The organism is Kribbella sp. NPDC051936 (assembly GCF_040680955.1).
Lineage (GTDB): Bacteria > Actinomycetota > Actinomycetes > Propionibacteriales > Kribbellaceae > Kribbella.
This window is the reverse complement of the sequence record NZ_JBFAXS010000001.1, coordinates 114,016-220,809: the sequence shown is the minus strand read 5'-3', so window position 1 is coordinate 220,809 and position 106,794 is coordinate 114,016. Positions and strand designations below refer to the sequence as shown.

Sequence of the window (106,794 nt, the reverse complement as noted above, 5' to 3'; positions counted from 1 at the left end):
GGCCCGCAATCCAGTCAGTGACCATTCCGGCACCCGTGCCGGGCTCTGGAAATAGGAAGAGAGCACCACAATGGCCAAGATCATTCGGAAGCCGAAGAAGAAGGTCTGCGGCTTCTGCAAGGACAAGGCGACGTACGTCGATTACAAGGACACCGCGCTGCTGCGCAAGTTCATCTCGGACCGCGGCAAGATCCGCGCCCGCCGGGTGACCGGGAACTGCGTGCAGCACCAGCGCGACGTGGCCACCGCTATCAAGAACGCTCGTGAGGTGGCCCTGCTGCCGTACACGAGCACGGCTCGCTGAGGGAGGCGCGGACCATGAAGCTCATCCTGTCTCAGGAGGTCGAGGGCCTCGGAGCCCCCGGCGACATCGTCGAGGTCAAGGACGGCTACGGCCGTAACTACCTGGTCCCGCGCGGCCTGGCCATCGGCTGGACCCGCGGCGCCGAGAAGCAGATCCAGACGATCAAGCGGGCGCGCGACGCCCGGGCGATCCAGGGCAAGGAGCACGCGAGCGAGGTCAAGAACCAGCTCGAGCAGCTTGCCGTCACGCTGGAGGTCAAGGCCGGTGACACCGGCCGCCTGTTCGGCTCGGTCACCCCGGCCGACATCGCCGGCGCCATCAAGGCCGCCGGCGGCCCGCTGGTCGAGAAGCGCGCGATCGCGATCGCGTCGCCGATCAAGACCACCGGCAAGCACCAGGTCGCCGTCCAGCTGCACCCGGAGGTGGCCGCCACGGTCCGCCTCGAGGTCGCGGCCGGCTGACACCGGCACCCACGCACAAGGCCCGCGTTCCCCGTTCGGGGGACGCGGGCCTCGTCGTTTCCTGGAGGGAGTGCCTCAGGAGCTCCCTCGGGAGCGAGTGCCTCAGGGCTTCTCGGGTGCCGGCCACTCCACCGGCTGCGGCTCGACCGTCTGTCCACCGCTGCTCGGCGCCTCGACCGTGGGCCAGTCGACCGGCTCCGGCTCGACGCCGTCCGCGAGCGCCCGGGACGGCGCCAACAGCATGCCGATGGCAACCAGTGCGGTCGCGATCCGCGCCGCGCGACGCGTAGGCCGGCTCATTTCGCCGGGTCCAAGGCGTAGAGGACGGAGTTGTACACGACGACGGCGCGCTTGCCGGCCACGCCCCACGGCCGCGTGGTGCCCTCGTTCTGCGGGTAGGTGTTCCAGTTCGGCGACACGGCGGTCAGCTTGCTGCTGATCGTGCCGTAGAGCATCGATCCGCTGACCGACAGCGGCTGGAAGCCGGGCAGAATCCGGGTGTTGTTCTTGGTCAGCGTCAGGTTGACGAGGCACGCACCCCAGGCGGCGAACTTCCGGTTCGGGTCGGGCACCCAGTCCCAGCCGTTGTTGTCGCCGTTGCGGATCGACCCGCAGCTCGCGACCACCTTGCCGCTCGCCGACGAGTGCACCGACGGGATGACCTCTTCCGGGTTCTTGGCGTTGGTCCACAGGGCCTGGACGTAGTCGGGGCTGGCCGAGACCACCTGGATGATGGAGCCCGCGCCGCCCGGCGGCTGCAGCTTCACCTCCACCGTCTCCTTGTCCGGCTGGGCCCAGAAGAGCGGGCCGTAGTACTGCGCCATCAGCGTGCGGTCGCCCTCGGCGAGCAGAATGGTGGAGCTCCGCGGCTTCTCCGGAACCGCCTTGAGGACGCCGCCCGAGATCACCATCGCGCCCGACTCGTTCGAGAGCATGATGAGTGGCGACTTGCCGAAGAACTGCACCTTGGCGCTGTCCGGCAGCTCGATCGTCTTCGCCTCGGCGCCGCCGCCGGCCCAGTAGTACAGGGTGGACGGCGTCGTGATCGCCAGCACCAGCTTGCCGTCAACGGTGGTGTAGACCGGGCTCTCGGCGTCCTTCGGCACCTTGTCCTGCCACAGCACCTTGCCGTTGCTGTCGAACACGGCGACCTTCTGGTCCGTGGTCAGGATCGCAACCTCGGTGCCGTCGGGCTTGATCGCCGGCGTGCTGTCCTTGGCGATGTCGACCGTCCAGCCGGCGTGCGTCGAGTAGCCGAGTGGCTGGGTCCTCGGGGGGAACTCGTCGGCGTGCACGGACGGTGCGGGCAGCTCGGGCAGCTTGGGCGACTCGGTCACCTGCGGCTTGCCCTCGCCGAGCTTGCTGAAGACGGTGATGTACAACGTCGTACCGGCGATCAGCACCACCGCCACGGCCATCGCCACCACGATCGGCCAGACCGGCTTCTTGCCCTTGCGGGGGTCGGTCTCGATCGCCTCCACCTGGCCGTCCGGGTGGATGATCAGCGGCCAGGAGGCGCCGTCGGCCTCGACCGCGGTCGCCTTCACGGCGCGGCCGAGCTGGGCGGCCTGCTCGCTGACGAGCTGGAGCGCCGCCTGCCGGGGATCGTGGTGGTTGATCGGGTGGCTGCGGCCGGCGATCTTCACCTCGGCGTTGTGGTCGTCGTACAGCCGGATCGTGACCTTCGGCCAGGACGGGACCTTCTCAGCCACGATGACCTCTCATTCCCGCCACAGATCTCCCTCGCTCCACCGGTTACGTCGTCCTCGTTCTAGCATGTCCTCCGCACGAGGCATGCCAGGGATTCCGGGCAGGCAGAAACCACGCGAGCCCGGCGGCTCGACTGACCCCGACAAGGGGGTAGAAACATCCTCGCCTGTGGATGGGTCACGAAAGTACACCCGGAAAGCGAGAGAATACTGTGGGCGACAGCCTGTGACGCACCGCGAGAGGAGGGGCCATGACGCAGAACCCGTGGACACGAGAGCAGTCTCCGGGTCCGCAGCAGCCGTCGCCGGGCCCGACTCCTCAGCCGGACATCACCCCGCGGGGGCCGTCCGCGCCCCAGCACGGGGTGCCGGCGCCCGCGGAGGACCAGCGCCTGCCCAAGTTCGCGATTCCGGCGGCCGACACGCTGTGGTGGGTCGGTGTCCACGGCGGCGCCGGCGAGACCACGATGTCGGTCCTGCTCCCCGGCACCAGGGCGGCCAATCATCGCTGGCCGATCCCGCCGCCGCCGGTGCCGACTCCGGTGATCCTGGTTGCCCGGACCCATGGGTCCGGCCTGCGCGCCGCGCAGCGAGCCGCGATCGAGTGGGCCTCGGGCGTCGTCCAGGGTGTCGCGGTGCTCGGCCTGGTGCTGATCGCGGACGCCCCCGGCCGGTTGCCCCGGGTGCTCGACGACTTCGCCGACATCGTCGGCGGAGGTGTTCCGAGGGTTTGGGACATCCCGTGGATCGAGGAGTGGCGCAGAGGGGAGGCTCCCACGCCTGACAACACGCCGGACGAGGTTTTCGAAGTACTTGAATCCATCTACGCACTTCGCGCGTCAAACCCAGCGGACTATCCCGCCCCGTACTGAAAGGCTCTCGAGAACATGATGTTGCTTCATCTGGTCAACGACCTCCCGAACACCCTGCCGTTGGAGCCACCGCCTACAGAGGTGACCGACGGGCTGCGGAAAGTTCTCGGCTGGGTCAAGTGGATCGCGTACCTGATCTGTGCCCTCGGCATCATCATCGCCGGCGGCATGATGGCCGTCGGTCAGCGTCGCGGCGAGGGTGGCGAGCACGCCGCCCGGCTCGGCTGGGTCCTGGCGGCCTGCATCGTCATCGGCGCGGCGACCGCCCTCGTCGACGCCCTCGGCGGCACCACGTAAGTGGGACTGTTCAGTAGGAACCCGGACTCCGGTGACGGTTCGGACGGCGAGAAGACCAGCTTCCTCGAGGAGCGTGGCTTCATCGCGTCCGCGATCGTCATCGGAGCGGTGCTGATCTGCCTCGTGGTGTGGTTCGTGGCCGGAGGCCGGTCGGAGACTCCGTCGGCCGACCCGACCCAGTCACCGAGCACGGTCGCTCCTACCGGACAGCCCACCGAGGCACAGCCCACCGAGCCGCCGCCCGCGTCGCCGACCGAAGTACCGAGCACCACCCGGAACACTCCGCCACCGCCCACCAGCACCACCGGCGGCTGCCACGCCAAGAACCCGAGCCAGGTGATCCCCCGGGTCGCCGCGCCGCTCTCGGTCTCGTGGCAGTTCGAGGGGAAGATGCTGATCCCCATCCAGGCGGCGAGCGGGCCGGCGACCACCAGCCCGAGCGGTGTGCGCTCCTGCTTCGCGCATTCGCCGACGGGCGCGGTGCTCGCGGCGATGGTCCTGCTCGGCCAGATCCAGAACCCGGAGGTCAGCATCGCCACACTGCACAACCGGGTGTACCCGGGGCCGGGCCGGGACGCGGCCATCGCGCAGGCCAAGCTGACGGCCAAGACGCCGTCGACGGTCGCCGGTGACGTCCAGTTCGCCGGCTTCAAGGTGCTCGACTACCCGGAGAACGCGACCCGCGCCCTCATCCAGATCGTTGCCGATCTCAACGGCAAGGCGTACGGCGCGATGCCGATCACGATGCGCTGGTACCGCGGCGACTGGTACGTCGAGCTGCAGACCGACGGCAGCTTCAACGGCTCGGTCGAGCCGGACATCCTGACCAGTCTCAGCGGCTACGTCAGGTTCAGTGGTGCGGCATGATCATCCTCGGATGCTCGGGCTGGCCCTGGGACTGGGACGACTGCTTCAAGGATGGCCTGAAGACCGCGCTCGAATGGGCCTTCGGCAAGTTCTTCGACTTCATCTGGGAGGCGATCGCCAGGGTCGTCATCCACGCCGTCGAAGCGGTCATGAAGGCCGTCGGCCTGCTCTGGGTCTACATCCCGACCCCGAACATCGCCGAGAACACCCCGGCCGTATGGATCCAGCAGCACACCAACTTCATCATGGTGTTCATCGCCTCGCTCGCGGTCGTCGTCGGCGCGATCCAGATGGCGGTCTCGCATCGCGGTGAGCCGGCCAGAGACATCCTCAAGTCGCTGGTCACCCTGGTCGTGGTGACCGGGTCGGCGACGGTGTTCGCCGGCACGCTGATCTCGGCCGCGGACGGGTTCTCGTCGTGGATCATCAACGCGGCCCTGAAGAAGGACGACCACAACTACGCGAAGAATCTGCTCGACATGATGGACGAGCCGTTCGGCTGGTTGCTGGTCATCTTCGTCGGCATCCTGATGGTCATCACGGCGATCATCCAGTTGGCGCTGATGATCGTCCGGTACGGGATGCTCGTGCTGCTGGTCGGCGTGCTTCCGCTGACCGCGGCGGCGACAAACACCGAGATGGGCATGATGTGGTTCAAGCGCGCCCTGGCCTGGCTGGCCTCCTTCATCATCTATAAACCGGTGGCCGCGATCATCTATGCCACCGCATTCAGTCTGATGGGTTCCGAAGGCGCATCGCACATCCTCAAGATCATCATGGGCGTGACGCTGATGATCGTGGCAGTCGTCGCACTGCCGGCCATTCTTCGATTCGTCTCACCGAGGACATCCTGACGTGATTCCGCTCGATGTGATCGACTGGGCGATCGACCTCATGAAGAAAGCCCTCGAGGTCGTCTTCGCCCCTGTCATGGAACTGGTGATGAAGTTCGTGTTCGAGCCAATTCTCAAAGCCATCGGCGCAGCGGTCGGAACCCTGATGAGCACGATCGCCACCTTCTGGGTCTACGTGCCGACCATTGCTGTCGGCAACGATCAGGGCAGGCCGGCCAACGACACGGTGGACTGGATCTGGCAGCACACGCAGTTCATCGCGCTCTTCATCGCCGCGATCGGGCTGATCGTCGGCGCCATCCAGATGGCCTGGACACAGCGCGGCGAGTCGGCCCGCGAGCTGCTCCGCTCACTGATCACCCTCGCCGTGGCCGCGGCGTTCTCGATCGCCGTCGCCCAGGCGCTGATCACCGTCGGCGACATCTTCTCCAGTTGCATCATCAGCAGCGCGCTCGACTCGAAGACCGCCGGTTGGGTCGACGGCTGCCAGAACATCGGCTCCGGCGACTCGCAGGCCTTCGGCGAGAAGATGGGCGCGGTCCTGGGATTCGCCGCGATCGTCGGCATCGCCGGCTCACCGGTGCTGATCGGGATCATGATCGCGGTCGGCATCCTGTGCGTGATCGCCAGCCTGATCCAGATCGTGCTGATGGTCGTCCGCAGCGCCATGCTGGTCCTGCTGCTCGGCGTGCTGCCGATCGCGGCCGCCGCGACGAACACCGAGATGGGCCGGAGCTGGTTCAAACGCATCATCTCCTGGCTGCTCGCCTTCATCCTCTACAAGCCGGTGGCGGCCATCGTCTACGCGACGGCGATCCGGCTGGTCTCGGACAACGGCGCCCCACTGCACTACGACGCCAGCAACCCGGACGAGATCGGCAGCATGGTGATGAACGTGGTCACCGGCCTCACGATGCTGGTGCTCGCGCTGTTCGCGATGCCGGCGCTGATGCGGTTCATCGTGCCGATGGTCGGGGCGACCGCGGGGTCGGCCGGTGCCGGCATGATCGCGGCCAAGATGGTCGGTGCCGACAAGGTCGGCGACATGGTGAGCAAGGGCGCCGACCAAGGCGCCGACGGCGGCGGTGGTGGCGGTGACGGCCCGAGCGGTGCACAGAACGTCGGACGGGCGTCGCAGCAGGCCCCGAGCGGCGGTGGCGGCGGAGGCGGCGGAGGCGGCGGTGCCCAAGGCGCGGCGGCCGGCGGCGAGGGCGGTGCTGCAGGTGCTGCCGGTGGAGCCGGCGGCGGAGCGGCCGGTGGTGCGGCGGCCGGTGGTGGTGGCGCGGCAGCCGGCGGTGGAGCCGCGGCTGCTGGTGGTGGAGCGGCGGCTGCTGCCGGACCGGCTGCGGTCGCGGTGGTCGCGGTCAAGGCCGGTGTCGACGCGACCAAGGCGGTCGCCCAGACGGCCGCGTCCGAGACGATGGGCAACGACGAGATGGACCAGGGCTCCCAAGGCTCCCAGGGTGGGGGCGGCGGCGGTGGGGGTGGCGGCGGCCCCACCGGCAGCGGCCGGGGCGGCGACCTGAGCCGCGAGCGCGACCGCGCACCGCGCGACTATCGCGACGACGACCGCAACAACTACCAACCACCACCGGACGGACCAAGTGGCAGCAGCTGAGAACGTACGACGCGCTCCTCGCACCTACGGCAACTGGCGCAGGCCCGCCTCGGCGGGCATCGCCGGCCTGGGCATGCTCGGCACCGCCATCATGATGGGTGGCCTGCTGCTCGTCGTGATCGCGACGATGGCGGGCGGCATCAAGGCCGCCCTCATCAGCCTGCTGATCGTGGGCGCGGCACTCGGTCTGCTGGTCACGAAGGACAAGCACGGGTACTCCACGCTGCAACGGCTCTCGACCCACATTGGATGGCAACGAGCAAAGATGGCTAAGCACAACATTTACCGCTCCGGACCGCTCGGCCGGACCGCCTGGGGCAAGTTCCAGCTCCCCGGGCTGGCCGCCGCTTCCCAGTTGAGCGAGTACCAGGACTCGTACGGACGGCCGTTCGCGCTGCTCTACTACCCGAGCACCCGGCACTTCACCGTCGTCATCAACGCCGAGCCCGACGGCGCCTCCCTCGTCGACGAGGAGCAGGTCGACGTCTGGGTGGCGCACTGGGGTCAGTGGCTGGCCTCCCTCGGCCACGAACCGGGCATCGTCGCCGCGTCGGTGACCGTGGAGAGCGCACCCGACACCGGTATCCGGCTGCGCCGCGAGGTCGGCGGCAACATGGTGGACGGGAGCCCGGCGATCGCCCGGGCGATGCTGACCGAGGTCGTCCAGACCTACCCGGAGGGCTCCGCGCTGGTCTCGGCCCGGGTCGCGCTGACCTTCAAGGGCACCGACCGGAGCGGCAAGCGCCGCAAGGAAGACGACATGGGCCGCGAGCTCGCGGCCCGGCTGCCTGCGCTCACCCAGAGCCTGAACGCGACCGGTGCGGGCGCCGCCCGGCCGGTCAGCGCGCAGGAGCTGTGCGAGGCGATCCGGATCGCCTACGACCCGGCGTCGGCCGCGCTGATCGACGAAGCACGCGCCCAGGGCATGCCGCCGGAGCTGCAGTGGACCGACGTCGGCCCGGCCGCCACCCAGTCGTTCTGGGACAAGTACCGGCACGACTCCGCCTGGTCGGTGACCTGGCAGATGTCGCAGGCTCCGCGCGGCGAGGTGTTCTCGTCGGTGCTGTCCCAGCTGGTCGCGCCGCACCCCGACATCGACCGCAAGCGCGTGACGATGCTCTACCGCCCGCTCGACGCCGGTACGGCGGCCCGGATGGTGGAGGCCGACAAGCGCAACGCGTCGTTCCGCGCCACGGCCTCGGCCCGTCCGTCGGCACGCAACTTGGCCGAGGCACGGGCCGCCGACCGGTCCGCGCAGGAAGAGGCGCGGGGCGCCGGCCTGGTCAACTTCGGCATGGCCGTCACCGGCACCGTGATGACCGCCGAGCAGATCCCGGACATGATCGCCGCGATCGACAACCTCGGCGCCACCGCGCGCGTTCTGCTCCGGCCGGTGTACGGCTCACAGGACTCCGCGTTCGTCGCCGCGCTGCCGCTCGGCATCGTCGTCCAGAACCACCTCGCCGTACCGGCGGGGCTGCGGGAATCCCTATGATGAGACTTCGCACAGTGACACCTGGGGGGTCACAGTGAGCAAGAAGCAGAAGAAGCCGGTCGACCCGAGCCGCCGCGGGCGGCGGCCGATGCCCCGTGGCTGGCCCGGTATGGGCGCCGGCTACTCGACGTACCTGCAGGCCCCGCAGGAATGGCGCGGTACGACGGTCCAGGTCTGCGGGATGTGGCCGTTCTCGGCCGGCACCGGCAGCCCGATGGTCGGCGTACCGATCGGCCGGAACATCCTCTCCGGCGCGACCATGTGCTGCGACCCGATCAGCTGGTTCATGCGGGCCAAGCTGATCTCGAACCCGTCGATGTTCGTCCTCGGCAAGCCGGGTCTGGGCAAGTCGACGATCACCCGGCGGATGGCGCTCGGCATGGCCGGGTACGGCGTGATGCCGCTGGTGCTCGGCGACCTGAAGCCCGACTACAAGGACCTGATCGAGGCCCTCGGCGGCCAGGTCATCCAGCTCGGCCGCGGCCGCGGGCACCTGAACGTGCTCGACCCGGGCGAGTCCCGGGAGGCCGCGCTCCGGCTGACCGGCAAGGCCCGGGAGGCGATCCAGGCCGACGCGCACGGCCGCCGGCAGACGATGGTCTCGGCGCTGATCGCGATTATGCGGAACCAGAACCCGAACGACCGCGAGGAGACCATCCTCGACGAGGCGCTCAAGGTGCTCGACGAGCGGTTCCAGGGCACGCCGGTGCTCAAGGACCTGCTGCAGGTCATCCAGGACGCCCCGGACCGGGTCCGCAACGTCGCCCTGGACCGCGGCAGCCTGGACCGGTACCGGCAGATCACCGAGGGCCTGGAGGCGTCGCTGATCGGTCTGGTCGGCGGTGGCCGGCTGGGCGAGATCTTCTCCGCGCCGACCGACAACCCGATGCAGATGGACCGTCCGGTGGTGTTCGACGTGTCCAACGTCGACGACTCCGAGACGAGCCTGCAGGCCGCCGTACTGCTGGCCTGCTGGTCGTACGGGTTCGGCGCGGTCGCGGTCTCGCAGGCGCTGGCCGACGCCGGCCTGGAGCCACGGCGGCACTACTTCGTCATCCTCGACGAGCTGTGGCGAGTGCTGCGGGCCGGGAGCGGCCTGGTCGACCGGGTCGACGCGCTGACCCGTCTGAACCGGCAGCGCGGTGTCGGGATGGCGATGATCTCGCACACCATGTCCGACCTGCTCGCGCTGCCGAACCCCGAGGACCGGATGAAGGCGAAGGGTTTCGTCGAGCGCTCCGGCATGGTCATCTGCGGCGGTCTGCCGCGGGCCGAGATGGACAACCTGACCGAGGTCGTGTCGATGTCCATGGAGGAGCAGAACATGCTCGTCGGTTGGCAGGACCCGCCCGCGTGGGACCCGTCCACCGGCAAGGAGGCCGCACCTCCCGGCCGAGGGAACTTCCTGATCAAGGTCGGTGGCCGGCCGGGGATCCCGGTGCACGTCGGGCTCACCTCCGTCGAGCGCGAGATCAACGACACCAACAAGCTGTGGACGACCGGCAACGACGGGAAGCCGCAGAAGGTGGAGGTCGCCCCGGACGGCACCCAGGAGGTCGTCGGCGAGTACAGCCTGGACGACCCGATGCTGCTGCCGCCGCCCGACCCGACCACCCGCGTGGGGAGCTGACGAGTCATGGCGCAGGGCAGGAAGAGCACCGGCCCGGGTGGCATCTCACCCGAGGCCGTCTTCATCTTCGTGATCATCGGCGTGGTCGCGCTGGTGGTCTTCTCGATGTGGATCGCGCTGAAGGTCGCGTCCGCGATCAACGGCTCGCGGACGCCGGGGAACCCGTTCGACGCGATCGTCGACCTGTCGAAGGGCAATCTGGAGTGGTCCGGCGCGGCCACCGGCATCCTGGTCGTCGAGGTCGTGGTGCTGCTCGGCCTGGCCGCCGGCGGCTGGATGGTCTTCCGCAACCGGGAGCGTTCGATCGGCCGGGTGGACCGGCAGGCGCAGCTGATGTCGAAGCGCTCGGAGATCTACAAGCTCACCCGCGAAGGCGCCCAGGAGAAGGCGAACCAGCTCGGCGCCGGGCACGCGGGCCCCGGGATCCTGATCGGCCGGACGGTCCGGGACAACCTGGAGGTGTTCGGCAACTGGGAAGACATGCACGTCGACATCTGGGGTCCCCGAACCGGTAAGACCACGTCGCGCGCGGTGCCGGCGATCCTGGACGCGCCCGGGTGCGTCGTCGCCACTTCCAACAAGCGGGACATCGTCGATGCGACCCGCGGGCCGCGCTCGGAGAAGGGCCCGCTGTGGGTGTTCGACCCGCAGGAGGTCTGCGAGGAGCCGCCGAACTGGTGGTGGAACCCGCTGACCTACATCACCGACGAGACCAAGGCGCGTGAGCTCGCCGAGCATTTCGTCGCCTCGCAGCGCCAGCAGGGTGCGCAGACCGACGCGTTCTTCGACGCCGCGGGCACCGACCTGCTGGCCGGTCTGCTGCTCGCGGCCGCGGTCGCCAAGCGGCCGATCACCCAGGTGTACACCTGGCTGGCCGACCAGCGGAACGACGAGCCCGAGCGGATCCTGCGCAACACCCCGGGTCTGCAGCTGTCCGCGGACGCCCTGTCCGGTGTCATCAACGCGCCGGACAAGCAGCGCGCGGGTGTCTACGGCACGGCCCAGCAGAGCGCCCAGTTCCTGGTGAACCGCAAGGTCACCCGCTGGGTCATCCCGAACGGCCCGAACGACAACCGCCCGCAGTTCAACCCGCACGAGTTCGTCCGCAACGGCGGCACGCTGTACAGCCTGTCCAAGGAAGGCGCCGGTACGGCGGGCCCGCTGGTCACCGCGCTGACCGTCGCCGTCGTGGAGGCCGCCGAGCAGTATGCCCGCGGCTGCCCGATGGGCCGGATGCCCAGTCCGCTGGTCGGCGTCCTCGACGAGGCCGCGAACGTGTGCCGGTGGAAGAACCTCCCTGACTTGTACTCGCACTTCGGCTCCCGTGGCATCGTGCTGATGACGATCCTGCAGTCCTGGGCTCAGGGCCAGGAGTGCTGGGGCGATCACGGCATGCAGAAGCTGTGGGGCTCGGCCAACATCCGGGTGTACGGCGGTGGCGCCGCGGACGCGACCTTCCTCGAGAACCTGAGCAAGATGATCGGCGACTACGACATCAGCTCGAGCTCCGTGTCGTACAACGAAGGCAAGCGCGGCACCAGCCAGCAGGTCCAGCGGCACAACATCATGGAGGTCTCCGACCTCGCCTCGATGCCGCCCGGCCGCGCGGTCGTGTTCCCGTCCGGGATCCCGGCCACGCTGGTGAAGACCGTCCCGTGGTTCACCCGGCCGGACGCCGGTGCGGTGAAGGCGTCGCTGGCGAAGTACGATCCGGGAGCGGCAGCGAACGTCCCGGTGAGCAACAACCCGTGGGTGGCGTCTCAGCAGGCACCTCTGCCGCAGCGCGGTCCTGAGCGGCCGGTCTGGGAGCAGAACGAAGGGGACAACCGCGGTGGATGGTGAACAGGAGCTCTTCTACCCGCACGTCGCGGCGTTCGTCGAGGACCGGCTGATCTACCTCTACACCCGCCGGCTCGGGCAGCAGTTCATCTGGTGCCCCGAGTGGTACCGGCACGCGGAGGCGCTCAGCCGGCTCGACTCGATCTGGCGGGCCTGGGAACACCTGCGCCTGGACCCGGCGACCGGGATGTCGGTCTGGTGGCGTGACCATGCGGACCCGCACATGATGGCGCTGCTGGACCCGGACGGCCCGTTCGCCGCGTGCCGGAACAACACGCACACCGACTACCCGATCCCGCCGCTCCCGGTCCAGGAGCCGCCGGCCGGCCTGTTCTTCGATCAGCGGCAGCCCAACATCCGCGGGATCTGACCGATGTGGAGGTGGGGCAACCTCCTCCTGGCGTTCCTCGCCGAGTTGGTTGCCCTAGGCATCTTCGCGTACTGGGGCTGGGAGACCGGCGGTACGACGCTCGTGCGCTGGCTGCTCGCAGTCGGCCTACCGCTCGTGGCGGCGATCATCTGGGGTCGCCTCGCCGCCCCGACCGCGACGCGCACGACGCCGGCCGCGCGCTGGACCGTGAAGGTCCTCGTGTTCGGCCTGGCGGGCGCAGCGCTGTGGAGCCTGGGCCACCCGCTGCTCGCCGTCGGGTTCGTCGTCGTGGTCGCGGTGAACCTGCTGATCATCCACGTCCAGAAGCTGGAACCCTAGATCTCGAGATCGGGCTCGCTCGCGCGGTTCGGCTTCACGACCTTGCCCTGCTGGTTGCGGACCTTGCCGCGGCCGCGCACGTGGCGGCGGGCCTGGGGGAGCTGCGCCTCGGGCGCGTCCTCCGGCGGCTTGCGGACGGCCTCGCTCGCGCTGGGCTGCGCCTCGCGGCGACGCTCGCGCGCGGAGGCGTCGTACGCGTCGGCGATGCCGTCGTCGCGGACGGCCTTGCGTTCCTCGATGGTCGCCGCATTCTGGTACCGGCGTCCTTGCGCGCTGAGCTCCGCGGATCCGATCTCGCCGCGCTGGACGGCGGCCTCGTCCAGCAGGTGCCGGCCGTGTGCCCGGTCGCTGAGGCCACGCTGTACGTCGTTCGCGGCGTACTGCCGGTACCGGTCGCGGGCGTCCTCGTCGGCGTACGCGAGCTGGAAGGCCCGGGCGGCCTCCTCGTCGAGCAGCTCGTCGCGGTCGCGCCGCTCCTGCAGCGTCCGCTCGTCGGCGGTCGCACGCTCCTCGAGCCGCTCGGCGCGCGCGTCCGCGTCCTCCTGGTCGCGACGTTCCCGGAGGTCCTCCTCGTCCTCGCGCGCGGCTTCCTCCTCGGCGAGGTCGTGGGTCGGACGGCTGCCGGCCTCGGCGCGGGCCTGGGCCGCACGCCGCTCACGCGCGGCCTCGGTGTCGTCGTCGCCTTGCGCCCGCTGATCGGGCTCGAGCTCGACGGACTGGTCGTCGTCGGTGTCTGGCATGCCGGTCCTTTCCTCCGGCTCCACGATGCCGCACCGCAGGGTCAGCGGGTAGCTCCGGTGACCAGCCAGGCGTCGCTCCGCTCACGCAGGGTCAGGGTCAGGAAACGCAGCAGCATGTATCCGCCGAACGCCCACCACAGCGCGACGATCCCGCCGTCCAGCCAGAGCACCGCGAGCGCAAGCGGGACGTACAGCGCGAGGGCGACGATCCCGGCCAGCGCGAGGTACCGGCCGTCGCCGGCGCCGATGAGGACGCCGTCCAGCACGAACACGACGCCGTTGATCGGCTGCCACACCGCGGAGACGATCAGGATCGCGGCGAGCGTACGGCGTACGTCGGGGTCGCTGGTGAACCACGGGACGTAGACGTCGCGCAGCCCCCACAGCGCGAGGCTGCCGACCAGCCCGGAGAACAGGCCCCACCACATCATCCGGCGCGTGATCGCGCGGGTCCCCGCCACGTCACCGGCGCCGAGCGCGCGGCCGGTGAGTGCCTGCGCGGCGATCGCGATCGCGTCCAGGGCGAGCGCGAGGAACGACCACAGCGTGAACGCGACCTGGTGGGCCGCGACGGACGTCGTCCCGAGGGCCGTGGCGACGAACGTGAGCAGGATGATCGCCGCTCGCAGCGTCAGCGTGCGAACGATGAGCGGTACACCCATCTGCGCGGAGGCCAGGATGCCGGGACGGTCCGGGCGGAGCTTGGCGCCGTCGCGGCGGGCGCCGCGGACCACGACCACGACGAGTGCGACGCCGGCACCTGTCTGTGCGAGCGCCGTACCGAGCGCGGAGCCGGCGATGTCCAGCCGGAGGCCGTAGACGAGCAGGACGTTCAGCCCGATGTTGGCGAGGTTGGCGGTGATCGCGACGATCATCGGCGTCTTGGTGTCCTGCAGCCCGCGCAGGACGCCGGTGGCGGCGAGCAGGAGCAGCATCGAGGGGATGCCGAAGCAGGAGATCCGCAGGTACGTGACGGCGTGGTCGGCCACTTCCGGCGACGGGTCGAAGGCCCCGATCGCCTGCGGCGCCAGCGCCAGTCCGAGGAGGGCGAGGACGACGCCGAGCAGCAAGGCCAGCCAGAGCCCGTCGATGCCTTGGGCAAGTGCGCCCTTGTGGTCGCCGGCGCCGATCCGCCGGGCGACGGCCGACGTGGTGCCGTAGGCAAGGAACACGCAGATCCCCACGAGCGTCTGCAGGATCGTGCCCGCGACCCCCAGTGCGGCCAGCTGCGGCGTGCCGAGGTGTCCGACGATGGCGGAGTCCGCGAGCAGCATCAGCGGCTCCGAGACGAGCGCGAAGAACGCCGGGACGGCCAGCCGGAGGATCTCCCGGTCCTGTTCCCCCACCCATCGTCGACGTCTCACCGGAGCGAGCGTACCCAGGCGTGCCGGGGGTTGTGGAAATTCGTCTCAGACTTTTTCTCCTCCACAGTTGTGCACTGGTGAAACCGCAGGTCAGGCGCTGCTTGTGAGTTCTTGTCCGCAGATATCCACAGGGTTGTGCCCAACCTGTGCACAGCCCGTAGCCGGGTTATCCACGATTGGTCCACAGGGGGTGTGGATGACCGAGTGGCCATCGGCGACACGACCGGCGTACGGTCGCGAGGCCGCTGTCGTGAGCAGCTCCGGAAACTGTCGGTGGGCCGTGGCTAAGGTTCGAGCAGGTGTTCGAACCCGGCTCGGTGGTGGCTGGGGCAGCGGCGGACGAGGAGGTCGGACGAAGTGAGCGTGGCGGAGTTCCGCGGGGGCCAGGACGGCGGCCACGAAGAGCGCCGGCCGGAGATGGGCTTCGACCGCACCCCTCCCCAGGATCTCGCCGCCGAGCAGTGCGTGCTCGGCGCGATGATGCTGAGCAAGGATGCGATCGCCGACGTGATCGAGAACCTGCGCGGCACGGACTTCTACCGGCCGGCGCACGAGGTCGTCTTCGACGCGATCACCGATCTGTATGCCCGGGGCGAGCCGGCCGACGCGATCACGGTCGCCGCCGAGCTCACCAAGCGTGGCGAGATGACCCGGATCGGCGGCGCGCCGTATGTGCACACCCTGGTCGCGTCCGTCCCGCTGGCGGCCAACGCCAGCTACTACGCGCACATCGTCCGGGAGAAGGCGATCCTGCGTCGCCTCGTCGAGGCCGGCACCAAGATCGTCCAGCTCGGGTATGCGGGTGAGGGCGAGGTCGACGACGTCGTCGACGAGGCGCAGGCGGAGATCTACTCGGTCACCGAGAAGCGGACCGCCGAGGACTACGCGCCGCTGAAGGACATCATGGAGGGCGCGCTCGACGAGATCGAGGCGATCGACTCCCGCGGTGACGCGATGGTCGGCGTGCCGACCGGGTTCACCGACCTGGACGAGCTGACCAACGGCCTGCACCCCGGCCAGATGATCATCGTCGCCGCGCGTCCCGCAATGGGGAAGGCGCTCGCGCTCGACACCCCGCTGCCGACCCCGACCGGCTGGACCACGATGGCCGAGGTCGCGGTCGGCGATCAGTTGCTCGACGCCAACGGTCTGCCGACCACGGTGGTCGCGGCGACCGAGGTGATGGTGGACCGCCCCTGTTTCCGCCTGTCGTTCTCCGACGGCAGCACGATCGTCGCCGACGCCGAGCACCAGTGGCGCGTCGAGGACGGCGGCCGCCCGGTGGTCTGCACGACCGCCGACCTGTTCACGGCGATGTCGGCGAGTCCCGGGCTGACACCGCCGATCCCCGGGTCGGCGCCGCGGCAGATCACCGGGCACGGCTTCCCGGCCGCGCCGCACGGTGAGGGGGAGCGGCGGCTCGAGTGGGTCGACCCGGTCGACAGCGTGCCTGTGCGGTGCGTCGAGGTCGACAACGCCGACCATCTGTACCTGGCCGGCAAGACGATGATCCCGACCCACAACTCCACCCTCGGCCTGGACTTCGCCCGGTCCTGCTCGATCAAGCACGGCCTGACCTCGTGCATCTTCTCGCTGGAGATGAGCCGCAACGAGATCACCATGCGACTGCTGTCGGCGGAGGCGAAGGTCCCGCTGCACCACATGCGCAACGGCAAGATGACCGACGAGGACTGGGCCCGGCTGGCCCGCAAGATGGGCGAGGTCTCCGAGGCGCCGCTGTTCATCGACGACTCGCCGAACCTGACGATGATGGAGATCCGCGCCAAGGCCCGCCGCCTCAAGCAGCGCCACGACCTCAAACTGATCGTGATCGACTACCTCCAGCTGATGACGTCGGGCAAGAAGGTCGAGTCCCGCCAGCTCGAGGTCTCCGAGTTCTCCCGCTCGATCAAGCTCCTCGCCAAGGAACTCGAGCTCCCGGTCGTCGCCATCTGCCAGCTCAACCGAGGCTCCGAACAACGCTCCGACAAACGCCCCATGGCCTCCGACCTCCGCGAAAGCGGCAGCCTGGAACAGGATGCCGACGTTGTCATCCTGCTGCACCGTGAGGATGCGTACGAGCGCGAGTCGACCCGTCCCGGTGAGGCGGACTTCATCGTCGCCAAGCACCGGAACGGGCCGACCGCGGACGTGGTGGTGGCGTTCCAGGGGCACTACTCACGCTTCGTGGACATGGCCCACGACGGCTGAGTGGTTCAGAAGCGTTCGATCGCGACGAACAGCGCGAGGGCGAGGAGTACGGCGTTCACGGCGACGCTGGACCACTCGGTGCGGCGGGCGTGGGTGATGATGGCGCCGGCCATGACGACGACCAGGCCGATGGCCGCCGCGGGCACGAGCCAGGTGGCCGTGTCGAACGCGCGCGGGAGGATGAGACCGGCGGCGCCGGCGATCTCCGCGGCGCCGATGACCTTGATCAGTTCGATCGGGAACGGGGCCGCCCAGCCCATCCGGGGATTGCCGGCCAGCGACTCCTTGGTGGCCGGCACCTTCATCACGCCGGACAGCAGGAACATCGCGGCCAGCAGCCCGGAGACGATCCAGACGGTGAGGTTCATGCGGCGACCGGCTCGGCGGCGCGGAGCTGCTTGAGGGCGCCGGCCCACGACTCGACCTGGTCGAACAGGACGGTGGCCTGGTCGGCGTACTGCGGGCCCGGGCGGAAGACCGAGAAGTTCTCGAAGTCGGTGAACAGCGAGAACGACAGCTGCTGCCGGACGTCGGCGAGCTGAAGCTCCGCGCTGATGGCGCGCAGGTGCTCGATCGCCCGCGCCCCGCCGAGCGAGCCGTACGACACGAAGCCGGCGGCCTTGTTGTTCCACTCGGCGTACAGGTAGTCGATCGCGTTCTTCAGCACGCCGGACGTGGAGTGGTTGTACTCCGGCGTGACGAACACGAACCCGTCGTACGCCGCGATCTTCTCGGCCCAGGCCTTCGTGTGGGCGCCGGCGTACTGCCCGGCCGACGGTGGCATCGCCTCGTCGAGGTGCGGCAGCGGGTAGTCGAGCAGATCGACCAGCTCGTACGACGCCCCGCTGCGGCGCTCGGCCTGGGTCATCACCCAGTCGGCCACCGCCTTGCCGTTGCGTCCGGGCCGGGTGCTGCCGAGGATGACCGCGATCTTCAGGTCGCTCATGATTCCTTCACAGGGTTGACTTGAATGTTCATGTCATCTCCCACGATAGGCTGGTTGACATGAACGTTCAAGTCATTGCGCCGGTGGCTATGCTGCACCCATGGGGAGCGAAGCGACCGAGCCTCGCTGGCTGACGGCCGACGAGCTCGAGACCTGGAAGACGCTGCAGCTGATGATGGCGCTGCTCACGGGTGCGCTCGGTGAGCAACTGCAGCGCGACTCGAACCTGAGCTTCCTGGAGTACTACGTCCTGGCCGGACTGTCCGACCAGCCCGACCACACGATGCGCCTGAGTCAGCTCGCGATCCTCGCCAACTCCGAGCTCTCCCGGCTGTCGCACCTCATGCGCCGGCTGGAGAACCGTGGCCTGGTGCGACGCGAGCCCGACCCGGAGGACGGCCGCTTCACCAACGCGATCCTCACGGCCGAGGGCTACGCGGAGCTCGTGAAGGCCGCGCCGGGACACGTCGAACTGGTTCGTCAGCTGGTCTTCGACCCGCTGACCGAGACCGACCGCCGTGCGCTGCAGAAGGCGCTGACCAAGCTGCTCCCGGGGCTGCTCGGCGACTGTTAGCGGTTCTTCCAGAGGTCCGCCGAGATGGACTCCTGCGCGAGTAGGCGCAGGGATGCGATCAAGGTCTCGCCGAGGATGGTGCCGATCACGACCGATTCGGCGAGCTGGTCGCGGGTCGGGTTCTGGGTGACGCCCTCGATCTCGATCCGGGCGAAGCGTTCGACCGCGTCCGCGTAGTCGTCGAGGTGCGCGACCAGGCCCTCCTGGCCGAGCGTGCGGAGGGCTGCGACCGTGTCGACGAGGGTGGCCAATGCGGGGGCGTCCGCCTCGACGGACCATCCGCGGGCGGCGATCAGATCGCTGACCTGGGTCGTCGCGGCGGCCCGGGCCTCGTCGGTGGCGGACAGGCGGCGGGTAGGGGTCAGGGCGCGATGCGCGCGCCCGATCTGCTCGTGCAACGGCTCGGTGTCCGCGTCGAGTGACTCGAGGATCTCCTTAACAGTCGCGACCGGGACCTGTGCGAGCTCGACCAGCGCGCGGATCAGCCGGAGCCGGCGCACGTGCGCGTCGCCGTACGACGCCTGGTTCGGGCTGCTGAGTTCGCCCGCGGGCAGCAGGCCTTCGCGCAGGTAGTACTTGATCGTCGGCACCGGGACGCCGGTGGCCTTGCTCAGTTCCCCGATTCGCATCGCTTGCCTTCCTGTTGTCTGTGATGGATAGTATCAGTATCCATAAGCGGATACTTTCACTATCCATAAGGAGGCGAGTCGGTTGATCCCGCTCGTACTGATCCTGGGCACTGTCGGGTTCCGGGCGCTGGGCGCGTTCGGCGTCCGGCGGTTCCGCACCTGGCCGGTCGCCGCCGCGCACGCGATGGCGGTGATGCTGGTGCTGACCGCGAGCGCGCACTTCGTCCCGGCGAGCGTGACGGTGATGCCCAACCACGCCGACATGGTGCGGATGGTCCCGCCGTTCCTGCCGTACGCCGGTGCGCTCGTCTACCTCACCGGCGTCCTCGAACTGCTCGGCGCCGTGGGCCTGCTGATCGCATCCACCCGCAAGGCCGCCGGCTACGCGCTGGCCGCGCTGTTCGTCGGCCTGTTGCCGGCCAACATTCACGCTGCCGTCGCCGACGTGCCGTTCGCCGGCGGGGAGGCGACGCCACTGTGGCAGCGCATCCCCGAACAGATCCTGTATCTCGCCGTCGCCCTGTGGGTGGCGCGCAGCTCCCGCGCGACCGCGCCTGTCCGAGAAGAGGTCTACGCATGACCGACGCATCCCGCGTCATCGCCGGTGTCATCCTGCTCACGATCGTGACGATCCAGTTCGGCGGCTACTTCATGACCAAGATCGTCCGCGGCCAGGTGCCGATGACGGGATTCCAGAAGTCGTTCGCCCGGGCCGGTCACGCACATGCCGGCGTGCTCGTCATCCTCAGCCTGGTCGGCCTGCTGTACGTCGACCAGACCGGGCTGAGCGGCGTCTGGCTGTGGGTCGCGCGGCTGGCGATCCCGATCGCGGCGATCCTGATGTCCGGCGGCTTCTTCGCCTCGTCGGCCGGCAAGGACCGCACCGAACCGAACCAGTTCCTCTGGGTGCTGTGGCTCGGCGCGGCCTCACTCGCCGTCGGTGTGCTGACCCTCGGCGTCGGCCTGATCGTTGCCTAGCGCAAAAGCTCGGACGAGGCGTGCGCCGGCCGCGGTGATGAGCGCGGACGTCTCCGGGGTCGCGCGGTCGACGGTGAACGGGCCGAGTACGGCGATCGCGGCGACCTGGGTCAGCAGGAGCGCCGGGGTGTCGGCGCTGAAGCGGACCGTGCAGGACGAGGGGCCGAGCGGCTCGACGATGCCGCGGACGACTCCTTCGAAGGTCGAGGTGACCGCGTCGGCCGGCGCCTCGACCGTCAGTTCGACCGTGTGCTCGTACTGCGCCGACACGAAGGACTCCAGCAGGTAGGACGGTCCGTCCAGCACCCGTGGTGTGAAGCGGTGCAACGCCGGAGTGACCGAACTGATCCGGTCGACGCGGAAGATCCGCCAGTCGTCACGCGCAGGGTCGAACGCGAGCAGGTACCAGCGCCACGACAGCGTCAGCAGCTGATGCGGCTCCACCCGACGCCGCGTCGTACCGCGTTGCCGGCCGTGGTAGTCGAAGGCGACGATCTCGTGGTTGCGGCAGCAGCGCGCCAGGACGGCAAGCACGCCCGGATCGACCTGCGGTACGCCGGGGCGCGGGATCGCCTCCGCGGCCGAGCTCACTGCCGCGAGCTGTGGCCGGAGGCGCGCGGGCAGGACTTGTTCGAGCTTGGCCAGCGCGCTCATCGAGCTCGCCGCCATCCCGCTGACACCGCCGCCGGCCGCGCCGACCAGCCCGAGCGCGACCGCGATCGCCTCGTCGTCGTCGAGTTGCAGCGGCGGCAGGTGGGTCCCGGAGCCGAGCCGGTAGCCGCCCGCGGTCCCGGTCGTGCCGGTCACGGGGTAGTCGAGGGCACGCAGCCGCTCGACGTCGCGCCGTACCGTTCGCTCGGTGACGCCGAGGCGGTCGGCGAGCTCGTGACCGGACCACTCGCGACGGCTCTGCAGCAACGACAGCAGCCGCAGCATCCGGCCGGGCATCTCCCTGCGAGCGCTCATCGACAAATCATGCCTTGCGGACAAGATGTGTCCGCAAGGCCTTCTAGCGTGATCTGCATGATGGTGACGACGACAAGCAAGGGGTACGACGAGGCGCGGCTCGGGTTCCAGCGGCGGGACCCGCATCGGCCGGCCGTGGTGTTCGCGGTGACAAGCGCGGCCGAGGTCGAGGAGGCGGTGCGGTACGCGATCGACCACGACCTGCGGATCGCCGTGCAGGCCTCCGGGCACGGTCTGACCCGGGGGATCGACGGCGGCGTGCTGATCGCGACCCGTGGGTTCAACGGCGTCACGGTCGACGCGCAAGCCAGGACCGCGTGGATCGAGGCGGGCGCGACCTGGCGGGACGTGCTCGACGCGACCGCGCCGTACGGTCTCGCGCCGCTCTCGGGCAGCGCGCCGGGCGTCGGCGCGATCTCGTACACGCTCGGCGGAGGGCTCGGGCTGATGGCCCGCCGCTTCGGGTACGCCGCGGATCATGTCCGGCGGATCGAGGTGGTGACCGCGGACGGCGTACGGCGCGACGCCGAGGAGGATCCGGACCTGTTCTGGGCGTTGCGCGGCGGCGGCGGGAACTTCGGGATCGTGACCGGGATCGAGCTCGACCTCTTCGACGTGCCGACGCTGTACGGCGGCAGCTTGTACTTCGACCTCGCCGAGCATCCGACCGCGCCGCAGGTGTGGCGGGAGTGGACCCACACCGTCCCAGAAGAGGTGACGTCGGCGATCGCGATGCTGCCGATGCCGGACATCCCGCAGGTGCCGGCGCCGTTGCGCGGCAAGTACGTCGGGCAGGTGCAGCTCGCGATCCTCGGCGATGACGGCGAGCACCTGATCGAACCGCTGCGGGCCGTCGGCGAACCGCTGCTCGACACCGTGGGGGAGTTGCCGTACGTCGACTCCGGGCGGATCTTCGCCGAGCCGGACCGCCCCGACAGTTACAGCTCCAGCAACGTGCTGCTCAAGGACCTCGACGCGCTCGACACACTGCCCGGGCACGCCGGGCCGGGCGCGTCACGGATGCACGTGATCGGGATCCGGCACCTCGGCGGCGCCCTTGCCCGCCAACCGGAGATCCCGAACGCGGTCGGTCATCGCGACGCGGCGTACTCGCTGACCGTGCTCACGCCGGGCACAGGTGACGCCGGCCGGGAGGTGCTCGAGCCCTGGCGTGCGTCGACGGTCGGCCGAGCCCTCAACTTCACGTTCGAGAACCTGACAGCCGAGGAGGTCGCCGAGGCGTACGACGACTACGGCCGGCTCGCCAAGCTCAGGCGCCGCTACGACCCGAGCCGGCGCCTGCACCCGAACCACCCGCTTTAGCAATCAGCTCCTCGACCAGCGCGCCCTTGCCGGAGACGTACGCGGTGCGGTCGGTCGTGAGCAGATGCGCCAGCTCGCGCTTGCGCACGGCGTACCGCTCCCGATCCGCCGCGTTCGCCCGCAGATGGTCGCGGAGCAGTACGTGGTCCTGGTGTGCCTCGTTGCCTTCAACAACGACGTACAAGTGGTGGTAGTGCACAGCGTCCGGCGGCAGCGCGAAGGCCTCTCGGCCGGAGATGCCCAGGTCGCCCTCGTGCCGGTAGCCGGCGGCCTCCAGCCGGGCGATCGCCGTCGGCACCAGCTCGGCGGACGGGACGACGACGTCGACGTCGATGATCGGCTTCGCAGCCAGCCCGGGTACGGCGGTGCTGCCTACATGCTCGACCACGAAGCCGTCGACATACGGCGCGAGCCGCACGCGGATCTCGTCGAACCAGAGCGGCCAGCGGGGATCGTAGTCGACGACCTCGGCGGGAACGATCACAGCGCCGCGGTCACGTCGATCTCGACGAGCTGTCCGGGGAAGCCGAGCTGGGCGACGCCCAGCAGGGTGCTTGCCGTCGTGAAGGCCGGCGCCAGCGGTGACGCGTTGAGTTGGGTCCAGACCGCGCTCAGCTGTTCGCGCTCCGGGCTGGCCACGTAGATCACCGTGCGGACGACGTCCTCGGGGGTGGCGCCCGCGGACTTCAGGGCGGTGAGGATGTTCGTGATCACCTGCGCGGTCTGCCCCTCGAGCCCGCCCGCGGCCAGTTCGCCGGACGGCTGCAAGGGACACTGCCCGGCCAGGTAGACCAGAGTGTCCGCCTGGACGCGCGTCACGTGGTGGTATCCCGGCGTGGCGTGGAGTCCGTCCGGGTTGCTCCGCTCGATCGTCACGCCTCGACCCAACGCGATGGGTCAGCTCCGGGTCAACAGATTTAGCACGTACCGGCGCTGCCACGGCGTCTCCACCGCGTGTTTGTCGAAGCGCTGCCGGACGTAGTCGACGGCCTGGTCGGCGGGTACGCCGTCGAGGACGGCGAGACACGCGAGCGCCGTTCCGGTCCGTCCGCGCCCGCCGCCGCACGCGAACTCGACCCGGCCGGTCCCGGACCGCTCCAGCGCCTCGCGGAAGATCGTCAGCGCCTCGGCGCGGTCCACGGGCAGCCGGAAGTCCGGCCATTTGATCCACCGCGTCTCCCACGGCACGTCCGGCGGTTCCTTGCCGAGCAGGTACACGCCGTACGTCGGAAATGGCTCTGCCGCCGGGCCGTGCCGCAGACCGCGTCCGCGGACGAGCCGGCCCGACGGCAGCTCCATCACACCTGGTGTGTCCTTCTCCCAGTGACCCACAGGATCAAACTACAAGGCGGTCCTCCGTGGAGGTCGAGAACAGGTGCAGCTTCTCGGGGTCCGGCGCCAGGTGGACGACGGTGCCCTTGTCTTTGTGCAGGCGGGTGCCGATCCGGGCGATGATCTGGTCGCTGGTGTGCTCGGCGGTGCCGTACAGGTACGCGTCCGAGCCGAGCTCCTCGATCACCGAGACCTTCACCGGCAGGCCGTCGTCGGCGAGGTGGAACGCCTCCGGCCGGATGCCGAGCGTCAGCGTCTTGTCGTCGCCGGCCTTGGCCAGTACGTCACGGGCGATCGGTACGACGTAGTCGCCGATCTTGGCGCCGCCGTCGGTGATCTCGGCGGTGATCAGGTTCATCGCCGGCGAGCCGATGAAGCCGGCCACGAACTTGTTCCGCGGCCGGTCGTAGAGGTTCAGGGGCGTGTCCACCTGCTGCAGCACGCCGTCCTTCAGGACCGCGACTCGGTCGCCCATGGTCATGGCCTCGATCTGGTCGTGGGTGACGTAGACGGTGGTGACACCGAGCCGGTGCTGCAGCTCGGCGATCTGCGTGCGGGTCTGGACGCGCAGCTTGGCGTCGAGGTTCGACAGCGGCTCGTCCATCAGGAACACCTGCGGGTCACGGACGATCGCGCGGCCCATCGCGACCCGCTGCCGCTGGCCACCGGACAGCGCCTTCGGCTTGCGGTCGAGGTACTCCTCCAGACCGAGCAGCTTGGCGGCCTCCTGCACGCGCCGGGCGCGCTCCTCCTTGTGGATGCCCTGCATCTTCAGCGCGAAGCCCATGTTGTCGGCCACCGACATGTGCGGGTACAGCGCATAGTTCTGGAACACCATCGCGATGTCGCGTTCCTTCGGCGGGGCGTTGGTGACGTCCCGGTCGCCGATGAAGATCGCTCCCTCGTTCACCTCTTCGAGCCCGGCCAGCATCCGCAGTGCCGTCGACTTCCCGGACCCGGACGGCCCGACGAGCACCATGAACTCGCCGTCGGAGATGTCCAGGTCGAGCTTGTCGACCGCTGCGATGTCGGTGCCCGGGTAGACCCGGGTGGCTCCCTTGAACGAGACAGTTGCCATGTCGCGCTTCCTCTCCTTCGCCGGCAGGAACGTGCCGGACGATCCGTAGCAAAGGCTCCCAGGTCTTGGGTGTCTGCTTGGTGATACATCACCAAGTACAAGTGACAACGGATGACAACGTTCTTACATTCCCGAGTGATGTAAATCGCGCCTAGAAGTACGGGCCCTCGGGCCGGGTCGAGTCGCCGATCAGCTCGAGCAGGGCAGTCACCGCTCGGCTCGGCCGCCGTCCGGCCGGCGTGACCACGGACAGCGTCCAGGTCAGCGCGGTGCCCTCGATCGGGAGTTTGGCGACGCCGTGCGCGGCGGACAGCTCCAGGTCGGGCACGACCCCGACGCCGAGCCCGACCCGGACGTAGTCGGGGATCGTGGTCAGCTCCGGCACCTCGACCTGGATCCGGCGCGGCATCCCGATCGCGTCGAACGCCCGGTCCACCATCTTCCGGTTCCCGAACCCGGCCGGCATGTCGACGAACCGCTCCTGGGCCAGCTCCGGCAGCCGTACGCCGGTGCGTCCGGCGAGCGGGTGCGCCGACGGCACCAGAGCCACGAACGGCACCGTCGCGATGTCGCGGACGTCGAGGCCGCTGAGCTCGGGCTTCGGCAGCCCGAGCAGGGCGACGTCCAGCCGGCCGTGCCGGACGTCGTCCGCGAGGCCGGTCGAGCCGCTCGGCGACGTCGCCACCTGCACCTCGACCAGCGGGTACTTGCGGTGGAACGCGCCGAGCAGCTCGGCCATGTTCACCAGGCTCAAGCGGGCCAGTGTCCCGATCCGGATGCTGCCGCGGAGCCCCGACGACGCCTCCTCGACGGCGGCCCGCGCCCGGTCCAGCGCCTCCAGCGCGGCCTTCGCCTCGGGCAGCAACGCCTGACCTGCGGTCGACAGCACCACCCGCCGGGTCGAGCGGTCGAACAAGGTCGTCTTCAGGTCCGTCTCGAGCGCCCGGACCGCGGCCGAGACCGTGGACTGCACGGTGAACAACCGCTGCGCGGCGCGGGTGAAGCTCAGCTCCTCGGCGACGGCGACGAAGTACTCCAATTGGCGACTGTCCACAGCATCGAATTATCGGATCTGACGATAAGAGCATGCAAGAACATTCGTTGGACTCGATAGATGTCGGGTAGCAGGCTGGAACCATGTCCACCATGACGTCTTCGCGGACCGGCGTACGGATCCGGTTCGCCCACGCACCAGGGTTCTGGGTGATCGCGGCGGCCTTCCTGACCACGATGGCCTTCTCGACGATCCCGACGCCGCTCTACGCGATCTACCAGCAGCGCGACGGCTTCCCGACGTACGTGATCACGGTGATCTTCGCCAGCTACGCGGTCGGCGTGATGGCGTCGCTGTATCTGGCCGGGCACGTGAGCGACTGGCTCGGTCGGCGGCGGGTGGCCCTGCTCGCGGTCCTCGCGGAGGCGTTGGCGGCGGCGATCTTCCTGATCTGGCCGGAGGTCCCCGGTCTGCTGGTGGCGCGGTTCGTCTGCGGCGTCGGGGTCGGCGTACTGACGGCGACCGCGACCGCACACCTGTCCGAGCTGCGGCAGATCGCGCGTCCCGGTGAGGACCCGAGCCGGTCAGCGCTGATCTCGAGCATGGTGAACCTCGGCGGGCTGGCGTTCGGACCGCTCATCGGTGGTCTGCTGGCGCAGTACGTGTCGTCGCCGTTGCAGCGTCCGTACGAGATCTTCCTGGTGCTGCTGCTGATCAGCGCGGTGGGGATCGCGCTGGTACCGGAGACGGTCGAGCGTCTGGAGGAGCGTCCGGCGTACCGGCCGCAGCGGGTGGCGCTGCCCTCGTCGGCACGTCCGCTCTTCTTCGCGTCCGCGATCGGCGCCTTCGCGGCGTTCGCGATCTTCGGTCTCTTCACGTCGCTCGCGCCGACCTTCCTGGCCGGCGTCCTGCACCACACGTCGCGGCTGCTGGCCGGCGTGGTGACCTTCGCCGTGTTCATCGCGGGAGCCGCGAGCCAGGCCGTCTTCGTCCGCCTCGCTCGCCCGGCCCAGCTCCGTCTCGGGTTGGTCGCCATGTCGACCGGTCTGGTCGGCGTCGCGGTCGGCGGGCTCATCCCGAACCTCTACCTGTTCGTCGTCGGCGGTGTCGTCGCCGGTGCCGGTGTCGGGCTGGTCTTCCGCGGCGCAGTCGCGACCGCCGCCTCACTCGCCGACCCGTCGTCGCGTGGCGAGGTGCTGGCTGCGCTCTTCCTGATCGCGTACGCCGGACTCGCGATCCCCGTCCTCGCGATCGGCCTGGGCATCGCCCTGCTCCCGGCCGAGGTCGCCCTGCTGCTCTTCTCCGCGCTGATCCTGATCCTGGTGAACGCCGCTGTATTACGGATGCTGGCCGCCCAGCAAAGGTGATCTGATGCGTGGGTGGATCTCGAACGCGACTACGGGCTGACCGTCACCGAGCTGGTGCCTCATGCCGGCGGATTCGCCACCGACGGGTGGGTGGCGGACCGCCGGTGGTTCGTGAAGGCGTGGCAGCCGGGTGAGCCCGCCGTCGGGTTGGAGAGGCTCGAGCAGTTGAGGGCTCTCGGGCTTCCTGTGGTCGAGCCGCTGCGGACGCTGCAGGGGGAGTTGTCCGCGATGAGCGATGACCGGGCGTACGCGGTCTTCCGTATGTCGAAGGGCGTACGGCGGACTGGGGCGACTGGCGCGTGGCAGCTCGTGCGTTGCGGCAGGTGCACGAAGCGCCGGCCCGGGTGACGCTGCCGGCCGCGGACGTCACCGAGCCGCACATCCGCGACCTGATGGGGTACCTGCAGCACCCGTGGATCGCGGATCGCGCGGACGAGGTCGCGGCGGCGATCGCACGCCTGGACGACGTACGGGCGCGGCTGGAGCCGGTGCGCAACGTCGTCTGCCACACGGACTTCCACGGGTTGAACGTCCTGATCGACGACCAGGGCGAGGTGGCCGCGATCCTCGACTGGGAGAACGCCGTCATCGGGCCGCGGGAGTACGACGTGTGGGTCGCGGCCGACGGGGATCATCTCGTGGAGTTCCTCGACGAGTACGGCGCGGACGATCTCGACCCCGACCACCTGGAGTTCGCGTTGCTCGCCCGCGGCCTCCGGGACCTGTCCGCCAGGGTGGTGCACGAGGTCGACCGCCCGGGCGTCGACACCTGGGGCTTCGACCGGATCGCGCGCGTGGACAGCGACCTCGAGGTGTTCCGCCGGTACTGCGGGTAAGAGCGCGGTCAGCTCGACAGGACGTATACGTCCACTGCGTGCCGCGCCACGCTCAGCGCGGCCGCAGATCGTACGCCGAAGGCGGATACGTCCTGTCGAGAGTGCACATCAGGCCGCCGCGCCAGGCCCTGGCAGGACGTCGATGTCGTCCGCGTGCATCGGCTTGCCGCAGTGGGCGCAGACGAGGTCCACGTGGCTGATCTCGCCGCACGCGTGGTGGCGGTAGAGGACCGGCGGCCCGGCCGTGCCGGCGAGCCATTTGTCGCCCCAGGCAACCATCACCATCAGGACGTCGACCAGCTCCCGGCCCTTGCCGGTCAGCACGTACTCGTACCGCGGGCGCTGGTCGTACGGCCGACGTTCGATCACTCCGCGGTCGACCAGGTGGTTCAGCCGCTCGGTCAGCACCTTGCGCGAGATCCCGAGATCCGCCTGGAGCTGCTCGAACCGGGAGAACCCGACCCAGATGTCGCGCAGGATCAACGGCGACCACGGCTCGCCGATCACGTCCAGCGTGCGCGCGATCGAGCACGCCATCTCACTGAAGTCTGTCCGCTGCATGACAGCAGTCTAGCGTTTGGGGTTCCCTCAAGGAACTCCAGCATGTTAGCGTTCCTTCAAGGAACTCAGAGGGAAGGTGAAAACGATGAGCAAGGTGATCTGCGCTCTCGCGGCCTCGGTCGACGGCTACATCACCGGACGCGACTCCGGCCCCGACCACGGGCTCGGCGACGCGCCCATGCTGTTCGACTGGTACTTCGACGGCGACACCCCGAGCCAGGTGTTCGACGGCTTCAAACTGAGTGCGCCGAGCGCCCGAGTCTTCGACGCGCTCGCCGGCCGGGTCGGCGCGGTGGTGGCCGGCCACAAGACGTACGACGACTCGGGTCACTTCGGCGGCGGCAGCCCGCATCCGAAGGCCTCGCTGGTCGTGCTGAGCCACGGTCCGGTGGCGGAGATCAGCGAACGGCAGACCCTCGCCAACAGCATCGACGACGCGATCGCCGCGGCCCGTGAGCTGGCCGGCGGCAAGGACGTCGGCCTGATGGGCGGCGGAGCCGCGACCGCGGCGCTGCGGGCCGGGCTCGTCGACGAAATCGTCCTGCACCAGGTGCCGGTCCTGCTCGGTGGCGGCCGGCCGTTCTTCCAGGAGCTGCCGGAGCACGTGCGGCTGAACCTGATCGAGGCAGTCCCGGCGCCCGGCGTCACCCACCTCCACTACGAGATCGTCCGCTGAAGGAGCAGAACCATGTTGAAGCCCGCCGTACGCAACGCCGTCGAGAGCACGTCCATCGCCCACCTGGCCACGGTCCTGCCGGACGGGTCGCCGCATTCCATTCCGCTGTGGGTGAGCACGCTCGGCGAGAAGATCATCTTCCTGACCGGTCCGGGCTCGCAGAAGGCGCGCAACCTCCGCAACGATCCGCGCGTCGCGCTGTCCCTCGCCCCGGTCGACAACCCGTACGAGCCGGTCATCGTACGCGGCCGTGTCGTCGAGTGGATCGACGGCGACGCCGGCTGGCAGCTCGTCGACCAGATCGCCCAGAAGTACATCGGCCAGCCGTACGGCCGCGACGTCGAGCGCGTGGTCGGCGTCATCGAGGTGGACCACCAGACGGTCGGCGTCAGCTGACTCTAGGATGCGCGCATGGGTGTGACTGTGACGGTTGGGGAGCAGGACGCTTATCTCGCGCGGGTCGGCCGGGTCGGCATGGTGTTGCTGCCGATGATCACCGGGATCGGTGAGCAGGTCCGGGCGTGGGCCGACGAGCTGGCCGGGGAAGGGATCACGGCGCTGGTGTGGGATCCCTTCAAGGGGCGCAGCACCGACAACGCCACCCGGGAAGAGCTCTCCGGGATGCTGCGGGAGATGGACGACGACACCGCTCTCGGCGAGCAGAGCGCGTTGCTGGACTACCTGTTCGACGAGCTCGGGTGCAGCAAGGTCGGCGTGATCGGGTGGTGCCTGGGCGGCCGTTTCGCCTTCCTGCTCGCGGCGCGCGACCAGCGGGTGGCGAATGTCGTCGCTTTCCACCCGACGGTGCCGTCGGACCGGCCGCCGCACCACACGTACGACGCGATCGCCGAGTCGGCCGGGATCACGGCGCCGGTGCTGGTGAGCTACCCGAGCGCGGACGCCGCCGTACCCAACGCGGACTTCGAGACGCTGCAGACCGTGCTGCAGGCACGGACCGCCGGCGCGACGTTCACGCAGTACTTCCCCGGCGCCGACCACGGATTCTCGGACAAGTCCCGGCACGACAAGGACGTGAACGCCGACGCGTTCCGGCTGGCGTGGCCGCAGGCGCTCGCGTTCATGAAGTCGACGATCGCCTGAGCTCAGCCTTGGGCAGTCGGACGCACGATCAGCTCGTTGACGTCCACCGCGGCCGGCTGCTGCACCGCGAAGGCGATGGCATCCGCGATCGCGGATGCCGGGATGGCCAGTTGCGCGGCCGCTTCCCGAGCCGCACCTTGAGCCTCGGCCGAACCACCTCGGTCGGTCAACTCGCTCTGCGTGAAGCCAGGGCTGACAACGGTCACGCGGATGTCCTGGCTCTCCTGCCTCAGACCCTCGGACACAGCTGCGACGGCGAACTTGGTCGCGCTGTACACGGCCGCCGTGGGATCCACGCGATGGCCGGACACCGACGACACGTTGACGATGTGCCCACCGCCCTGCTGCCGCATCTGCGGCAGGACCGCGGCGATTCCGTACAGGACGCCGCGGAGGTTGACGTCGATCATCTGCTCCCATTCGGCGACACGCAGGTCCGCGATGGGAGACAACGGCATCACACCCGCGTTGTTGACCAGTACGTCGATCCGGCCGAACTCACGCACCGCTGCGGCGGCGAAAGCCTGGACGGACTGCAGGCTGGTCACGTCGAGCTCTCGACAGGCCACGGACATCCCGTCGGCGCGCAGCTCCTCGGCGAGCGCTGTCAGCCGCTCGGTACGTCGGGCGCCGACGAGGACCGAATGCCCCAGGCTCGCCAACCGCCTGGCGGTGGCTTCGCCGATCCCGCTGCTGGCGCCGGTGACCAGAACGGTCTTCGAACTTGTCGATGTGCTCACTGCTCAGTGCTCCTTCGGAGTGTGTCCCGGCGACGGTGGCCGCAGGTCGAGTTCACCGCCCTCGGGCGGTGGGGAGAAGGCCCAGGTGTTGGACACAGAGGCTCAGGTGGACAACGCGGGGGCTGCTTCTCGTTGGGCCCAGGTGGTGAAGGGGGTTGCGGGGCGGTGCAGTACGTCGGTCACGCCGGTCGAGACGTAGGAGTCGGCGCCTGACCGGATTCCGTTGAGCATTGCCATCCGCCACTGGATGTACATCTCCGGTGTGCCCGCGGCGCGCAGGCGACCGGCATGGTCACCGTCGCTCTCGTCCTCGAAACGGACGCTGATGCCAGTCGTCTCCGTGAGCTGCGCCGCCGCCTCGTCGAAGGTCAGGGCCTCCGGGCCGGAGAGTGCCAGGATGCGTCCGTCGTACTCGCGCTTGGTCATCACGGCGGCTGCCACGGCGGCGACGTCCGCCACGTCGACGAACGGCTCGGCTCCAGTGCCGGTCGGAGCGACGATCCGGCCGTCGGCCGGGACGAACATCGCTTCGGTGAAGTTCTGCGCGAAATGCGACGGGCGCAGGACGGTCCACGGGATCGGTCCTCGCTGGAGCGCCTGCTCCGCACGCCCGACCGCGCCGTCCGACAGGAACTCCACGGCCCGTGCCGACAGCAGGACGACGTGCTCGGTGCCCAGGTCATGTGCGAGGTCGAGAAGCCGGGTCAGCTGGGGGCTCCAGTCGCTGGACGAACCGGGGCCCACGACGAACATGCTGGTGACACCGTCGAGAGCAGTGGGCCAGGTGGATTCGTCGTGCCAGTCGAAGACGGTGGCCGTTGAGCGGCTCACGGGGCGCGTGGGGTGGCCGGCGAGGTCGAGAAGCTGGGTCAGCCGGCGGCCGACCTTGCCGCTGCCACCAAGGATCAGATGAGTCATACCGGCACCGTAGGTCCGGTTCCGTGGACGAAAAATGTGTGATCTGCTCACATCCATTCGTTATCGTCCAAGGATGGACATCTTGAGCGACCAGCTCGCTCGAGCTCGAGCCCAGGGTGCGGTCTTTTCCATCTTGCGTCGGGTCGAACCGTGGGGTGTGCGGTTCGCGGGGCGCCGGCCACTCACCGCGCATCTGCTGCTCGAGGGGCAAGGGTGGCTCGAGCGGGAGGGGCGGTCGCCGGTGCACCTTGCTGCCCGGGATGTCGCGCTCGTCACTGCCGGTCGCTCGTACGCCGTTGGCAGCACACCGGGGACCGCGGCGATCCCGATCGACGAAGCACGCCGGCAGGGCTCCGATCGCGGGCCCGGTGCCGCAGCAGTGCTGTTGTGTGGAGCCTACGTCCTCGACGGCAGTGTCGCGGCCTCCTTGCTGAACGGTCTCCCGGACTTGGTGCTGGTCCGGGCCACCGATCAGGATCCGTCGCACGCGGCCGCCATCGACCTGCTGGCCGCGGAGGTGCAGCGCGATGCACCAGGTCACCAGGCGCTCCTGGACCGGCTGCTGGATCTCAACCTGATCTACACGCTGAGCGCGTGGTGGGAGCAGTCCAGTGCGCAAGCACCCGGCTGGTTCCGGGCCCTGTCGCATCCGGAGGTACGCCAGGTGCTCGAGAGCCTGCACGCGAATCCCGCGGCGGATTGGACCCTCGAGACGATGGCGCAGCTTGCCGGCAGGTCCCGTGCGTCGTTCGCAGCCACCTTCCGCGACCTGGTGGGCGTGTCTCCCGGTCGCTACCTCACCGAGTTGCGGATGAGTCGCGCCGAAGACGCCTTGGCCAGAACCGGTGCGCCGCTGGCGACGATCGCACGAAATGTTGGCTATAGCAACGAGTTCGCCTTCGCCACAGCGTTCCGGCGTCACAGCGGCAGCTCGCCAGGGCAGTGGCGCCGCCGCTTCGAGAGGACCTAGTCGTAACGGCAACGCAGTGCTGAGCTATCGGCGAAGGCTGTCTTCCAGTAGGCGGTGCAAGTCGCCGAGCCTGCCGCGGCCGGGAGTGCCGAGCGGGTAGCGCGCGAGAACGTCGCGGACCGCGGGTGGAACTCGTTCGATTGCCCATCGGACGACGGCATCGGCCGCCGACGGATCTCCGGTCGCCAGTTCCTGCGCGTAGGCGGCGTACTGCGCGGACGCGACGATGTGCTTCACCTGCGTGGCCGCCGCGAACGGATGCAGGTACGCCGAACCGGCCGCGCCGACCGCGGCCCGGGCGGCTGCCTCCGCGGCCGGATCGTCCGTCTCGCCGGCCGCCTTCAGCGCTGCGAACGCGGCGGTCCGGATCGCCTTCGTTCGCTTCCCTCCGGCGCCGAACAGGCGAACGACCTCGATCGCGTCACGCGGTCGCCGATCGGCCGGCGCGGCGGCCTCGTAGAGCGGCAATGACTGCTCGGCGCACTCGGCGGTCCACAGGCTCAGCTGCCGCAGTTCGTCCAGGCTCAGCGGGATGTCTTCATGACCCATGAGCCTCAATCGTATCGTTGAACCCGTCGGTTGAAGCTTTCACGCGGCCCGGCGGTGTGCGGTCGGCGTGATTCCCCGGACCCGCTTGAACGCAACGCTCAACGCGAACGCGTTGGCGTACCCGACCCGGCGGGCGATCGCCTCGACGGTGTCCCGGGTCGACCGGAGCTGATCCGCGGCGAGCGTGATCCGCCAGCCGGTCAGGTAGCTCATCGGCGCCTCGCCGACGACCGCGGTGAAGCGCCGGGCCAGCGACGCCCGCGAGATCCCGACCCGGTCTGCGAGCTCGGTGACGTTCCACGGGTACGCCGGGTCCTCGTGCAGCAACCGCAACGCCGTACCGGCGACCGGATCGGTCTGCGCCTGGTACCACCCGGGCGCGTGCGAGTCCGGCCGTGCGAACCAGGCCCGCAACGTGGTGATCAGCGCGAGGTCGAGCCACCGGTCCAGGACGGTCTGCTGCCCCGGCGCGTCCCGCTGGATCTCGCTGGCGATCATCTCCATCACCGACCCCGCGACGTCGGCCGCCGGCACGACGAGGGCCGGCGGGAGTGCGGTGACGAGCCGGCGGCTGACGTCGCCCGCGACATGATAGGTGCCGCTGGCAACCATGACCTCGCCGGACTTGCGGCCGCCGTACGTCCGCACGCCGAGCCGGGCCGAGTAGTCGATCGGTGCCCCGGGCAACGGTTCGCAGATGCCGCCGGGGTGGATCCGCAGTTGCGGCGCGGTGGTCAGGCTGTCGCTGACGACGTACGGCTCCGGGCCGGTGACGATCGCGACGTCGCCCTGCTCCATCCGCAGCGGTTCGAGGCCGCCGCGCGCCAGCCAGCCGGAACCGCGGACCAGGGTCGCGAGCGCCAGCGGCGCCTCGTCCCGGATCTCCAGGGACCAGGGCAGGTCGAGGATCGTCAGGTTGAACACCCCGTCCTGCGCGCGGGTCCCGGCCAGCAGTTCGTCGAGCACGTCCATACGAGGAGCCTACGACAGCCTGAGCGTTCCGAACATCGAATTGCGGCGTACGGCCATGGTTTGTCTCATCGGGCTCCGGTGAACTGAAGCCATGAACCCGATTCTGATCCTCAGTGGCAAAGGCAAGACCGGCCGTCGCGTCGCGGCGCAGCTCGACGCGCGGGGCATCTCGTACCGGCTGGCGTCCCGCTCGAGCGCGCAGCCGTTCGACTGGTACGACGAGAGCACCTGGGCGGGCACACTCGCCGGCGCGGACACGGCGTACCTGGCCCCGCCGGTCGGGCCGACCGGGCTGGCGCAGGCCGGCAAGTTCCTCCAGCAGGCCCGCGGGCTTCGGCGACTCGTCCTGCTGTCGGGCCGTGGCGTCGGCAGCCCGGGACGCGACTTCGCCGTGTACGACGGTTCGCTCGAGCTGGAGAGTGTGGTGAGGGCGAGTGGTCTCGACTGGACGATCGTGCAGCCGGCCTGGTTCGCGCAGGGCTTCAGCGAGGACTTCCTGCGCTACCACGTCCTGGCGGGCGAGATCCGGCTGTCGGCCGGCGCCGGCGGCGAGGCGTGGATCGACACCGACGACGTCGGCGACGTGATGACCACCGCGCTGCTCGACACGTCGTACGCCGGCCGCACCCTTGCGATCTCCGGCCCGCGCGTCCTCACGATGACCGAGATCGCGGCCGAACTCACCGCCGCAATCGGCCGCCCGATCGAGTACGTCGACCTCGACCCGGCAGCGCACGTGGCCGAACTGATCGAGCAAGGCCTCACCTCGGAGGATGCCGACGCGGTCCGCGACCTGTTCGCCGTCATCCGCAACCACCGCTCCGAGTACGTCTCCGATGGAGTCGAGCAGGTTCTCGGTCGCAAGCCCCGCGACTTCACCGACTGGGCCCGCGAGACCGCGAAGACCGGGGTCTGGGGCGGATGATGTGCGGACGCCCAGCGCTCAACAACTGGGCCTTCGGCCGTCGTCGCACGCTCAGCCGGGCGGGCTGAGGTCAGTTGCTGAGTGCTGCAGATCCGCCTCCCCGCCCACCTGAAGGCGGGGAGGCGGACCGGTCACCGGTGCTGCATCTCGGTCCACTCCTTGTGGGTGAGCTCCTGCAGCTCCGACGCGGGGGTCTTCGCGAGCGGCGCGGATCCGCCGCCGACCGCGCCGCCGCCGAAGACGATGTTCGCCCAGTTGTTCTGCGCGATCAGGATCGACGTGGTCTTGTCGCCGTTGATGTCGGCGGCGGTCGTGGTGTCGGTGGTGTCGCCGTCGCAGTTCCAGTCGATCGGCCGGTTCGCCGCGCCGGCCGTGGTCCGGGTCGAGCCGTTCGGGCACTTCCAGCTGGTCCGGTAGGCCGCGCCCAGGCTGCCGAGGCCGACGGTCTCGTCCGGCCGGGCCTCGTTGATCGACGTCGGCTGGACGCTGGAGTACCCCCAGTACTTGGTGCCGTCGGCCTTGAGTACACCGCCGAGCTGGAACGAGTAGTTCATCACGCTCAGGTAGTTCGGCTTGTAGTTCAGGTTGTCGGTGCCGCCGTGCTTGAGGCCGATGTTGTGGCCGAGCTCGTGGATGAACGTGCCGACGTTGATGTCGTCGGTCGCGTTCCAGTTGCACTTCGGGCCGACCGTGACGATGAACGTGTCGTTCGGGATGTTGAAGGCCTGGCCGCTGCTGCAGCCGCCGTCGTAGCTGTCACCCCAGAGCATGTAGTGGAAGACCGCCTTGCGCGCGGACGCGAAGTTGGCCGCCTTGATCGCGTTGGTCTGGGTGGCCGACGGGTTCAGGTCGGCGTCGTACGTGACCTCGTTGCCGCCGCCGAGGTTGTACGTCGCGCCGCGCGCGGAGCCGGCGTCGAGGTGGATCTTGACGCCGGTGCTGCCGTCCGGGTTGCTGACCGGGGCGGAGGCGAAGACCTGGACGATCCGGTCGAGCGCGGCGGTGGTCGCCAGCCGGCCGGACATGTAGTCCATCTCGACGAAGAGGTCCTTCTTCTTCGGGTTCGCGCCCATCGCGGGCAGATTCACGTCGACGGTGCCGTCACCGTTCGCGTCGTACCCGTTCGTCTCCCAGATGTCCGGGAGCGAGTCGCCGTCGGTGTCGGTCGCGGCCACCACCGAGCCGGCGGTGTCGGCGGCAGGGACCGGCGCAGCCACCGCGCTCGACGTGGCGAGCGCGGCGGCGGCCAGAGATGTCAGTACGGCGAACAAGGCGGGGCGGGGCCTCATCAGATCTCCTTAGGGGGCGGTGGGTGATCTGAGCGCTACCGTAGGTGATTTCCCCCGATGAGGACGGCCCAGCCGGGCCACTGACCCATTTGGGTCAATCGGCCGAGCGGAGCATCGTGCGGATGCCGACGGTCAGTCCGAGGCCCGCGGTGACGATCGCCGCGACCCAGCCCCAGAGCACCGCGCCGGACAGTACGTCGCCCGAGAACAGCGTCCGCTCGGCGTCGACGAGGTACGACAGCGGGTTGAACTTCGACGCGACCCGCATCCAGCCGGGACCGGTCTCGAGCGGCAGCAGCATCCCGGACAGGATCATCAGCGGGAACAGGAACGTCTGCTGCACCACCCAGAACATCCAGTCCTGCTTGCGGACCGCGATCGCCAGCGCGTAGCTGAACGAACCGAGCCCGACGCCGAACACCGCGAGCAGCGCCAGCCCGACCAGCGCACCGCCGACGTGCAGGTCGAACGCGAACGGCGTCATCACCGCGATCACGATCACCGCCTGCCCGAACAACGGCACCATCTCCTTCAGCGCCCGGCCGATCAGCAACGAGGAGCGGGACAGCGGCGTGACCAGCATCCGTTCGTGGGCGCCGGTCTGGAACTCGAACAGCAGGTTCGCGCCGGTCGTCGAGGTGCCGAACAGCGTGGTCATCACCAGGATCGACGGGAGGAACCACTGCCAGACGCCGTCGCCGAACGTGCCGCCCATCGACCCCGACAGCAGCGGGCCGAACAACGCCAGGAACACCAGCGGCTGAATCATCCCGAACAACAGACTGAACGGATCCCGCAGCACCGGCTTGAGCTCGCGGGTCATCACGATGCGGATGTCTCGCAGCAGGTTCCGCGAGGGCCGGACCGCCGGGGCGGTGGTCACCGGGAGGGTGAGGGTGGTCATCAGGCTGCCTTTCCGTTCGAGTCCTCACGCAGGCTGCGGCCGGTGAGGTTGAGGAACACGTCGTCGAGGGTCGGGCGGTGCACCTGCGCCGCCGCGATCGGTACGCCGGCACGCTGCGCGGCCGCCACCAGTTCGGGCAGGGCCGCCGGACCGTCCGCCACCCGGACGCTCAGCTCGTCGCCGACGGCGACCACTTCCCGGGCCCCGGGCAACTTCTCCGCGACCGGCAGGAGCTTGTTGACGTTGCTAGGGGCAACGGTCAGTGCGATCCGGTCGCCGGCCAGCTTTCCCTTCAGGCCGTCGGCGGTGTCGTCGGCGATCACCTCGCCGTGGTCCACGACGACCACGCGCTCGGCCATCGAGTCGGCCTCGTCCAGGTAGTGCGTGGTGAGCACGATCGTCATCGCGTACTGCTCGCGCATCCGCAGGATGTGGTCCCACAGGTTCGCCCGGTTCTGCGGGTCGAGGCCCGTCGACGGCTCGTCGAGGAACAGCAGCGACGGTGCGTGCACCAGGCCCATCGCGACATCGAGCCGCCGGCGTTGGCCGCCGGACAGCTCCGACACCTTGCGCTGGGCCAGATCGGTCAGCTCGAGCGCTTCGAGCAGTTCGCCGGCCCGCCGCCGGGCGGTGCGGCGGTCAAGTCCGTAGATCACGCCCTGCCCGACCAGTTCGTCGCCGGCGCGCTGTGCGTGGCCCGCGCCGTTGCCCTGGCCGACGTACCCGATCCGGCGCCGGACCTGGCCGGGATCCGCGGTCACGTCGTACCCGGCGACCGTCGCGGTGCCCGAGGTCGGCGTGATCAAGGTGGTGAGCATCCGCAACGTGGTGGTCTTGCCGGCGCCGTTCGGGCCGAGGACGGCGACCAGTTCGCCGGGTTCGACGTCCAGGCTGATCCCGCGGACGGCGTGCACGGTCTCGGTCCGGCTCACCGCGAAGTCCCGGGTGAGCGCTCGGGTGCTGATCACGATCTCTCCTTCGGTCTGGGTCTCTGGCCTCCACATTTCCAGTGGAAGAGGACAGGTTCTGGCCGCTACTCGTGGCAATCTGGGGTCATGTCCGAGACCTCAGCCCGCCTGCTCGCGCTGCTCTCCTTGTTGCAGGCGCGCCGCGACTGGCCCGGCCAACTGCTGGCCGAGCGCCTTGAAGTCAGCCCGCGGACCGTCCGCCGGGACGTGGACCGGCTGCGCGACCTCGGGTATCCGGTCCGCGCGACCAAGGGGCCCGACGGCGGCTACCGCCTCGACGCGGGCGCGGATCTGCCGCCGTTGCTGTTCGACGACGACCAGGCGATCGCGGTCGCGGTGGCACTGCAGACCGCGACGACCACGGTCACGGGGATCGAGGAGGGGGCGCTGCGCGCACTGGCCACGGTTCGTCAGGTGATGCCGGCGCGACTGCGGCAACGCGTCGACGCCCTGCAGGTCACCACGGTCGATCGCTACGCCAACCGCCGTACGACTGTCGACTCCGAGCAGCTGATCGCGATCGGTACGGCGGTCCGCGCGCACGAGGTACTGCGGTTCGACTACGCGGCGCCCGGCGCCGTCACCGACGAGTGGGTGCCGCCGCGGAAGGTCGAACCGCATCACCTGGTGACATGGGGCGGGCGGTGGTACCTCGTCGGCTGGGATCTGGATCGCAACGACTGGCGGACGTTCCGGGTGGACCGGATGACGCCGCGGACGCCGACCGGCCCGCGGTTCACGCCGCGGGAACTGCCGGCGCCGGACGTGGCGACGTACATCTCGGCCAAGTTCCACGGGCAGGACCAGAACCCGTGCCGCGGCGAGGCGATCCTGCAGGCGCCCGCGTCGCTCATCGCGCAGTACGCCGGGCGCGGGTCGATCGTCGAGGAGCTCACGCCGACGAGTTGCAGGCTCGTCCTGACCGCCTGGTCGTGGACCGGGCTGGCCGCGACGTTCGGGATGTTCGAGTGCGATCTGGAGTTCGTCGGACCGCAAGAGTTGAAGGACGCGGCGACGCAGTTGGCCGCGCGCTACCAGGAGGCTGCCTCATGACCCCGGAACTGATCGTCGCGGATGCCACCGCCTGGCTGAACTGGCTTCGTGAACATCACGATGCGTCGGACGGGATCTGGCTGGTGCTCGCGAAGAAGAACGTCACGACGCCGACGAGCCTCAGCTACGACGAGGCGCTCGAGGAAGCCTTGTGCCACGGGTGGATCGACGGGCAGCGCCGCGGTCGCGACGAGTACACGTTCATCCAGCGGTACACGCCGCGGCGCCCGCGGAGCCTGTGGTCGAAGCGGAATGTCGACCTGGTCGCGCGGATGGAGACCGAGGGCCGGATGCGCCCGGCCGGCCGCGCCCAGGTCGAGCTCGCGAAGGCCGACGGCCGCTGGGACAAGGCGTACGACGGGTCGCGGGCCCAGGAGGTGCCGCCGGACCTCGCGGCGGCGCTGGCCGCGGAGCCGAAGGCGCAGGCGATGTTCGAGATCCTGACCAGCGCGAACCGGTTCGCCGTCGTGTTCCGGGTGAACGACGCGAAACGCCCCGAAACCCGGGCGAAGCGCATCGCGCTGTACGTCGAGCAGTTGTCCCGCGGCGAGACGATCTATCCGCAGAAGCGAACGCTGTGAGCAAGCTCGACAGGACGTGTCCGCGGACCCGCCGCGGATGCAGGCGGCGAACAGCCGTCGGCCGATCGGTAGTGGGGCAGACGTCCTGTCGAGCGTGCACGTCCGCTACTGCTCGATCAGGTCCAGCGTCGCGTCCTGGCCGGCGGTGAGCGGGAAGTAGGCGAGGAACGTGACGCCCTCGTCCTCGGTGTCGAAGCGGGCGATGGTCTCGACGGCCGGCTCGTAGAACACGTCGCCGGGGCCGAGGACCTGCGGCTCACTGCCCGCGGCCTGCTGGTAGACGGCCGAGCCGGACACGATGTTGCCGAACACGGGGCCGTTGTGGACGTGCGCTCCGAGGGCGGTGTGTGGATCGATGGTGATCCGGCGGACCTCGACGCGCTGCACCGGGAGCTCCTCGGGCAGGTGCTGGTCGAGCACCACGACACGGCTGATCGATGAGTTCATGGCAGCATCGTACATACCAATAGGTACAGACAGCGCGTGGATCTCGCGCCGCGCCGGCTCGGGGCCGGTCAGTAGAGGATCGGGTTGAGCGGGGAGGTGACGGGATCGCCGGGCTGCGCCCCGGGCATCCAGTGCGCGAGATCGATCTCCTGGTTCTTGTTCGCCGGTGCGGCGATCCGCATGTCGGCGTCCATGTAGATGATCGTCATCACCCGGCGCGGGACGTCGGTGGTGTTCGGCGGCGCGTGGTGGAAGGTCCAGCCGAGGTGGTAGCTGACCTCGCCGAGCTCGTACGGCTCGGACACCTCGGGGAAGTGCTGCTCGGCCAGTGCCTCCTGCAGCACCCGCTCGGACTCGTCGCTGATCGGCAGGTCCCGGCCGTGCTCGAACGTGTGGCTGCCGGCCGCGAACGACAGCGGCCCCATCTCCATCGGCGTTTCCTGCAACGGGATCCAGATCGTCACGCACCGATCGGACGCGAACGGCCAGTAGTACTGGTCCGCGTGCCACGGGGTGACGCCGCCGCCGGACTCCTTGTACAGCGCCTGGTCGTGGTACAGCCGGACGGACTGTACGCCGAGCAGTTGTGCCGCGATCCGCGCCAGCCGCGGCGACGACACGAACTCCAGCACCCGCTCGCTGTCCTGCCACAGGTTCGTCACCTGCAGGAACGCCTTGCCGTAGGTGTCGCGCTCCTCCAGCGGCACGTCCTGGGTGTTCAGCTCGATCACCTTGCCGGTGATCTCCGGCTCGTACTCCGCGATCGTGTCGGCGCTCAGCACATTCTTCAGCTTCACGAAGCCGTGCTCGCGGAAGTGCGCGATGTCGGACCGGCCGAGGGTGTAGTCGGTCTCGAGCTCCGGGCGGGTCAGAGTCATGCGACCTAAGGGTTCCCGGACGCTCCATCGCTGTAAAGATCAGTGATCAAATCTTTGCCCTGCGTGCACGTGCACGCAGCGCTTCGCGGGCGGCCTTCGCGCGAACGGCCGGGTCGGGGTCGTGCAGCAGCCGGCTGTAGGCGAGCGGGAGGTTGCCGTCCCGCGAGCCCGAGCGTCGCACCGTGCGATGCCCCGAACATGAGCCACTGCTCGATCCCGAGCTCCCGGCGCAGCTCCGGATACCTCTAGAGGACTCCGGTGTAGGTGAGGGCGAACGTTCCGCAGGGGAAGAGGAACAGCGAGGCGAGGACGATGATGCCCGTGAAGGACTGGCGCGGGCCAATGAGTTTGCCGTACGCCGCGACCAGCACCGGGACCATCACCACCTCGAGCAGCAGCATGCTGCGCGGGATGATCGTGCCGGTCGCGGCGAGGAAGACGGACAGCGCGGCCGCGGCGATCCAGGCGCCGTACCCGAGCAGGTACGTCGTGCGCGCGCCGAAGCGGACCGCGATGGTCTGGTACCCGGCGGCGCGGTCCGCGTCCAGGTCGGCGAGCGTCGTCGGCAGGTACAGGCCGATCGCGGCCAGCGTTCCCTGGAGACCCATCAGCCAAGGGAAGTCGCTCAGATCCGGGTTGATCGCGGCCCAACCGGCCAACGGCCCGAAGGCGCCCAGCGCCAGAGCGTTCACGGCGACGTCGAAGCCGGCGCGGGTCTTGAGGCGGACCGGCGGGACGGAGTACGCGTAGCCGAGAAGGACGGCGAGCAGGACACCCAGCGCGAACACGACCCCCACGTGCAGGCTCAGCCCGACCGCGGCGACCGCCGCCGCGAAGGCCAGCCGCTTCACCGCCCGGAGCGTGATCCGCCCGTCGAGCAACGGCGACTTTGCCTTGCGCGGGTTGAGTCGATCGCTCGGCAGGTCGTACGCGTCGTTGACCGCGAGCACCGCCAGCCAGACCAGCGGACCCATCACGACCGCCCCGACGATCAGCCGCGGCCACTCGTCCACCGGCGGGATCAGCCGGTGCGTGGCAAGCAGGATCCCCGTGTAATAAGGCACGATCGACACCACCCAGAACGCCGGGCGGCCGACCGCGATCACATCACGAACCCGCGGTCCCCGAACCTGCACGTCCGTGCTCACGTCACCACTGTGCTCCCCGGGTGGTGCTTGCGTCCTCCCTCCACCGAGTGAACCTGCTCACCCGTTCGGTGGGATGTGAGCCACGGAACCCTTCTCCAGCGCGACCCACACCGAGCCGTCGGCGTACAGGCCGTGCGCCTCCGCGCCCGCGCCGAACGCCACCCGCTCGGTGAGGTTGCCGTCGGCATCGATGTGGACGAGCTCGGCCGCGGCCCACAGCGTGAGCCAGCACCCACCGTCCGGTGTCGCGGCAGCGGCATGCGGCTTGGAATCGGCCGGCAGCGGGAACTCCTCGATCCTTCCGTCGGCGCCGATCCGCCCCGCCTGGCTCGCGAGCAGTTCGGTGAACCAGACGCCGTGGGGTCCCGCACTGATCCCGACCGGTCCGGCAGCGGCGGTCGGCAGGGGATAGGTGGTCACCTCGCCGGTCGTGGTCATCCGGCCGATCGCGTTCGCCTGGTTGAGCGTGAACCACAGGTCGCCCGCGGACGTCGTGATCATGCCGGGGAACGCTCCCGCCGTACCGATCGGGTACGTCGACACGGCGCCGTCGACCGTGATCCGCCCGATCGTGTCGGTGCTCATCAAGGTGCACCACAACGCGCCGTCGGGGGCGACGCACAGTCCGTACGGCGCGCCGGCGAGCTCGAACGCCGACACCGCGCCGTCGTACCCGATCCGCCCGATCCGGTCGTCGCCGTTGCGCGTGAACCAGACGGCGTCGTCGGGACCGTCGACGATCACACTCGGGCGGGACCCGGGCGCGTCGAGGTCGAAGACCCGGCCCGAGACGGTCGCGACCCGGCCGGTGTGGACGAGAGTCGTCCACACTTCACCGCCGGCCGCGACCACGCCGTACGGGGCGCCGTCGACCGTGATTTCACTGACTGACATAGGCGTTCTCCTTCAGGTCGATGACGGTTCCGCGCCAGCGGGAGACGAAGCGGCGGTCGTGGCTGACCACGACGAGCGCGCCGGCGTACCGGTCGAGCGCCGCCTCCAGTTCCTCCACGAACACGAGTGACAGGTGGTTGGTCGGCTCGTCGAGCAGCAGGACGTCGTACGGCGTGGTCAGCACCCGGGCCAGCGCGAGCCGCCGGCGTTGGCCGGTCGACAGCGCGCCGACTCGGGTCTGCAGCGTGTCCTGACGGAACAGCCCGAGGGCGGCCGCGCCAGGATGCCGCGTGAGTGCGGCACGCAGGGTCTCGCCCGGTCGCGGTTCGGCTGATTCCTGTGGCAGGTAGCCGATCCGTCCGTGGCGGTCGACGTACCCGGAGTCCGGTTGGAGCACGCCCGCGAGGACGTCGAGGAACGTCGACTTGCCGGATCCGTTCGGTCCGGTGATCAGCACGCGACCACCGGCGGGTACTTCGAGCGACATCGGCCGCAGCCGGCCCTCGACCGCGACGCCGACCGCATCCAGTCCGGCCGCGGCGCCGGTCGTACGGATCGAGGCCGTGAACCGCAGCGGCTTCGCCGGCACCGGCGGCGGGTCGTCCTCGAGCCGGCGCAGGCGTTCCTTCGCGTTGCGGATCCTGCTCCGCTCGGCCTCGTTGACCCGGCCGGTCGCCCGGTCGTACGCGACCTTGTTGTTGTCCTTCATCGGCCGGCCGTACGCGACCCGGTCCGCGCTGGTCCGGACGAGGACGCGCAGCTCAGCGACGTCGTCCTCCCACTGCTGACGCGCCTGCTCTCGGCGCGCCCGCTCCGCCGCCTTCTCCTGCAAGTAGCCCTGGAAGCCGTTGCCGTAGCGCGTGATCCGGTGCGTGTCGCCGTCGACCTCGAACAGCGTCGACGCGACCCGCTCCAGGAACGCGCGGTCGTGCGACACGACGACCGTCGTACCGCGCCGGGACCGCAGGTGGTCCTCCAGCCAGGTCGCGGCCGACACGTCCAGATGGTTCGTCGGCTCGTCGAGCAGCAGGATCTCCGGCGACGACGCGAGCACGGCAGCCAGATGCAGCCGCGCGAGCTCGCCGCCGGACAGCTCGGACAGCCGGCGATCACCCGGCACCGTCGACAGCCCGAGACCGTGCGTCGCCCGGGCGAACCGCGCGTCCGCGTCGTACCCCTCGCGGATCTCGAAGACGGTCTGGAGCTCGCCGTACTCGTCCAGTACGTCGTCGCGCCCGTCGGCCAGGAGGCCTTCGAGTTCGCGCATCCGCGTCTCGATCCGGCGCAGGTCGGCGAGGGCGTGATCAGCCAGCGCCTGCACGTCGAGATCGAGTGGCAACGGGTTGTCCTGCGCCAGGAAGCCGATGCTCCCCGCTGCCTGTGCCGTGCCCTCGGTCGCGGGCTCGAGACCGGCCAGGATCCGCAGCAGCGTGGACTTGCCGGAGCCGTTCTCGCCGATCAGTCCGCTGACCTGTCCCGGCGGGAAGGCGCAGGTGATCCGGTCGAGCACCAGGCGGTGGTCGTAGGACTTGGTGACGTCGTGCAGGGACAGCTGGGTAGACATGAGGATCCTCCTGACCTCTCGCGGGTTCGTGATGGCGAACGGCGGGTCAGAAGATCACTGGCTGCTCCCTAATGCGACGAATGTTGCGTTAAGATCATGCCATGATCGATGACGATCGCGCAAGCAGGCCAGGAGGGCGGACCGCCCGGGTGCGGTCGGACGTGCTCGCGGCGGTGGAGTCCGAGCTGGCCGAGCACGGGTACGATGGGCTCACGATCGACGCCGTCGCGGCGCGTTCCGGCGTCCACCGCACGACCTTGTACCGGCGGTGGAAGACCGTGCCCGGCCTGCTGGTCGACCTGCTCGAGGCCGGTGTCGACGACGCGTGGGAGCCGGCCGACACAGGCTCGCTGGAAGGTGACCTGATCGAGGTCAACCGCGAAGTGCACGCCGCACTGACCGCCCGGCCGTCCGTCACCCAGGCGGTGATCGCCGCCTCGTTCCGTACGGCGGAAGCGGCCGGGGCACTCACCCGCTTCTGGGAAGACCGCTACGCGCGCACCGCCCTGGTCGTCCGGCGCGCGGTCGAGCGCGGCGAGCTCGCCGCGGAGGTGGACGCGCATCGGCTCCTGCTCACCGCGACCGCGCCGCTCTACCACCAGTTGGTTCTGCTGAGGCAGCCGATGAGTCGCGCCGAGGCCGATCAGCACGCTCGGATCGCCGCGGCCTCCGTCCGCTAATTGCTTTGCGGCGCCGATCGGCTCCGACCTACCGTGGCAGCCCGCGGCCGATGGGAGATCCGATGAGCACCAACCTGTACGCACTGTCGTTCGATGCAAAGGATCCCGCCGCGCTGGCGCGGTTCTGGGGCGGCCTGCTCGGGTGGGAGGTCGACGGCAACGACCTGCTGCCGGACGCGAAGACCAGCTTCCGGTGGCGGTTCCAGCAGAGCGACCTCGAGAAGGATCGCCCGAACCAGATCCACTTCCACCTGACGAGCGAGACCCCTGAGCAACAGCAGGAGACGGTGGCGCGTGCGGTCGAGCTCGGCGGCCGGCACCTCGACGTCGGGCAGCGTCCCGAGGAGGGACATATCGTCCTCGCCGATCCCGAAGGCAACGAGTTCTGTGTGATCGAAGCGGGGAACAACTTCCTCGCGAACACCGCGTTCCTCGGCGAGCTGGCCTCGGACGGCACACAGGCCGTCGGGTACTTCTGGAGCAAGGCGCTCGACTGGCCGTTGGTCTGGGACCAGGACGAGGAGACCGCGATCCAGGCGCCGGCCGGCGGACCGAAGATCGCCTGGGGCGGACCGCCGGTCAGCCCGAAGGCGCCGAAGAACCGGATGCACTTCGACCTCGTCGTGCCCGCCGACGGTGACGTCGACGCCGAGGTCGAGCGGCTGGTCGCGCTCGGCGCGACCCGGCTCGAGAGCGGCCAGGACGGTCCGGACGCGATCCCGATGGCCGACCCGGACGGCAACGAGTTCTGCGTTCTGACCACTCCGCGAAGATGAGGTCCACCTCCGACTAGGGTCGACACCGAGGCTCTGGTTCAAGGAGGCGTTGGTGACTGGTCGGTTGGCGAACGAGGTTGTGCTGGTGACGGGTGCCGCCCGCGGGATCGGGGCGGGCGGTCGCGGTCAAGGCGGCGGAAGAGGGCGCCGTGGTCGCGCTCGTCGACATCCTGGCCGACGCACTGACCGCGACCACCGCGGAGCTGGCCGAGACCGGCGCGACCGTGGCCGCCGCGGTCGGTGACGTCACCGACGAGGCATCGGTGCGGCAGGCGGTCGGCAAGCTGACCGACGACCTCGGCAAGCCGGTCACCGTGCTGGTCAACAACGCCGGCAAGAACTCGTACGCCGACCCCGCGAGAATGTCCGTGGCCGAATGGAACGACGTGTTCGACGTCGACCTGAAGGGCGCGTTCCTGATGTCGCGCGAGGTCCTGCCGCCGATGATCGAGGCCCGGCACGGCTCGATCGTCAACATCGCCTCGATCCACTCGAAGCTGACCACGGCCGGCATGTTCCCGTACGCCGCGGCGAAGTCCGGCCTGGTCGGAATGACCCGGTCGCTCGCCCTCGACGTCGCGCAGTACGACGTCCGGGTGAACGCGGTCAGCCCGGGCTACATCTCCACCGACCTGCTCGAGGAGTTCTTCGACACCATCCCCGGCGAACGCGAGAAGGCGCTCGGCGTGCACCCGCTCGGCCGGATCGGTACGCCGGAGAACGTCGCCGAGGTGGTCTGCTTCCTCGCCTCCGGAGCGGCCGCCTTCGTCACGGGCGCCAACTGGGCCGTCGACGGCGGCCTCGGCGTCCGCTACGCCTGATCACCCGGGCGGTCCCGGGGTGTACGCGCACGCCGCGGCCAGGTCCCCGGTGTCGGGCTTCGGCGTGGTCCGCGGCTGCGTCGCGGTCGACGGACTGGTCGTGGTGGGTTTGCGCGGTGTCGTCGGTGTCGTCGGCGTCGACGGGGTCGTCGGGCGGCGGACCGGGTTCAGCGCGTTGGCCACGATCTCGCGCATCGCGGCGTAGTTCGGGTTCCGGCCGTTCGGGAAGTTCTTCTTCTTGTCCAGGTCGATGTTGGCGATCTTCGCGGTCTTGACCCGCTGGCCGAGGGCGACGAGCGGCTCCAGCAGGTCCTGCGGGATGTCGGTGCGGATCAGCTGCTCGCCGGCCGCCGCGATCGCCTGGTAGTTGGTGAGCACGTTCTGCGGGGTGGCGCGCTCGACGATCGCCTTGACCGTGCAGCGCTGCCGCGCCTGGCGGGCGAGGTCGGCCGTCGCCACGCCGTACCGCCCGCGGGCGAACCACAGCGCGTCGGGACCGTCCAGCTTCCGGTTCGGGCCGGGCTGCAGGTACCGGCTGGGCGGGATCTTCTTGTCGTCGTTGCCGCCGACCGGGACCGGGTAGTTGATGTTCACCGTGATCCCGCCGAGCGCCTCGACCAGCTGCGCGAACCCGGCCAGGTTGACCTGCACGTAGTAGTGGATCTGGAGCCCGAGTGCCTCGCCGACCGACAGCTTGAGCACGTCCGCGCCTTTGTTGTCCGACGGGCCGAGGCAGTCCGGGCACAGCTTCGGGACGTTGCGGTACATCGCGTCCAGGTAGTACTCGGACTGCTCCTTCTCGCCGTGCGGGTCCCAGAACCCGGTCGGGAACTTCTCGTGCAGCTTAGAGCCGGCCGGGAACGGCATCCGCATGAAGTTCCGGGTCAGCGAGATCAGCGAGGTGTTGCCGGTCTTGGTGTCGATGCTCGCGACCATCACCGTGTCGGTCCGGGTGTCGTCCCGGCCGGGGCCGTCGTCGGCCCCGAGCAGCAGGATGTTCAGCCGCGGCAACTGCTGCCAGATGTCCTTCTTCGCGACGATGGTCGGCCGCGTCTGGCTCTTCGTCTCGCCGAACACCTTTTTCACCAGGCCCCGCTGCGCCATCAGGGTCTGGGCGCCGGTGGCCGAGCTGACCGTCAGCGCGAAGCAGACCGCACCGACGACGAGTGCCCCGAGCAGCCGGGACCCCGGTCCGGCGGTGAGCGGGCGGAGCATCTTGTACGACGTGATCAGGACGACGATCCAGGTGAGCGCGACCGCGACCAGACCGACAATCATCCAGAGCAGCAGCGCCGGGTCGAGCGCCCACCCGATCACCGCGTCGCGCTTCCGCAGCCCGACGTACGCCGCGCCGCCGTACAGCGCGAGGCTCAGCACGATCAGCGTCGAACCGAGCTTGGTCCGGCGAGCCGCGAGGTACGCCGTCCCGGGGAGCAGCAGCCCGAGCACAGCGATCGTCAGCGCCGCGAACGCCGAGCGCCGACGCGAGGTCGTCCGGCGTGCGCGCGACGCTCTGCTCGGTGCCATGCCCTCTACGATTCACTGACGCGGCAAAAAGTTGGCATGATCGATCGAGTGACCGACATTCAAGTACGACGGGCGAAGCCGGACGATGCGGAGTCGCTGGTCCACTTACGCGGATGGATGCTGGCCGCGATGGGCAACGACGTCGGCGGACCGGACGCACCCTGGCGGCGTACGGCGCGGGACTGGTTCGCCGAGCAGCTCGCCTCGCCGGACACGTTCGCCGCGTACGTCGTCGACGACCCGGGCGCCGGCGTGGTCGCGGGCGCCGCGGGGAACGTGGACGCGCACCCGCCGGGACCGCGTGACCTCACCACCCTCCGCGGCCACCTCTACAACGTCAGCACCCACCCGGACTTCCGCCGCCGCGGCCTCGCGCGGGCCTGCGTCGCCGCGCTGATGGAGTGGTTCCAGGACGAGACCGGCGTCGGCCAGGTCGAGCTGCACGCGACCGACGACGGTATCGACCTCTACCGCGCACTCGGCTTCAGCGAGTCGCGTTTCCCGACGCTCCGCTTCCGCACCACCAGGGCGTAGTCCCGCGCGTCGCGGAGCGCGTTGGTCGCGCAGTGCACCTCGCCGCCACCGAGGTGCGCCCAGAAGAAATCCTCGACCCAATGCACCCGTACGCCGTTGCGGCCGAGCGCACGCCCCGCCGCCTGCGGAAGACATCCCGGCCGTCCAGCCGCGGCCCGTGCGGATCGGGCGCGGCCGCCAGCGGTCCCTTCGACGAATCGCACAGTGGTTGCCTTGCGCAACGTGGAGGCGAACTTCTCCCACTCGCCCGGTACGCCTTCCTGGTACGGCGCGGTGCCGGCGAGCCGTCCGTTCGTGAACACGTGGGCCTTGTCCGCCGGCGTGACCGTGACGGTTCCGGTCGCGCCGTGCGAAAGGTTGCGTTGGGCATCGATCATCAACGGTGCGAGGTCGGCCGTGTCTGCGGCGCGGGTGCCGTACCCCAGGCGGTGAGTGCGGGAGTCACGGCGGGCACCAGGGTCACGAGGCCTGCGGTCAGCGTCTCATCGAAGGCTCCTTATTTGATACAGGTGTGCTTCTTCGATCGAAAGTAAGCCGGTGTATCAGAAATGGCAGGTGGAAATCCGGCGTCCACCTGTGGACGGAGAAGGGTTTCGGGGCACAGTGGCAAGAAGAGAGTGAGGACACGCCCGCCCGGGGCGTGGTGGGAGGAGCTCACCGGATGCGCCGTCGCAGTGTTGTCAGGACGATCGGGTTCACGGTCGCGGTCGTGGCCGGGCTCGGGGTGCTGTGCCAGCTGCCCGCCGGCCCGTTCGCCCGGCACGGGTACCCGGAGCGCGGCGTCGTACCAGCGTCCGCCCAGTCGCCGCAACCTGAGCGCGAGCCGGCCCGATCCGTGGTCTCGCAACGACCGCCGGTACGGCCCGCGGAGGTGATCACGTACCCGGCCGCGGGGACGGGGTCGTACGCCGTCCTTCCCGGGGATCCCGCGGTGATCGGCCGCGGCGGCCCGCTGATGCGGTTCCAGATCGCCATCGAGGGCGGTATCACCGGGATCGATCGCGGCGCGTTCGCGCGGTTCGTGCGGGCGACGTACGGCGGAGCTCAGGGGTGGGCGTCGCACGGGCTGTGGCGGTTCCAGCAGGTCGGGCCCGGGACGAATCCCGACTTCACGGTGATGCTGGTGACGCCCGGGACGCGGGACGTGATCTGCGGCGCGGCGCCGGACCGGTACACCAGCTGCCGGATCGGGAACCGGGTCGTGCTCAACGTCGCGCGGTGGGCGCACGGCGTCCCGAAGTACAGGGCCTCGCTGACGACGTACCGGCAGTACATGATCAACCACGAGACCGGTCACCGGCTCGGCCGCGGCCACGAGCTCTGCCCGGGCCCCGGCCAGCCGGCACCGGTCATGCAGCAACAGACTCTAGGCCTGCACGGCTGTACTGCCTACGCCTGGCCTTACGTGAACGGCCGGCGCTACAAGGGTCGCTCAGGTCAGTACGACGACCCGGTGCCTCACGCCTGAATGACCGAGAGCACGTTGCCGGCCGGGTCCTTGAACCAGGCGATCAACGGCCCCTGACCTCGGTAGATCCCGAGCTCGTCCTGGTCGTCGCTGTACTTCTCGAACGTCACGCCGCGCGCGACCAGTTCACGCACCGCCGCCTCGACGTCGTCGACCGGGAAGTTGAGCGTCGTGTACTCCGCCGGTACGTGATTCGGCTTCGGGTACACGAGCACCGGGTTGCCGCCCGCGACCCGCAGGCGCAACATCCCGTTCTCCTCGTCGACGCCGAGCCCCAGCGTCCGGCTGTAGAACTCTTTGGCCCGCGGCACGTCATCCACCGAGAACCCACTGAACGCCTTGCTGTCCTGCAACATCTGATGCCTCCTGACTCATTCGACACCAGGGACGTCGACACCAACCGCCCGTTCTCGACACAACCACACGAATAGATGCGTCGGTAGGGGCCAGGCCCTGGCTGGATAACCAGACAGGACCTAGTTGTGCAGGACTCGCTGGGGATTGACGGCGGCAGCTACCGACGCGGACTCGAGGCCGTCGGCCACGGTGTGCAGGAGACGGGCCAGGTGGGCCGCGTCGGTCGGGCCGAGGATGCCGGTGACCACGTCGAGCACGCGGACCGTGAGACCGTCGAGCTGCGAGAGCCGTGCCTGGCCCAGCGAGGTGACGCCGAGGGTGGGTGTGGTCCGGGCCATGCCGAGTGCTTCGAGGTCGGCGATCGCCAGCTCGGCCTCGCCGGCGGTGATGCCGACCTGCTGTGCGACCTCGGCGATGGTCGTGCAACCGTTCGCGATGGCGCTCAGCACGAGCGCGGCGGGCATCTTGATGCCGGTTGCTTCCTGCAGGCCCATGATCAGCGGGTGGGCGTGACCCCGGACGCGCTCCAACGCGTCGAGCAGCCGGAGCGCGGTGCTGACGTCGCTGATCAGGTGCTCGGTCTGGACGGCCGCGATCCCAGCCGGCCCCGGATGCACAGGTGACGGGACGACGCCGCCGATCACCCGCTCGGGCACCACGAGGGCATGCGCCGGCAGTTGCTCTTCCTCCTCGGATCCCTTCGACAGCGGTCGGATTCCAGCGTCTTCGATGGTCACGTCTCCCAGCGTACGGAGCCGTTCCGACAGCTTCGGCGTGTCTTTCCTGAGGAAACCCTGTGAATCTCACGACGTTCTTGATCTACGCTCCGGCCATGCAGCTGAACGGGAAACGTGTCCTGGTGATCGGTGGCGGCGGTGGCGGGATCGGCCGGGCGACGACCGAGGCCCTCGGCAACGAAGGCGCGGCGGTGCTGGTCGCGGACGTCGATCCGGCCCGCGCCGAGGAGGCCGCGCAGGCGGTCCGGACGCGCGGCGGCACGGCGTACCCGATCTCCGGCGACGTCCGCTCGGCGACCGACATCGAGGCGATGGTCGCGGGCACGGTCGACAAGCTCGGCGGGCTCGACGTCCTCGTCACCGTCGTCGGCGGGCAGGTCGCGTTCGTGCCCGCGGTCAAGCTGCACGAGATGGCCGACGAGGACTGGGACACGATCTACGAGGTCAACCTCCGGTACGTCGCCCGCGCGGTCCGGGCCGCGCTCCGCGTGTTCCTCGACCAGGGCACCGGCGGCGCGATCGTCAGCGTCGGCTCCGTCACCGGCTTCATGGCCGCGCCCGCGCAGGCGGCGTACGGCGTGATGAAGGCGGGCATCCTCAGCCTGGCCCGCACGGTCGCCGCGGAGTACGCCCGAGACGGGATCCGGATGAACGTCGCCGCGGCCGGCGCGATCGCCACCGCCGTCGCCAACGCGAACGTTGCGGCCGAGGTCGTCGAGGAGATCCCGGCCGGCCGGTTCGGGCGGTCCGAGGAGGTGGCCCGGGCGGTGGTCTACCTGGCGTCCGACGCGGCGTCGTACGTCACCGGGCAGCAGCTCGTGCTGGACGGCGGCGTGTCCGTGCGCGGCCCGTTCGGGTAATCGAACAGACGGGCGAAAGAATTGGGTTCCGGCGGGTCCGAAAAAGTTTTGCCGGGCGGCCAGAAAATCCGGATTCGGGCGTGACCTCGGCTCGGCGTCCTCCGTTGGATCTGACGTGACGGTGAACACAACACGGCGCACCGGCACCGCGCTCGCCCGCGTTTTCCAGGCCGACCACCCTCGAAGTAACAGCCAGGAGGACCAGTGACAACCGCCACCGCCACCCAGACCGTTCAGCGCCGACGCGTGCGTGTCTGGTTCGGTGAGCACGTGATCGCCGACTACAACGCCGAGCCGGCGTTGGCCGAGCGGTATGCAGACGCCATGAGCCGTCGATTCGCCGGTCTCCGGGTCACGAACGACCCGATGCCGACCGTCGACAAGCTCCCCGACCCCCTGCCCGGCGAGCGCATGTGGGACGTAGCACCTCGCTGAGAAGCATCCGGTGCCTTTCGCGTTCCGCACTCACCAGACAACCCACACGGAACGTCGCCAGGTCGAGTCGCCTCACCTCGACCACCCGAAGGCACCGGTGATTCGGCGGCAAGCGAGCGTGGGCGCTCTGCCCCTCGCTTGCCGCCTTTTTCTCCCCTGCAAATGCGCCTGACAAATAAACCACCGTTCGCACCGGATCCCCCAAGATCCGGTGCGAACGTTCTTCATTTCTGTGCGTAGTACTCGGGTTTCATCTGGATGAGTTGTACGTAGTTGCCGTCCGGGTCGACCAGGGTGGCGAACCAGCCGATGCCGCGGTCCTCCGGCGGCACCAGCCACTCGACGCCGAGGGTCCGCAGGTGCGCGGCCGCCGCCTCGATGTCGTCCACCGCGAAGTTCACGATGTGCCGCCCCGGCTCGGGGTTCTTCGCCGCGACGTCGTCGCGCTGCTCGATCACCAGACCGAACCCACCGAGGTCGAGATTGCCGTAGCCGTCGACCTCCGCCCGGAACCCGTCGCGGTACCACGCCTTCAACCGCTCGGCGTCCGTACTGCCGAGCAACATGCTGTTCAGAATCACGATCGTCCCTTCCGCCTGACGCTGACGCCGGTACGTCGGAGCCGCCCGCCCGGTCTCGACATGACCCGCCCGGTTCGGATGATGGGTGGATGAAGTTCACCGCCGAACTGCTCGCCACCGGGAAGAACACCGCCGGATTCGAGGTGCCCGGCAGCGTCGTCGAGTCGCTCGGTGGCGGCGGCCGTCCCAAGGTCAGCGTCACGGTCAACGGCTACACGTTCCGTACGTCGATCGCGCGGATGGGCGGCCGCTACCTCCTCGGATTCAGCGCGGACCGCCGTACCGAGGCCGGCGTCACCCCCGGCGAGGTCCTGGAGGTCGACGTCGAACTCGACACCGCGCCGCGCGAGCTGGAAATCCCCGAACCCCTGGCGACCGCCCTGGCCGCAGACCCCGAGGCCAAAGCCTTCTGGGACACCCTCAGCTACAGCAACCGGCAGTGGCACACCCTCCAGGTCACGTCGGCGAAGACCGACGCGACTCGCGACCGCCGGATCGAGAAGTCGCTCACCGCCCTCCGCGCAGGCCGCGCCCGCTGAGGTCAGCAGTACGAGCGGCAGCCGCGATCCACGCCGTACTTGCGGTGAACCGTCGCCACCAACGCGGCGGGTGACAACTGGCCGCCGTGATGCCAGCTGTTCAGGAACTGTTGCGGTGGGACTGCTCCACGTCGGATCCACCAGACGCCGGGCCCGGTCGGCCAACTGATTCCGAAATGCAGGTGTGGTGACGTGGGCCGGGCGCTTCCGGTCTTACCGGTTCGCCCCAGAATCTGCCCGGCCCGCACCGTCGCGCCCGGTGCGATCCGGCGTTGAATCGCGGAGAGGTGCGAGCCGTAGTACCGAACACCGTCTACGCCCAGCACTGAAATCGACAAGCCTCCCCTGTCGGCGCCCCGGTTGGTCTTCGGATTCCACGAGTCGGCCCGCGTCACCTCGTCGACCCGTCCGTCGACCGGAGCGACGAAGAGGCATCCGACATCCGCGAAGATGTCCGACGCCGGGTAGTCGTGGTGGGACTGCGAGGCATCCGCGCGGCAGCCGGCCACGGGGAACACATACCGGTGCACCGGATCCGGCCGCACCGGCCCACTCGGCCGGGCCGACGGGGTCGTCAGCTGTGCGCGCGGTGTGGCGGTCGTGGTCCGCGGCGCTGTCGAGGCTGGGGTCGACGGTGGTACCGGGCGAGGTGTGTCCTGTGCTCCGGACTGCGCGTTGTCGAAGACGCCCGCCGCCGACAGCCCGAACAGGCCACCGCCGCCCACGATCACCACCGCCACCAGGAAGGCAGCCCAGGCCTGCCGCCTCACGGGTACCAGAACGCGTTGACCGTCGCCGCGGGATACACCGTTTCGCACGGAATGCCGTTCTTGTCGGCATCCATCCGGTCCGGCATCCCGTAGTACCACCAGTACCGAACAGCCTCGCCGTACGAAGCCCCGCGCGCGACGAGATCCCGGCAGTACAGCCCGGCGGACCAGAATGTGACTCCGCTGATCTCGCGCCCGTTCCAGTACGCGGCGACGGCGCTCCGGGAGTACACGGTCTCGCACGGGATCCCGTTGAGATCGGCGTCCATGCGATCCGGCTGCCCGTGCAGTCGCCAGTAGTCCACCGCGGCGACGTAGCTGTAACCCTTCGCGTTCAGGTCGCGGCAGAACAACCCGGCCGGCAGTGACCGGACATCGCTGACGGCCGGTGCGGAGTTCGAGGTCTTCTTGGCCGCCGGTGGCGGCGCGACAGTCTTCGTCACTGTCGCGGCCGGGACGGATGCCGACGGCGCCACCGCGGCCGGAGTGGTCGGCTGTGTGGCGGCCGTGCGCGACGGGTCATCCTTCGTCATCAGTACGACGAGCCACGCCAACAGGACGAGGATGATGCCGACAGCCACTCCGCCGAGTGCTGCCAAGGTCGCGTTCCCGCGATCGTTGTGCCGGTGCCAAGACGTGTGTGAATACAGTTCTCCATTCATGATTCCCCCCGCCAGCCATTGAAGCCTCGTCACTTTCTGCTGTCCATGCTTCAGCGGGGACTGTGCTCGTCGTGGGCCTTCACTGACCTGCGCCGAAGTCGTTCAGCGTGAGCTTGTCGCGGGTCGTGCCGCACCCCAGACAGCGTTGGTAGCGCTGCCCTTCCTCGTTGTGCTCGGTCTTCCACGTGTGCAGGTGGAGCCGACATCGAAGCGGCCTCTTCATCTTTCGACGGTAGGCCGCTAGACCGGTATCGAACAGGCCCGTCAGCCGCGGTTTTCCCAGGCCGGCAGGCCTTCGAGTACGTCGGGTAGCGCGCCGACGACACCCAGGCGTTGAGTGCAGCGCGTGAGGGCGACGTACAGGTCGCGGAGGCCGCGTGGCGACTCGATCACGATGCCGTCGGGGTCGACGACCAGGACCGAGTCGAACTCCAGGCCCTTGGCTTCGCGGGCGGTGAGAACTGTGACGCCGGACAGGCCGTCGACCGCCTCCTGGATCAGCTCGAGCCGGTTGCGCGACGTGATCACGCCGACCTCGCCGTACGCCGTCTCCTCGGCCGCCATCTTGTACACGTAGAGCGCCTGTTCGGCCGCCGGTACGTCGATGTGCCACGGCCGCGCGCCCGTGGAGCGGACCGACTGCGGCGCCCGTGCCGACGGATCGACCGCCAGCAGGACGGCCTGCGCGAGCTCCATCACCTCGGCCGGGGTGCGGTAGTTCAGCGTCAGCTCTGCCAGCCGCCACCGGTCGCCGAACGTCTCACCGAGCGCGGACGACCACGTCGTACCGCCGCCGATCGAGCTCGTCTGGGCCACATCGCCGACCACCGTCATCGACCGCAGCGGGCACCGCCGCGCGATCGCCCGCCACGCCATCGGCGACAACTCCTGCGCCTCGTCGACGATCACGTGACCGTACGTCCACCGCCGGTCCGCCGAGGCTCGGTCGGCGAGCGTCCGGTCGTCGTCCGCCTCGTAGCGCTCGGCCAGCGCCTCGGCGTCGAGAATGTCCTTCGCGGTCAGGATCTCGGCCTCGTCGTCCTCGTCCCAGTCCGTCGAACCCGAGCCGGACAGCACGTCCAGCGCCCCTTGCGCATAAGCAACGGCCCGCGCCCGCGCCGCACGCTCCCGTGCGGCCTCGGACCCGTCGTCGCCGAGCAGCTCCGCCGCCTCGTCCAGCAGCGGTACGTCGGACGGGCTCCAGTCGTCGCCGTACCGCAGCAGGTGCTCGCGGTCGAGCTCCGACAGCTGCGGCGCCGCCGACGCGAGCCGGGCCTCGTCGCCGTACAGGTCCTCGAGCAGCCGCTGCGGGCTGAGCAACGGCCACAGCTGCTCCAGCAACGCGACCACCGCGGGCTCGGAGAGCACTTCCTTGCGCAGCTCGGACAGCTCGTAGTCGTCGAGGAGCTGCTCGCCGTCGAGCGGGTCGGTGCCGATCAGCTCGGCGTACTGGTTGGTGAGGTGGTCGGTGATCTCGTTCAGCACGAAGGGTCGCGCCTGGTTGTGGGTGAGGTTGCGGTTGCGCACGCGCTCGTGGGCGGCACCGACGAACGCCGGGTCGAGCGTGAGCTCGGTCCGCTCCACCGAGACCCGCACCGGGTGCTCCGGCAACCATTGCCGGTCGGCGACCGCCTGCGCGATCACGTCGGCCATCACCGTCCGGCCCTTGACCTCCGCGCTTTCCGGCGTCTCCGGGCGGGTCGCGGTCAGCCCGGGGAACAACTCGGCGATGGTGACCAGCCGGACGCCGTCCTCGCCGAGCGACGGCAGCACCTGGCCGATGAATCGCAGGAATGCGGCATTCGGCCCGACGACGAGAATTCCGCGCTTTTCCAGTTGTTCGCGGTGGGTGTACAGCAGAAAGGCCGCGCGGTGCAGCGCGATGGCGGTCTTCCCGGTGCCCGGCCCGCCCTGGACGACGAGGATTCCGGGGAGTTCGGAGCGGATGATCCGGTCCTGGTCGGCCTGGATGGTCTGGACGATCGACTCCATCCGGCCGGTCCGGCGGGCCTCCAGCGCCTTCATCAGCACGGCCTCGCCGATCACGCCGGTGCCGGGTTTCGACGCGTCGGCGGCCTCCCGGCCGAGGTCGAGCTGCTCGTCCTGGACGTCGACCACGCGGCGCAGCCGGGTCTGGATGTGCCGGCGGCGGACGACGCCGTGGTTGGCGACCGCGGTCGCGATGTAGAACGGCCGCGCCGCCGGGGCGCGCCAGTCCACCAGGAGCGGCTCGTAGTCGTCGTCGTGCAGGCCGATCCGGCCGAGGTGCAGGACCTCGCCGTCGGCGGTGTCCAGGCGGCCGAAGTACAGCCCCTCCTCGGCGGCGTTCAGGCGCGCCTGCCGGAGTTTGAGGTCACGGATCCGGCCGTCGCGCTGGTGCAGTGCCTGCGCGTTGCGGGTGCGGACGAGTTGCTCGTCGTCGGTGCGGGCGTCGGTCCGCGCGCGCTCGGCGTCCAGCGCGGCGTAGAAAGTGGTCAGGTGTGCCTGTTCGGCATCGACTGGATTCGGCAATTCCTGTCCCTTGTGCTAAAATACGTCCCGTTGGTTTTCAGGCCGCATTTCTGGAATTCTCCCCGCGGCAGTCACAAATCCTTGAGTTTATCCCGTCACCGGCTTTTCCTGAAGTGGTGTTCCGGGACTGCTGGTTGAGACGCCTTGACCTCAAGTCTTGTTGAGGTATTAGCGTCGTTCGACGTGACTGTTCATCCGCTGCGGCTCGTCGTGCTGACCCGCAATCTGGAGGTGGGCCGGTTCGGGACGGCGGTCACGCGGTGGTTCGCGCGGGAGGTCGAGCGGGCCGACGAGTTCAAGCTCGATCTGATCGACCTGAGCCTGCTGCCGCTGACCGAGCTGCCCGCGCGGATCGACGATGCGGACGCGGTACTGATCGTCACCGCCGAGTACAACCACGCCTATCCGGGCGACGTGAAGACCGCGATCGACGCCGTACGCCGGCCCTGGTACGCCAAGCCGGTCGGCTTCGTGGTGTACGGCGGACGCTCGGGCGGGCTGCGGGCGGCCGAGCAGCTCCGTCTCGTCTTCGGCGAGCTGCACGCGGTCACGATCCGCGACAGCCTCGGCTTCCGCGAAGAGGACTTCACCGCGGATGGCGAGCCCGTCGACCCGACCACCTCCGGCGCCGCGGCCGCGCTGCTGCGTCAGCTCGCCTGGTGGGCCCGCTGCCTGCGCGACGCCCGCGCGGACACGCCGTACCCGGAATAGGCGGCCGCGGGCCGCGGTTGGCAGTTGAACGTGAGTGCTGAAGCGATGCCCCTGTCCGTGCTCGACCTCTCGCCGGTGCCGACAGGTACACGGCCGTCGGAGGCGTTGCACGAGACGCTGGAACTGGCCCGCACCGCGGAAGCGGCCGGCTACTACCGGTACTGGCTGGCGGAGCACCACAACATCCCGAGCGTCGCGAGCTCGACCCCCGAGGTGATGATCGCGGCGGTCGCGGCGGCGACGTCGACGATCCGGGTCGGATCCGGCGGCATCATGCTGCCGAACCACTCGCCGCTCAAGGTCGCCGAGACGTTCCGCGTCCTCGGCGGGCTGTACCCGGACCGCATCGACCTCGGCATCGGCCGCGCGCCGGGCACCGACCAGCGCACGGCGCTCGCGTTGCGCCGCAGCCGCGAGGCGCTCGGCGCCGACGACTTCACCGAGCAGTACGCCGAACTCCGCGCGTACGCCGAAGGGTTCCCGGCGGGGCATCCGTTCGAGCCGATCAGCGCCCAGCCCGACGACGTACCGCTGCCGCCGGTGTGGATCCTCGGCTCCAGCACGTACGGCGGTCAGGCGGCCGCCGCGCTCGGGACCGGATTCGCCTACGCGGGGCATTTCGGGACGCTCGATCCGGCCGGCGTGATCTCGGCGTACAAGACCAACTACCAGCGCTTCGAGCACGACGGCGGCCCGCACGCGATCCTGGCGCTGGCCGCGATCGTCGCCGAGACCGAGGAGCGCGCGCAGCAGCTCGCCCGCGCCAACGCCCTGTCCATGCTCCGCCTGCGCTCCGGCCGGCCGGGTCCGCTCCCGTCCCCGGAAGAGGCCGAGGCCTACCCGTGGTCCGAGGCGGAAGAGGCCGCTGTCGAGGAGTGGGCCGGCCTGGTGTCCGTCGGCACGCCTGACCAGGTGGCCGGCGACCTCCGCCGCCGGGCCGACGCCGCCGGGGCCGACGAGCTGATCATCACCACCAACATCCACAACCCGGCCGAACGCCGCCGCTCGTTCCAGCTGCTCGCCGAAGCCTGGGGCCTGAAGCCCCGCTGAACCGCGGACCTGTGCCACTCACCAACACCCCGCCAACCGAGCACGACCGGGTCAGCTGCGCTTCAGCGCGGCGATTTGGGCGCGGTTGGTGAGCGCTGCGCGTCCGCCGTCCCGCGGACGTGTTCGAAGATCAGGCTCGTCTCCGCGTGGCTGACCGCCGGGTCGGCGGTCAGGTGCTCCAGCACGAACTCCCGGAGCGCGTCCGGGGTCGCCGCGCTGACGTGCAGCAGGTAGTCGTTGGCGCCGCTGACATGGAACAGCGACAGCACACCCGGCAGGCCGGGCACCTTCGTGCGGAACCGGTCGATCTCGTCGCGGGAGTGCGCCCCGATGCGGATCGCGATCAGCGCCTGCAGCGGCCGGCCCAGCGCGGCCAGGTCCACGTCGGCGTGGAACCCGCGGATCACGCCGCGCTCGCGTAACGACCGGACGCGGGTCAGGCACGTCGACGGCGCGATGCCGGCCGCCTCGGCGAGCGCGTTGTTCGGCATCCGGCCGTCCGCGGCCAGCAGGCCGACGAGCGTCCGGTCGATCTCGTCGAGCCCGTCCGGCACCGGCCGCGGCGCCGGTCCCGGGCTCCGACGATCCTTCGGCATACCACCACTGTAGAGCTCGTCCACAGAATCCACAGCGTGTGGATGACGCTGTGGACGAATTTGCTTCGGAACTATTGCGGCTCGCGCGCAGAAGATTCCATCCTCCTCCACAACCCCGGTGAGGAGGCAGCGATGACCCAGCTGGACACCAGGTCGGTGCACGCCGGCCGCGACGACCTGGCCGCCCTCGGCGTCCACGTCCCCCCGATCGACCTGTCCACCACCTACCCGCTCCCCGGCGTCGACGCCGGCGGAGCGTCGTACGACGAACTCGCCGAGGGTCGCGGGCCCGACGGCGGGAGCCTCGTCTACCAGCGCCTGTGGAACCCGACCGTCGCGCGCTTCGAGGACGCGCTCGCCGAGCTGGAGTACACCGACGGCGCGGTCGCGTTCGGGTCGGGCATGGCCGCGCTCACCGCGTGCCTGCTCGCCACCGTCGCCGCGGGCCGCCCGCACGTGGTCGCCGTACGCCCGCTGTACGGTGGCAGCGACCACTTGTTATCCACAGGCCTCCTGGGGACAACCGTCACGTATGTGGATCCGGCCGGCGTCGTCGCCGCGATCCAGCCGGACACGGGTCTGGTGATCGTGGAGACGCCGGCGAACCCGACCGTCGACCTCGTCGACATCGCGTCCGTCGCCGCGGCCGCGGGTGACGTCGCTGTCCTGGTGGACAACACCTTCGCGACACCCGTGCTGCAACAGCCGGCCCGGCACGGGGCGAGCCTGGTGTTGCACTCGGCAACCAAGTACCTCGGCGGTCACGGCGACGTCATGGGAGGCGTCGTCGCGGCCGGCGTGGAGTGGATCAGCCGGCTTCGGCAGGTCCGCGCTGTAACAGGTGGCCTGCTGCATCCGTTGGCGGCGTACGAACTGCACAGGGGACTGCAGACGCTGCCGGTGCGAGTACGGGCGCAGCAGGCGACCGCGATCAAGGTCGCGGACTGGCTCTCCGCGCAACCCGCCGTCGAGCGCGTCCACTATCCCGGACTGACCGACCCGTCCGGCTTGATCGGCCGCCAGCAGGTGGGCCCGGGCGCGGTCCTCGCCTTCACGCTCAGCGGCGGTTACGCAGCGGCGTCCCAGGTGGCGAGCCGCGTGAAGCTGATCACCCACGCCGTCTCGCTGGGCGGAGTCGACACGCTGATCCAGCACCCCGCCGCCCTCACCCACCGCCTCGTAGCCGCCGACGCGAAGCCGTCACCCGGCCTCCTCCGCCTGAGCCTCGGCCTAGAAGACCCCGAAGACCTAACCAACGACCTCGCCGAGGCTCTCGCCTGACCACACTTTGGGCACCCACCAACCACTTTCCGCCCTCGAAAGTGGTTGGTGCGTGCACAAAGTGGATTCTGCGGAGGGCAGAAAGTCTGCTCAGGGCAGATTCGGGGCGGAGGGCCTGGGTGGGGTGGCACACTCGGTACAGGAGATCCGGACGCGAGGAGGGCCAGACGTGTTGCTACGCCAGGTGATCGGGAACGTGTTCCGCCGGCTGCGGCACGAGCGGGGAATCACCCTGCGTGAGCTCGCCGAGCTGGCCCAGGTGTCGGTGCCGTACCTGTCCGAGATCGAGCGCGGCCGCAAGGAGCCGTCCTCGGAGATCCTCGCCGCGATCTGCCGGGCGCTCGGGCTGGAGCTGTCCGACCTGCTGTCCGAGGTGCAGTTCGACCTGACCACCGCGGTCCGGAAGACGCTGCCGGTCCGGCTGCAGACCGCCGCGATCCGGGTCGAGGACCGCGGTGCACAGCGCATCCCGTCCGGTCCGCGCGCCTATTCCGCCCCGGCCACGGCGTACACGCTGGTCGCCTAGAAAAATCAGTCACGCCGGGCCGGCCGATGTCCCTAGCCTGACCTGGTGCCGAACTATGTGAAGCGCCGGAAGCCCGCCGCGCCGGGCTCGATCCCGGCCCTCCTGAGCATGTTCCAGAACGAGGTCCGGTTCTACCAGGAGATCGCGCCGGTCGTCGGCGTACGCGTACCCGAGTGCTACCAGGCCGAGTCCGGTCCGGCCGGAACGCGCCTGGAGCTGGAAGACATGTCCGGCTGGACGCCCGGGGCTGGGGATGTCCTGGTGGCCGGGCTGTACGACCGCACGTGGCCGGCGTTGGCGAAGCGGTCGGACCTGTCCGCCCCTGTTCGTGCGTTCGGCGAGCGGCTGGTGGGCAGGGTGCTCGACGCGGAGGCCGAGGTGGCGTGGGCGGGTGAGCCGACGTTGGTGCACGGCGACGCGTCGGCGGCGAACATGCGGACCGGACCGGACGGCGTGGTCGCGCTGCTCGACTGGGAGGACGTGTCGGCGGCGCCCGGCGTGCTCGATCTGGCCTGGTTCCTGGTGTCGTCGGTGGAGCCGGCGAGGTGGGACGAGGCGCTGACGGCGTACGGCGATCAGAACGGCTTGAGCGCCGTCCTGCCGTCGGTCGCAATCCAGGGGTATCTGAGCCTTGCGGACCTGCCGGACGGTTCGGCCGTCGAGTGGAACGCTCGCCTGGAAGCGGCGGTGGGGATGCTGTGAAGTACGTCGTGCGGTTCCCGGTCGACGATCGCGAGTTGTCCGCGCTGCATGCGGCCGCGTTCGACAGTGCAGTGAACTTGCAGCCCTGGGGCGCGCAGCTGGAGCGGTGGGCGCTGACCTGGGTAGGGGCCTTTAGCAACGATCAGCTGGTCGGGTTCGTCCAGGTGTGCTGGGACGGCGGGTCGCACGCGTTCGTGCTGGACACCGCCGTCCACCCCGACCACGGCCGGCAGGGCATCGGCAAGCAGCTCGTGCTGACCGCGGCCGAGGAGGCTCGCCTGGCCGGGTGCGAGTGGCTGCACGTCGACTACGAGCCGCACCTCAAACCCTTCTACGAGGACGCCTGCGGCTTCCGCCCGACCGACGCGGGCCTGCTCAAGCTCCGGTGACGGTCAGGCCTTCAGTGGAGATGCACGACGTCAGGCAGCGTTCCTTCGCGTCGCCGAGCAGGTCCGCGGTCCAGGTGGTGAAGCCGCCGTCGCCCAGTCCTGCGCCACCGCGGTCGATGCCGAGCGCGGTGCCGGCGTAGTAGCCGGCGCTCTTGGTCCGCTCGGTGTCCTCGGTGAACGCGACGCCGAGCGCCGGGCGGACGGTGTCCTCGATCCGGTCGCGCAGTGCGGACGGCGTGAACGCCGTGAAGGTGAGCTCGGCCTTCTCGCCGAGTACGGCGTGCCAGAAGCTCAGGTGGTCGATCAGCAGCTCCGCCTCGGTCCGGCACGACCCGGTGTCCCGCGCGCTCGACACCAGCACGAACAGCTCGAAGTGCGCCGACATCCCCGGCCCGTCGAACGGTTGCGCGCGGACGACCCGCTGGCACGCCGCCAGGTGGACGCGGTCCTGCCCGGCACGACGTCGTACGGCGGCCTCGACGGCCAGCTCGTTGGTCGGATCGCTGGCGACCTCAGTGCCGCGGATGGTGCTGACCACCTGGTGCTGGTTGATGGTCGCGACCGCCGAACTCGTCCCCAGCGGCGTGATCGGGGACAGCTGCACGCCGTCGAACTTCGCCGGCAGCAGGTCCCAGAGCCGCTGCTGGGTCTTCACCAGCTCCCGCGGATCGATGGTGGACGGCCGCACGAACCGGTCCTGCTGCCAGCGCTGCAGGAGCCGCGCCGGCGTCACCTTGGCGGCGCGCTCCCGCGTCACGTCCAGCAGGACCGATTGCAGCTCGGACTGGCTCAACCCGTCGACAAGAGCGTCCCGGCTGCCCGCGGGCAACTTCGCCCAGAATCGTTCGCTGACGTCTCCCATCGCTCTACTCTGACGGACAATTCGGGTGATCCGCGCGCCATTTTTGCCGTATCTTCGGATCTATGAGCCCCCCGCGTTGACGCACCGATCGAGGGTTGTCGCTCCGGATCATCGCCTTCGAGGCGTTGCAGGACTTCATCCCGCTCTACCCGCTGTATCAGCTGCTGTTCGCCGACCACGGGCTGTCGGCTGCCCAGATCTCGACGCTGTTCGTCATCTGGTCGGCGACCGGATTCGTGCTCGAGGTGCCGTCCGGCGCCTGGGCCGACACGTATTCGCGGCGCAAGCTGCTGATCCTCGGCGCCTTGCTCAGCGCTGTCGGGTACGCCGCGTGGGTCTCGCTGCCGTCGTACGCCGGCTTCGCGCTCGGCTTCGTGCTCTGGGGAACGTCGTCCGCGCTGATCTCGGGCACCTACGAGGCGTTCGTGTACGACGAGCTGGCGGCGCGGGACCGCACCGAGCACTTCCCGACGCTGCTCGGCCGCGCGCGCTCCGCGTCGTTCGTGATGAACCTGGCGGCGACCGCGCTGGCGACACCACTGTTCGACCTCGGCGGATACGCCCTGGCCGGGGTGGTGAGCGTGCTGAGCTGCCTGACCCAGGCCGCCGTCGCGTGGTCGTTGCCCGAGGCGCGCGCGGTCGAGGCTGCGCGGGAGTCGGACGAACCTGGTGCCCGGGCAGCGTTCGCCGCTTACCTGGCCATGTTGAAGTCCGGTGTGGCCGAGGTGCTCACGAGTCGACTGGTGCGGCGGGCGGTTCTTCTGGTCGCGCTGCTCGGCGGGTTCCTGGCGTTCGACGAGTACTTCCCGCTGCTCGCCCGCGAGATCGGGGCTGCGACCGGCGTGATCCCGTTGCTGATCGCCGGAACCGTTGCCGCGCAGGCGATCGGCGGCGCGCTCGCCGGACCGGCCTACAAGTTGCCAGCAGCAACCTTCGCGGCCGGTCTGGCGGCGACGGCGGTGCTGATCGCGACCGGTTCGCTGAGCGGATCCGCGTGGGGCTTCCTGCCGATCGCGATCGGGTACGGCGTCATGCAGCTGGTGATCGTGGTGTCCGAGTCGCGGTTGCAGGATGCGATTACCGGCCCGGCGCGGGCGACCGTGACGTCGGTGTCCGGCCTGTTCGCGGAGGTCTCCGCGATCGCGGTGTACGGCGGATTCGCGCTCGGATCGCTGTGGTTCACGATGTCGGTCCTCGTGGCGGCGTTGACGATCCCGGTGCTGCTGACGGCGTTCGTCGTACCGTTCACGCTGCCGGCGCCGCGCAGTTCGGTCAGCGCCGAAGTGAGTGACACCTAGCCTCACATCATGGGCTTCGAGGACGTTCCACACGTATGAGGAAACAGGGTGCGCTCGCCGCCGGTGCGGCCGCGGTGACGGTGGTGTTGTGGGCATCGGCGTTCGTCGCGATCCGGCACGTCGGTGAGGAGATCTCGGCGGGCGCCCTGTCGCTGGGCCGGCTGCTGATCGGCAGCGTGCTGCTCGGGATCTTCGTCTTCAGCCGGCCGCGCCGATGGCCGGCTCGGGCGGACTGGAAGTACCTGCTGGTCTGCGGGCTGCTCTGGTTCGGGGGCTACAACGTCGCGCTGAACGCGGCCGAGCGGCACCTCGACGCCGGGACCACGTCGATGCTGGTGAACACCGGGCCGCTGCTGATCGCCCTGCTGGCCGGGATGGTGCTGGGTGAGGGATTCCCGCGCCAGTTGGTGATCGGCAGTCTGGTCGCGTTCGGCGGAGTGGTGGTGATCGGCCTGTCGTCCTCGCACGGCGGCGCCGATGCCTGGGGCGTGATGCTCTGTGTGGTGGCCGCGGCGGCGTACGCGATCGGTGTTGTGGCACAGAAGCCGTTGCTGGGGCGTCTGCCCGCACTCGAGGTGACCTGGTTGTCCTGCGTGATCGGCGCCGTCGCCTGCCTGCCGTTCGGGCCGACGCTGCTGCGCGAGGTGTCCGACGCACGCCCGTCCACCGTGTGGTGGGTGGTGTTCCTCGGTGCGTTTCCGACCGCGATCGCGTTCACCACCTGGGCTTACGCGCTCGCCCGGACGACGGCCGGCCGGATGGGCGCCACGACGTACCTCGTGCCGCCGATCACGATCTTCCTCGGCTGGCTGCTTCTCGGTGAGAGCCCGGTACTGCTGGCTTACGCCGGAGGCCTGCTGTGCCTCGGTGGGGTCGCGATCTCGCGCTACCGGCGGAGGCCGGCGACCAAGGTGGACAGCCCCGATTCGAAGCCGCTGTCGAAGTCGTAGGCGAGCCCGTCCTCGCCGAGCTCGTTGACGATCCGGGCCAGGGTCGGGGCCTTGTCCGCGGGCAGCGCGCGGACGCGGGTCAGCAGGTCGGGGGCGAGCTCGAAGGTCTCCGCCCGGACGGACGCCTCGCCGAGGCTGAAGCCGTGGATGAAATCGATCAGCGTGTTCGCGGCCTCGAAGATCTCGCGCGGCGCGAGACCGGCCCGGTCGAGAGCCCGGTAGAACGGCTCCATCGTGACCACGACGACGTCCGACACCGCGGACGTGTCGGCCAGCACCTGCAGCGCGAGATTCGGGTGCTGCCGCAGACCGTCGCGGTAGGCGCGGGCAGCCACCTTCAGTTGCTCGTCCCACGGCACGGTGTCGCCCGGATCCGGGAGTTCCAGGCCGGCGAACACCAGCTCCGCGAGGCCGGCCAGGACGGCGGCCTTGTTCGGCAGGTGGTGGTACAGCGACATCGGGTTGACCTGCAGCGTGGCCGCGAGCCGCCGCATGGTCAGCGCGTCGATGCCGTCGTCGTCGACGATCCGCAGCGCGGCGGTCAGGATCGCCTCCCGGCTCAGCCGCTCCTCCCCGGCGCGCGGCCGTCCGGAGCGCTTGCCGTCGTTAACCATACGCCGTAGGGTACATAATCGTACAACGTATGGATAAGGAGGGCGGCATGCAGCCGTTGGCGGGGAAGGTGGCGCTGGTGACCGGGGCGACCCGGGCAGCCGGACGGGGGATCGCGGTCGAGCTCGGTGCGGCCGGCGCGACCGTGTACGTGACCGGGCGGAGCACGCGGGAGCGGCGGTCCGAGATGGGCCGCCCCGAGACGATCGAGGAAACCGCGGAGCTGGTCGACAAGGCCGGCGGCCGCGGCATCGCCGTACCGATGGATCATCTGGATCCGGTGCAGGTCCGTGAGCTCGTCGAGCGGATCGAGCGGGAGCAGGGCGCGCTGCACATCCTGGTGAACGACATCTGGGGTCAGAACGGCGAGCCCGAGTGGGACAAGACGGTCTGGGAGAGCGACCTCGACGGCGGTCTCCGGTTGTTGCAGCTTGGCGTGCACACGCATGTGATCACCAGCCACTACGCGCTGCCGTTGCTGATCAAGTCACCCGGTGGCCTGGTGATCGAGATGACCGACGGCACCGACGAGTTCAACGCGGACAACTATCGGGTCTCGTTCTTCTACGACGTCGCGAAAGGCGCGGTCAGCCGGGTCGCGTTCGCCTTGGCGCACGAGCTGGACAAGTACGAGGCGACCGCCGTCCTGCTGACACCCGGCTGGCTGCGGTCGGAGGCGATGCTCGAAGGATTCGGCGTCCGCGAGGAGAACTGGCGGGACGCGACCGAGCGGATCCCGCACTTCGCGATCTCCGAGAGCCCGTCGTACGTCGGCCGCGCGGTGGCGGCGCTGGCGACGGACCCCGACGTACGGCGCTGGAACGGCAAGTCGACGTCGAGCGGCGAGCTCGCCCGGATCTACGGCTTCACCGACCTCGACGGCAGCCGGCCCGACGCGTGGCGCTACATCGTCGAGGTCGAGAACGCCGGCAAGCCCGCCGACACGACCGGCTACCGCTAGACCGGGACCGAAGAACAGGTAGTGCACCCCTGAGACGCTGTACGCGGAGGCGAATCTACGCTCAGGTGCACTACCTCCAGCCGGACACGTCCTGTCGAAATGGCCCGTCAGAGCTTGTGTGGCGGGCAGACGTCGTAGCCCGCGGTCGGGACGGGCATGGCCCGTACCGGATCGACCGACAGTGGTGCGTGCGGGTGTGCGGCCGCGATCGGGACGCCTGTTGCGGCTGCCAGGGTGAGGAGCTCGTGGCGTGAGGTGATGGCCACGGCCGGGTCGCGCTCGTACACGTACGTCAGCTCCGGCCACTGCGCCTGCGCCGGGTGTACCAGCACGTCACCGCCGAGGATCGCCCGCTCCGTCACGACCGACTGATGCCCAGGCGTGTGCCCCGGTGTCGGCACCAGTCGCATCCCCCGTAGCGCGACCTCACCGTCCACCACGCGTAGCTGCCCCGCCTCCTCGAGCGGCCTGATCCGGTTCGAGTACGTCGATCCGCCGCGCACGTGCTCGAGCTCGGCCCGCTGGACGACGTACTCCGCCCGGGGGAACCCTGCCCGCACCCCGTCGGACGCCCACCCCACGTGATCCAGATGCACATGCGTCAACACGACCGCATCCACATCCGCCGCCTCCACACCGACCTGCGCCAGCAGCCCGGGCAGTCGGCCGGCGACCCCCAGCCATTCAGCCGCTTCCCCGCCCGCCGGCCCGACCCCCGCGTCAACCAGCACCACTCCGGCGTCCTCGACCACGAGATAGCTGTGGAAATGCAGGAGCCACGCACCGTCACGAACGTTCCCCGGCATCACCAGCCCGGTCCAAGCAGCCGCCTCTTCGCCCCACTCCGGCAACGCCGTCGAAACCTCTTCGGGGAAAACCGCCACCGCGTCACACAGCACAGTCACGTCCACCGCCCCATTGTGTGATCAGGACAGGAGCATCCAGGTGGCGAGCGTGGTCATCAGGAGGGCGATCGTGGAGTCGAGGAGTTGCCAGGCCCGGGGGCGGGCGAAGAGGGCGGACAGCCTGCGGGAGAAGAAGCCCAGGGAGAAGAACCAGGTGAAGCTGGCGGTGACGGCGCCGAGGCCGTAGAGCCAGCGGCCGTCGGCGCCTCGCTGGTTGGCCAGCGAGCCGAGCACGACGACCGTGTCCAGGTAGACGTGCGGATTCAGGTAGGTGAAGGCCAGACACGTCAGTACGACGCTGCGCAGGGCGGCGGGGGCGTGGTCGGCGGGAGTGATCGAGCCGGGCCTGAGGGCACGTTTGGCGGCCAGGAACGCATACGTGTAAAGGAAAGCGGCACCGCCGAACTTGGCGATGTCGAGGGCCAGCTGGTAACGGGTCAGGAGTGCGCCGAGGCCGAGGATGCCGCTGGAGATCAGCAACGCGTCCGAGAGCGCACAGGTCAGCACCACCGGAAGGACGTGTTCGCGGCGGAGTCCTTGACGCAGGACGAACGCGTTCTGGGCGCCGATCGCGACGATCAGCGACAGTGCCGTGGCGAAACCGGCGAGGAGGGGCATGTCTTCGACCGTAAGCAGCCGACCTGCTGCAAGCCAGCTAAAGATTCTGATGCACCTTTAGAATTGCTTCATCATGCAATTCGACTCCGCACAGCTCGAGACGTTCGTGGCCGTCGTCGACGAGGGCAGCTTCGACGCCGCCGCGCGGCGGTTGCGCGTCACGCCGTCCGCGGTCAGTCAGCGGATCAAGGCGTTGGAGAGCCGGCTCGGTCAGGTCGTGGTGATGCGCGGCCGGCCGGCCCGGGCGACCGCGGCGGGCGCCGCGCTGCTGCGACTCGCCCGTCAGGTCTCGCTGCTCGAGCTGGAGGCGATCGCCGCCGTCCGCGGCACGATCGACGCGCAGCGGATCCCGATCGCGGTGAACGCGGACTCGCTCAACAACTGGTTCCTGCCCGCGATGCTCGACCTGTCCCGCACGCACAACGCTCGCTTCCTGGTCCACCAGGAGGACGAGGAACACTCGGCACAGTACCTCCGCAACGGGACGGTCCTGGCCGCGGTGACGGCGGATCCCCGACCGGTCCAGGGCTGCCGCGTCGTCCGGCTCGGGAAGATGCGCTATCTCCCGCTCGCCACCCCGGAGTACGCCGAACGCTGGCTGCACGGCAAGCCGCTGCCGGAGGCGCTGGCCGACGCGCCGATGGTGGTGTTCAACGAGAAGGACGTCCTGCAGCACCGGCTGGTCCGCAAGGTGACCCGGCGCACACTGGATCCGCCGTCGCACGCGATCCCGGCGTCCGCGCCGTTCCACGAGGCCGTGCGGATCGGGCTCGGCTGGGGAATGATCGAGGATCAGGTGGCCGGCCCCGAGTTGGCCGCCGGCCGGCTGGTGGAGGTCGCCCCGGGCAAGTACATCGACGTGCCGCTGTACTGGCAGCACTGGAAACTCGAGTCCGGCATCCTCGACGCGCTCACCGCCGCGGTCCTCCGGGCGGCCGACGCGGGCCTTCGGACCTCGTAGAGGTCAGTCCCAGCGCAGGGCCATCGGGTTGTCGGCGGGGATCAGGCCGTCCGACATCAGGATCGCGCTCAGCGGACGGACGAGGTCGTGCAGCTCGGTGGTCAGTTCGTCGCCGAGTGCCTGCCACCCCTGGTCGGCCAACGAGTCTGTGGTGTCTTCGACCTGCTGCCGCAGCGCCCGGCCGCGTTCGGTGAGAGCCCCGTCGGCGTCCAGCAGTCCCCGGCTTCGGAGGTCGTCCGAGGCGGCCGCCCACTCGTCGTCGCTCCAGCGGCGGTTGAACTGGAAGACCTCCTTCGAGGGGCCGCCCGCCGCCGAGATCGTCACCAGGGCCTGACACGGAGTGAGGCCGGCGGCGACGAGTGTCGCCACGTGCCCGTCGCCGCGTGATTCGCGCAGGATCGTGGTCGCCTGCCACAGCACCAGATGCGGCTCGTCCGGCCAGTCCAGCGCCGCGTTGGCGGCCGCGATCGGCCGGCCGGCGATCGGAGCGAGCTCGGCCGCGCGTCGCCCGAGCTCGGCCGCCCGGTCGAACGACCCGTCCAGGAACAACCGCCGTACGGCGGCGTCCACCGCCGTCAGCCGGACGTCGAGGAGCTGGGCCGGCGTGGCGTAGCTCCAGGCGTCCGGGAGTGAGCGCGCGACCATCGCAGGGTGGAAGTTGTAGAACACCGCGGCCACGAACTCCGGCCCGACCGCGCCGAGGGGCGCCGAGCGGCAGCCGAAGTAGCTCATCCATCCGCCCTTCAGCCCGAGCGCGTCGGTCGCCTTCCGCGTCTCGGGCGCGAAGTACGTGATCGCGTGGTACGGCTCGAGCGCCTTCCACATCCGGCGGGCCCTTGTCATGGGAGGGGGCGGTACATGACGTGCAGGCCGACGTACCCGAGTTTGGGGTGGTCGAAGGCTTCTGGGACGGTGCCGGCGATCCGGAAGCCGAGGGACTGCCACAGATGGACGGCGGGCTCGTTCGTCTCGACGACCGCGTTGAACTGGATCGACCGGAACCCGGACCGGCCGGCCCAGGCGATCATGTCCTCGCAGAGCAACCGGCCGACGCCCTTGCCGCGGGCCTTGCCGTCGACCATGAAGCTGGCGCTGGCGACGTGGGCGCCGGGACCCGGGCGGTTCGGGTACATGTTGGCGCTGCCGAGAACGGTGCCGTCGGCATCGACCGCGACCGTTGTCCGGGCCAACGGCGAGCTGGACGGCGACATCCAGAGTGCGCGGGCCTGCTCCTCGGTGAGGTCCGGATCGTAGGTATAGGTCTCGCGCGCGGTGACGATCTCCCGGAAGAACGGCCAGATGGCCGGCCAGTCGTCAGCGGTCGCTTCCCTGATGTCAACAGTCATATTGGGAGAAGCATCACCCGTGACGCGCCGGATGCCAAGGGGATTCCCGATAGGCTGTCTGAGGATGAGAAAATCCGTGACCCAAGGTCTGCCGCGCTGGACGCTGGCCGTGCCGCTGCTCGCCTTCGTCGACCTGATCGGGACCTGGCACCGCAACCTCGGCGCGGTCTTGCTGATCCTGGTCTGTCTCGGTCTCGGCGCCGCCGTGATCGCCGCCGTGCACCACGCCGAGGTCGTCGCGCACCGGGTCGGGGAGCCGTTCGGCACGCTGATCCTCGCGCTCGCGGTGACGATCATCGAGGTCGCGCTGATCGTCACGCTGATGGCGTCCGGCGGCGACAAGGCCGCGTCACTGGCCCGTGACACGGTGTTCGCCGCGGTCATGATCACCTGCAACGGGATCCTCGGGCTGGCGCTGGTCGTCGGCTCGCTACGGCACCGCGTGCAGGAGTTCCGGGTGCAGGCGTCGTACTCCGCGCTGTCGGTGACGACCGCCCTGGTGACGTTGAGTCTGGTGCTGCCGACGTTCACGACGAGCGCGGAAGGGCCGCAGTTCAGTTCGGCGCAGCTGGCGTTCGCGGGCGTGACGTCGTTGGTGCTGTACGGCGTGTTCGTGTTCATCCAGACCATCCGGCACCGCGACTACTTCCTGCCGGTGGGGGCGGACGGCGCGGTCGACGAGGACGAGGACCATCACGCGGCCGCGCCGAGCGGGAAGACCGCGCTGCTGAGCCTCGGGTTGCTGTTCGTCTGCTTGATCTCGGTGGTCGGGCTGGCCAAGACCGTGTCGCCGAGGCTCGAGTCCGCGGTGGAGTCGGCCGGCGCGCCGCTGGCCGTCGTCGGTGTGGTGATCGCGCTGCTCGTCCTGCTGCCGGAGACGGTTGCCGCCGTGCGTGCCGCACTGCGCAACCGTCTCCAGACCAGCGTCAATCTGGCGCTCGGGTCAGCGCTCGCCAGCATCGGCCTGACCATCCCCGCGATCGCCGTCGCCTCGATCTGGCTGAGCGGCCCGCTCGTCCTCGGGCTCGGCGGCAAGGAGATGGTGCTGTTCGCGTTGACCGTCGTGACCGGGCTGTTCACCCTCTCGACCGGCCGGGCGACGCTGTTGCAGGGCGCCGTTCACCTCGCCGTGTTCAGTGCGTTTCTGTTCCTCGCTGTAAGCCCCTGAGGTAGTCGATCACCGATTGCTGGTGACTGTGCTCGGCCCAGCTCAGAGCGTCGCCGTTGTAGTTCGGATCTCGCAGAGTCGGGTCGGCGCCGAGTTCGACGAGTTTCCGGACCGTCTCCAGGTGGCCGTTGAGCGCAGCCCGGTGGATCGGCGCGGCACCGCCGGAGATCCGGCTGAGGTCGAATCCCAGTCGCTGCAACGGTTCCATCGCCACGGCACGACCGACCTCGGCGGCGCGAACGGGCAGCTGCGGTGTCCGGGCCACCGCGCGGGCCGCGAGCCCGGGATCGACGTCGGGCAGCTCACCGCGCATCGCGGCGGCGTACACCTGGTGGATCTCGTCCAGCGGCGCCGCGCCCCTCGCCCGGAGCAGGTCGGCGATCTCGGTATGGCCCTGGACGGCGGCCAGTTCGTACGGTCGATGTCCGCCGAAGACCGGATGCCGGGTTCCGACGCCCTCCGGATCGGTGCCCTGGGCAAGTACCAGCTCGGCCCGGTGGGTCAGGCCGGCCCACGACGCGAAGACCAGTTCGTCCTCGAGCAGTTGCCGCGGGGTCGGGTGTGCAGCGGTCAGCCGAGCGTGCCACGGGCCACCGTCGCCGCGCCCCAGCCCGTACTCCAGCAGGAGCTCCAGGTGTACGTCGTCGTACGGCGGGGGACACCCGGGGCCGCAGTTGTACATCGTCTGGCTGTCGTTCGGGTCGGCGCCCGCGTCGAGCAGGAGCCGAGCCAACTCGACGCGATGCCGGTGCGGCGGCTGGTCGCCCTCACCGCGGCCGAAGACGCCGGTGAGCGCGGTGAACGGTGACGGCAGGCCCTGCCACAGGTAGCCGGCGTTCGGGTCGGCACCGTGCTCGAGCAGGAGCCGGGCGATCTCGACCTGGTTCGGCGAGTCGAGACGGCTGTAAGTGAGGTAGAGAAGCGGCTCCCAGCCGTACGGCCCGCCTTCCGAGCTCGCCTGGCTGAAGTCGATCCCGTCCAGGTCGCCGGCCACCACCTGTGTATGGATGTTGCTCTGGGCAATCTCCGGGTAGCGCTCGAGAAGGTCGTGGGCGGATCGTTGCCGGGCCGGATCGTCTTCCCCGTAGTGCAGTGTCGCGAGCCGGAGGAACTCGTCGGCACGCTCCGCGGGCGTGTCCAGCGGGCCGCCGACCGGCTGCCGGTGGGGCGAGCGGCTGTAGCGGTCGACGAGTTCGAGGTGTCGCACGATCCGCGGCCAGCTGGGGAACCCGTAGCTGCGAGCGATCACCAGTTGGGCGTCCGCCAGCGTCCGCACGGGATGGAACTCGGCGGCCAGTGCGACCGCGGCGCTGTCACCGGCGCGGACCTGTTTGAGCAGGGTCTTGGCCTGACCGCGCAGATGGTCGAGGTGCGGGTCGTTCGGAAGATTCCGGGTCGGCATCGCCGACCTCCTCTCTACGAGCCTGCTGTCCGCATCGTCAGGCGAGAAAGGAGGTCAAGCGGTACTACGCCTTGATTCTCAGGTGGGCTGAGCCCTTCCCGCGGACCGGTGGCGCCCTGAAGCGCCTACCCGGCAGCGTAGCTCAGCGCGGCTTCTCCATCCACCACTCGGTGAACTCGAACGCGCGGTCCTTCTCCAGCCGGATCACCCAGAGGTTGCTGAACTCGCCCGGCGGATTCGTCAGGTACGTCGTCCAGCCGCGGACGAAGCCGACGCCGTCCCCGAAGCCGAGCACCTCGTACTCGAAGGTCGTCTCGCCCGGGGCGTCGGAGACCTCCAGCCACGCCGCGATGATCGCCTCCCGGCCGGTCACCGGCGCCTCGTCCGGCCGCCGGTACCAGGCGGCGTCCTCGGTCCACAGCGCGGCGATGTCCTTGGGATCGTTGCTCTCCCACGCCTTCCGGTACTTCTCGACCCAGCGGTCGAGGTCCTTCTCCTTCATCCGATCCGCCTGCCGTTCAGGACCACGGCCGCGGGTCGTGCCAGTACGCCGGGGTGCTCGCGCGGGTCGGCGTCGTACGTGACGAGGTTGCCGGCGCCGGTCAGACCGAGGAAGTCCTGCGCGCCGGTGGAGGCCGCGGTGAGCGCCTGCTCCACGGTTAGCCCGTGCTTGACGAGCAGGTCGATCTCGCCGGCGACCGTGCCGACCACGTCCGATCCGGTCAGCACGCGCACGCCGTACCGTTCGGCCAGCGGCAGGATCGACGCGAGGTATGCCGATCGCTCCTCGCGGCGGGCCTTGCGCTCCGGGGTCTCGTCCGGGCTCGGCCCGACCGAGGCACAGAGCGTCGGCGTCCACGCGCCGCCGCGGGCGCCGAGCGCCTGCAGATCCTGCTCGGTGAGCGCCGTACCGTGCTCGACTGAATCGATGCCTACCCGGATCAGCTCGCTGACGTGGTCGGTGTTCACGTGCGCGGCGACCCGGGCGTTCCGCGCGTGGGCCAGCTCGACCATCGCGGCGACCAGGTCGACGTCGTACGACGGACTCACCTTGCTGCCGCGGATCGGGCCGTCCGGGCCGACCTCGGGGAAGTCTCCGACCAGCTTCAGCCAGGTCGCGCCGTCGGCGATCTCGGCCTCGACCGCGGCGAGCAGATCCTCCGGCGCGACCGGCTCGTACGCCTGCGGGAAGTAGCGGCCGTCCGGGGCGAGGAACCGGCCGGCCGCGAGGACGAGTGGGCGGCCGTCGTCCGCGGTCCGGGCGAGCCGGAGCGTGACGTCCCGATTGCCGCCGACATCGCGGACCGCGCTCACCCCGGCGCGGGCGAGTTCGCCGAGCCGCTCGTCGGCGTAGTCCGCGCCGCGCAGGACCGGCCCGTTCGCGCCGGGGGCCATCGTCAGGTGACAGTGCGAGTCGACCAGGCCCGGTACGGCGTACCTGCCGGGCAGCTGCTCGCCGGACGCGGCCGGCCCGAACGTCAGGCGGGCGGTGTCGCCGGAGGGCAGCACGGTTCCTTCGAAGACCCAGGTCGTCATGCGGGCCATTCTCGCCCCGGACGAGATCCAGATCACGTGACGCTCGACTTGAACATGTTCAAAACAGCGGCGTACGGTCAGGGCATCGACAATTTGAACATGTTCAAGAAGTGGGGAGAACGATGGACATGACGGTGACGACCTACCTGGTCTACCTGCTGATCGCGGTGCCGCTGACGATCTGGGTGGCGCGCACGCTGAGCCGCAACGGGCGGATCTTCCTGGTCGACGTCTTCCACGGCAACGCGGAGTTCGCCGACGCGGTGAACCGGCTGCTGGTGGTCGGGTTCTATCTGATCAACCTCGGGTTCGTGACGCTGTTCCTGCGCAGCGGGCGGCCGGTCCTGGACGCGAGCGGCGTGTTCGAGCAGTTGAGCGTGAAGCTGGGGATCGTGATGCTGGTGCTCGGCGTCGTGCACCTGACGAACGTGTGGATCTTCAACAAGATCCGCACCCGCAGCCGGCTCGACTCGATGACCCGCCCGCCGGTGCCGCCGAACGACACCGTCCAGCCGCTCACGATGACCGAGCAGGCCGCTCGGTACGGCTATTGAAGGCCGCCCGGTGCGTGAGCTGACCGTGCTGTACGACGCCCGCTGCGGACTGTGCCGGCGGTTCAAGGACTGGCTGGCAGCGCAGCGGCCGGCGCCGGACGGGTACGGCGGGGTGGTGCGTCTGCGGTTCGTCGCGGCGGGGTCGGCGCACGCGCGGGCGATCGTGCAGGCGGCGGCTGGACTGCGGCGGGTGAGTGGAGGTGATTACGCTGACGGGTGTGACGGACAGTGCGACCGCGAAGGGCGAGCAGACGCGTGAGCTGATCCTGTCGACCGCATTGCGGTTGTTCCGGGAGCAGGGGTACGGGAAGACGACGATGCGCGCGATCGCCAACGAGGCGGGCGTGTCGGTGGGAAACGCGTACTACTACTACGGCTCCAAGGATCACCTGATGCAGGCGTACTACGACCTGCTGCAGGACCAGCACCGCGAGGTGGTCGAGCCGATCCTCGCCGCGGAGAAGGCGTTCGTGCCGCGGCTGGCCGGCGTACTGCGGGCCTGGCTGGACGTGGCCGCGCCGTACCACGAGTTCGCCGGCACGTTCTTCAAGACCGCCGCCGATCCGCGCAGCCCGCTGTCGCCGTTCAGCGACGAGTCACGACCGGCGCGAGATGCGAGTATCGACGTGTTCCGCCGGCTGATCGACGGGTCCGATCTCAAGCTCCCGGCCGACCTGAAGGCCGAGCTGCCCGAGCTCCTCTGGCTCCTGCAGATGGGCGTGGTCCTGTTCTGGGTGCACGACCAGACCGACGACGTCCGCCGTACGCGCGCCCTCGTCGACCGGGCGGTCCCGCTGGTGGACCGCCTGCTGCGGCTGACCCGCATCCCCGGCGTCCGCGGCGTCACGAACGACGTTGTCGCCCTGATCCGCTCGATCAGGACCTAGCTATTCGCCGGTGGCGCCGTCGATGGCCTGCCGGAGCAGGTCCGCGTGGCCGTTGTGGCGCGAGTACTCCTCGATCATGTGCAGATAGAGGTAGCGCACCGAGTGCGGCGGCTCCTGGCCCGGACGCAGGAACGTGTCGTCCAGCGAGTAGTTCGCGGCCAGCGCGTCCGAGGTCTTGATGATCTGGCGGAAGTCCTCGAGGTCCTCCGCGACGATCGCCGGATCGACGTGGTCGAAGTCGCCGTCGGGGAACTCGCGGCTCCAGTACTTCGGCGGCGAGTCGTGGTCGGCCAGCGCACGGTGGAACCAGTACTTCTCGACCTCGCTCAGGTGCCGCACGAGTCCGATCAACGACAGGCTGGCCGGCTCCACGGCGCGCTGGACGAGTTGTTCGTCCGTCAGCCCGGAGAGCTTCCACAGCAGGGTGCCGCGGTGGAAGTCGAGGAATCCCTGCAGGAGCGCACGCTCGTCGGCGACCGTGGGTGGGGCCGCCCGGAACTGTTCCGTCACGTGCCGAACCTAGCCTGTGTGAGGAGCATCCCGCGAGTAACGGCCTGTCGGTGCCGTAGACTGGTTCCGACGGCCCGCCCAGTTCTGCCTCGGGCCGGTGAGCGCAACTACCGTGCGCCAGCAGTCGACCACCACGCGCCGCGGCCCTCGGCCGCGCCGGGCAGGACGACCCCCCGATCTTTGGAGTACTTCTATGGCGGCCCGCCGCCCCACGTCTACAACCACGCCCAATCAATCCCAGCAATCCTCCGGCGACCGGTCCGCGAAGACCTCGCGCGACGGGCAGTCGCGACCGCGGCGTCGCCGCCGTTCGAGCGCCGGACGCAGCCAGTCCGCCGGAGCCGATCGTCACGTCGAAGTTGCTGTCAGCAACGATGAGGTGACGGTTGCCCCTGACAACCGTACGTTCGCGGAGCTCGGCGTCCCCGACCGGCTGGTCGCTGCTCTGGCCGCGGCCGGTGTGACCGAGCCGTTCCCGATCCAGGCGGCCACGTTGCCGGATTCACTGGCCGGCAAGGACGTTCTCGGTCGCGGCCGGACCGGCTCCGGCAAGACGTACGCGTTCGTCCTGCCGGTCCTGGCGCGGCTCGCGGCCAGTGACACGAAGCGTCGCGCGAATCACCCGCGGGCGCTGATCCTGGCCCCGACCCGCGAGCTCGCGACCCAGATCCAGGCCTCGATCAGCCCGCTCGCCGAGACCCTCGGCCTGCGCTCGATGACGATCTTCGGCGGTGTCGGCCACGGCCCGCAGATCAACGGCCTTCGTAAGGGCGCCGACATCGTCGTCGCCTGTCCGGGACGGCTCGAGGACCACGTCCAGGCCGGTCACGCGAAGCTCGGCGCAGTCGAGATCACCGTCCTCGACGAGGCCGACCACATGGCCGATCTCGGGTTCCTGCCCGCGGTCCGCCGGATCCTCGAGGCCACCCCGGCCACAGCTCAGCGGCTGCTGTTCTCCGCCACGCTGGACGCCGGTGTCGACGTACTCGTCCGGCGCTTCATGACCGACCCGGTCACGCACAGCGTGGACTCGGCCCGGTCGCCGGTCGCGCGGATGACGCACCACGTCCTGCACGTGAAGCCCGACACGCGCCTGCCGGTGCTCGTCGACCTGACCGCGGCGCCGGGACGCACGCTGGTGTTCACCAGGACGAAGTACGGCGCCAAGGCGCTGACGAAGAAGCTGATCGCCCAGGGCGTGCCGGCTGTCGAGCTGCACGGCAACCTCTCCCAGGGCGCCCGCACCCGCAACCTCGAGGCGTTCGCGGACGGCTCGGCGCGGACCCTGGTCGCGACCGACATCGCAGCGCGCGGGATCCACGTCGACGGCGTCACGCTGGTGATCCACGCCGACCCGCCGATCGAGCACAAGGCGTACCTGCACCGCTCGGGCCGGACCGCCCGCGCCGGCGCCGAGGGCACGGTCGTCACGCTGATGACCGACGAGCAGGTCCGCGACGTCCGCGACCTGACCCGCAAGGCCGGCATCGCCCCCACGGTCACCAAGCTCGCCGCCGGCGACGCGCTGCTGTCCGAGCTGGCGCCCGGCGAACGCACGTACGTCGAACCACCGGCCAAGCAGGAGCCGAGTCCCCGGCAGTCCACCAGGCGGCCGTCGCGCAAGCCGGAGTCGGCCCAGCGCTCGTCCGCCAAGGCTGCGCAGGCCAAGGAGTCCGCGGGCACGCGAGCGGGGAACGGCCGGGCGGCCGGTCCCGGCCGTCGGTCTTCTCGCCGTGGGCGTCGTCGCCCTGCCGGACAGCAGGCAGCCTGAGGTCGAGCCGACTGTCGGGTTACGGTTCCACTGCTGGTGCCGTGACCTGACAGAGAGGCCATGATGCGGATCCGTACGGTCCTGAACGACCTTGTGCCGGAAGCGCTCGGCGTGACCGATTCGCACGACCACCTGTTCTTCCGGTCGGCCATGATCCCGGGGCAGGAGCTGGACGACGAGGCCTCGGCGATCGCCGAGGTGCGCGCGTTCGCGGACGCCGGCGGCCAGGCGATCGTGCAATGGACGCCGCACGGGCTGGACCGCCGGGCCGGCCTCCTGCCCGGGATCTCCACCGCCACCGGGGTTTCGATCGTCGCCGCGACCGGCCTGCACCGCCGCGAGCACTACCCGGACGGGTACGTCGACAAGGTCCGCGACCAGCTGGCCGAGATCTTCGTCCGCGAGCTGACCGACGGGATCGGCGACACCGCGGTCCGGGCCGGGCTGATCAAGGTGGCCGGTGGCTTCCACGTACTCGACGCGCACGCCGAGCTCGTGATGCGGGCCGCGGCGGAGGCCCATCACGCGACGAACGCGCCGATCGCCGTCCACCACGAGCTCGGTTCGGCCGCGGACGCCGTACTCGATCTGCTCGTCGACACGCTCGGCGTGCACCCGGGTGCGGTGATCCTCGGGCACCTCAACCGGTTCCCCGATCATCGTGTGCATCTCGAGCTGGCGGAGCGCGGCGCGTGGCTGGCGTTCGACGGGCCGTCGCGGGCCAACAACGCGACCGATCCGCGGCTGACCGAGTGCCTCGCCGCGCTGATCGACGCCGGGTACGCGGACCGCCTGCTGCTCGGGGGTGACACCACCACGGCGCGCGCCCGGTCGACCGCCGAGGGGCCGGGGATGCCGTACCTGCTGACCCACCTCAGGCCGCGGATCACACGGTACTTCGGCGCTGACGTCGCGGACGCCGTGTTCCGGAACAACCCAGCGCGCGCCTTCGCCACGGATTGGCGGGCGTAGGGGTACTTTCCCGCCATGAGCGTCGCTGCGCAGGTCTTCGTGGTCGTGGCCGGTGTGTTCCACGTGGTCGTGTTCGCCCTGGAAAGCGTGCTGTTCCGCAAGCCCAGCACCTACCGCCGGTTCCTGGTGAAGGACACCGAGGTGGAGGCGGTCCGGCCGTGGGCGTTCAACCAGGGCTTCTACAACCTGTTCCTGGCCATCGGTGCGCTCGGCGGCCTGATCTGGGGCGGCGACAAGGGCCACGCCATCGCACTCTTCGCGTGCGCGTGCATGGCCGGCGCCGGCATCGTCCTGCTCGCCTCCGACCGGCAGATGCTGCGCGCCGCCGCGACCCAGGCCGTACCGCCGATCCTCGCGCTCGTGCTCGCCGCGATTCTCTAGTTGACTTAAAGTGCACTTGAGCAGCGATGGTCGTCGTCATGACCATCACTGCCGAGCCGGCCGTTGAGACCGGCGGCGTCCTTTCACCGCGGTACCGCGCCCTGACCGTCGGGATGGTCGCGCTGATCACCCTGGTCGCGTTCGAGTCCCTGGCGGTCGCGACCGCGATGCCGACCGTCGCGCAGGCGCTGGACGGCCTCAGCCTGTACGCGCTCGCGTTCGGCGGACCGCTCGCCTCCGGCGTGGTCGCGATGGTCGTCTCCGGCACCTGGAGCGACCTGAAAGGCCCGACCCGTCCGCTCTGGCACGGTACGGCGTGGTTCCTGGCCGGCCTGCTGATCGCCGGCCTGGCACCCTCGATGGAGATCCTGGTCGCGGGCCGGATCATCCAGGGCTTCGGCTCCGGCCTGCTCACGGTCGCGCTGTACGTCGTCGTCGGGCAGCTGTACCCGGCGCGTCTCCGCCCGCGGATCTTCGCCGCGTTCGCGACCGGCTGGGTCGTACCGTCGCTCGTCGGGCCCGCGATCGCCGGGCTGATCGTCGAACACACCAGTTGGCGGCTCGTCTTCCTGGCCGTCCCGGTGATCGCGGTCCCGGCCGCACTCGTGATGCGTCCCGGCCTGGCCCGCGGCAGCGCGTACGACGTACGGCAGGGGAAGCTGTGGGACAAGCGGGCGCTGTGGGCGATCGCGGCCGCGGTCGGTGTCGGCCTGCTGCACTACGGCGGGCAGCAGAGGGGCGCCGTACAGCTGGCACTGCTGGCGATCGGTCTGGCCGGGGTGATCGCGTTCGGTCCGCGGCTGCTGCCGTCCGGGACCTTCGCCTTCGGGCGCGGGCTGCCGTCGGTGATCGCGCTGCGCGGGCTCGTCGCGGCGGCCGGGTTCGGCGCCGAGGTGTTCCTGCCGCTGATGCTCACCCGCGAACGCGGCCTGTCGCCGGCGCTGGCCGGACTCGTCCTGACGGTCAGCGCGCTGAGCTGGAGCGCTGCGTCGTGGTACCGCGGCCGGCCGAACCAGCCGTTCTCACACGCGGTCTTCCTGCAGGCGGGCATGCTCGCGATCCTGCTCGGCATCGTGACCGCGGCGCTGACGCTCGACCCGCACGTACCGGTGCTGGTCGGCATCCTCGGCTGGAGTCTGACCGGTCTCGGGATGGGGACCGTGTTCCCGACTCTGTCCGTGCTGGTGCTGGAGTACTCCGAACGCGACGAGCAGGGCGCCAACAGCTCGGCCCTGCAGCTCAGCGACTCGTTGTCGACCGCAACGATCCTCGCGATCGGCGGGTCGTTGTTCGCGGCGCTCGAGCCGCACTCCGCGATGACGGCGTACCTGGTCGCGTTCGGTCTCCCGGCGCTGCTCGCACTGCTCGGCGTCCCGGCGGGACGGCGTACGGCTATTCCTTCGAGCCGGTGACCGCGATGCTGGCGCCGAGGCCGATGATCATCAGCCCGCCGGTGCCGCCGACCAGCTCGAGCCGGCGCGGCGACCGCGCGAACCACTCCCGCGCGGTGCCGGCCACGACCGCCCACACGCTGTCCGAGCAGAGCGCGATCAGGATGAAGATCGTGCCGAGCACCAGGATCTGAGCCCACGCCGGCGCAGCCGCGCCCTTGTCCACGAACTGCGGCAGCACCGCCGCGAAGAACACCGCCGTCTTCGCGTTCGTCACCCCGACCAGGAACCCCTGCCGGATCGTCCGCCGCGTCGTGCCCGGCTTCGCCGTACCCCGCATCGCCTCGACCAGCGACTTCCGCGACCGGAACGCCTGCACGCCGAGATAGATCAGGTACGCCGCACCCGCCAGCTTCACCACCGTGAGCGCGACCGCACTCGCCGCGATCAACGTCCCCAGCCCGAGCGACACCGCCCCGAGCAGAATCGCGGCGCCGAGCGTGTTCCCCACCATCGTCAACACGGCCTCCCGCCGCCCGACCGCCAAGGCGCGACCGACGATGAACAGCACACTGGGGCCCGGCACGACGATGATGACCAACGCGGTGATCGCAAACGCGACCAGATGATGAGCGGACGGCATGCCGCTCAGGATAGGCCGCCCCACCCGCACTCCGCAGGTGCATACTTCGCTGCGGGGCTCCTCAGTGCACGTGCTGCGCGCGCCCCCGCCCGCCCCCGGCTTGGCACGGTGCACTTGTTTCCGGCTGGCGCCGGAGTTGCGTGCTGCCGCCCGCGGGCTGCTTGGTCGCTGCGCACTCTGCGAGGAACAGATGCGTCCGACCGAGCGTGTACCTCACGCCCCTAACGGTGTCGGCGTACCTCCTGAGCCCGGGCGGTGCCGACCGCGGATGACCGTGTCGAGTCGGCTTCTGGCTGGTCGCCACCTTCGCCCCCGAGTCGTGGCGTTTGGCTCCCGGGCCCTGCGCCGAGTCGTGGATATCGGTCCGTTCGCACCGCCAATCTCCACGACTCGACAACCCCGACACCAGCAGGCGGCCGACGAGGGGCCGCGGCACTCCGGGGCGGGGCGCGCGTGGGCCGGTCGTACCCGTCACACGCGTGGGCCGGTCGTACCCGTCACGAGTAGGGCGGCTGTGCCCGCGCCGCGTGGCTCGGAGATGCGCAGGTGGGATTGGTCACCGGCGCGCCGGGGTGCGTTGACCGGGGGTTGGTGGGGACCTTACGGTTCGAGGGTCAACCTGCGGTGCCATGAGGGAAGCCGGTGCGAATCCGGCGCGGCCGCGCCACTGTGATCGAGTTTCGGCTCGTAAGTCAGGACGCTCGGGCATCGCAGCCTTTCGAAGGGGACGCGCACTTCCCCAGGAGGTTCAGTTCAGATGGCAGCTCCTGCCCGCTCGGTCGCCGTACCGGCTCTTTCTCCCCGGCTCCTCGCCGTCGCGCTGCTCAGCGTCGGCCTGATGTTGCTGCTCGCGTATCTGGTCGGGTTCGACCAGGGTGCGGTGTCTCGTTCGGGGATGTTCCTGCACGAGCTGATGCACGACGGTCGGCATCTGCTCGGCGTGCCCTGCCACTAGATCAGATGCGCACCTTCGGACAGCTCCTGGTGCGCGGACTGATCGTCGGACTCTTCGCCGGCCTGCTGGCCGGAACGTTCGCCTATGTGCTGGGCGAGTCGCGTGTCGACGCGGCGATCGCGATCGAAGAGGCCGGTGCCGCGCACTCCCATGACCACGACCAGGCCCATGAGCACGGCGACGACCACGAGGAAGAACCGCTGGTCAGCCGCGAAGGCCAGAAGGCCGGTCTGTTCCTCGCAACCAGCTTGTACGGCGTGGCGCTCGGCGGCCTGTTCGCCGTCGCGTACACGCTGCTGCGCCGCAAGCTGGGCACCGCCAACGACGCGTACGCCGCGCTCGGACTCGCCGCGGCCGGCTTCGTCGGCGTCGTACTTGTCCCGTTCCTCAAATACCCGCCGAACCCGCCTGCGGTCGGTGATCCGGAGACGATCACCAAGCGGACCGTCACGTATCTGCTGACGCTCGTGATCGGCCTGCTCGCGGTCTGGGCCGGTGTCGCGCTGTCCCGGTGGGCGGCGCCGTACGGCGAGGTCGCCCGGCTCGCGGGTGGTGTCGCCGGGTTGGTCGTCACCGTGGTGGCGGCGTACCTGATTCTGCCGCGGATCAACGAGGTTCCGGAGTCGTTCCCCGCTACGCTGCTGTGGCAGTTCCGGTTCGCCTCGCTCGGTACGCAGGCGACGCTGTGGCTTCTGCTCGGATTCGGGTATGCGGTCGCGGTGGACCGCCGGCCGGCTCGAGAAAAGGTGGCGATGTGACGGGGTTGACCTTGGTCGCGCACGCCTTGACGCCTGCGCTGCGTGGACTCGTGCTCGGTGGTGACGCCGAGCCGGATCGGGCGAGTGTCGAGACGGCACGCGAGCTGAAGCTGTCCGCGGATGCGGCGTACGCCGGTCCGGAGCGGGCCGCCGTACGAACCGCCGCGGCGCTCGGGCTCGACCCGGTGGTGGAGCCGGCGTTGCGCGATCGCGAGTACGGCGACTGGGCCGGACGCGGGCTGGAGGAACTGCTCGCGTCCGATCCGTCGGGCGTTGCGGAGTGGCTGGATCGGCCGCACACCGCGACACCGAACGGCGAAACCGAGAACGACGTGATCGCCCGGGTCGCCGACTGGCTGGGCGACGTCGCGGCGCGGGACCACGGCTCGGCGGTCGCGGTCGTCCACCCGGCGATCGTCCGCGCGATCGTCCTGTACGTCGTGGACGCGCCGGCGGAGTCGCTACGCCACGTCGACGTACGCCCGCTCGCGGCGGTCAACCTCTCGCACCACTCGGGCAACTGGTCACTTTCCCTGGCCCCCTGGAGCTGACAAACTGCGGTTGGCCCGGTTACACGCCCAGGTGACCGGCTGTCACGGGGAGTCACGATGGCTGAGTCCGACCAGCTTGCCGAGCGGTTCCGTGCGAATCATGCCCTGCTCGTCGTCGCCCGCGATCGTCTGCAGAGTGCGGTCGACGCCGAGACCGCAACCGATGCGGACAAGAAGCGGCTGGCGACGATCGAGGAGCTGCTCACCCCTGTCACGGTGTCCGAGCTGGATGCCGACGGCAACGTCATCGAGGTGCAGCGGCCGCGGCAGTTCTACTCGGTGGACCCCGACGGCCAGGGGCGTGCGGTCGAGGTGCTCGGCGACCTCCAGCAGGCGCAGAACGTCGCGGTGCTGGTGCCCGGCATGGGGAACAGCCTCGACACGTTCAGCGGACAGTCGGACCGCGGCGACCTGATCAAGCAGGAAGCCGGCCCGGGTACGGCGGTCGTGGTGTGGCTCGAAAACGACTCGCCGCAGGGCCTGGTGGAGGCGGCGAGCAAGGACGCGGCGATCGAGGGCGGTCCGCGGCTCGCGGGGTTCCTGAACGAGCTCGACGAGCTGAAGTCCGAGGACGCCGAGGTCACGCTGGTCGCGCACTCGTACGGCACGGACGTGGCCGCGCAGGCGGTGATGGCGGGCGCCCGGCCGAAACGGCTGGTGATGACGGGATCGCCGGGGATCGCGAAGTACGTCGACGAGGCCGCGGACTTCGTGCAGCCGCCGACCCGGTTGTACACCGAGCGCGCCCCGGGCGACTACGTGTCGTACTCGGAGTGGCACGGGCCCGATCCGGCGACCTTCCCGGACGCGATCCGGATGGCGACCGCCGACCCGCGGGGCGGCGACGACCCGGTGTCGGTGCACTGGCACAACGAGTACTACCGGCCGAACAGCGAGGCGCTGCGCAACATCGGCCGCGTGGTCCGGGGCGATCTGGGGCACATCACCACCACGAACACCAGCCGGGCGACCGAGACCAAACTCTTCCTCGGTACGTCGTGGGGCGGTGCGCTGAACGGTGTCGCGGGCGCGGCGTCGAGGGTGTACGACGGAATCGTGGGGCTCACCAAGCCGTCGAAGCAGTCGGCCGGATCCGCCGCCGGGCAGACCGCGGCGCACCGGACGAACAGCGCGGCACGAGGCTCGGGAGGGCGGCAGCGATGACGAGCGACCGGGAGTTCTTGCGCAGCGAGTTGCTTGCGGTGGCGGAAGCCGTCGTACCGGATCAGCGTCCGGTCGTCACGCACGACCCGGGGCCGGTGAATCCCGGCGTCCTGTTCGACGGTCGCGGCACGGCAACGGTCTGCCGGGTCACCGTCGAGACCGGCAACCCGAAGGCGCCCGACCCGTCCGCGACGGTCGACGCCGCGGCCGCGACCCTCCGCGCGCGGGGCTGGACCGCGGACGTCGTACCGGAGGAGGACGGTCACTATCGCGTCGCCGCCAGCCGGGACGGCTTCGACGTCGCCGTCCACGCCTGGGCGACGGACTGGCGGATAACGTTCACCGGGGAGACACCGGTCGGTTCTTGACGGCCGAAACGCGGCGTGTCCTCGCGAGCCTTGGCCGCACGGTGTATCACGGAAGCGTGACCCTGACCGAAGCCCGCAACTTCCTCCGCTCGGAACTCCTCGCGGTGGCAGCCACTGTCGTCCCTGACCAGAAGCCGACGGTGACGCAGGACGTCGGCCCCGTCGACCAAGGTGCGCTGTCCGACGAGAGCGGACCCGAGTCGGTCTGCACGATCACCGTCGAAACCGGCGATCCGACCACCGCCGCCCCCGATCCCGGGGCCCAGATCGGCTTCGCCGCCGAGACCCTGGAGTCCCGCGGCTGGAAGGTGACCGTGTCCGAGCCCAGCGAAGGCCGCCACGAACTCACCGCCCGCCGCCAGGGCTACGACCTCACCGCCACCGCCCGGACCACGGACTGGCGCCTGACGTTCACCGGCCAGACGCCCTACGTCGACGAGCTGTAACACGACCTCCAGCCTCACCTAGGATGCACCGGCAAGCGTTTGTCGCCGTGTCTGGTGAGGTGAGGGATGTCCGAGGACCTCGATGCGCTGCTCCTGCGGTTGCGGGACCTGCCGGACGACCGGGCGGTCGCGGAAGCGGACGCGTTCTTCCGGTCACTGCCCGCCGAACAGGCGATCGCCCTGGCGGAGAGCCGGCCGGAGCAGGTCGGGCCGTTGGAGGGCGCGCCGCCCGAGCTGCGGTACCGCGCGAACCACCTGATCCTGGTCGCCGCGCAGCAGCGGCTGCACACGCTGGTCGAGAACCGGCAGGCGACCCTCGCGCAGCGCCGGCGGCTGGTGACGCTCAACGAGATGCTCGAGCCGGCCGGGAAGCGCCTGGACGTCGACGCCGCCGGCAATCGTGTCGAGGTGGAGGTTCCCCGGCAGTTCCTGCTCGTCGACCCGGAGGGTCAGGGCCGGATGATCGAGGTCCAGGGCGATCTGCGGACCGCCAAGAACATCGCCGTCCTGGTGCCGGGGATGAACAACGACCTGGAGCGCGTCCGTGCGCAGTCGGTGCGGGCGAAGGAGATCGGTGAGGAGGCCGGCCGGGGGACGGCGACGATCGTCTGGCTCGGATACCACGCACCGCTCGGGCTGACGCAGGGCAGGTCCACCGAGAGCGCCCGGGCGGCTGCGCCGTTGTTGTGCCGCTTCCAGGAGGGGCTCGCGATGGTGCGATCGCCGGGCGCGAAGGTCACGCTGATCGGGAACAGCTACGGTGCGCAGGTCGTCACCCGGGCGATGATGCAGGGCGCCCGCGCTCATCGGTACCTGTTGACCGGCAGCCCCGGTGTCGACCCGAGCATCACGTCGGCGGCGCAGTTGACGCCACCTGGTACCGAGTTCTTCGCGGTGGCGCGATCGCGCGGCGACTACGTGTCGTACGCCGAACAGCATGGCCCCGATCCCGCGTCGTTCACCGACGCCGTACGGATCGAGACCGACAACGAGCAGGTACAGATCACCGGGCACATGGCCTACTTCGCGAAGAACAGCGAGTCGATGAAGAACGTCGGCCGGATCGTCCGCGGCGAGCTGGGCGCGGTGACGCTCGGGGCCCGCACGACGCCCGCCGAGGAGACCCGGATGCTGGGGATGTCCTGGGCCGGACCGTTGCGTACGCTCGGGCAGTCGCCGGTGGTGGTGCCGATCTCGAAGGCGTTCGACGGACTCGCGATGCTGCGAACGGTCGCGTCGACACCGTCGAGGAAAACTGTCCTCGACGGAACCCCGCGTTCGCGGCAGCAGGAAGGACCTGAACGATGACGTTGACCGAGGCCCGCGACTTCCTCCGCGCCGAACTGCTCACGGTCGCCGCGGCCGCCGTGCCGGGCTTCGAGGGCATCGTCGCCCATGACGTCGGGCCGGTCGATCCGGGCGTGATGTCGGACGGCAGCGGACCGGACACGGTCTGCTCGATCACGGTCGAGAACGGCAACCCGTCCGTGGTCGACCCCGCCGGCCAGGTCGCCGCGGCTGTCGCCGCCCTGGCCGCGCGCGGCTGGCAGACCAACGTCGCGCCGGTGGAGAACGGTCACCACCGGGCCACCGCGCGGTACAACGGCTTTCAGGTCACCATCCACGGCTGGGACGATGACTGGCGCCTCACCCTGTCCGGCGAGACGCCGTCGATCCCGGAGTAGAGCCGGTCAGCTGGTTGCCGCGCGCTCGGCGGCGCTGCGGAGTACGCAGAACTCGTTGCCTTCCGGGTCCTGCATGACGACCCAGCCGGTGCCGTCGGCCTCGCGGCGGTCATGGGCGATGGTGGCGCCGAGAGTGAGCAGCCAGGCGACCTCCTCGTCGCGGGTGGTGTCCGGCTCGAGGTCCAGGTGGGCCCGGTTCTTGACCGACTTCTCGTCGTTGTTCTGCTCGAACAGGACCGTGAGGCCGTCGGTGGGCACGGAGGCGTACGGGTCGCCGGGCTGGTCGTCGTCGGGACGCTCGGCGCGCAGGACCTGCAGCCAGAAACCGGCGAGCTCGTACGGATCGTGGGCATCGAACGTCACCGTTCGCACGCGAGAAGTCATGCCGTAGAGGCTACTTTCCCGAAGAGCAACCGGTCTTCGGGAAGCTCCGACGGGTACGGCGTGAAGCCCGCGGCGACCGCCAGTTCGGTCAGGGCCGGGGCCGTCCACCGGTGGACGTGGATGTTCATCGGATGCCCGCCGTACCCGGAAGTCTTGTGGGTGGACTCGGTGCCGACGTGGAATCCGAGCAGCAGCACGCCGCCGGGCGCCAGAACCCGGTGGAACTCGGCGAACGCCTGCGGCACGACGTCGCGCGGCAGGTGGATGATCGACCACCAGGCCACGATGCCCGCGACTGAGCCGTCCGGGAGGTCGAGCGCGGTCATCGAACCGACCCGGAAGTCCAGGTCCGGGTGGTCGCGGCGCGCGACCTCGATCATGCCCGGCGACAGGTCGATCCCGACAACCCGCAGGTCACGCTCGGCCAGTAGAGCGCTCGTCCGGCCGGGTCCGCACCCGGCATCGAGCACCGGCCGCCCGCTCCCCGCGACGAGCTTGGCGAGCAGGTCGAAGGCCTCCGCCTCCCAGTCGGCGCCGTCCACCACGAGCTCGGCGTACGAGACCGCGACGTTGTCGTACGAGCTGCTGATGTCGTCCAGGTAGGTCACCCGGCCGACCCTAGGACCGGCCGGGGACAGTTTTCAGGCCTTGCCGAGGGACTGCTTCTGGCGGCCGAGGCCCTCGATCTCCATTTCCATCTCGTCACCCGGCGACAGGTATGGGAACCGGCCGGACAGCGCCACGCCCTCCGGCGTACCGGTGTTCACGATGTCGCCGGGGCTGAGCACCATGTACTGCGAGAGGTCGCGGATCAGCGCGGCCACCGAGAAGATCATGTCCGAGGTGTTCGAGTCCTGGCGCGGCTCGCCGTTCACCCAGGAGCGCAGGGTCAGGTTGGTCGGGTCGACCTCGTCGGCCGGCACCAGCGCCGGGCCGAGCGGGTTGAACGTCTCGCAGCACTTGCCCTTCGACCACTGGCCGCCGGAGACCTCGATCTGGAACGCGCGCTCGGACACGTCGTTCGACACCGTGTAGCCGGCGATGCACGCGAGCGCGTCCTCGTCGGTCTCGACGTAGCGCGCCTGCTTGCCGATCACCACCGCGAGCTCGACCTCCCAGTCGGTCTTCGCGGAACCGCGCGGCACCAGCACCTCGTCGTACGGACCGACGACCGTGTTCGGGTGCTTGAAGAAGACGATCGGCTGCTTCGGCGGCTCGGCGCCGGACTCGGCGGCGTGCGCCGCGTAGTTCTGGCCGATGCAGACCACGGCGCCCGGCCGCGCGACCGGGGCACCGACCCGCAGACCCTCCGTGTCGGCGACCGGCAGCTCGCCGGCCTCGAGCGCGGCGCGGGTCCGGGCGACGCCGTCGGCGGCCAGGAACGCGCCGTCGATGTCAGCGGTCAGGGGGGTGAGGTCGTGAACGGTGCCGTCGGCGGCGCGCACGTACGGGCGCTCCTCGCCGACCGCGCCGAGGCGGAGCAGTTCCACAGGTGTCTCCCTGGATCAGTCAGTCTTGGTCGAGGCGTCGAACATGGGCCGCAGACGGGCGCGGGAGGCCTCGATGTGCGACCGCATCGCCGCGGACGCCTCCTCCGGATCGCCCTTGCGGACGGCGGTCACCACTGCCTTGTGCTCTCGCAACGCCTTCGTCGCGATGCCGCCACCGTAGTACAGCCGGAACAGGTGCAGGTGGCAGTGTGTCCGCTGGAAGGACAGCCGGGCCGTCTCGTTCCCGGACAGCTCCAGCACCAGGTCGTGGAACCGCTGGTCGTGCGCGGCCATCGCCCGGTAGCTCTCGTACGACGGACGGTCCGGGACGTCGGTGTAGCTGAGCATCTCCGCCTTGAGCCGGGCCAGGTCGTCGGTGCCGGACCGCTCGGCGGCGCGCCCGGCCGCCCACGGCTCGATGTGCAACCGGTACTCGAAGAGGTCCTCGAACTCCGCGCGGGTCAGCCGGGACGACACCCGGTACCCGCGCAGCGGCTCCTTGATCACCAGGCCGTCGGACTCCAGCCGGGCCAGCGACTCCCGGATCGGGGTCTGCGAAATGCCCAGCTCACGGGTCAGTGCATCGATGTTCAACCGGGTCCCGGGCTCGACCACGCTGTCCATGATCAGGCCCTTGACGGTCTCGTAGACGTCGTCGCTGAGCACCTGACGCTGGGGCAGGCGGGTGAGCTGCCCGGCCAGACCTACATGCGCATCCGTCACCTTCGCTCCTCCCTGAAATGCATTCTGCCCGACTCGCAGTCCGTCTTGACGCGTCCAGTGTGAAGCGGCAGCATCAGGATGCGCAATATCCTATAGGATCTTGGGAGGCAATGTGAGTACGGCGATCGTCCGGGCCGAGGCCTATCTCGTCGACCTCGAGGTCGAGACCGTCCGGACCGATGCCGTTCAGTCGTTCCTCAAACAGGAGACGATCTTCGTCTCGCTGACCACGGCGGACGGGCTGACGGGGCTCGGCTACTCGTACACGATCGGCACCGGCGGCACCGCCGTACTCGCGCTGCTCCGGGACCACCTGCTGCCGCGCCTGGCCGGCGCGGACGCGCGCAACGTCGAGGCGCTCTGGTCGGACCTGTTCTGGTCCACCCACGCGACGACCGTCGGGGCGATCACCTCCTTGGCGCTGGCCGCCGTCGACACAGCACTCTGGGACCTGCGGTGCCTGCGGGCCGGAGAGCCGCTGTGGCGGCTGGCGGGCGGATACCGCCAGCGCGTGCCGCTGTACGACACCGAGGGCGGTTGGTTGCACCTGACAACCGATGAACTGGTCGCCGGCGCGCTGGCCTCGCAGAAGGCCGGCTGGCCCGGCGTGAAGCTCAAGGTCGGGAAACCGCGGGTCCACGAGGATCTGGAGCGGCTGCGGGCCGTCCGGGACGCGGTCGGACCCGCGATGGACATCATGGTCGACGCGAACCAGTCCATGACGTACCCCGAGGCGCGTCGCCGGGCCGCCGCCTTCGAGTCCGTGGACCTGACCTGGTTCGAGGAGCCGCTGCCGGCCGACGACGTGACCGGGCACGTGCGGCTCTCCTCGGGGACCTCGATCCCGATCGCGGTCGGTGAGTCGCTGTACTCCGTCTCGCAGTTCCGTGAGTACGTCGCGGCCGGTGGCGCGGGGATCGTCCAGGTGGACGTGGCGCGGATCGGCGGCATCACTCCGTGGCTGAAGGTCGCGCATCTGGCGGAGACGTTCAACCTGTCGGTGTGCCCGCATTTCCTGATGGAGCTACACGTCAGCCTGACGGCCGCCGTACCCAACGGCCGGTACGTCGAACACATCCCGCAACTGCGGGCGATCACGTCGACCGAGATGGATATCGTCGACGGGCACGCGGTCGCTCCGGACACCCCCGGTCTCGGAATCGACTGGAACCAGGATGCCATCGACGACCGCCGGGTCGGATGAGGAGAGGCTGCCGATGAGCAAGGTGGACGCACATCACCACGTCTGGGACCTGACCGTCCGGGAACAGTCGTGGATGGTCGGGCCGGAGCTGGACCCGATCCGGCGGAACTTCTCCCTGGAAGACTTGGCGCCGTTGGCCGCGGCCGCAGACGTGTCGGCGACGGTGCTCGTGCAGACCGTAGGCTTGGTCGAGGAGACCGTCGAGTTCCTGGAGATTGCCGCTGGCAACGATCTGGTGGCGGGTGTGGTGGGGTGGGTCGACCTCACCGCGGACGACATCGGGGACGTGCTGGACGGTCTGCTGGCGCGGCCGGACGGCTCGTATTTGAAGGCGATCCGGCACCAGGTCCATGACGAGCCGGACGTCGATTGGTTGCTGCGTCCCGACGTACAGCGGGGTTTGGCGGCTGTTGCTTCGGCTGGTCTTGCTTATGACTTGCTCACCAAGACGCCGCACCTTCCCGCCGCGATCCAAACCGCGCGCAACCTGCCGGAGCTGACCTTCGTCGTCGACCACATCTCCAAGCCCGTCATCGGCGAGCCCCTGTCGCCCTGGGTGTCGCACCTTCGCGAACTGGCGTCCCTCCCCAACGTCACCTGCAAACTCTCAGGCATGGTCACCGAGGCCCCGTGGACCAGCTGGAAACCCGCCGACCTGCAACCGTACGCCGACGTGGTCCTCGAAGCCTTCGGCCCCGACCGCGTCATGTTCGGCTCCGACTGGCCAGTCTGCCTCCTGGCCGCAACATACGCCGAGGTCCTACAAACCGCCGAAACCCTGACCGCCGCCCTGACTCCGACCGAACAAGAAGCCGTCTTCGCGGGTACAGCCACTCGCACCTACAGCTTGTAGGACCTAGCTGGGGAGGATCCCTTACCGAATCGGGTACCAAATCCTCCCCAACCCTCTGCTCCGCCGCCCCGGCAGAATGCGGGCATGGAGCTTCGGGGTGTTGGGCGGGGGGTGGGGGCGTTTCAGCGGTCTCTCGATGTCGGGGAGATCGAGGCTGTTTGTCGGCGGGCGTTCGGGAAGGGCGGCGTGCCGGTGAGGGCTGTTGAGCTGGGGTTCGGTGGGTACAACAGCGTCTACCGGCTCGAGCTGGCCGGACGGGCCGAGCCGGTGGTACTTCGGGTTGCGCCGGCGGCGGGGATGCAGTTCGGATCCGAGCGGGGGTTGATGCGGAATGAGTACGCCAGCCTCCCCTGGCTCGCGGGGATTGCGGAGCTGATGCCGCGGGTCCTCGCTGTGGACTGGTCGCACGAGGTCGTGGATCGGGATTGGATGATCCAGAGCTGTCTCCCGGGTGTCCCTGCGCCTGAGCAGCTCGGACGGTATCCGCGGGCGGGGCGTACGACGTTCTTCCGGCGCCTCGGCGCGATCGCCCGGACGGTGCACGACGTCCGCGGGCCGCATTTCGGGCGCCCGGCCGGGCCGGCGTATGCGTCCTGGAGCGAGACGGTGATCGCCTCGCTCACACAGATCGCCGACGACATGAAGCACGTGGGACTCGACTCGGCTGACGTACGAGAAGCGGTCGCGTTGGCGGCAGGTCACCGGGCGACGCTGGACGAGGTGCGGGAGCCGCGGTTGTTGACGGGGGATTTGTGGACGGTGAACTGCCTGCTGGACGCCGACGCGCCCGAGCCGCTGATCTCGGGGGTGCTCGACTTCGACCGGACCGAGTTCGGTGATCCCGCGGCGGACTGGACGATCCGGATGGCGCAGGCGAAGGACGACGAGCGGAAGGCGTTCTGGGAGTCGTACGGTCACGTGGACCGATCGCCGAACGCGACCTGGCGAGCAGCGGTCTACGAAGCGCGGCACCTCGCAGCGATCCGGCTGGAGCGGTATCGGCTCGGCAAGCATGAAGCCATCAAGGAAAGCTACGACGCGATGGCGAAGGTCCTAGCTGTCGGGCGGGACGAATTCCACGCGGACACCCAATAGCCGGATCGGGCGGCGTAGTTCGAACTTGTCCAGCAAGGTCAGCGCGATGGCTGCGACGACCGAAGGATCCTGGGTCGGCTCGGGGAGTTTGCGGCTCTTGATCGGGGTGTAGAACGTGATGAAGCGGATCTTGACCGAGACGCGCTGGATCGTGCGGCCTTCGGCGACGACTTCCTGGGTGACTTCGGTGGCGATGCGGCGGAGTTCGCGTTCCACGTCGGCGCGTTCGACGAGGTCGGTCGTGAAGGTTTCCTCGTGGCTGCGGGAGACAGGCTCGCGGGGTACGTCGGTGACCTGGGTGTCGCCGAGGCCGCGGCCCAGGGCGGCGTACCAGGTGCCCATCTTGGGGCCGAAGCGTTTCTTCAGGACGTCGAGGTCGGCGGCGGCGAGTTCGGCGACGGTGGTGATGGCGAGTTCGGCGAGGTTGCGTTCCATCCGCGGGCCGATGCCCCACAGGTCCCGGACCGGGCGGTGGTCCATGACCGACCTCCAGTTGTCCGCGGTGAGGCGGTAGACGCCGGCACCGCCCGCGGCGCCTTCGAAGGGTTCGGCGTGGGAGCGTTCGTGCTTGGCGAAGCCGGTCGCGAGTTTGGCGCGGGTCTTGTTGTCGCCGATACCGACCGAGCAGGTCAGCCCGGTGCGCGCGGCGACGGCGGTGCGCAGTTCGAGCGCCAGCGCTTCCGGGTCGTCGGTCTCGGCGCCGACGAAGCACTCGTCCCAGCCCCAGACCTCGACGACGACCGGGAAGGACCGCAGCGTGTCCATCACCTCGGTCGACGCGGCCTCGTACGCGGCCGGGTCGGACGGGAGGAACACCGCCTCGGGGCACTTCTTGTACGCCGCCCGCACCGGCATCCCGGAACGTACGCCGAAGGCCCGCGCCTCGTACGACGCGGTGGCGACCACCTGCCGTGGCTGGGTCGGGTCGCCGGACCCGCCCACCACGACCGGCAGGCCACGGAGTTCAGGCCGCCGCCGGATCTCGACAGCAGCGATGAACTGATCCATGTCCACGTGCAGGAGCCACCAGCTCATAGCTGACAGGTAACCACATCAGCTCGATGCGCTGGAGTACGTCAGCAGCCCGCGCCGCCACACCAGCCGTACCAGTCCCTGGGCCACGACCGCGAGCGCGACACCCAAGACAACCTGCCCCCACCCCAGATCGCCCGACAGAGCCCGCACCGGGAACGTCGTCGCGAACGCGACCGGGAAGGCGAACGTGAGGAACGTCCGGACCGCGACCGGGAAGAAGGCCAGCGGGTACCGCCCGGCCTCCATCAGGTTCAGGAACACGAACCCGATCGGGTTCACCGACTGCAGCCAGAACGCCAGGAACGACATCGCCGACCAGACCGCGGTCAGCAGCACCAGACCGCAGGCGACCAGCACGGCGGCCTGCGCGACCTGACCGGCGCCGAACGCGATGTCCGCTTGCACCAGCCCGATCACCAGCACAACGATGCCGCTGGCAACGTTCGTCAGCTCCGCGACGTTGATCCACCGCAAGGTCAGGTAGAACTGGCTCGACACCGGCCGGAGCAGCACGCCGTCCAGCTCGCCCTCGGTCAGGTACGTCGTCATCCGGTTCAGGTTCGGCGCGACGAAGGTCGCCAGCAGCCCGGTGACGATCTGGAACACCCCGACCAGCGCGATCACCTCGGCCCGCGACCAGCCGTGTACCTCGCTCGTGAACCCGAACAGCAGCAAGGTCGGCACGATGCCGAGCCCGAGCTGCACGAGGCCGACGAGCAGCGTGGTCAGGAAATGCGCACGGAAATGTGTTTCTCGCACCACCGCCTGCGCGAAGAACCGCCGCCACAGCCGCAGATGCCGCCACTGCTTGTGCCACCAGGTCCGGTCCAGCGTGCTCATGCGCCCACCGCCGAGTACGCGCGGATGCCCGCTGACCACACCAGCCGGGCGATCGCCGCGAACACCACGACGTACCCGAGCTGGATCGCCAGCCCCACCAGCAGTTCGTGCCCGGTCAGCTGACCCGCGACGATCTCGACCGGGAACGACACCGTGTACCGGAACGGCTGGTGGTCGACGAAGCCCTTCGACCACGACGGCATCAGCGCCAGCGGGACGACGGCGCCGGACAGCACGCTCGCGACGATCACCCGGGCCTGCACGAGTGCGCTCACGTCGTCCATCCAGAACGCCAGCGACGCGATCAGGATGTCGATCGTGAACACCAGCATGGCCCCGAGCAGGATGCTGATCGCGAACAGCGCCCAGCGTCCGGGGCCGGCCGGGATGTTCATCGAGTCGCGGAAGATCCACCACACGATGCCGATCATCGGCACCAGCGCGAACAGCTTCAGGAACTTCTCCGACAGGTTGTTCGCGACGAACCCGGTCAGCAACGACGCCGGCCGGACCATCCAGCTGGACAGCTTCCCGAGCCGGATGTCCTGGGCGAGAAACCCCGCCATCCACGACGAGGTGGCCATCGTGACGAAGCCGAGCAGCACGAAGTACGTCGTGATGTACCGCTCGTCGACCGGCAGGTGGGCCCCGCTCGCGAGCGCCGTCCGCCAGATCAGCAGCGAGATGATCGGCATCGTGATGTTCGCCAGCATGAAGATGATCCACGCGCCGCGGTACACGGACTGCTGCGCGATCTCCGCCGCGGTCATCCGGCGTACGACGCGGAGGTTGCGCGCCGGCGTGCTCATGACACGTCTCCCAGCGTGCTGCGGCGCAGGAAGAGGTCGCGCATGATGTCCTCGATGTCCGCGTCGGACACGTCGAGGTCGACCAACGGGCCGAGCCGGGTCAGGTGCTCCATCACCGTACCGGCCTGCTCACGATCCGCCTCGAGCGCGATCTGCTGCCCCGACACCTCGACCGCGGTCACGCCGTTCAGCCCGCTCAGCCGCACGGCGTCGACGGTCGTCGCGTACGTCGCCCGGACGAGTTTGCGTGGACGCGCCGTACGAACCAGCTCGTCGAGCCCGCCGTCGAACTGCAGCCGGCCGTGGTCGATGATCATCACCCGCGAACAGAGCGCCTCGATGTCGTCCATGTCGTGGCTGGTGATCAGGATCGTCGTACCGCGGACGCGGTTCACGTCGGCGAGGAACGAGCGGACCCGGGCTTTCGCGACCACGTCCAGGCCGATCGTCGGCTCGTCCAGGAACAGGATCTCCGGCCCGTGGACGAGTGCGGCCATCAGCTCCAGCTTCATGCGTTCGCCCAGCGAGGTCTTGCGGACCTGCACGTTCAGCAGATGCTCGACCTCGAGCAGCTCGGCGAGCTCCGCGACGTTGCGGTCGAACTCGGCGGTGGACAGGCCGTACATGTCCTTGTGCAGCAGCAGGCTCTCCATGGCCGGAACGTCCCACCACAGCATGGTCTTCTGGCCCATGACGAGCGCGATCCGGCGCAGGTAGTCGTGCTTGCGGTCCGACGGCGTGTGGCCGAGCACCCGCAGGTCGCCGGAGGTCCTGTACAGCAGGCCGGACAGCATCTTCAGCGTGGTCGTCTTGCCGGCGCCGTTCGGGCCGAGCAGGCCGACGACCTCGCCCTGTCCGATGGAGAAGGTCACCCGGTCGACGGCGAGCCGGGTCTCGTACTTGCGTTTCACCAGGCTCTTCAGCGCACCGCCGAGCCCGGCGCGCTGCTGATGAAAGGTGTAGGTCTTGGTCAGATCGTGTGCCGCGATAACAGGCGTCACGGAGTGCACCGCTTTCCACAGGAGTCGGTTGATTGAGGTCGTGGCTGGCGCTTCCCCGCCTGCTGCGCGGCACTCGGCACGGCACCTCGCCGCACTGGCCCAGAGGCCACGATGCTCCGCATCGAGACCTCCGGTCCAGCACGCCGATGCACCGCACCGAGCACCTGCTCGCGACGGCGCGGAAGCGCCAGCCACGACCTAGGACCGGGCAGCGTCAACGCGCAAACGCGCAGAGCGCAGGACGATCACTTCGTCAGATGAGATCTGCCGGGTGGACTCCGTGGTCCGTCCCGGCTCCGCGATCCGGTGCGATCGCGCGGGTTGACGTCAAATCAACCGTTATCTCGACGAGGTGTCGACATCGCTCCCTGTGGGTCCTTCCGACGTGCGGCTGCCACCGACCACGGTAAGCCGTCTCGGAAAGCGCCGTCCAGCGGCTTTTCAGAGGGCCTTGCGCATCTGCTGCGAGATGACCGCGTAGCCGAGCGAGTCGTACAGAGCGATCGCGGTGGTGTTGTCACCGAAGACGTTCAGGTCCAGTTGCGTGTACCCGAGCCGGCGGCACTCCTCCTCGGCGGCGAGCATGATGGCCCGGCCGTACCCCTTGCCGCGGTGCGCGTGGTCCACCTCGATGCCGTAGATGAACGGCACCTTCGCCTTGGTGCTGATCCACAGACTGCCGACCGGCTCGTCGCCGGCGACGGCGATCCAGATCAGTTGCTGATCGGTGGCCGGACCTTCGGGCAGCAGTTGCTCGGTCTGCTCGTACGCGACGGCGAGCGCCTCGTCCGGCGTCAACCCGCGGGCCGGTCCGACGCCGGCCGCGAACGACGCCGCGGCGCGCTCCATCCAGCTCGGGTACTCGTCGTCGGTGATTGGGCGCAGGAGCACCGGAGATGTCGTCACGTGCTGACCTTAACCGGGTTAGCTTGAACCTATGGAGCTGACTTTCGAGCTGGCCGAGAAGGTGCTTGCCGCGCAGCCGTTCAGCGTGCTGCTGGGGACGCGGCTCACCGCGTTCGGCGGCGGTGCGGCGACCCTCGAGCTCACGATCCGTGACGATCTCCGCCAGCAGAACGGGTTCCTGCACGGAGGTGTGCTCAGCTACGCGGCCGACAACACGATCACCTTCGCCGGCGGATCCGCACTCGGCCCGGACGTGCTGACCGGTGGCTTCACGATCAGCTACCTCCGCCCGGCGCAGGGCGTCGTACTGCGGGCCGAGGCCCGGGTCGTGCACGCGGGCAGCCGGCAAGCCGCGTGTACCTGTGAGCTCATCACCCTCGACGAGAACGGCGACGGCACCCTGTGCGCGATCGCCCAGGGCACCGTCGTCGGCCGTCGGTAGCGCTCAGTCGAAGAGCTCTTCGAGGAACGACTTCTTCTTTTTCTTGTGCTGGTGCTGGTTCCCGTACCGCGGGTCGTAGCGCCGGTCGTCGTTGTCGTAGCGCCGCTCGTCGTACCGCCGCTCGTCCGGACGGCGGTCGTCGTACCGGCGCTTCTCGTCGTACCGCTGCTCCTCGTAGCGCTTCTCCTCGCGCCGCGGCTCCGGCGGTGCGTTGAACCGGAGCTCGGCGTCCACCAGGTGCTCGAGCTCACCCCGGTCGAGGAAGATGCCGCGGCACTCACCGCACTGGTCGACGGTGATGCCGCTGCGCTCGTACGTCCGCATCGCGCCCCGGCACTTGGGACAGATCAGGCTTTCCATCCGGCAACGGTAAGTGACGAAATCCCCGTCAGCCCGCGCTCTCAGCCAACTCTCAGCAACTTCCTACTTGAAGCTCGACAGGAACGTCTTCAGGATCGGCCCGGCGGTGTGAGAGCCGGACTCGCCGCCCTCGACGATCACCGCGAACGCGACGTCGCCGCGGTAGCCCGCCATCCAGGCGTTGGTGGTGACCTTGCCCTTCACCACGACCTCGGCCGTGCCGGTCTTGGCGGCGACCGCGCCGTTCCCGGCGAGCACGCTGGCGGTACCGCCGGTGACCGTGGTCCGCATGAACGTCCGCAGCGCCGCAACAGTTGCTGCTGGCAACGGAGAGGCGGCCGCGCCGGCGGCGTCCTTGCCCGGCACGAGCACCGGCTTCATCGCCGTACCGTGATCGACCGTCGCGGCGACCAGCGCGATCGCCAGCGGGCTGGCGGTGACCGTGCCCTGGCCGATCATCGACGCGGCCTCCTCGACGTCGTCCTTCGGCGCCGGGACCTGGCCGCCGTACGCCGAGAGCGACAGGTTCAGGTCCCGCCCGATACCGAACATCGCCGCGGCCTTCGTCATCCCGTCCTTCGGCAGCCGGGCGTGCTGCGAGATGAACGCGGTGTTGCAGGACTTGTTGAACGCCGTCTGCATCGTGCCGTTGCCGTACGCCGCGAGCGCGTCGTAGTTCTTGAACGTCTTGCCGAACACGTTGATCGTGTCCGTGCACGGCAACGGCGTCGCCGCGGTCTCACCGCTGCCGAGCAAGGCCGCCGAGGTGACGATCTTGAACGTCGAGCCCGGCGCGTACCGGCCCTGGAAGGCGCGGTTGTAGCTCGCCACCTGCGGACCGTTCGCCGCGGCCAGGATCTGGCCGGTCGAGGCCTGGACCGCGACCAGCGACGCGGGCAGCTTGCTGGTCGCCAGCGCGGCCTCGGCGGCCTTCTGCATGTTCGTGTCCAGCGTGGTCTTCACCGGCTTGCCGGCGGTGCCCTTCTGGGTGAAGACGGTCTTGATCGTCAGCTTGGTCTTGCCGTCCCGCAGCGCGACCGTGCCGCCCGGCGTCCCGGCGAGCTGCCGCTGGAACGCGTACTGCAGGCCGGTGGTGCCGACCTGGTCCTGCGCCGACGCGGTCGGCCCGGCGTTCTTCAGCGTGTCCTCGTTCGCCGTCTTCATGGTGCCGATGATCGAGCGGGCGAACGTCGCGGTCGGCGGCAGCGACTGCGTACCGCCCATGGTGAGCACGCCGGGCAGCTTGCTCATCGTCGGCCGCAGCGCCTCCCACTCCTCGGCGCGGATCGTGATCGCGTCGACGAACTGCCCGGCCGGCGCCGCCTTCGCCCGCGCGGCGAGCTTCGCGCCGTCCACGTCCAGGTACTTCGTGAACGCGGCGTACGTCGCTGCCGTCGCCTTCGTGCCCGACGCGACACCGACGATCACGACCGGCCGGTTCGCGGTCAGGGCGACGCCGTTGCGGTCCAGGATCGAGGCCCGGGCCGGAAGCGCGCGGACCCGCTTCAGGTAGTTGCTGTCGCCCAGCCCGGGGTAGATCGTGTCGCCCGACGCCTTGATCTTCCACGCGTCGCCGGTCTTCACCGCGGTCGCCGTACTGGTCCACTTCATCGCGCCGATTCCGCGGAGCTGCGCCTCGACGGCGAGCTCCTGGGTGCAGCTCGTGCCGTCGGTGCACTTCGGGTCGCCCTGCGGGGTGACCGTGACGGTGCTCGCGACCAGCGCGGTGTCGACGTCGTCGAGCCGCTTGCCGAACACCGTCGGGTTGTCGGTGAGCGCACCGGCCGCGTCCGGCTTGCCGTCCGGGGCCCAGGCCTTCACCCAGGCGTCGGCGAACTGCTTGATGACCGCGCCGGACGCCTGCTGCTCGTCGCTCCCGGACTTCCCGCCGCCGGACTTGCTGTCCGAACAACCAGCGGTGATCAGCAGACTACTCAGGCAGACGATGGCAGTGGTTCGCTTCACGTTCCCAACTCTCGCACGACGACGGATGGACACCGGGCACAGTCTTCGGCGTGTGGCTCCTGGCCACGAGGGCGAAACTACTCAACTCACCCAACTACGACGCGCGCACCCGCTCGGGAGTTGGCGCCAGACGGCGGGCGAATCGGGACCAAGACGCTGTGCGTATCGGCCCGGCCGGATTCTGGAACCGCGTTCCAGGGTCGCCGTACCGAGCGTAGTCTGCTCCTTTGTGACCCGCCTTGCTCTGCACAGCCGCCTGCTTCCCGGTACCGAAGAGGCCTACGAGATCGAGCACGCCCGCGTCTGGCCGGAACTGATCACGGTGATGCGCGCCGCCGGGATCAGCGACTGGTCGATCTGGCGCAGTGGCCGCGACCTGTTCCACCTGGTCGTCTCCGACGATTTCGAGGCCGCCGTCGCGCAGCTCAAGGACGACCCGGTCGACCAGCGCTGGCAGCAGCACATGAGCCAGTTCGTCGAAGGCTTCGCCCAGAACCCCGAAGGCGTCGCCGGCCAGTCCCTGCGCCACGTCTGGACCATGAGCGAACAAACCGACTAGTACCAAGGTCCCGGGCCGGTCGGGACTTTGTGACGTAACCGGGCGACCGCCGCCGCGCGACGGTGGTGACGTGGAGCATTTGCGATTGGGCGTGGCCCTGCCGCGGTTGGCGGCCTGCGCGGGGCGGACCGCCGTACAGCTTGCCCGCAGACGCATCCGCTTCCCGCGAGGTCAGGTCGGTCGGCGGGTGCGGTTCGCCAACGGGTCGACGGCGTACGTCTACCGCGAGACGGTGATGGAGCTGCCGGCGGCCCCGCTGGACCCGTGTGTGTTGATCGTCCAGTTCCGCCTGCGGCGCGTCAGAGGAGTCGGACACCGGCTGTTCCGCGCGGAGAGCTGGCTGAACACCCCGTTGTTCGCCGGTTTCCCAGGGTTCGTGTCGAAGCTCTGGTTCGCCGCGGATGAGTCCGGTGTGTACCGCGGCCTGTACGACTGGGACGGCCCCGACCAGGCCGACCGGTACGTCCGCGCCCTCTGGTGGCCGCTCGCCCTCGTCTCCGAACTCGACTCGATCCACCACCGCGTGCTGCCAGGCCTCCGGCGCGACGACGTCCTCGCCGATCCGACCTGCATCGACGGCCCTGCAGCCCCCGACCAGTGGTGGCGGCCGCAGGAGTCCTGGTGACACGTGTCCTGGTGGTGGGCGCGGGGCCGACCGGCCTTGCTCTTGCGCTGCAGGCCCACGCGTTGGGTGCCGCGGTTCGCGTGATAGACCGGCGTACCGAAGCGGCCAGGCCCTCGCGGGCGATGATGCTGCACGCGCGATCGCTCGAGGTGCTGCGTCCGCTCGGCGTTGCCGACTCCCTGCTGAGGTACGCCGACAGCGCGCCGACCGTACGGCTCCACCTGCGAGGGCGTGTGCTCCCGGTGCGGATCGCGGAGCTCGCGGTGCCGGACACGGCGTACCCGCATCTGACGCTGCTCCCTCAGGCCCGGGTCGAGTCGGTTCTCGCGACCGCGCTGGAGAGCCGGGGCGTCCCGATCGAGCGGGGAGTCGAGCTCGCGTCTCTCAGGTCGGCGCGGAGGAACGGCGTACAGGTGCAGTTGCGTGGGCTTGGCGAGGCGACTTCTGACTATCTGGTCGGGTGTGACGGTGCCGACAGCACTGTTCGCCAGGCGGTTGGTATCGGGACGAGCGGCGGAGTCTACGACCGGGAGATCGTGCAGGCCGATCTGGAGCTGGACGGCGGCCTCGGTACGGACACCGCGCATGTGTCGACCACTCGCGCCGGTCTGATCTTTCTGTTCCCGCACGGCGATCAGGCGGCGTGGCGGCTGCTGGCGACCAGACCGGTCGGTGGTGGCCCGATGTCGCCGCGGGACGTGCAAGAGATGTTCGACGCGGCTCGGCTGCAGACCCGGGTCGGCCGGGTTGCCTGGTCGGAGATCGTGCCGATGCGCCACCGGCTGGCCGATCGCTACCGGGACGATCGGGTCTTCCTCGCCGGCGATGCCGCACATGTCCACTCCCCGGCCGGCGGGCAGGGGATGAACACGGGAATCCAGGACGCGATCAACCTCGGCTGGAAGCTGGCCCAGGCCGCGTCCGCCACGGATCCGGAAACGCTGCTGGACTCGTACGAGTTGGAGCGCCGGCCGGTCGCCCGTGCCACGACCGCCTGGACGAACCTCGTCTTCTGGGCGGAGTCCGGTCTGGATCCGATCGCCGCACTGATCCGTACGGTCCTGCTACCGGTCGGTGCACCGTTGGTGGTGCCCACCGTATTGCGCCGGAGGCATCTGACGGCCGCCGGTTTCCGGATCCTCGCGCAGCTCCGCGTCGCTTACCCGAGCAGCCGGCTGTCGATCGACGACGGCCGGCCCGACTCGCTCCCTCTGCGGGTCGGCGACCGGCTGCCCGATTTGCCCGTAGCAGTCGCGGACGGCGGCACTCGGCTGCAGACGCTCACAGCTCAGCCCGGTACGCATCTCCTGCTGCTCCGCGACGCGCCGACGGTCGAGGTGGACGATGGGTCGATCCATGTCCATCGGCTGCTGGATCGTGGCGGTCGCGGCCTCGTCGCCGTACGTCCTGACGGTTATGTCGGTCTGCGGACGACCGAGGCCTCATCGCCGCAGGTTGCGCACTGGCTCAGCTCGACTGGTGCATCTCCCACACCAGCAGTTCTGCGCCGGCGGGGCCTGCGGTGACGCGTTCGCCGTCGGCGTGTGTGATTCGTACGGCGTCTGCCGTAGCGAGGTCGCCGGCGCCTTCGAGGTTCGCCGTACCTGCTGCGACGAAGAGGTGCAGGTACTGGGCTGCGGGGAGGGTGATCGCGGCACCGGGGACCAGGCGGGCGACGGACATACCCGCCGACTCCTGGTTCAGGCGGATGGCCGTGGTGCCCGCGTGCCTGGCGAGCCCGGACGCCACCGGGATCAGCTCACCGGTCGTCAGATCGAGCTCCGCCTGCTCGTACGACGGCGGCAGATCGAACCGATCCGGCCGAACCCACATCTGCACGTAGTGCACCGGCTCGGCGCCGTCGTTCCACTCGGAGTGCTGAATCCCCGACCCGGCACTCATCCGCTGCGCCAGCCCCGGATACACGCTCCCGCTGTTCCCCTCCGAGTCCCGGTGCGCCAGCGCCCCCCGCAGCACCCAGGTCACAATCTCCAGATCCTGATGCGGATGCGTCCCGAACCCCGTGCCAGGGGCAACCGTCTCGTCATTGTGCGCGACCAGGAACCCGAACCCGACATTCGCCGGATCGTAATGCCCCCCGAACGAGAACGAGTGCCACGACTCCAGCCACCCGTCCGCGGTCCGGAACCGCTCCTGAGCCCGATGAATCTCCACGGGACCAAGTAAAACGGACTGCGCCGCTCGGTGGGCGGCGCAGTCCGGTCTTGGTTGGACGGTTGGTCAGCCGGTGGGGTTCCCGTTGTCGGAGCCGAGAGTGGCGTTGACGGTCTGGGGTTTGCCGTTGCGGGTGATGGAGAGTTTCACTTCATCGCCCGGGCGGTGCGAACGGACTGCGGCGACCAACGCGTCCCCTGACGCGATCGCCTTGCCGTCTACAGCGGTCACCACATCACCCGACTGCAGACCGGCCTTGTCCGCCGCACCGCCGGACGTAACCTCGCCGAGGCGTGCTCCGTTCGTGAGCCCGTCGGAGGACTGCGCGTCGCCGACCGTCACACCGAGCCGCGCATGCGTGGCCTTGCCCTTGGCCACCAGCTCGTCGATGATCGGCTTGGCCTGGTCGATCGGGATGGCGAACCCCAGGCCGATGTTCCCGCCCTCGGATTGTCCCGATCCGCCGGCGGTCTTGATCGCGCTGTTGATACCGACCACCTGGCCGGCGAGGTCGATGAGGGCGCCGCCGGAGTTACCCGGGTTGATCGCGGCGTCCGTCTGGATTGCTGGGAAGACTGTCGTGCTGTCCTGCTGCTCGTCGCCGGACGTCACCGGCCGGTTCAGCGCGGAGACGATCCCGCTGGTCACGGTCGCCTCCAGGCCGTACGGCGAGCCGATCGCGACCACCCCCTGCCCAACGGCGAGCTTCCCGCTCTGACCGAGGGTGGCCGGCGTGAGACCGGTGGCGTTCGCCTGGATAACCGCCAGGTCGGTGAGAGGGTCGGTGCCCTTGACCGTGGCCGACACGGTCCGGCCGTCGTTCAGGATCACGCTGAGCTGAGCGCCCTGCCCGGCGCCGGATACGACGTGGTTGTTCGTGACGATCAGCCCGTCCTTGCTGATCACGATGCCGGACCCGGTCGCCTGACCCTGCTGGGTCGCGACCGCGATCTTCACCACGCTCGGCAGGACCTTCGCGGCGGCGCTCTGCACGGAGCCGTCGGGCGCCGAAGCGGGTGCCGCCTGGTT

At 69.6% G+C, this 106,794-nt stretch carries 128 protein-coding genes and 1 riboswitch (1 of these 129 only partly in view); of the genes, 68 read left to right on the top strand and 60 right to left on the bottom strand.

The genetic code is table 11. The features are described from left to right. Positions 1-70: 70 nt before the first annotated feature. Both rpsR and rplI read left to right on the top strand, forming a co-directional pair. Positions 71-304: a 30S ribosomal protein S18 gene (gene rpsR / locus AB0L64_RS01165; protein WP_012924539.1), complete on the top strand. Its 234-nt coding sequence runs from the start codon at positions 71-73 to the stop codon at positions 302-304. Between the two features lie 14 nt (positions 305-318). After that, positions 319-765 (top strand): 50S ribosomal protein L9, encoded by a 447-nt coding sequence (rplI, locus tag AB0L64_RS01160; RefSeq protein WP_359936096.1) that lies wholly within the window; start codon positions 319-321, stop codon positions 763-765. Between the two features lie 102 nt (positions 766-867). Here rplI and AB0L64_RS01155 read toward each other — a convergent pair whose 3' ends face one another. Together AB0L64_RS01155 and AB0L64_RS01150 are read right to left on the bottom strand one after the other, a co-directional pair. Further along, the gene (locus AB0L64_RS01155) at positions 868-1,065 is read right to left on the bottom strand and encodes a hypothetical protein (protein ID WP_363706468.1); all 198 of its coding nucleotides are present in this window, start codon (positions 1,063-1,065) and stop codon (positions 868-870) included. Beyond that, the gene (locus AB0L64_RS01150; protein ID WP_363706466.1) at positions 1,062-2,477 is read right to left on the bottom strand and encodes a hypothetical protein; all 1,416 of its coding nucleotides are present in this window, start codon (positions 2,475-2,477) and stop codon (positions 1,062-1,064) included. Before AB0L64_RS01150 ends, AB0L64_RS01155 begins: the two co-directional genes overlap by 4 nt. Before the next feature lie 248 nt (positions 2,478-2,725). Here AB0L64_RS01150 and AB0L64_RS01145 point away from each other — a divergent pair, with 248 nt between their 5' ends. From AB0L64_RS01145 to AB0L64_RS01100, 10 genes are read left to right on the top strand one after another with little or no spacing between them, the layout of a single operon-like run. Further along, complete coding sequence (locus AB0L64_RS01145) at positions 2,726-3,346, top strand: DUF6668 family protein (protein WP_359936090.1); 621 nt, start codon at positions 2,726-2,728, stop codon at positions 3,344-3,346. Positions 3,347-3,361: 15 nt separating this feature from the next. Beyond that, positions 3,362-3,643: a TrbC/VirB2 family protein gene (locus AB0L64_RS01140; protein WP_363706464.1), complete on the top strand. Its 282-nt coding sequence runs from the start codon at positions 3,362-3,364 to the stop codon at positions 3,641-3,643. Then, the gene (locus AB0L64_RS01135; protein ID WP_363706462.1) at positions 3,644-4,510 is read left to right on the top strand and encodes a PT domain-containing protein; all 867 of its coding nucleotides are present in this window, start codon (positions 3,644-3,646) and stop codon (positions 4,508-4,510) included. Beyond that, positions 4,507-5,364: a hypothetical protein gene (locus AB0L64_RS01130; protein ID WP_363706460.1), complete on the top strand. Its 858-nt coding sequence runs from the start codon at positions 4,507-4,509 to the stop codon at positions 5,362-5,364. Before AB0L64_RS01135 ends, AB0L64_RS01130 begins: the two co-directional genes overlap by 4 nt. A 1-nt stretch (position 5,365) precedes the next feature. After that, positions 5,366-6,982: a type IV secretion system protein gene (locus tag AB0L64_RS01125; RefSeq protein ID WP_363706458.1), complete on the top strand. Its 1,617-nt coding sequence runs from the start codon at positions 5,366-5,368 to the stop codon at positions 6,980-6,982. Continuing rightward, the gene (locus tag AB0L64_RS01120; RefSeq protein ID WP_363706457.1) at positions 6,969-8,477 is read left to right on the top strand and encodes an SCO6880 family protein; all 1,509 of its coding nucleotides are present in this window, start codon (positions 6,969-6,971) and stop codon (positions 8,475-8,477) included. The genes AB0L64_RS01125 and AB0L64_RS01120 overlap by 14 nt, the downstream gene beginning before the upstream one ends. 34 nt (positions 8,478-8,511) lie before the next feature. Then, positions 8,512-10,107: an ATP/GTP-binding protein gene (locus AB0L64_RS01115; protein ID WP_363706455.1), complete on the top strand. Its 1,596-nt coding sequence runs from the start codon at positions 8,512-8,514 to the stop codon at positions 10,105-10,107. 6 nt (positions 10,108-10,113) lie between these two features. Continuing rightward, a complete protein-coding gene (locus AB0L64_RS01110; protein ID WP_359936076.1) occupies positions 10,114-11,949 on the top strand; it encodes a TraM recognition domain-containing protein in 1,836 nt (611 codons plus the stop codon). Continuing rightward, positions 11,939-12,316: a DUF4913 domain-containing protein gene (locus tag AB0L64_RS01105; protein WP_360164705.1), complete on the top strand. Its 378-nt coding sequence runs from the start codon at positions 11,939-11,941 to the stop codon at positions 12,314-12,316. Before AB0L64_RS01110 ends, AB0L64_RS01105 begins: the two co-directional genes overlap by 11 nt. 3 nt (positions 12,317-12,319) lie before the next feature. Next, on the top strand, positions 12,320-12,655 hold the full coding sequence (locus tag AB0L64_RS01100; RefSeq protein WP_363706452.1) for a YrdB family protein: 336 nt from the start codon (positions 12,320-12,322) through the stop codon (positions 12,653-12,655). On the opposite strand, the gene AB0L64_RS01095 is transcribed toward AB0L64_RS01100, so the two are convergent. Next, the gene (locus tag AB0L64_RS01095; protein ID WP_363706450.1) at positions 12,652-13,395 is read right to left on the bottom strand and encodes a hypothetical protein; all 744 of its coding nucleotides are present in this window, start codon (positions 13,393-13,395) and stop codon (positions 12,652-12,654) included. The two genes, AB0L64_RS01100 and AB0L64_RS01095, sit on opposite strands and share 4 nt — an antisense overlap. 41 nt (positions 13,396-13,436) lie before the next feature. Then, the gene (locus tag AB0L64_RS01090) at positions 13,437-14,759 is read right to left on the bottom strand and encodes an MATE family efflux transporter (RefSeq protein WP_363706448.1); all 1,323 of its coding nucleotides are present in this window, start codon (positions 14,757-14,759) and stop codon (positions 13,437-13,439) included. A gap of 417 nt (positions 14,760-15,176) precedes the next feature. Between AB0L64_RS01090 and dnaB the strand changes: the two genes are divergently transcribed. After that, positions 15,177-16,970 carry a replicative DNA helicase gene (gene dnaB / locus AB0L64_RS01085; RefSeq protein ID WP_363708069.1) on the top strand — a complete coding sequence of 598 codons (1,794 nt, stop codon included), beginning with the start codon at positions 15,177-15,179 and terminating at the stop codon, positions 16,968-16,970. A gap of 5 nt (positions 16,971-16,975) precedes the next feature. Here dnaB and AB0L64_RS01080 read toward each other — a convergent pair whose 3' ends face one another. After that, the gene (locus tag AB0L64_RS01080; protein ID WP_363706446.1) at positions 16,976-17,338 is read right to left on the bottom strand and encodes a DoxX family protein; all 363 of its coding nucleotides are present in this window, start codon (positions 17,336-17,338) and stop codon (positions 16,976-16,978) included. Continuing rightward, entirely contained in the window at positions 17,335-17,916 is a 582-nt protein-coding gene (locus AB0L64_RS01075) for an NAD(P)H-dependent oxidoreductase (RefSeq protein ID WP_363706444.1), read from the bottom strand. The genes AB0L64_RS01080 and AB0L64_RS01075 overlap by 4 nt, the downstream gene beginning before the upstream one ends. Positions 17,917-18,016: 100 nt before the next feature. Here AB0L64_RS01075 and AB0L64_RS01070 point away from each other — a divergent pair, with 100 nt between their 5' ends. Further along, entirely contained in the window at positions 18,017-18,490 is a 474-nt protein-coding gene (locus AB0L64_RS01070) for a MarR family transcriptional regulator (RefSeq protein WP_363706442.1), read from the top strand. On the opposite strand, the gene AB0L64_RS01065 is transcribed toward AB0L64_RS01070, so the two are convergent. After that, a complete protein-coding gene (locus AB0L64_RS01065; RefSeq protein ID WP_363706440.1) occupies positions 18,487-19,119 on the bottom strand; it encodes a MerR family transcriptional regulator in 633 nt (210 codons plus the stop codon). The genes AB0L64_RS01070 and AB0L64_RS01065 overlap by 4 nt on opposite strands. An 82-nt stretch (positions 19,120-19,201) precedes the next feature. Here AB0L64_RS01065 and AB0L64_RS01060 point away from each other — a divergent pair, with 82 nt between their 5' ends. Next, positions 19,202-19,699: a hypothetical protein gene (locus AB0L64_RS01060; RefSeq protein ID WP_363706438.1), complete on the top strand. Its 498-nt coding sequence runs from the start codon at positions 19,202-19,204 to the stop codon at positions 19,697-19,699. Beyond that, positions 19,696-20,097 (top strand): hypothetical protein, encoded by a 402-nt coding sequence (locus AB0L64_RS01055; RefSeq protein WP_363706436.1) that lies wholly within the window; start codon positions 19,696-19,698, stop codon positions 20,095-20,097. The genes AB0L64_RS01060 and AB0L64_RS01055 overlap by 4 nt, the downstream gene beginning before the upstream one ends. On the opposite strand, the gene AB0L64_RS01050 is transcribed toward AB0L64_RS01055, so the two are convergent. Beyond that, the gene (locus AB0L64_RS01050; protein ID WP_363706434.1) at positions 20,047-21,063 is read right to left on the bottom strand and encodes a WYL domain-containing protein; all 1,017 of its coding nucleotides are present in this window, start codon (positions 21,061-21,063) and stop codon (positions 20,047-20,049) included. The two genes, AB0L64_RS01055 and AB0L64_RS01050, sit on opposite strands and share 51 nt — an antisense overlap. 57 nt (positions 21,064-21,120) lie before the next feature. Here AB0L64_RS01050 and AB0L64_RS01045 point away from each other — a divergent pair, with 57 nt between their 5' ends. After that, on the top strand, positions 21,121-22,386 hold the full coding sequence (locus AB0L64_RS01045; RefSeq protein ID WP_363706432.1) for an FAD-binding oxidoreductase: 1,266 nt from the start codon (positions 21,121-21,123) through the stop codon (positions 22,384-22,386). Here the strand turns inward: AB0L64_RS01045 and AB0L64_RS01040 are convergent. The 5 genes from AB0L64_RS01040 to AB0L64_RS01020 all read right to left on the bottom strand — a co-directional run bounded on the left by AB0L64_RS01040 (position 22,334) and on the right by AB0L64_RS01020 (position 25,850). Then, positions 22,334-22,870, bottom strand: coding sequence for a GrpB family protein (locus AB0L64_RS01040; protein WP_363706430.1), 537 nt, complete (start codon positions 22,868-22,870; stop codon positions 22,334-22,336). The genes AB0L64_RS01045 and AB0L64_RS01040 overlap by 53 nt on opposite strands. After that, entirely contained in the window at positions 22,867-23,262 is a 396-nt protein-coding gene (locus AB0L64_RS01035; RefSeq protein ID WP_355693901.1) for a RidA family protein, read from the bottom strand. Before AB0L64_RS01035 ends, AB0L64_RS01040 begins: the two co-directional genes overlap by 4 nt. 21 nt (positions 23,263-23,283) lie before the next feature. Beyond that, a complete protein-coding gene (locus AB0L64_RS01030; RefSeq protein ID WP_363706427.1) occupies positions 23,284-23,718 on the bottom strand; it encodes a protein-tyrosine phosphatase family protein in 435 nt (144 codons plus the stop codon). Between the two features lie 4 nt (positions 23,719-23,722). After that, positions 23,723-24,796 (bottom strand): sn-glycerol-3-phosphate ABC transporter ATP-binding protein UgpC, encoded by a 1,074-nt coding sequence (gene ugpC, locus AB0L64_RS01025; RefSeq protein WP_363706425.1) that lies wholly within the window; start codon positions 24,794-24,796, stop codon positions 23,723-23,725. Positions 24,797-24,947: 151 nt separating this feature from the next. After that, positions 24,948-25,850, bottom strand: coding sequence for a LysR family transcriptional regulator (locus tag AB0L64_RS01020; protein WP_363706423.1), 903 nt, complete (start codon positions 25,848-25,850; stop codon positions 24,948-24,950). A gap of 92 nt (positions 25,851-25,942) precedes the next feature. Here AB0L64_RS01020 and AB0L64_RS01015 point away from each other — a divergent pair, with 92 nt between their 5' ends. From AB0L64_RS01015 to AB0L64_RS01005, 3 genes are read left to right on the top strand one after another with little or no spacing between them, the layout of a single operon-like run. Then, a complete protein-coding gene (locus AB0L64_RS01015; RefSeq protein ID WP_363706421.1) occupies positions 25,943-27,157 on the top strand; it encodes an MFS transporter in 1,215 nt (404 codons plus the stop codon). A 12-nt stretch (positions 27,158-27,169) separates the two neighbouring features. Then, positions 27,170-27,505, top strand: coding sequence for a hypothetical protein (locus tag AB0L64_RS01010; protein WP_363706419.1), 336 nt, complete (start codon positions 27,170-27,172; stop codon positions 27,503-27,505). Beyond that, the gene (locus AB0L64_RS01005; RefSeq protein ID WP_363706417.1) at positions 27,481-27,993 is read left to right on the top strand and encodes an aminoglycoside phosphotransferase family protein; all 513 of its coding nucleotides are present in this window, start codon (positions 27,481-27,483) and stop codon (positions 27,991-27,993) included. Before AB0L64_RS01010 ends, AB0L64_RS01005 begins: the two co-directional genes overlap by 25 nt. Positions 27,994-28,101: 108 nt before the next feature. Here the strand turns inward: AB0L64_RS01005 and AB0L64_RS01000 are convergent, their stop codons facing one another. Continuing rightward, positions 28,102-28,554, bottom strand: coding sequence for a helix-turn-helix domain-containing protein (locus AB0L64_RS01000; RefSeq protein WP_355693912.1), 453 nt, complete (start codon positions 28,552-28,554; stop codon positions 28,102-28,104). Between the two features lie 85 nt (positions 28,555-28,639). On the opposite strand from AB0L64_RS01000, the gene AB0L64_RS00995 reads away from it, so the two are divergent. Genes AB0L64_RS00995 through AB0L64_RS00985 form a run of 3 tightly spaced genes read left to right on the top strand, consistent with a single transcriptional unit; the run spans position 28,640 to position 30,331 of the window. Further along, positions 28,640-29,230, top strand: coding sequence for a dihydrofolate reductase family protein (locus tag AB0L64_RS00995; RefSeq protein ID WP_363706414.1), 591 nt, complete (start codon positions 28,640-28,642; stop codon positions 29,228-29,230). 12 nt (positions 29,231-29,242) lie between these two features. Then, entirely contained in the window at positions 29,243-29,626 is a 384-nt protein-coding gene (locus AB0L64_RS00990) for a TIGR03618 family F420-dependent PPOX class oxidoreductase (RefSeq protein ID WP_363706412.1), read from the top strand. A 15-nt stretch (positions 29,627-29,641) separates the two neighbouring features. Then, positions 29,642-30,331, top strand: a complete 690-nt coding sequence (locus AB0L64_RS00985) for an alpha/beta fold hydrolase (RefSeq protein ID WP_359936034.1) — start codon at positions 29,642-29,644, stop codon at positions 30,329-30,331. 2 nt (positions 30,332-30,333) lie between these two features. On the opposite strand, the gene AB0L64_RS00980 is transcribed toward AB0L64_RS00985, so the two are convergent. Next, complete coding sequence (locus AB0L64_RS00980; RefSeq protein ID WP_363706410.1) at positions 30,334-31,071, bottom strand: SDR family oxidoreductase; 738 nt, start codon at positions 31,069-31,071, stop codon at positions 30,334-30,336. Positions 31,072-31,173: 102 nt separating this feature from the next. Beyond that, a complete protein-coding gene (locus AB0L64_RS00975) occupies positions 31,174-31,989 on the bottom strand; it encodes an NAD(P)H-binding protein (protein ID WP_363706408.1) in 816 nt (271 codons plus the stop codon). A gap of 73 nt (positions 31,990-32,062) precedes the next feature. On the opposite strand from AB0L64_RS00975, the gene AB0L64_RS00970 reads away from it, so the two are divergent. Continuing rightward, positions 32,063-32,959: an AraC family transcriptional regulator gene (locus AB0L64_RS00970; protein ID WP_363706406.1), complete on the top strand. Its 897-nt coding sequence runs from the start codon at positions 32,063-32,065 to the stop codon at positions 32,957-32,959. Positions 32,960-32,983: 24 nt separating this feature from the next. Here the strand turns inward: AB0L64_RS00970 and AB0L64_RS00965 are convergent, their stop codons facing one another. Then, a complete protein-coding gene (locus AB0L64_RS00965; protein ID WP_363706404.1) occupies positions 32,984-33,508 on the bottom strand; it encodes a putative immunity protein in 525 nt (174 codons plus the stop codon). A gap of 39 nt (positions 33,509-33,547) precedes the next feature. Further along, on the bottom strand, positions 33,548-34,480 hold the full coding sequence (locus tag AB0L64_RS00960) for an AraC family transcriptional regulator (protein WP_363706402.1): 933 nt from the start codon (positions 34,478-34,480) through the stop codon (positions 33,548-33,550). A 91-nt stretch (positions 34,481-34,571) separates the two neighbouring features. Here AB0L64_RS00960 and AB0L64_RS00955 point away from each other — a divergent pair, with 91 nt between their 5' ends. Then, positions 34,572-35,405, top strand: a complete 834-nt coding sequence (locus AB0L64_RS00955) for an NAD(P)H-binding protein (protein WP_363706400.1) — start codon at positions 34,572-34,574, stop codon at positions 35,403-35,405. Positions 35,406-35,536: 131 nt separating this feature from the next. Here the strand turns inward: AB0L64_RS00955 and AB0L64_RS00950 are convergent, their stop codons facing one another. From AB0L64_RS00950 to AB0L64_RS00940, 3 genes are all read right to left on the bottom strand, one after another. Next, positions 35,537-36,694, bottom strand: coding sequence for a hypothetical protein (locus AB0L64_RS00950; RefSeq protein ID WP_363706398.1), 1,158 nt, complete (start codon positions 36,692-36,694; stop codon positions 35,537-35,539). A gap of 94 nt (positions 36,695-36,788) precedes the next feature. Then, positions 36,789-37,598 carry an ABC transporter permease gene (locus tag AB0L64_RS00945; protein ID WP_363706396.1) on the bottom strand — a complete coding sequence of 270 codons (810 nt, stop codon included), beginning with the start codon at positions 37,596-37,598 and terminating at the stop codon, positions 36,789-36,791. Continuing rightward, positions 37,598-38,566 (bottom strand): ATP-binding cassette domain-containing protein, encoded by a 969-nt coding sequence (locus tag AB0L64_RS00940; protein WP_363706394.1) that lies wholly within the window; start codon positions 38,564-38,566, stop codon positions 37,598-37,600. The genes AB0L64_RS00945 and AB0L64_RS00940 overlap by 1 nt, the downstream gene beginning before the upstream one ends. Positions 38,567-38,653: 87 nt before the next feature. Here AB0L64_RS00940 and AB0L64_RS00935 point away from each other — a divergent pair, with 87 nt between their 5' ends. Beyond that, the gene (locus AB0L64_RS00935; protein WP_363706392.1) at positions 38,654-39,619 is read left to right on the top strand and encodes a YafY family protein; all 966 of its coding nucleotides are present in this window, start codon (positions 38,654-38,656) and stop codon (positions 39,617-39,619) included. Beyond that, positions 39,616-40,200: a YdeI/OmpD-associated family protein gene (locus AB0L64_RS00930; RefSeq protein WP_363706391.1), complete on the top strand. Its 585-nt coding sequence runs from the start codon at positions 39,616-39,618 to the stop codon at positions 40,198-40,200. Before AB0L64_RS00935 ends, AB0L64_RS00930 begins: the two co-directional genes overlap by 4 nt. Before the next feature lie 105 nt (positions 40,201-40,305). On the opposite strand, the gene AB0L64_RS00925 is transcribed toward AB0L64_RS00930, so the two are convergent. The 5 genes from AB0L64_RS00925 to AB0L64_RS00905 form a co-directional block, all read right to left on the bottom strand. Then, complete coding sequence (locus AB0L64_RS00925; RefSeq protein ID WP_363706389.1) at positions 40,306-40,647, bottom strand: hypothetical protein; 342 nt, start codon at positions 40,645-40,647, stop codon at positions 40,306-40,308. A gap of 68 nt (positions 40,648-40,715) precedes the next feature. Beyond that, a complete protein-coding gene (locus AB0L64_RS00920; protein WP_359936009.1) occupies positions 40,716-41,525 on the bottom strand; it encodes a phytanoyl-CoA dioxygenase family protein in 810 nt (269 codons plus the stop codon). A 245-nt stretch (positions 41,526-41,770) separates the two neighbouring features. Next, on the bottom strand, positions 41,771-42,673 hold the full coding sequence (locus tag AB0L64_RS00915) for a UbiA prenyltransferase family protein (protein WP_363706387.1): 903 nt from the start codon (positions 42,671-42,673) through the stop codon (positions 41,771-41,773). Positions 42,674-42,730: 57 nt separating this feature from the next. Continuing rightward, the gene (locus AB0L64_RS00910) at positions 42,731-43,567 is read right to left on the bottom strand and encodes a virginiamycin B lyase (RefSeq protein WP_363706385.1); all 837 of its coding nucleotides are present in this window, start codon (positions 43,565-43,567) and stop codon (positions 42,731-42,733) included. Beyond that, positions 43,554-45,131 (bottom strand): ABC-F family ATP-binding cassette domain-containing protein, encoded by a 1,578-nt coding sequence (locus tag AB0L64_RS00905; protein ID WP_363706383.1) that lies wholly within the window; start codon positions 45,129-45,131, stop codon positions 43,554-43,556. Before AB0L64_RS00905 ends, AB0L64_RS00910 begins: the two co-directional genes overlap by 14 nt. A 101-nt stretch (positions 45,132-45,232) precedes the next feature. Between AB0L64_RS00905 and AB0L64_RS00900 the strand changes: the two genes are divergently transcribed. The 3 genes from AB0L64_RS00900 to AB0L64_RS00890 all read left to right on the top strand — a co-directional run bounded on the left by AB0L64_RS00900 (position 45,233) and on the right by AB0L64_RS00890 (position 47,408). Further along, positions 45,233-45,811 carry a TetR/AcrR family transcriptional regulator gene (locus tag AB0L64_RS00900; protein ID WP_363706381.1) on the top strand — a complete coding sequence of 193 codons (579 nt, stop codon included), beginning with the start codon at positions 45,233-45,235 and terminating at the stop codon, positions 45,809-45,811. 62 nt (positions 45,812-45,873) lie between these two features. Then, a complete protein-coding gene (locus tag AB0L64_RS00895) occupies positions 45,874-46,587 on the top strand; it encodes a VOC family protein (protein WP_363706379.1) in 714 nt (237 codons plus the stop codon). Positions 46,588-46,679: 92 nt separating this feature from the next. Continuing rightward, positions 46,680-47,408, top strand: coding sequence for an SDR family NAD(P)-dependent oxidoreductase (locus AB0L64_RS00890; protein WP_363706377.1), 729 nt, complete (start codon positions 46,680-46,682; stop codon positions 47,406-47,408). Here AB0L64_RS00890 and AB0L64_RS00885 read toward each other — a convergent pair whose 3' ends face one another. Continuing rightward, positions 47,409-48,935 carry an LCP family protein gene (locus AB0L64_RS00885; RefSeq protein WP_363706375.1) on the bottom strand — a complete coding sequence of 509 codons (1,527 nt, stop codon included), beginning with the start codon at positions 48,933-48,935 and terminating at the stop codon, positions 47,409-47,411. It lies immediately after the preceding gene. 48 nt (positions 48,936-48,983) lie between these two features. Here AB0L64_RS00885 and AB0L64_RS00880 point away from each other — a divergent pair, with 48 nt between their 5' ends. After that, a complete protein-coding gene (locus AB0L64_RS00880) occupies positions 48,984-49,469 on the top strand; it encodes an N-acetyltransferase (RefSeq protein WP_363706372.1) in 486 nt (161 codons plus the stop codon). Here the strand turns inward: AB0L64_RS00880 and AB0L64_RS00875 are convergent. After that, a complete protein-coding gene (locus tag AB0L64_RS00875; protein WP_363706370.1) occupies positions 49,403-49,846 on the bottom strand; it encodes a protein-arginine deiminase family protein in 444 nt (147 codons plus the stop codon). The two genes, AB0L64_RS00880 and AB0L64_RS00875, sit on opposite strands and share 67 nt — an antisense overlap. A 284-nt stretch (positions 49,847-50,130) precedes the next feature. On the opposite strand from AB0L64_RS00875, the gene AB0L64_RS00870 reads away from it, so the two are divergent. Continuing rightward, positions 50,131-50,937 carry a DUF3152 domain-containing protein gene (locus AB0L64_RS00870; protein ID WP_363706367.1) on the top strand — a complete coding sequence of 269 codons (807 nt, stop codon included), beginning with the start codon at positions 50,131-50,133 and terminating at the stop codon, positions 50,935-50,937. Here AB0L64_RS00870 and AB0L64_RS00865 read toward each other — a convergent pair. Both AB0L64_RS00865 and AB0L64_RS00860 read right to left on the bottom strand, forming a co-directional pair. After that, positions 50,928-51,293: a VOC family protein gene (locus AB0L64_RS00865; RefSeq protein ID WP_363706365.1), complete on the bottom strand. Its 366-nt coding sequence runs from the start codon at positions 51,291-51,293 to the stop codon at positions 50,928-50,930. The genes AB0L64_RS00870 and AB0L64_RS00865 overlap by 10 nt on opposite strands. A gap of 120 nt (positions 51,294-51,413) precedes the next feature. Beyond that, positions 51,414-52,031, bottom strand: a complete 618-nt coding sequence (locus tag AB0L64_RS00860) for a MarR family transcriptional regulator (RefSeq protein ID WP_363706363.1) — start codon at positions 52,029-52,031, stop codon at positions 51,414-51,416. A gap of 95 nt (positions 52,032-52,126) precedes the next feature. On the opposite strand from AB0L64_RS00860, the gene AB0L64_RS00855 reads away from it, so the two are divergent. Continuing rightward, a complete protein-coding gene (locus AB0L64_RS00855) occupies positions 52,127-52,891 on the top strand; it encodes an SDR family oxidoreductase (RefSeq protein WP_363706361.1) in 765 nt (254 codons plus the stop codon). A 204-nt stretch (positions 52,892-53,095) separates the two neighbouring features. Next, positions 53,096-53,326 carry a hypothetical protein gene (locus AB0L64_RS00850; protein ID WP_359935983.1) on the top strand — a complete coding sequence of 77 codons (231 nt, stop codon included), beginning with the start codon at positions 53,096-53,098 and terminating at the stop codon, positions 53,324-53,326. A gap of 224 nt (positions 53,327-53,550) precedes the next feature. Here AB0L64_RS00850 and AB0L64_RS00845 read toward each other — a convergent pair whose 3' ends face one another. After that, positions 53,551-53,907: a VOC family protein gene (locus tag AB0L64_RS00845; protein ID WP_355693960.1), complete on the bottom strand. Its 357-nt coding sequence runs from the start codon at positions 53,905-53,907 to the stop codon at positions 53,551-53,553. A gap of 89 nt (positions 53,908-53,996) precedes the next feature. Here AB0L64_RS00845 and AB0L64_RS00840 point away from each other — a divergent pair, with 89 nt between their 5' ends. Then, positions 53,997-54,446: a YdeI/OmpD-associated family protein gene (locus tag AB0L64_RS00840; protein ID WP_363706358.1), complete on the top strand. Its 450-nt coding sequence runs from the start codon at positions 53,997-53,999 to the stop codon at positions 54,444-54,446. A 2-nt stretch (positions 54,447-54,448) separates the two neighbouring features. Here the strand turns inward: AB0L64_RS00840 and AB0L64_RS00835 are convergent, their stop codons facing one another. The 4 genes from AB0L64_RS00835 to AB0L64_RS00820 all read right to left on the bottom strand — a co-directional run bounded on the left by AB0L64_RS00835 (position 54,449) and on the right by AB0L64_RS00820 (position 58,389). Further along, entirely contained in the window at positions 54,449-55,216 is a 768-nt protein-coding gene (locus tag AB0L64_RS00835) for a M23 family metallopeptidase (RefSeq protein WP_363706356.1), read from the bottom strand. Beyond that, positions 55,213-55,797, bottom strand: coding sequence for a hypothetical protein (locus AB0L64_RS00830; RefSeq protein WP_363706354.1), 585 nt, complete (start codon positions 55,795-55,797; stop codon positions 55,213-55,215). Before AB0L64_RS00830 ends, AB0L64_RS00835 begins: the two co-directional genes overlap by 4 nt. A 160-nt stretch (positions 55,798-55,957) precedes the next feature. Then, entirely contained in the window at positions 55,958-56,101 is a 144-nt protein-coding gene (locus tag AB0L64_RS00825) for a hypothetical protein (RefSeq protein ID WP_363706352.1), read from the bottom strand. Positions 56,102-56,142: 41 nt separating this feature from the next. Further along, a complete protein-coding gene (locus tag AB0L64_RS00820) occupies positions 56,143-58,389 on the bottom strand; it encodes an AAA family ATPase (RefSeq protein WP_363706350.1) in 2,247 nt (748 codons plus the stop codon). Positions 58,390-58,572: 183 nt separating this feature from the next. On the opposite strand from AB0L64_RS00820, the gene AB0L64_RS00815 reads away from it, so the two are divergent. Next, complete coding sequence (locus tag AB0L64_RS00815) at positions 58,573-59,100, top strand: NAD(P)H-dependent oxidoreductase (protein ID WP_363706348.1); 528 nt, start codon at positions 58,573-58,575, stop codon at positions 59,098-59,100. A gap of 30 nt (positions 59,101-59,130) precedes the next feature. After that, positions 59,131-60,150 carry an LLM class flavin-dependent oxidoreductase gene (locus AB0L64_RS00810; protein ID WP_363706345.1) on the top strand — a complete coding sequence of 340 codons (1,020 nt, stop codon included), beginning with the start codon at positions 59,131-59,133 and terminating at the stop codon, positions 60,148-60,150. A 62-nt stretch (positions 60,151-60,212) separates the two neighbouring features. On the opposite strand, the gene AB0L64_RS00805 is transcribed toward AB0L64_RS00810, so the two are convergent. Continuing rightward, positions 60,213-60,746: an Lrp/AsnC family transcriptional regulator gene (locus AB0L64_RS00805; RefSeq protein WP_363706343.1), complete on the bottom strand. Its 534-nt coding sequence runs from the start codon at positions 60,744-60,746 to the stop codon at positions 60,213-60,215. Between the two features lie 132 nt (positions 60,747-60,878). Here AB0L64_RS00805 and AB0L64_RS00800 point away from each other — a divergent pair, with 132 nt between their 5' ends. The 4 genes from AB0L64_RS00800 (at position 60,879) to AB0L64_RS00785 (ending at position 63,644) form a co-directional block, all read left to right on the top strand. Continuing rightward, positions 60,879-62,027 (top strand): PLP-dependent aspartate aminotransferase family protein, encoded by a 1,149-nt coding sequence (locus tag AB0L64_RS00800; protein WP_363706341.1) that lies wholly within the window; start codon positions 60,879-60,881, stop codon positions 62,025-62,027. A 169-nt stretch (positions 62,028-62,196) separates the two neighbouring features. Beyond that, the gene (locus AB0L64_RS00795) at positions 62,197-62,553 is read left to right on the top strand and encodes a helix-turn-helix transcriptional regulator (RefSeq protein ID WP_359935962.1); all 357 of its coding nucleotides are present in this window, start codon (positions 62,197-62,199) and stop codon (positions 62,551-62,553) included. A gap of 45 nt (positions 62,554-62,598) precedes the next feature. After that, positions 62,599-63,255: a phosphotransferase gene (locus AB0L64_RS00790; RefSeq protein ID WP_363706338.1), complete on the top strand. Its 657-nt coding sequence runs from the start codon at positions 62,599-62,601 to the stop codon at positions 63,253-63,255. Next, positions 63,252-63,644: a GNAT family N-acetyltransferase gene (locus AB0L64_RS00785; protein ID WP_363706336.1), complete on the top strand. Its 393-nt coding sequence runs from the start codon at positions 63,252-63,254 to the stop codon at positions 63,642-63,644. The genes AB0L64_RS00790 and AB0L64_RS00785 overlap by 4 nt, the downstream gene beginning before the upstream one ends. Here AB0L64_RS00785 and AB0L64_RS00780 read toward each other — a convergent pair. Then, a complete protein-coding gene (locus AB0L64_RS00780) occupies positions 63,631-64,506 on the bottom strand; it encodes a hypothetical protein (protein ID WP_363706334.1) in 876 nt (291 codons plus the stop codon). The two genes, AB0L64_RS00785 and AB0L64_RS00780, sit on opposite strands and share 14 nt — an antisense overlap. 95 nt (positions 64,507-64,601) lie before the next feature. Here AB0L64_RS00780 and AB0L64_RS00775 point away from each other — a divergent pair, with 95 nt between their 5' ends. Both AB0L64_RS00775 and AB0L64_RS00770 read left to right on the top strand, forming a co-directional pair. Further along, positions 64,602-65,804: an MFS transporter gene (locus AB0L64_RS00775; RefSeq protein ID WP_363706332.1), complete on the top strand. Its 1,203-nt coding sequence runs from the start codon at positions 64,602-64,604 to the stop codon at positions 65,802-65,804. Between the two features lie 35 nt (positions 65,805-65,839). Next, a complete protein-coding gene (locus tag AB0L64_RS00770; RefSeq protein ID WP_363706330.1) occupies positions 65,840-66,754 on the top strand; it encodes a DMT family transporter in 915 nt (304 codons plus the stop codon). Here AB0L64_RS00770 and AB0L64_RS00765 read toward each other — a convergent pair. Continuing rightward, positions 66,691-67,368 carry a TetR/AcrR family transcriptional regulator C-terminal domain-containing protein gene (locus AB0L64_RS00765; protein WP_363706328.1) on the bottom strand — a complete coding sequence of 226 codons (678 nt, stop codon included), beginning with the start codon at positions 67,366-67,368 and terminating at the stop codon, positions 66,691-66,693. The two genes, AB0L64_RS00770 and AB0L64_RS00765, sit on opposite strands and share 64 nt — an antisense overlap. A 47-nt stretch (positions 67,369-67,415) precedes the next feature. Between AB0L64_RS00765 and AB0L64_RS00760 the strand changes: the two genes are divergently transcribed. After that, on the top strand, positions 67,416-68,327 hold the full coding sequence (locus AB0L64_RS00760; protein ID WP_363706326.1) for an SDR family oxidoreductase: 912 nt from the start codon (positions 67,416-67,418) through the stop codon (positions 68,325-68,327). 107 nt (positions 68,328-68,434) lie between these two features. Here AB0L64_RS00760 and AB0L64_RS00755 read toward each other — a convergent pair whose 3' ends face one another. Together AB0L64_RS00755 and AB0L64_RS00750 are read right to left on the bottom strand one after the other, a co-directional pair. Further along, complete coding sequence (locus tag AB0L64_RS00755; protein WP_363706324.1) at positions 68,435-69,238, bottom strand: MBL fold metallo-hydrolase; 804 nt, start codon at positions 69,236-69,238, stop codon at positions 68,435-68,437. A gap of 15 nt (positions 69,239-69,253) precedes the next feature. Further along, a complete protein-coding gene (locus AB0L64_RS00750) occupies positions 69,254-69,850 on the bottom strand; it encodes a LysE/ArgO family amino acid transporter (protein WP_363706322.1) in 597 nt (198 codons plus the stop codon). A 73-nt stretch (positions 69,851-69,923) separates the two neighbouring features. Between AB0L64_RS00750 and AB0L64_RS00745 the strand changes: the two genes are divergently transcribed. Beyond that, entirely contained in the window at positions 69,924-70,811 is an 888-nt protein-coding gene (locus AB0L64_RS00745) for a LysR family transcriptional regulator ArgP (RefSeq protein ID WP_363706320.1), read from the top strand. Positions 70,812-70,814: 3 nt separating this feature from the next. Here the strand turns inward: AB0L64_RS00745 and AB0L64_RS00740 are convergent, their stop codons facing one another. Further along, a complete protein-coding gene (locus AB0L64_RS00740) occupies positions 70,815-71,654 on the bottom strand; it encodes a hypothetical protein (protein ID WP_363706318.1) in 840 nt (279 codons plus the stop codon). Further along, a complete protein-coding gene (locus AB0L64_RS00735; protein ID WP_359935938.1) occupies positions 71,651-72,157 on the bottom strand; it encodes a GNAT family N-acetyltransferase in 507 nt (168 codons plus the stop codon). Before AB0L64_RS00735 ends, AB0L64_RS00740 begins: the two co-directional genes overlap by 4 nt. A 64-nt stretch (positions 72,158-72,221) precedes the next feature. Here AB0L64_RS00735 and AB0L64_RS00730 point away from each other — a divergent pair, with 64 nt between their 5' ends. Continuing rightward, the gene (locus AB0L64_RS00730; protein WP_363706316.1) at positions 72,222-73,325 is read left to right on the top strand and encodes an ionic transporter y4hA; all 1,104 of its coding nucleotides are present in this window, start codon (positions 72,222-72,224) and stop codon (positions 73,323-73,325) included. On the opposite strand, the gene AB0L64_RS00725 is transcribed toward AB0L64_RS00730, so the two are convergent. From AB0L64_RS00725 to AB0L64_RS00715, 3 genes are all read right to left on the bottom strand, one after another. After that, entirely contained in the window at positions 73,291-74,727 is a 1,437-nt protein-coding gene (locus tag AB0L64_RS00725) for an ankyrin repeat domain-containing protein (protein WP_363706313.1), read from the bottom strand. The two genes, AB0L64_RS00730 and AB0L64_RS00725, sit on opposite strands and share 35 nt — an antisense overlap. 142 nt (positions 74,728-74,869) lie before the next feature. After that, positions 74,870-75,229: a nuclear transport factor 2 family protein gene (locus AB0L64_RS00720; protein ID WP_363706311.1), complete on the bottom strand. Its 360-nt coding sequence runs from the start codon at positions 75,227-75,229 to the stop codon at positions 74,870-74,872. Continuing rightward, the gene (locus tag AB0L64_RS00715) at positions 75,226-76,263 is read right to left on the bottom strand and encodes an amidohydrolase family protein (protein ID WP_363706309.1); all 1,038 of its coding nucleotides are present in this window, start codon (positions 76,261-76,263) and stop codon (positions 75,226-75,228) included. The genes AB0L64_RS00720 and AB0L64_RS00715 overlap by 4 nt, the downstream gene beginning before the upstream one ends. A 128-nt stretch (positions 76,264-76,391) precedes the next feature. Here AB0L64_RS00715 and AB0L64_RS00710 point away from each other — a divergent pair, with 128 nt between their 5' ends. From AB0L64_RS00710 to AB0L64_RS00700, 3 genes are read left to right on the top strand one after another with little or no spacing between them, the layout of a single operon-like run. After that, complete coding sequence (locus AB0L64_RS00710) at positions 76,392-76,817, top strand: hypothetical protein (RefSeq protein ID WP_363706307.1); 426 nt, start codon at positions 76,392-76,394, stop codon at positions 76,815-76,817. Positions 76,818-76,827: 10 nt separating this feature from the next. Then, positions 76,828-77,076 carry a hypothetical protein gene (locus AB0L64_RS00705; RefSeq protein WP_363706305.1) on the top strand — a complete coding sequence of 83 codons (249 nt, stop codon included), beginning with the start codon at positions 76,828-76,830 and terminating at the stop codon, positions 77,074-77,076. After that, on the top strand, positions 77,036-77,704 hold the full coding sequence (locus tag AB0L64_RS00700) for a TetR family transcriptional regulator (protein WP_363706303.1): 669 nt from the start codon (positions 77,036-77,038) through the stop codon (positions 77,702-77,704). The genes AB0L64_RS00705 and AB0L64_RS00700 overlap by 41 nt, the downstream gene beginning before the upstream one ends. On the opposite strand, the gene AB0L64_RS00695 is transcribed toward AB0L64_RS00700, so the two are convergent. After that, positions 77,705-78,214, bottom strand: a complete 510-nt coding sequence (locus AB0L64_RS00695) for a DinB family protein (RefSeq protein ID WP_363706301.1) — start codon at positions 78,212-78,214, stop codon at positions 77,705-77,707. It abuts the gene before it with no gap. A gap of 379 nt (positions 78,215-78,593) precedes the next feature. On the opposite strand from AB0L64_RS00695, the gene AB0L64_RS00690 reads away from it, so the two are divergent. Genes AB0L64_RS00690 through AB0L64_RS00675 form a run of 4 tightly spaced genes read left to right on the top strand, consistent with a single transcriptional unit; the run spans position 78,594 to position 82,750 of the window. Further along, positions 78,594-79,985 (top strand): DEAD/DEAH box helicase, encoded by a 1,392-nt coding sequence (locus AB0L64_RS00690; protein WP_363706299.1) that lies wholly within the window; start codon positions 78,594-78,596, stop codon positions 79,983-79,985. Between the two features lie 60 nt (positions 79,986-80,045). After that, entirely contained in the window at positions 80,046-80,957 is a 912-nt protein-coding gene (locus tag AB0L64_RS00685; RefSeq protein ID WP_363706297.1) for a hypothetical protein, read from the top strand. 15 nt (positions 80,958-80,972) lie between these two features. After that, on the top strand, positions 80,973-81,338 hold the full coding sequence (locus AB0L64_RS00680; RefSeq protein WP_363706295.1) for a DUF1304 domain-containing protein: 366 nt from the start codon (positions 80,973-80,975) through the stop codon (positions 81,336-81,338). Positions 81,339-81,376: 38 nt separating this feature from the next. Beyond that, a complete protein-coding gene (locus AB0L64_RS00675) occupies positions 81,377-82,750 on the top strand; it encodes an MFS transporter (protein ID WP_363706293.1) in 1,374 nt (457 codons plus the stop codon). Here the strand turns inward: AB0L64_RS00675 and AB0L64_RS00670 are convergent. Next, positions 82,731-83,372: a LysE family translocator gene (locus tag AB0L64_RS00670; protein ID WP_363706291.1), complete on the bottom strand. Its 642-nt coding sequence runs from the start codon at positions 83,370-83,372 to the stop codon at positions 82,731-82,733. The genes AB0L64_RS00675 and AB0L64_RS00670 overlap by 20 nt on opposite strands. A 634-nt stretch (positions 83,373-84,006) precedes the next feature. Further along, positions 84,007-84,073: riboswitch (cobalamin riboswitch) on the top strand. A gap of 56 nt (positions 84,074-84,129) precedes the next feature. Here AB0L64_RS00670 and AB0L64_RS00665 point away from each other — a divergent pair. From AB0L64_RS00665 to AB0L64_RS00630, 8 genes are all read left to right on the top strand, one after another. Next, positions 84,130-84,327 (top strand): CbtB-domain containing protein, encoded by a 198-nt coding sequence (locus tag AB0L64_RS00665; protein WP_359935910.1) that lies wholly within the window; start codon positions 84,130-84,132, stop codon positions 84,325-84,327. A gap of 5 nt (positions 84,328-84,332) precedes the next feature. Then, positions 84,333-85,085 (top strand): CbtA family protein, encoded by a 753-nt coding sequence (locus AB0L64_RS00660; protein WP_363706289.1) that lies wholly within the window; start codon positions 84,333-84,335, stop codon positions 85,083-85,085. Continuing rightward, on the top strand, positions 85,082-85,636 hold the full coding sequence (locus AB0L64_RS00655; RefSeq protein WP_363706287.1) for a histidine phosphatase family protein: 555 nt from the start codon (positions 85,082-85,084) through the stop codon (positions 85,634-85,636). Before AB0L64_RS00660 ends, AB0L64_RS00655 begins: the two co-directional genes overlap by 4 nt. A gap of 57 nt (positions 85,637-85,693) precedes the next feature. After that, complete coding sequence (locus AB0L64_RS00650) at positions 85,694-86,800, top strand: alpha/beta hydrolase (protein ID WP_363706285.1); 1,107 nt, start codon at positions 85,694-85,696, stop codon at positions 86,798-86,800. Continuing rightward, positions 86,797-87,168 carry a hypothetical protein gene (locus AB0L64_RS00645; protein WP_363706283.1) on the top strand — a complete coding sequence of 124 codons (372 nt, stop codon included), beginning with the start codon at positions 86,797-86,799 and terminating at the stop codon, positions 87,166-87,168. The genes AB0L64_RS00650 and AB0L64_RS00645 overlap by 4 nt, the downstream gene beginning before the upstream one ends. Before the next feature lie 56 nt (positions 87,169-87,224). After that, entirely contained in the window at positions 87,225-87,614 is a 390-nt protein-coding gene (locus tag AB0L64_RS00640) for a hypothetical protein (protein WP_363706281.1), read from the top strand. 66 nt (positions 87,615-87,680) lie between these two features. Then, entirely contained in the window at positions 87,681-88,922 is a 1,242-nt protein-coding gene (locus tag AB0L64_RS00635) for an alpha/beta hydrolase (protein ID WP_363706279.1), read from the top strand. After that, positions 88,919-89,299 carry a hypothetical protein gene (locus AB0L64_RS00630; RefSeq protein WP_363706277.1) on the top strand — a complete coding sequence of 127 codons (381 nt, stop codon included), beginning with the start codon at positions 88,919-88,921 and terminating at the stop codon, positions 89,297-89,299. The genes AB0L64_RS00635 and AB0L64_RS00630 overlap by 4 nt, the downstream gene beginning before the upstream one ends. A 6-nt stretch (positions 89,300-89,305) precedes the next feature. Here the strand turns inward: AB0L64_RS00630 and AB0L64_RS00625 are convergent, their stop codons facing one another. The 4 genes from AB0L64_RS00625 to AB0L64_RS00610 are packed head-to-tail and all read right to left on the bottom strand — an operon-like array spanning position 89,306 to position 91,896. Then, a complete protein-coding gene (locus AB0L64_RS00625; RefSeq protein ID WP_355694031.1) occupies positions 89,306-89,683 on the bottom strand; it encodes a VOC family protein in 378 nt (125 codons plus the stop codon). Continuing rightward, positions 89,680-90,291, bottom strand: coding sequence for a class I SAM-dependent methyltransferase (locus tag AB0L64_RS00620; protein WP_363706275.1), 612 nt, complete (start codon positions 90,289-90,291; stop codon positions 89,680-89,682). Before AB0L64_RS00620 ends, AB0L64_RS00625 begins: the two co-directional genes overlap by 4 nt. Before the next feature lie 33 nt (positions 90,292-90,324). Then, positions 90,325-91,173, bottom strand: coding sequence for a fumarylacetoacetate hydrolase family protein (locus tag AB0L64_RS00615; RefSeq protein ID WP_363706273.1), 849 nt, complete (start codon positions 91,171-91,173; stop codon positions 90,325-90,327). 15 nt (positions 91,174-91,188) lie between these two features. Next, complete coding sequence (locus AB0L64_RS00610) at positions 91,189-91,896, bottom strand: GntR family transcriptional regulator (protein WP_355694036.1); 708 nt, start codon at positions 91,894-91,896, stop codon at positions 91,189-91,191. A gap of 112 nt (positions 91,897-92,008) precedes the next feature. On the opposite strand from AB0L64_RS00610, the gene AB0L64_RS00605 reads away from it, so the two are divergent. From AB0L64_RS00605 to AB0L64_RS00595, 3 genes are all read left to right on the top strand, one after another. Further along, a complete protein-coding gene (locus AB0L64_RS00605; RefSeq protein WP_363706270.1) occupies positions 92,009-93,100 on the top strand; it encodes a mandelate racemase/muconate lactonizing enzyme family protein in 1,092 nt (363 codons plus the stop codon). Further along, entirely contained in the window at positions 93,072-93,953 is an 882-nt protein-coding gene (locus tag AB0L64_RS00600) for an amidohydrolase family protein (protein WP_363706268.1), read from the top strand. Before AB0L64_RS00605 ends, AB0L64_RS00600 begins: the two co-directional genes overlap by 29 nt. A 192-nt stretch (positions 93,954-94,145) precedes the next feature. Next, positions 94,146-95,048, top strand: a complete 903-nt coding sequence (locus AB0L64_RS00595) for an aminoglycoside phosphotransferase family protein (RefSeq protein WP_363706266.1) — start codon at positions 94,146-94,148, stop codon at positions 95,046-95,048. Here AB0L64_RS00595 and AB0L64_RS00590 read toward each other — a convergent pair. The 5 genes from AB0L64_RS00590 to AB0L64_RS00570 all read right to left on the bottom strand — a co-directional run bounded on the left by AB0L64_RS00590 (position 95,007) and on the right by AB0L64_RS00570 (position 99,639). Beyond that, positions 95,007-96,083, bottom strand: coding sequence for a DNA polymerase IV (locus tag AB0L64_RS00590; RefSeq protein ID WP_363706264.1), 1,077 nt, complete (start codon positions 96,081-96,083; stop codon positions 95,007-95,009). The genes AB0L64_RS00595 and AB0L64_RS00590 overlap by 42 nt on opposite strands. A gap of 18 nt (positions 96,084-96,101) precedes the next feature. Then, positions 96,102-96,923, bottom strand: a complete 822-nt coding sequence (locus AB0L64_RS00585) for an ABC-2 family transporter protein (RefSeq protein ID WP_363706262.1) — start codon at positions 96,921-96,923, stop codon at positions 96,102-96,104. Then, positions 96,920-97,732, bottom strand: a complete 813-nt coding sequence (locus AB0L64_RS00580) for an ABC-2 family transporter protein (protein WP_363706260.1) — start codon at positions 97,730-97,732, stop codon at positions 96,920-96,922. The genes AB0L64_RS00585 and AB0L64_RS00580 overlap by 4 nt, the downstream gene beginning before the upstream one ends. Further along, positions 97,729-98,733, bottom strand: a complete 1,005-nt coding sequence (locus AB0L64_RS00575; RefSeq protein ID WP_363706258.1) for an ATP-binding cassette domain-containing protein — start codon at positions 98,731-98,733, stop codon at positions 97,729-97,731. Before AB0L64_RS00575 ends, AB0L64_RS00580 begins: the two co-directional genes overlap by 4 nt. A 441-nt stretch (positions 98,734-99,174) precedes the next feature. Further along, positions 99,175-99,639 carry a GNAT family N-acetyltransferase gene (locus AB0L64_RS00570; protein WP_363706256.1) on the bottom strand — a complete coding sequence of 155 codons (465 nt, stop codon included), beginning with the start codon at positions 99,637-99,639 and terminating at the stop codon, positions 99,175-99,177. Between the two features lie 31 nt (positions 99,640-99,670). Between AB0L64_RS00570 and AB0L64_RS00565 the strand changes: the two genes are divergently transcribed. Continuing rightward, a complete protein-coding gene (locus tag AB0L64_RS00565) occupies positions 99,671-100,081 on the top strand; it encodes a PaaI family thioesterase (protein WP_363706254.1) in 411 nt (136 codons plus the stop codon). 3 nt (positions 100,082-100,084) lie between these two features. Here AB0L64_RS00565 and AB0L64_RS00560 read toward each other — a convergent pair whose 3' ends face one another. Continuing rightward, on the bottom strand, positions 100,085-100,441 hold the full coding sequence (locus AB0L64_RS00560) for a zf-TFIIB domain-containing protein (protein WP_363706252.1): 357 nt from the start codon (positions 100,439-100,441) through the stop codon (positions 100,085-100,087). Positions 100,442-100,504: 63 nt separating this feature from the next. After that, positions 100,505-102,406: a penicillin-binding transpeptidase domain-containing protein gene (locus tag AB0L64_RS00555; RefSeq protein ID WP_363706250.1), complete on the bottom strand. Its 1,902-nt coding sequence runs from the start codon at positions 102,404-102,406 to the stop codon at positions 100,505-100,507. Between the two features lie 229 nt (positions 102,407-102,635). On the opposite strand from AB0L64_RS00555, the gene AB0L64_RS00550 reads away from it, so the two are divergent. From AB0L64_RS00550 to AB0L64_RS00540, 3 genes are all read left to right on the top strand, one after another. After that, the gene (locus AB0L64_RS00550; protein WP_355694057.1) at positions 102,636-102,965 is read left to right on the top strand and encodes an L-rhamnose mutarotase; all 330 of its coding nucleotides are present in this window, start codon (positions 102,636-102,638) and stop codon (positions 102,963-102,965) included. A 70-nt stretch (positions 102,966-103,035) separates the two neighbouring features. Continuing rightward, entirely contained in the window at positions 103,036-103,590 is a 555-nt protein-coding gene (locus AB0L64_RS00545; RefSeq protein ID WP_363706248.1) for a hypothetical protein, read from the top strand. Beyond that, a complete protein-coding gene (locus AB0L64_RS00540; protein WP_363706246.1) occupies positions 103,587-105,116 on the top strand; it encodes an FAD-dependent monooxygenase in 1,530 nt (509 codons plus the stop codon). The genes AB0L64_RS00545 and AB0L64_RS00540 overlap by 4 nt, the downstream gene beginning before the upstream one ends. On the opposite strand, the gene AB0L64_RS00535 is transcribed toward AB0L64_RS00540, so the two are convergent. Both AB0L64_RS00535 and AB0L64_RS00530 read right to left on the bottom strand, forming a co-directional pair. Beyond that, positions 105,058-105,765, bottom strand: a complete 708-nt coding sequence (locus AB0L64_RS00535; protein WP_363706243.1) for a pirin family protein — start codon at positions 105,763-105,765, stop codon at positions 105,058-105,060. The two genes, AB0L64_RS00540 and AB0L64_RS00535, sit on opposite strands and share 59 nt — an antisense overlap. A 66-nt stretch (positions 105,766-105,831) precedes the next feature. Continuing rightward, a protein-coding gene (locus tag AB0L64_RS00530; protein ID WP_363706241.1) for a trypsin-like peptidase domain-containing protein crosses the window boundary here: on the bottom strand, positions 105,832-106,794 show its 3' portion. The gene runs 441 nt beyond the window's last position; 963 of the gene's 1,404 nt are visible here — the last part of the coding sequence; its start codon lies off the right edge, out of view — the gene reads right to left on this strand; it ends in the stop codon at positions 105,832-105,834.

Coding starts and splice junctions, on each gene's coding strand:
- rpsR (WP_012924539.1), top strand. CDS start 71: ATGGCCAAGATCATTCGGAAGCCGAAGAAGAAGGTCTGCGGCTTCTGC.
- rplI (WP_359936096.1), top strand. CDS start 319: ATGAAGCTCATCCTGTCTCAGGAGGTCGAGGGCCTCGGAGCCCCCGGC.
- AB0L64_RS01155 (WP_363706468.1), bottom strand. CDS start 1,065: ATGAGCCGGCCTACGCGTCGCGCGGCGCGGATCGCGACCGCACTGGTT.
- AB0L64_RS01145 (WP_359936090.1), top strand. CDS start 2,726: ATGACGCAGAACCCGTGGACACGAGAGCAGTCTCCGGGTCCGCAGCAG.
- AB0L64_RS01140 (WP_363706464.1), top strand. CDS start 3,362: ATGATGTTGCTTCATCTGGTCAACGACCTCCCGAACACCCTGCCGTTG.
- AB0L64_RS01130 (WP_363706460.1), top strand. CDS start 4,507: ATGATCATCCTCGGATGCTCGGGCTGGCCCTGGGACTGGGACGACTGC.
- AB0L64_RS01110 (WP_359936076.1), top strand. CDS start 10,114: ATGGCGCAGGGCAGGAAGAGCACCGGCCCGGGTGGCATCTCACCCGAG.
- AB0L64_RS01100 (WP_363706452.1), top strand. CDS start 12,320: ATGTGGAGGTGGGGCAACCTCCTCCTGGCGTTCCTCGCCGAGTTGGTT.
- AB0L64_RS01095 (WP_363706450.1), bottom strand. CDS start 13,395: ATGCCAGACACCGACGACGACCAGTCCGTCGAGCTCGAGCCCGATCAG.
- dnaB (WP_363708069.1), top strand. CDS start 15,177: ATGGGCTTCGACCGCACCCCTCCCCAGGATCTCGCCGCCGAGCAGTGC.
- AB0L64_RS01080 (WP_363706446.1), bottom strand. CDS start 17,338: ATGAACCTCACCGTCTGGATCGTCTCCGGGCTGCTGGCCGCGATGTTC.
- AB0L64_RS01075 (WP_363706444.1), bottom strand. CDS start 17,916: ATGAGCGACCTGAAGATCGCGGTCATCCTCGGCAGCACCCGGCCCGGA.
- AB0L64_RS01070 (WP_363706442.1), top strand. CDS start 18,017: ATGGGGAGCGAAGCGACCGAGCCTCGCTGGCTGACGGCCGACGAGCTC.
- AB0L64_RS01065 (WP_363706440.1), bottom strand. CDS start 19,119: ATGCGAATCGGGGAACTGAGCAAGGCCACCGGCGTCCCGGTGCCGACG.
- AB0L64_RS01055 (WP_363706436.1), top strand. CDS start 19,696: ATGACCGACGCATCCCGCGTCATCGCCGGTGTCATCCTGCTCACGATC.
- AB0L64_RS01050 (WP_363706434.1), bottom strand. CDS start 21,063: ATGAGCGCTCGCAGGGAGATGCCCGGCCGGATGCTGCGGCTGCTGTCG.
- AB0L64_RS01045 (WP_363706432.1), top strand. CDS start 21,121: ATGATGGTGACGACGACAAGCAAGGGGTACGACGAGGCGCGGCTCGGG.
- ugpC (WP_363706425.1), bottom strand. CDS start 24,796: ATGGCAACTGTCTCGTTCAAGGGAGCCACCCGGGTCTACCCGGGCACC.
- AB0L64_RS01015 (WP_363706421.1), top strand. CDS start 25,943: ATGACGTCTTCGCGGACCGGCGTACGGATCCGGTTCGCCCACGCACCA.
- AB0L64_RS01000 (WP_355693912.1), bottom strand. CDS start 28,554: ATGCAGCGGACAGACTTCAGTGAGATGGCGTGCTCGATCGCGCGCACG.
- AB0L64_RS00995 (WP_363706414.1), top strand. CDS start 28,640: ATGAGCAAGGTGATCTGCGCTCTCGCGGCCTCGGTCGACGGCTACATC.
- AB0L64_RS00990 (WP_363706412.1), top strand. CDS start 29,243: ATGTTGAAGCCCGCCGTACGCAACGCCGTCGAGAGCACGTCCATCGCC.
- AB0L64_RS00985 (WP_359936034.1), top strand. CDS start 29,642: ATGGGTGTGACTGTGACGGTTGGGGAGCAGGACGCTTATCTCGCGCGG.
- AB0L64_RS00975 (WP_363706408.1), bottom strand. CDS start 31,989: ATGACTCATCTGATCCTTGGTGGCAGCGGCAAGGTCGGCCGCCGGCTG.
- AB0L64_RS00970 (WP_363706406.1), top strand. CDS start 32,063: ATGGACATCTTGAGCGACCAGCTCGCTCGAGCTCGAGCCCAGGGTGCG.
- AB0L64_RS00965 (WP_363706404.1), bottom strand. CDS start 33,508: ATGGGTCATGAAGACATCCCGCTGAGCCTGGACGAACTGCGGCAGCTG.
- AB0L64_RS00960 (WP_363706402.1), bottom strand. CDS start 34,480: ATGGACGTGCTCGACGAACTGCTGGCCGGGACCCGCGCGCAGGACGGG.
- AB0L64_RS00955 (WP_363706400.1), top strand. CDS start 34,572: ATGAACCCGATTCTGATCCTCAGTGGCAAAGGCAAGACCGGCCGTCGC.
- AB0L64_RS00950 (WP_363706398.1), bottom strand. CDS start 36,694: ATGAGGCCCCGCCCCGCCTTGTTCGCCGTACTGACATCTCTGGCCGCC.
- AB0L64_RS00945 (WP_363706396.1), bottom strand. CDS start 37,598: ATGACCACCCTCACCCTCCCGGTGACCACCGCCCCGGCGGTCCGGCCC.
- AB0L64_RS00935 (WP_363706392.1), top strand. CDS start 38,654: ATGTCCGAGACCTCAGCCCGCCTGCTCGCGCTGCTCTCCTTGTTGCAG.
- AB0L64_RS00930 (WP_363706391.1), top strand. CDS start 39,616: ATGACCCCGGAACTGATCGTCGCGGATGCCACCGCCTGGCTGAACTGG.
- AB0L64_RS00925 (WP_363706389.1), bottom strand. CDS start 40,647: ATGAACTCATCGATCAGCCGTGTCGTGGTGCTCGACCAGCACCTGCCC.
- AB0L64_RS00920 (WP_359936009.1), bottom strand. CDS start 41,525: ATGACTCTGACCCGCCCGGAGCTCGAGACCGACTACACCCTCGGCCGG.
- AB0L64_RS00910 (WP_363706385.1), bottom strand. CDS start 43,567: ATGTCAGTCAGTGAAATCACGGTCGACGGCGCCCCGTACGGCGTGGTC.
- AB0L64_RS00905 (WP_363706383.1), bottom strand. CDS start 45,131: ATGTCTACCCAGCTGTCCCTGCACGACGTCACCAAGTCCTACGACCAC.
- AB0L64_RS00900 (WP_363706381.1), top strand. CDS start 45,233: ATGATCGATGACGATCGCGCAAGCAGGCCAGGAGGGCGGACCGCCCGG.
- AB0L64_RS00895 (WP_363706379.1), top strand. CDS start 45,874: ATGAGCACCAACCTGTACGCACTGTCGTTCGATGCAAAGGATCCCGCC.
- AB0L64_RS00885 (WP_363706375.1), bottom strand. CDS start 48,935: ATGGCACCGAGCAGAGCGTCGCGCGCACGCCGGACGACCTCGCGTCGG.
- AB0L64_RS00875 (WP_363706370.1), bottom strand. CDS start 49,846: ATGATCGATGCCCAACGCAACCTTTCGCACGGCGCGACCGGAACCGTC.
- AB0L64_RS00870 (WP_363706367.1), top strand. CDS start 50,131: ATGCGCCGTCGCAGTGTTGTCAGGACGATCGGGTTCACGGTCGCGGTC.
- AB0L64_RS00865 (WP_363706365.1), bottom strand. CDS start 51,293: ATGTTGCAGGACAGCAAGGCGTTCAGTGGGTTCTCGGTGGATGACGTG.
- AB0L64_RS00855 (WP_363706361.1), top strand. CDS start 52,127: ATGCAGCTGAACGGGAAACGTGTCCTGGTGATCGGTGGCGGCGGTGGC.
- AB0L64_RS00840 (WP_363706358.1), top strand. CDS start 53,997: ATGAAGTTCACCGCCGAACTGCTCGCCACCGGGAAGAACACCGCCGGA.
- AB0L64_RS00825 (WP_363706352.1), bottom strand. CDS start 56,101: ATGAAGAGGCCGCTTCGATGTCGGCTCCACCTGCACACGTGGAAGACC.
- AB0L64_RS00805 (WP_363706343.1), bottom strand. CDS start 60,746: ATGCCGAAGGATCGTCGGAGCCCGGGACCGGCGCCGCGGCCGGTGCCG.
- AB0L64_RS00800 (WP_363706341.1), top strand. CDS start 60,879: ATGACCCAGCTGGACACCAGGTCGGTGCACGCCGGCCGCGACGACCTG.
- AB0L64_RS00780 (WP_363706334.1), bottom strand. CDS start 64,506: ATGGGAGACGTCAGCGAACGATTCTGGGCGAAGTTGCCCGCGGGCAGC.
- AB0L64_RS00770 (WP_363706330.1), top strand. CDS start 65,840: ATGAGGAAACAGGGTGCGCTCGCCGCCGGTGCGGCCGCGGTGACGGTG.
- AB0L64_RS00765 (WP_363706328.1), bottom strand. CDS start 67,368: ATGGTTAACGACGGCAAGCGCTCCGGACGGCCGCGCGCCGGGGAGGAG.
- AB0L64_RS00760 (WP_363706326.1), top strand. CDS start 67,416: ATGCAGCCGTTGGCGGGGAAGGTGGCGCTGGTGACCGGGGCGACCCGG.
- AB0L64_RS00750 (WP_363706322.1), bottom strand. CDS start 69,850: ATGCCCCTCCTCGCCGGTTTCGCCACGGCACTGTCGCTGATCGTCGCG.
- AB0L64_RS00745 (WP_363706320.1), top strand. CDS start 69,924: ATGCAATTCGACTCCGCACAGCTCGAGACGTTCGTGGCCGTCGTCGAC.
- AB0L64_RS00740 (WP_363706318.1), bottom strand. CDS start 71,654: ATGACAAGGGCCCGCCGGATGTGGAAGGCGCTCGAGCCGTACCACGCG.
- AB0L64_RS00735 (WP_359935938.1), bottom strand. CDS start 72,157: ATGACTGTTGACATCAGGGAAGCGACCGCTGACGACTGGCCGGCCATC.
- AB0L64_RS00730 (WP_363706316.1), top strand. CDS start 72,222: ATGAGAAAATCCGTGACCCAAGGTCTGCCGCGCTGGACGCTGGCCGTG.
- AB0L64_RS00725 (WP_363706313.1), bottom strand. CDS start 74,727: ATGCCGACCCGGAATCTTCCGAACGACCCGCACCTCGACCATCTGCGC.
- AB0L64_RS00720 (WP_363706311.1), bottom strand. CDS start 75,229: ATGAAGGAGAAGGACCTCGACCGCTGGGTCGAGAAGTACCGGAAGGCG.
- AB0L64_RS00715 (WP_363706309.1), bottom strand. CDS start 76,263: ATGACGACCTGGGTCTTCGAAGGAACCGTGCTGCCCTCCGGCGACACC.
- AB0L64_RS00710 (WP_363706307.1), top strand. CDS start 76,392: ATGACGGTGACGACCTACCTGGTCTACCTGCTGATCGCGGTGCCGCTG.
- AB0L64_RS00685 (WP_363706297.1), top strand. CDS start 80,046: ATGATGCGGATCCGTACGGTCCTGAACGACCTTGTGCCGGAAGCGCTC.
- AB0L64_RS00680 (WP_363706295.1), top strand. CDS start 80,973: ATGAGCGTCGCTGCGCAGGTCTTCGTGGTCGTGGCCGGTGTGTTCCAC.
- AB0L64_RS00675 (WP_363706293.1), top strand. CDS start 81,377: ATGACCATCACTGCCGAGCCGGCCGTTGAGACCGGCGGCGTCCTTTCA.
- AB0L64_RS00670 (WP_363706291.1), bottom strand. CDS start 83,372: ATGCCGTCCGCTCATCATCTGGTCGCGTTTGCGATCACCGCGTTGGTC.
- AB0L64_RS00665 (WP_359935910.1), top strand. CDS start 84,130: ATGGCAGCTCCTGCCCGCTCGGTCGCCGTACCGGCTCTTTCTCCCCGG.
- AB0L64_RS00660 (WP_363706289.1), top strand. CDS start 84,333: ATGCGCACCTTCGGACAGCTCCTGGTGCGCGGACTGATCGTCGGACTC.
- AB0L64_RS00650 (WP_363706285.1), top strand. CDS start 85,694: ATGGCTGAGTCCGACCAGCTTGCCGAGCGGTTCCGTGCGAATCATGCC.
- AB0L64_RS00645 (WP_363706283.1), top strand. CDS start 86,797: ATGACGAGCGACCGGGAGTTCTTGCGCAGCGAGTTGCTTGCGGTGGCG.
- AB0L64_RS00635 (WP_363706279.1), top strand. CDS start 87,681: ATGTCCGAGGACCTCGATGCGCTGCTCCTGCGGTTGCGGGACCTGCCG.
- AB0L64_RS00630 (WP_363706277.1), top strand. CDS start 88,919: ATGACGTTGACCGAGGCCCGCGACTTCCTCCGCGCCGAACTGCTCACG.
- AB0L64_RS00625 (WP_355694031.1), bottom strand. CDS start 89,683: ATGACTTCTCGCGTGCGAACGGTGACGTTCGATGCCCACGATCCGTAC.
- AB0L64_RS00600 (WP_363706268.1), top strand. CDS start 93,072: ATGCCATCGACGACCGCCGGGTCGGATGAGGAGAGGCTGCCGATGAGC.
- AB0L64_RS00590 (WP_363706264.1), bottom strand. CDS start 96,083: ATGAGCTGGTGGCTCCTGCACGTGGACATGGATCAGTTCATCGCTGCT.
- AB0L64_RS00585 (WP_363706262.1), bottom strand. CDS start 96,923: ATGAGCACGCTGGACCGGACCTGGTGGCACAAGCAGTGGCGGCATCTG.
- AB0L64_RS00580 (WP_363706260.1), bottom strand. CDS start 97,732: ATGAGCACGCCGGCGCGCAACCTCCGCGTCGTACGCCGGATGACCGCG.
- AB0L64_RS00565 (WP_363706254.1), top strand. CDS start 99,671: ATGGAGCTGACTTTCGAGCTGGCCGAGAAGGTGCTTGCCGCGCAGCCG.
- AB0L64_RS00560 (WP_363706252.1), bottom strand. CDS start 100,441: ATGGAAAGCCTGATCTGTCCCAAGTGCCGGGGCGCGATGCGGACGTAC.